Source organism: Actinoplanes sp. NPDC051861, from assembly GCF_040681145.1.
Taxonomy (GTDB): domain Bacteria; phylum Actinomycetota; class Actinomycetes; order Mycobacteriales; family Micromonosporaceae; genus Actinoplanes.
Window position 1 is genome coordinate 256,150 of record NZ_JBFAYE010000003.1, and the last position, 113,899, is coordinate 370,048.

The window sequence follows — 113,899 nt, forward strand, 5'->3', positions numbered from 1 at the left end:
GGAAGTCGGTGGGGTCCGCCTTCGGGCCGACCTGCGCGAGGTAGTCGGAGTAGATGACCGTGAAGGCCTTGTTGTCGTCGGACACGGTGATCGCGGCGCTCTCGTCGGCGCAGCCAGAGCCGTTCGCCTTGACCACGTCAATGATCATCATTTCGTCCGGCACCGGTGGCGGCGCCGCTTGGACCGGTGCCGCCACGCCCAGCGCGCCGAGCAGTGCCACACCCGCGGTGATAGTGCGCAACATGAGAATACCCCCGTCTTTCTCAGCAATTCCCGGCCGAATCGGAGAGCGATTCGGAAAGGGATTTCGGCAATCCTTTCGAAAGCCAACCCTAGTGATTTCCGGGACCCCTATGAGCGGTGCCGAGAACAGCCGAACGGAAGTTGGGGCAGAGCGGCCATTCGTCCCGATTTCCCGAATGGCCGCCCGCCGCCGTGCGTGGTGTGCTATCCGACGCGGTCCGCGGTGAACTCCGTGGCGTCGCCGATGAACCTGTTGTAGTCCAGGTGCGCCGCCAGGCTGGTGCCACCCTGGCAGAACCGGTCGTTGCGGTTGCAGAACGACCGGGTGCGGTCGGCGACCGCGCCCAGGCTGCCCCGGCGGCGCGGGAAGATCCCGGACCGGTTGCCGTCGGTGACGTTGAAGGCCTCACCGGCGGTGAAGCTCGGGTCGCCGAACAGCAGCACCGCCGCGACCTGGTCCAGGTCGCCGGCGAGCGGCCCGGTCACGGCGTCACCCACGACGTCCGCGCCCTGCGAGTACCCGGTCAGCACGAACGCGGTGTCCGGGCACGCCGCGGCGGTGCGCTGGACCTTCGCGGTCAGGTCCGTCACGCCCTGCCGCACGCTCGCGGTGTAGTTGAACGAGGCCGGGTAGTCGACCGCTGTCGTGCGCACGGTCTGCGGCACCTCCCGGGTGATCCGCTGCGCCAGCGGCGTCAGCAGTACACCCAGCCCGGGGCGTTCGGTCGTGCCGCGCGCGCCCAGCACCTCCACATCGGGGCATCCGTTCCGGGGCGCTTCCGCGGCGAAGGTCAGGGGTGCCACGGCCATGCCTCCCACAGCCACCGCACCCGCCGCCACGAGTGTCACCACCCTGCTCTTGCGCATCTCGACGTCCTTCCGTCTGCCGATAGTTCTTGCACCCAGTACGCAAAAACCCGGATGGGGGATCTGCGACGGCCGTCTCACGTGGATCGGTTGTCATAGGCTTCGATGCGTGGACGTGACTGTCGCGGTCGCCGGGGACGCACCGGCCGATGACCTCTACTCGCTGCGCGCCCGGCTGATCGAGGAGGACGGCCTCGAGGTCGTCCTGATCGAGTCGCCGGCCGTGCCCGGGCGGCTCGGGCCGGGCGTCGACGCGCTGCAGATCGTCGCCGGCTCCGTCTCCAGCGCCTTCGTCGCGTCGCTGGTCGCGTGGCTGCGCACCCGGGTCGGCGCGGTCCGGGTGGTGGTGAAGAGCAAGGACGGCGCCCAGATCGAACTGGACGCCAAGACCGTCGGCGCGCTCGACGCCGCCGGCACCGCCGAGCTGATCCGCGAGCTGCGGGCCGCTCTGGAGGCGAGCGAGGAGAAATGACCGGGCAGCTCTCCGGCGCGGGCACCCGCGTCGTGCTGGTCGGCACCGGGCACCACGACGCGGCGTTCCTCCCGCTGGTCCCGGCGGTGCCGGCCACGGTGGCCGCGCTGAAAGCCGCGTTCGTGCGTGCCTGCGGGGTGCCCGAGGAGAACGTCACCGACGTCGTCGACCCGGCAGACCGGGCCGCGATCCTCACGCCGCTGCGCGAGGCGGCCGGGCAGGCCACCGACGTGCTGGTCTTCTACTACGTCGGGCACGGACTGCGGGACCCGTCGGGGACGCTGCACCTGGCCACCCGGCAGACGTCCGACGACCACCTGATGGCCGACGTGCACTCGGCCGGCGTACCGGCGATCGCCGCACTGCTCGACTCCTTCCCGCGCCTGCGGAAGATCGTCGTCCTGGACAGCTGCTTCGGCGGGCGTGCCGAGCTTCCCCTGGGCCGCAACGGCGCGCTGCTCACCGCCGCCGGGCCGGACGGCCACGCGCTCGCGCCGGAGGGAGCGGACTACACCACGTTCAGCGGCGCCCTCGTCAAGGTGCTGCGCCAGGGCGACCCGGAGGCGCCCGGCGATCTCCGGCTGCGCGACGTGGCGGACGCCCTGACCCGTACGTTCACCGCGACCGGCGACCCGGTTCCCGAACTGCGGGTGGCCGGTGACGCGGGTGACCTGGTGCTGACCGGCAACGTGGCGTACCGCCGGCGCGAACCGGCCCGGCGCGAGCCCGGCGGCGACGCGGAGAGCTGCCCGTACCGGGGGCTGGCCCGCTACACCGAGGCGGACGCGAGCCTTTTCGCCGGCCGGGAGGCGCTGGTGGAGTCGGCGCTGGACACCCTGCGTACGGCGAACGGCCTGACGATCGTCGCGGGACCGTCCGGCTCCGGCAAGTCGTCGCTGCTCTCCGCGGGGCTGATCCCGGCGGTGCGGGCCGGCCGCCTCGGCGGGACACCCGTGGCGCCGGACCGGTGCCTGCGCGTCACCCCGGGCGAGGACCCGCTCGGCGCCCTCGCGGCCGGCCTGGCGGGCTGGTCCGATGCGGACGCCACCGCGCTCCGGGCCGCGTTCGCCGCCGATCCCGCGGCCGTCCGTCTGGCGATCGGCGGCGCGCCGGCAATGATCGTGGTGGACCAGTTCGAGGAGGCCTTCCTCGGACCGGCCGCGCGGGTGCGCACGTTCGTGTCCGCGCTCAGACGTGCCGCCGGGCCGTCCACGCACGTGGTGCTCGGCCTGCGCGCGGACTTCCTGGGTCACTGCGCCGCCCACCCCGACCTGGTGGACGCGCAGGAGCGGAGCACCGTCGTGGTCCGGCCGATGACGGCGGCCCAGCTGCGCGCTGCCATCGAGGAGCCCGCGCGGCGCCGGCGGTTCACCCTGGAACCTGGCCTGGTCGACCTGCTGCTGCGCGACACCGGCGCCGATCCGGACGAGGCCGACCGGGCCGGATACCACCCCGGCATGCTGCCGCTGCTCTCCCAGGCGCTGCTGCGCACCTGGCAGAACCGGGACGGCCGGGAGCTCACGCTGGACGGTTACATCGCCGCGAAGCGGGTGGAGGGCGCGCTGGCGTCGGCCGCCGACGAGGTGTTCGGCGCGCTGCCGGCCGGGGCGCGCGAGGCCGCTCCGGATCTTCTCCTGAGCATGGTGCGGTTCAGCGACGGTGCACCGGAGACCCGGCGCCGGATCCCGGTCGCCGGGCTGACCGGCCCGGCCGCCGAGGCGCTCGAGGCGTTCGTCCGGGCCCGGCTGGTGACCGCCGACGAGACCGGCGCCCAGTTCACCCACGACGCGCTGCTGCTGCACTGGCCCCGGCTCCGCGAGTGGATCAACGAGAGCCGGGCGCGGCTGGTCTCGGTCCAGCAGGTGGAGGGCGCCGCCGGGGAGTGGGCCGCCGCCGGCCGGGACCCGGGGCGGCTCTACCGCGGCGGCCGCCTCGCCGAGGTCCGGGCCGCGATCGGGGCCACCTGCGACCTCAGCCGGGAGTCCCGCGACTTCCTCGCGTCCTCGGCGGCTCACCAGCGGCGCACCGACCTGGTCCGGAGGCTCACCGCGGGCGCCCTGGCGGTGCTCACCGTGGTGGCCACGACGACGGCCGTGCTGGCGTACCGCCGCGGCGACCGGCTGGAACGCGAGCTGCGCTCCGCGAACGCGCAGAGCCTCGCCGGGGCGGCCACCACCGAGGCCGCTCGCCGCCCGGTCTTCGCGACCCGCCTGGCGCTGGCGGCGTGGCGCTCCGACCCGGACGTGCCGGACGCCCGGACCGCGCTGGCCGGGCAGTTCCTGGCCATGCGATCGGTCGGCGCGGCCTTCGACGACCTCACTGACCGGCCCATCACCGGCGTGCTGAGCAGCGCGGACGGCGCCGTCACGGTGCTCAGCGACGCCACGGGCTTCACCGTGGTCACCGGCCTGCTGAGCGGGTCGCCGGCGAGCTGGCGCCTGCCGGCCGAGGGCAGTCGTGTCGTGCTCAGCGCGGACGGCAGATGGCTCGCGAGCACGCGGGTGGGCGCACCGGTGGCCCTCTGGGACCTCACCAGCCCGGCGGGTGAGCCGCCGGGCAGCGCGGCGGGCGCGCCGATCGAGCTGCCCGGCAGCCCGGTCACGCGCGACATCGGCACGCTGCGCATGACGTTCTCCCCGGACGGCAGCCGGCTGCTGCGGACCGACGTCTCCGGGGCGAACGCGCGGCTCTGGGACCTGACCGCGGCGCCGGCCCGGATGCCGCTGGCGGCCCGGCCGTTCGGGCCCCGGCCGGTGGAGGAGGTCCGGTTCACCAGCGACCCCACGCGGGTCCTGGTCGTGCCGGCCGGGAACACGGACGAGCGCACACCGGAGACGCGCGCGCTCGCCGACGGCGGGCTGGTTCACCGGTTCGCGCCCGGTGCAACGTCTGGTGGCGGGGACTGGGTCTTCCATTGTGACGGTACGGAGCCGTTCACCGTGGACGTGCGCTCCGCCGTCACCGGCGAGCGGCATCCCCGGTTCCCGCCGCGGCAGCCGGAGTGCTACTTCGCCCGCACGATCGACGGCGACCACCTGCTGGCGTCCGTCCCGTCGGTCTCGGAGCCGTACTCGAGGATTCGCGTCACCTCCCTGAGGTCGGGCGAGTCCTACGACTACGTGGTGCCGTACCGGTCCGGGTCGCTCGCCGTCGACGACGAACTCGCCCGGCTGGACTTCGTCGACGTGCCGGGTGGTCCGCCGGTGGCGCTGCTCGGCATCGACCGGGCCGTCCTGCGGCTGACCCCGGTCGCCCGCAACCCGCTGACCGTGCCCGGCCGGGCCAGTTCCTCGATGGACGGCAGGTCGATCGTGGTCCGCTCGGACGACGGCGGTGTGGACGCGTTCGACCTGTCGTCCGGCGAGGCCGGCGGCCACCTGGCCAGGCCGGCGTCGACGGCGCAGTTCGCCGCCTTCAACCCGGAGGGCGAACCCTGGTTCATCGAACGGCACGGCACGTCCTGGCAGGTGACCGACTACCGGCTACCGGGACTGACGACCGGGAACACCTACCGCCTGCCGGGCACCGCCACCGAGTACGAGGGGTCGATGATGGCGACGACCCTGCAGGACACCGGCCGGCTCGCGGCGATAGCCGGTGACACGGTCTCGGTCTGGGACCGGGCCACCGGGCGGATGGAGGTTCGGTTCTCGGTGGCGGTCGACGCGGCACAGCGCAAGAGCTTCACGTTCCTCCCGGCGGTGCTGCCCCGGCCCGGGCACCCGGACGAGGTCGCCGTCTACGCCAACGACGAGCGCGTGCAGCTGTGGCGGCTCAGCGGCCCGGAGCGTCTCGGCGCCCTGGGCGCGGTGGCCGACAAGGGCAGCATGGAGTTCGACGCGACCGGCGAGCATCTGATCCACCTGACCGAGGACCGGGCGATCGAGGTCTGGGACGTCGGCAGCGGGGCCCGGACGTCGTCGTTCACCACCGACGGCGCGGTCGAACTGCTCGGCGCGACCCCGGACGGCTACCTCGTGACGAAGGGGTCGCGGGGTACCGGTGAGCGCGTCACGCTCTGGGACCCGGTCCGGCGTACCGAGAGCGGCGTGCTGCAGCTGAGCGGCCGGGAGTTCCAGGAGAGCTACGACGGCGCCGGCGACGTGCTGTCGCTGGGCGGTGTCGACGTGATGCCGGCGGAGGTGCCGCTGACGGCGGAGCGATGGGTGGCGGCGCTGTGCCGGGCGTTCGGCGGCGGGTTCACCGGCGGCCAGCGGGCGGAACTGCCGGACGGCGCACCCACCGGCGACCCGTGCGTCACGAGTTGAGGCGGCCGGCCAGGGCGGTGTGGCGGCGGCCGGCGCCGACCGTGCGGACCGCGGCGGCGAGAGCCTTGCGGGAACCGACCAGCACGACGAGCCTCTTCGCGCGGGTGATGGCCGTGTAGAGCAGGTTGCGCTGCAGCATCATCCACGCGCTGGTGGTCAGGGGGATCACCACGGCCGGGTACTCCGACCCCTGCGAACGGTGGATCGTGATGGCGTACGCGTGCGCCAGTTCGTCCAGTTCGTCGAAGTCGTACTCGATCGATTCGTCCTCGTCCGTGCGTACGGTAAGAATTTGCTCCTCGGGCGAAAGCCCGGTCACGACGCCGACCGTGCCGTTGAAAACCCCCGCCGCGCCCTTGTCGTAGTTGTTCCTGATCTGCGTGACCTTGTCGCCCACCCGGAACACCCGCCCGCCCATCCGCCGCTCCGGCAGGCCCTCCCGGGCCGGGGTGAGACGTTGCTGCAGCAGCGTGTTGAGCGCGCCCGCGCCCGCCGGACCGCGATGCATCGGCGTGAGGATCTGCACGTCGCGGCGCGGGTCCAGGCCGAATTTGCGGGGGATCCGGGCGCAGGCGACGTCGACGGTGAGCTCGGCGGTCGCCTCGGTGTCGTCGCTCGGGAAGAGGAAGAAGTCGCGCATGCCGTCCAACAGCGGCGGGCGGCCCTGGTTGACGCGGTGTGCGTTGGTGACGACGCCGCTCTCGGCGGCCTGCCGGAAGATCTGGGTGAGCCGCACGCGGGGGATCGGGTCGGAGGCGAGCAGGTCGCGCAGAACCTCGCCGGCACCGACCGACGGCAGCTGGTCGACGTCGCCGACCAGCAGCAGGTGCGCACCCGGTGCAACGGCCTTCACCAGCTTGTTCGCCAGGATCAGATCGAGCATGCTGGCCTCGTCGACGACGAGCAGGTCGGCGTCGAGGGGATTGTCACGGTCGTAGGTGGCCTCGCCGCCGGGCTGCAGCTTGAGCAGGCGGTGGACGGTCGCCGCCGGGTGGCCGGTCAGTTCGGCGAGCCGCTTCGCGGCCCGGCCGGTCGGTGCGACGAGCTGGATCTTGGCGCGCTTGGCGGCGGCGAGTTCGACGATTGATCGTACGGTGAAACTCTTGCCGCATCCGGGCCCGCCGGTCAGGACCGCGACCTTCTCGGTGAGCGCGAGTCTGACGGCCTGTTCCTGTTCCTTCGCCAGCTGCTGCCCGGTCCGCCGGTGGAGCCAGTCGAGAGCCTTCTCCCAGTCGACGGTCTGGAAGGCGGGCATCCTGTCCGACTTGTCGAAAATCTGCTTCTTCAGTGTGGAGCTCAGCGACATCTCCGCGCGGTGGAAGGGCACCAGGTAGACGTCGTCGTTCTCGCGGACCACGCCCTCCTCGGCGACGAGCTCGGCCAGGCAGGACGGGATCAGCCCGCCGGGCACGTCGAGGATCTTGGCGGCCTCGGCGGCCAGCTCGTCGGCCGGCAGGAAGCAGTGCCCGTTGTCGGTGGCCTGGGAGAGGGTGTACTGGAGCCCGGCCTTCACCCGTTCGGGGCTGTCGTGCGGGATGCCGACCGCCTGCGCGATGGTGTCGGCGGTCTTGAAGCCGATGCCCCAGACGTCCGCGGCCAGTTTGTACGGGCTGTTCTTGACGATGCTGATGCTCGCGTCGCCGTACTTCTTGAAGATCCGCACCGCGATCGACGTGGAGACGCCGACGCCCTGCAGGAAGACCATCACCTCCTTGATCGCCTTCTGCTCGGCCCACGCCGAGGTGATCTTCTTGGTGCGTTTCGGGCCCAGTCCGGCGACCTCGATCAGCCGCTCCGGCTGCTCCTCGATGATCTGCAGGGTGTCCAGTCCGAAGTGGTCGACGATGCGCTCGGCGAAGACCGGCCCGATGCCCTTGACCAGCCCGGATCCCAGGTACCGGCGGATGCCCTGGATGGTGGCGGGCAGCACGGTGGTGTACGAGAGGACCTCGAACTGCCGCCCGTACTGCGGGTGTGACGACCACCAGCCGGACAGCCGCAGACTCTCCCCGGGCTGTGCGCCCAGCAGCGCCCCGACGACGGTGAGCAGGTCGGAGCCGTGACCGGTGGCGACCCGGGCGACCGTGTACCCGGTCTCCTCGTTGACGTACGTCAGCCGCTCCAGCACGGCCTCGAGCTCGTGCGTCTTCTTCGGAGAGCTGTTCGGCACGCCGCCCATCGTGCCCGCCGGGCTGTTGCCGTTCACAGTCAGGGCCTAGCGTGATCACACATGGCGCATTTCGACTTCCCGCTCGCCGAGTTGCGGGCGTACGTCCCCTCGACCCCTGAACCGAAGCGCTTCGACGACTTCTGGTCCGGCACCCTGGCGGCCGCACGGCGCGCCGCCGTCCCGCCCGTTGTCACCGAGGTCGCCACCCCGCTGCGCGGCGTCACCACGTATGACGTGACGTTCTCCGGGTACGCGGGCCAGCCGATCAAGGCCTGGCTGAACCGCCCCGCGGGCGCCACCGGGCCGCTTCCGGTCGCCGTCGAGTTCATCGGGTACGGCGGCGGCCGCGGCCTGCCGATCGACTGGCTGCTGTGGGCCAGTGCCGGGTACGCGCACCTCGTCATGGACACCCGCGGTCAGGGCGGCAACTGGCGTGGCGGTGACACCCCGGACGTGGACGACTCGGGAGCCGGGCCCTCGACGCCGGGCTTCGTGACCCGGGGAGTGCAGTCGCCGGAGACCCACTACTACCGGCGGCTCTACACCGACGCGGCGCGGGCCGTCGAGGTCGCGGCAGAGTTGCCCGGCGTCGACCCGACCCGTCTGGTGGTGACCGGCAAGAGCCAGGGTGGCGCGCTGTCGCTGGTGGCGGCCGGGCTGGTGCCGGACCGGGTGTCGGCCGTGGTGTCCGGTGTGCCGTTCCTGTGCGACATCCGGCGCTCGGTGACGATCACGGACAGCAATCCGTTCAACGAGGTGGTGCGGTTCCTGCGGGCCAACCCGAACCTCGCGTCCCGGACGCTGGAGACGCTGGACTTCATCGACGTCGTGCACTTCGCCAAGCGGGTCACGGCGCCGGCCGTCGTGTCGGCGGCGCTGATGGACGACGTGTGCCCGCCGTCCGGGGTGTTCGGGGCGTACAACTCGCTGAGCGGCCGCAAGCAGATCGAGGTGTACGAGTGGGACGGCCACGACGGTGGGCGCTCGTACTTCGACACCCTCGCCCTGGAGTTCGTCGAAGGGGCTATGTAGAGAAAAGACAGTGGGGTCGGCTACGGTGTCCGCATGATCGCGCTGACCCGAATCACCCGGTGGGCGTTGCGTGTGGCGGCCCGGCGCTGGCCCGCGGCCGTCCGCGACGAGATGCTCCGCGAGTGGCACGCCGAACTGGCCGACCTCCAGAGCCGTCCCGGCACCTCCGGGCGGCAGGCCGGTTACGCGTTCAGCCTCCTCACGTCGCCGCCGGTCCGGGACGGCTCCGGCGTGCCGCGCGGCTGGGGCGGGACACGCCCCTCCGCGGGCTTCGGCCCCGCGGCCGCCCTGGTCGCCGCCGCGATGCTCGGCGCCGTCATCTGGCAGGTGACCCGGCAGATCGGGTTCATCGGGTTCGGCTGGTCCGGCGCGCTGGTGCAGGGAATTGTCCTGACCCTCTGGGGTGTCCCGGTCGCCTGGTGGCTCGGCCGCCGCCTGCCGATGTCAAGGGAGGGCCGGTTCGGCCGGGCCACCCCCGCGGTCCTGGCGCCGCTCGCCGTGATGCCGGCCGTGCTGGCGATGAGCGGCATCGACGTCGACATCATCCCGGTGATCGCGGTGCTGGCGTGGACGGCCGGGACCGCGATCCTCGGCCGCGCGGTCGTCCGGGCCCGCCGCGCGGCCGCCGTGGTCCTGACGATCGTGGGCGTTCCGACGGTGGCCGTCTCCGCGACCGCCCTGTCCACCCTGCCGATCGTGTTCAGCTGGCCGGAGGGGCTGGGCGCGGGGCTGCGGGCCGCGTATCTCTCGATCACGATCCAGACCGACGCGCTGGTCATGCCGGACGGCGTCCTCTCGTTCCCGTTCGTCGGCGGATCTCTGGGGCTGCTCGTCGCGTACGGATGGCTCCCGATCGTGTACGGACGGAGCGCGGCCGGTGCGGCTCGCCGGCCGGCGCGGGTGCCCGCCTCCGTGCCGGCTCCTCCGGCCGGTCTGCCCGTGGCGGCGCTCGTGGCCGGGGTGGCCGCGGTTGCCGGGGGAGTGGTGGCCTGGGCCTACACGGTGGCCGTGCTGACACCGGGCCTGCCGGTGTGGTCGGCGGACGCGCCGATGCCGGGCGGTGACGGCGAGATCTATCTGTGGGCGGCGGAACTGCGCTGGGGCGCGATCCTGCTGGCCGCGCTCGGCATGACGGCGGCCACGGCGAATCGGCGGTCGGCGCTGCGTCCCGCGGTGCTGCTCGGTGCCGGTCTTCTGACCGTCGAGGCGGTGCTGCTGCGCTTCGAGGTCTCGGGTGCGGCGGGGATGCGGATCGCCCTGCTCAGCGCGCTCGTGGTGATCGGCTTCAGCTGGGTGGGGGCGGGGCGGGTGCAGGCGATTCCGACCCGCCGCCGGGTCATGGTGGTGGCGGTCGGTGCCAGTGCGTGCGGGCCGCTGCTGTTCTTCCAGAGCACTCCGGCGGAGAACCACGCGTTCATGCCGCTCGGGCTGCCGTTGACCACGGCACTGGTGGCGGTGGGCGGGGTGCTGCTGGGGACGGTGACCGCTGTCGCGGTCCGCCGGCCGCGGCTGCACCGGGCGGCGGCGGTAGCGCTGATCGGGATCCCGGTCGCGGTGGCGGCGGGTGTTGCGCCCTACCTGGGCAACGGGGAAGGGGAGACGGCCCCGGCCCTCGCCGGCACGGCGGCGCTGTCGCTCGGCGTCGTGGTGGCCGCGGTGGTCAGGCAGCACCGGGTCCGCAGGCGGGGGCGGACGGTGGCGCTCTGGGGCGCTCTGGCGGTGGCCGCTGTTCCGGGGGCGGTGGCGGTGCTCTACCTGGGGATCTTCGTGCTGATGGTGGTGCCGTCGATGCTGTTCCTGGTGGACGGGACGGGCTACCCGGCAGACGGGATCTCGGTGCTGCCGGGCGCGGCGGTCCTGGTGCTCCCGGCGGCGATGCTGACGGCCTACCGAGAGGGCGGCAGCGCTGTGGCGGTTCCGGACGGGCCGGGCGAACTGCCAGACCTGTCCGGTCGCCTGGCGCCACGGAACGTGACGGAGCCGGCCTGAGCCACGGGGGATCAGGCCGGCTCCGTTCTCAGCCGCCTCAGATGATCGTGCGGAGAATGCTGATGGCCAGGAAGACGACGATGAACGCCAGGTCGATGCCGACTCCGCCGACCCGCAACGGCGGCAGGACGCGCCGGACCGGGGCCAGGATCGGCTCGGTGACCTTGGTCACCGCGGTGGTGGCGCGCGAGCGGAACGAGCCGGGCATCGCCGGGCCGGCGATCGCCACGCTCCAGTCGAGCACCGCCCGCCCGATCAGCAGGAACTGCACGATCAGCAGCACCAGGTCGATCAGACGAAGAAGACCCATCAGTACCTCCAACTGCGGGAATGTGCTCCCACTATGCGGCGGTCACCTGTGGGTTTCCTAAACGTCGGCTGAGACCGCGCCGGGTTGAGGACCTCAGTTGAAGTGCTCGGGGTGCGGGCCGGTGCGGCCGTCGCTCTCCAGGGCGTCGATCGCCGCCATCTCCTCGCCGGTCAGCTCGAAGTCGAAGATGCCCAGGTTCTCCCTGATGCGCGCCGGCGTGACCGACTTCGGGATGACGACCCGCCCCTGCTGCACGTGCCACCGCAGCACCACCTGAGCCGGAGTCCGGTCGTGCGTGGTGGCGATCGACGTCACCGCGTCCTCGGCGAGCACCGCCGCCTGGGCGAGCGGGCTCCACGCCTCGGTCACCACGCCCAGTTCGGTGCCGGCCGCCTGGACCGATCGCTGCTGGAGCGCCGGGTGCACCTCGATCTGGTTGACCGCCGGTACGGTGCCGCCCAGGTCGGCGACGGCCCGCAGGTGCTCCGGGAAGAAGTTGGAGACGCCGATGGCCCGGATGCGGCCCTCGGAATACAGCTTCTCCATGGCGCGCCAGGTGTCGAGGTACCGGCCGTGCTTCGGGGTCGGCCAGTGGATCAGGTAGAGGTCGAGCTGGTCGAGCCCGAGCCGGGCCAGGCTCGCGTCGAACGCCTGGAGCGTCTCGTCGTACCCCTGATCGGTGTTCCACAGCTTGGTGGTGATGAACAGCTCGTCGCGCGGGATGCCACTGCCCTTGATCGCGGACCCGACGCCGGTCTCGTTGCCGTAGGCCGAGGCCGTGTCGATGCTGCGGTAACCGGCCTCGAGCGCGCTGCTGACGGCGGCGGTGGTCTCCGCCTCGGGGATCTGGAAGACGCCGAATCCGATCTGCGGCATGGTGATGCCGTTGTTCAAGGTGACGTTCGGAATGCCGGCCATTGCGGGGTCCCTCCGGTGTTTGAGCGAGCGCGCCGAAGCCGCCGGGGTTTCCGGCGGAGCGCGCGAACGCCTCTACCTCTACCCTGCCCGGCCCTTCCCACCAACCGAACTCCCCGAACAGGGACCACCTAGCCGCGGATCCCAGGCATTTTTGCCGGATCGCCCGGGATCCGCGGATCAAGATCCCGTCGGGGGCGAGGGTGGTGGGCGCGCGGGGTGTGCGGATGGTGGCGCCGGGGTCGCGCTGCCGGGGCCGTCGAGGGCCCGGTGAGGGGGCGCGAGCGCGAGCGTCGGGCGCCGGGAGGTACGGGAGGACGCGCGCTGCGGCGGCAGAAGTTCGCCGGCGGGGGCGGCGGCGTCGGCGGAGACAACTCCGGAGGACGCGGCTCGGTGTGCTGATGCGGTCAGTAGTCGTAAGGAACGGCGGGGTGGGCCGGCTCTCCCGGTGCGGCTCATGAGGGATCTCCTCGGCCGGCACGGGGGGCTGCCCGGTGGTGGAGGCCCGTCCGGTGCGCTGGTGCCGCGGCCCGCCTGGCTGTTCGCCGGCGGCCGCGCCGGTGGGCTCACAGCCCGACCAGTCTGCGCGTCGTGGCCCGTCTGGACAACGCCCGTCTGGAGAACGCCTGTCTGGCTCGCTCCGAGAACGACTGTGTCGCGGATGCCGCGAAAGTCGGCGGGGCCGCGGGCCGGATGGCCGCGGGTGAGGCGGCCGTCGGGGATGTGGTGTGTGCGCCGCTGGGGAGGGCGGCGGGCGGGGATGTGTGGAGTGTGCCGCCGGGGGTGGCGGCCGGCAGGTCACCGTTAACGGGGGCGGTGACCTGCGGTCTCAGTGGGCTGCCGGTGGGATCGGCGTCCCGGGAAGCCCCCGTCGGCTCGGTGCCGCCGGGGGCTTCGGTCGTGCTCCGGGACCCGTCAACCGGTATCGCCTCGGCTCGATGCATGGCGCTCATTATTGATGAACGTGCATTTAACGCAAGTCTCTCGGAGTGCCTGTAACGGCGCGGAAACAACTTTCCTCAGAACGGGTACGCCGGGGGCTTGTCACGGACCGTGACCCAGCGGGTCTCGGTGAAGGCCTCGACGTTGGCCGCCGCGCCGCCGAACCGGGAGCCGGTACCGGAGGCCGCGACGCCGCCGAACGGGCTGTTCGCCTCGTCGCTGACGGTCTGGTCGTTGATGTGCACGATGCCGGTCGGGATCTGCTCGGCGAGCGCCAGGCCCTTCATCACGTCGCGGGTGACGATGCCGAGCGACAGCCCGTACTCGCTCGCGGTGGCGAGCCGGACCGCCTCCTCGGCGTCGCGGAACCGCAGCACCGGGGCGACCGGGCCGAAGATCTCCTCGGTGAAGGCCGGGGTGTCGTCGGCGACGTCGGCGAGCACCGTGGCCGGGTAGAACAGGTCCCGGTACGTGCCACCGGCCGCCACCCGGGCGCCACGGGACGCGGACCGGGTCACCACCTCGTGGATCTTGTCGCGCTGCCCGGCGTCGATGATCGGGCCGAGCGCGACCTGTTCGCGGTTCGGGTCGCCGACGGGCAGGGCGGACGCCTTGGCCGCGAGGCGCTCCACGAACTCGTCGTACAGGCGCTCGTGCACCAGGTGACGGCCGGTGGTCATGCAGATCTGGCCCTGGTGGAACCAGGAGCCGAAGGAGGCCGCGCCGACCGCGCCCTCGAGGTCGGCGTCGTCCAGGACGATCAGCGCGGAGTTGCCGCCGAGTTCCAGGTGTGCCCGCTTGAGGTGCTCGCCGGCCAGCGCGCCGACCCGGCGCCCGGCACGGGTGGAGCCGGTGAACGAGATGACGCGGACGAGGGGGTGGGTGATCAGGGCCTCGCCGACGTCGGCGGCGCCGGGCAGCATCTGCAGGACACCGGGCGGCAGGCCGGCCTCCTCGAAGATCCGCGCGAGCGTCACGCCGCCGGTCACGGCGGTGCGCGGGTCCGGCTTGAGCAGCACGGCGTTGCCCAGGGCCAGCGCCGGGGCGACGGACCGGATGGCCAGGATGATCGGCACGTTGAACGGGGCGATCACGCTCACCACACCGGCCGGGACCCGGCGGGCCATGGAGAGCCGCGGCTCCTCGCTCGGGAGCAGTTCGCCGTACGGGCGGCTGGGCAGCGACGCTGCCTCGTAGCACTCCTGCTCGGCGACGTGCAGGGCGAAACCGGCCATCGGCGGGATCGCGCCGACCTCGCGGACGTTCCATCCGGAGATCTCCGCCGCGTACTCGCCCCACAGCTGGGCGGCGCGCCGCAGCACCGCCGAGCGGGCCGGGTGCGGGGTGGCGGCCCAGGCCTTCTGCGCCTCGGCGGCACTGCGCGCGGCCTCGTCGACGTCCTCGGCGCCCGCCCGCCCGATGCGGCCGAGGACCTCGCCGGTGGCGGGTTCGACGACGTCGTACGCCCCACCCCGCCCCGGTCTCCACTCGCCGCCGATGTAGATGTTCCCGGTCCAGATCTTCTCGTCCAGCAGCATGGCCGCTCGCCTCCCGTTGGTTCAGGGTGCGCCGACGCTATGCCCATGTTTCCGGCAGATCAACGAAGTGTTCGACTCATCCGAACGCCAGTTCGTTCACCGATATCCAAGACGGGTGGATATCTCCGCGACCGTGTGCCGCAGTGGTCGTTCCAGCCGCGCCACCACGGTGTCCGCGCTGGTCGACCACACCGTGAGGTGCACCGCGATGTTGACCGCCGCGACCACCCGTCCGGTCCGGTCGCGCACCGGCGCGGCGACCGAGCGCAACCCGGAGGCCAGTTCCTCGTCGTTGACCGCCACCCCGCACTGCCGGATCTTCGCCAGCGCGGCGGTCAGCTGCTCGCGGTTGGTCAGCGTCTTCGGGCCGCGGCGGGCGAAATCGGTCCGGTCCAGCAGCCCGCGCAGCACGCCGGGCTCCTGGTACGCCAGCAGCACCTTCCCCATCGACGTGCAGTACGCCGGCAGCCGCGACCCCACGTGCAGGTTCAGCGCCATCGCGAACGACGTGGCCGCCCGGCCGCTGCGCCGGCGCTCCACGTACACGATGTCGGTGCCGTCGAGCACCGCCATGCTCACCGTGTAGCCGGTCTCGTCGGAGAGCGCCTGCAGGTACGGCGCCGCCACCCGGTTGATCTCCAGCGCGTTGATCGCCGCGAACCCGAGGTCGACCACCCGCGGTCCCAGCGAGTACTTCTTCGTCTCCGGGTCCTGCTGCAGGTAGCCGAGCCGGGCGAGGGTCGCCACGTACCGGTAGGTGGTGCTCTTGTTCAGCGAGACGGCCCGGGACAGGTCGGCGATGCCGAGCACCGGGCGGGATTCGCTGAAGGAGGACAGGATCGTGAGCCCGCGTTCGAGAGATTGGGAGAACGCGGTGCTGGACGTGGGTTCGTCATCGGCGGCCATGGCGCATGCTAACCAACCGTTCGACATGTTGAAACGCTGTGTTGACCTCTGAACTCGCCGGTTCTAACTTCCTCGCACCACCGAACCGCCGGGAGGTCACCATGGAAAACCTCACCCGTCGTCATCTGCTCTCCGGACTCGGCCTCGGCGCCGCGAGCCTCGCGCTCGGTGCCTGCAAGGGCGCCGAGACCACCGGGTCGGACATATTGAAGATCGGTTTCGTCAGCCCCCGCACCGGTCCCGCCGCCAGTTTCGGCGAGCCGGACTCCTACGTTCTCGAACTCGCCCGCAAGAAGCTCGCCGAGGGCCTCACCATCGGCGGCACGAAGTACGAGGTCGTCGTCGTCGACAAGGACAGCCAGTCCAACCCGCAGCGCTCCTCGCAGGTCGCCAACGACCTGATCAACGGCGAGGGCGTCGACCTGATGCTCACCACCTCCACACCGGAGACCGTCAACCCGGTCTCCGACGCGTGCGAGGCGGCAGGCGTCCCCTGCGTCTCGACCGTGGTCCCGTGGCAGGCCTGGTACTTCGGCCGCGGTGCCAAGGAGGGGCAGAACGACGCGTACAAGTACACGTTCCACTTCTGTTTCGGGGTGGAGCAGTTCCACAGCGCGTACACGCACCTGTGGCCGCAGGTGCAGACGAACCGCAAGGTCGCGGTCATGTGGCCGAACGACAGCGACGGCAACGCGATCCGGGCCTCGCTCGGGCCGATGCTGGAGGAGTCCGGGTACACGATCGTCGACCCGGGCGCGTACACCAACGGCAGCAACGACTACTCGGCGCAGATCGCCAAGTTCAAGGCCGAGGGCTGCGAGATCTTCAGTACCTTCCCGATCCCGTCGGACTTCGCGACGTTCTGGCGGCAGGCGGCGCAGCAGGGCTTCCGGCCGAAGATCGCCCAGGCGGCGAAGACCGGGCTGTTCCCCTCGCAGGTGGAGGCGCTCGGTGACATCGGTGTCGGGGTGGCCAGTGCCGCCTACTGGACCCCGACGTACGGGTACACCTCGTCGCTCACCGGGGTCACCTCGCAGGACCTCGGCGACGGCTACCAGACGGCGGCCGGCAAGCAGTGGACCCAGCAGCTGGGGCCGAGCCTGGCGCTCTTCGACGTCGCGGCCGCGGCTCTCACGGCCGCCAGCAACCCGAAGCAGCGTGACGCGGTGGCCGCGGCGATCGGCTCCCTGGAGGTGGAGACGCCGGTCGGCAAGCTCAAGTGGGGCGCCGGGCCGAACAAGAACGTGGTCACCACGCCGATCCTCGGCGGGCAGTGGGTGCCGGCCGCCGCGGGCAGCCCGTACCCGCTGGACTTCGTCCTCTGCGAGAACTCGTCGGACCCGAACGTGCCCGTCGCGGGCAAGCTGAAGCCGTACGGGACCGTCGCGTGACCACCCCACCAGTGCTGGAGGGCACCACCCTGCGCAAGCGGTACGGCCGCCTGCAGGTGCTCGACGGCGTCGGGTTCACCGTCGCCGCCGGTGAGGCGGTCGGCGTGGTGGGGCCGAACGGCGCCGGCAAGACCACGCTGCTCAACGTGCTCGCCGGCTCGGTCACGCCCGACGCGGGTGTGGTCCGGGCCGGCGGTACCGACGTGACCCGGCTCGGCCCGCAGCCGCGGTGCCGCCGGGGCATCGGCCGCGCACACCAGATCCCGAAGCCGTTCGGCGGGATGACCGTGCTGGAGAACGTGCTGGTCGGCGCCGCGTACGGCGCCGGCCTGCGCGGCTCGGCGGCACAGCGGCACAGCGTCGAGGTGCTGGGCCGGTGCGGCCTGACCGAACTCGCCAACCGCCGGGCCGGCACGCTCGGGCTGCTGCACCGCAAGCGGCTCGAGCTGGCCCGCGCGGTGGCGACCGGCCCGCGGGTGCTGCTGCTCGACGAGATCGGCGCTGGCCTCACCGACGCCGAGGCGGCCGAGCTGGTCACCACCATCCGGGACCTGCGCGCGGCCGGGATCGCGATCGTCTGGATCGAGCACATCGTGCACGTGCTGCTGCAGGTCGTCGACCGGCTGGTCTGCATGGACGCGGGGAAGGTGATCGCCGACGGCGACCCGGAGACGGTCCTGAGCGACGCGGTGGTCGTGGACGCCTACCTGGGGAAGGCGCGGTCATGAGCCTGCTGCGGGCCGAGTCGCTCACCGCTCGGCACGGGCTGCTTCCCGCCGTACGCGAAATGGCTCTGGAAATCGCTGAGGGTGAGATCGTCGCCCTGGTCGGCGCGAACGGTGCCGGGAAATCCACCCTGCTCCGGACGCTCGCCGGCGCCCATCCGGCGGCCGGCGGAAAGATCGTCTTCGACGGGACCGACATCACCGCCCGGCCCGCGCACCAGCGGGTCGCGCTCGGCCTGGCCCTGGTCCCGGAGGGCCGGCGCCTGTTCCCCGGCCTGACCGTCGACGAGAACCTGGCCGTGGCCGCCCGCCGCGCGCGGCCCGGGCCCTGGAAGCCGGAGACCGTCTACGAGGCGTTCCCGGCACTCGCCGGACTGCGCGGGCAGCGCGCCTCCGGGCTCTCCGGCGGGCAGCAGCAGCTCACCGCGATCGCCCGCGCGCTGCTGACCAACCCGCGGCTGCTGCTGGTCGACGAGGTGTCGCTCGGGCTGTCCCCGGTGGCGGTGGACGGCGTCTACGAGAGCCTCACCGGCCTGGCCGACCGGCCCACGCTCGTGCTGGTCGAGCAGGACCTGGCCCGCGCCCTGGACGTCGCGGACCGGGTGATCTGCCTGCTCGAGGGACGCGTCGCACTCGAGGCGGCGACCGGGTCGGTGACCCGTGAGCAGGTCACCGAGGCGTACTTCGGCCTGAGCCGGAGGAAAGCGGCATGAGCTGGGTGAACGCGATCCTCCAGGGCGTCTTCCTGGGCGGCCTGTACGCGCTGTTCGCCTGCGGCCTGTCCCTGATGTTCGGTGTCATGCGGATCATCAACCTGGCCCACGGCGACCTGGCCGTCCTCGGCGCGTTCCTGGTCTGGTGGGTGGCCACCCAGTTCGGCGTGGCGCCGGTCGTGGCCGCCGCGTTCGCGCTGCCGGTGATGCTGGCGCTCGGCTACCTGCTTCAGGTCACGGTCCTGACCCGCAGCCTGCGGTCGGGCGAGCTGACCCCGCTGCTGACCACGTTCGGGCTGGCCATCGTCATCCAGAACACGCTGCTGCTGGTCTTCTCGCCGGACGTGCGGTCGCTGGGGACGGCCAGTCCCTGGCTCACCACCGGGAGCTGGCGGATCACCGACGAGCTGACCGTGCCGTACCTCGGGCTGGTGATCCTGCTCGTGGCGGTCGCCGTCCTCGGCGGCCTGCACCTGGTGCTGCAGCACACCGGCTTCGGCCGGGAGATGCGCGCGGCGGCACAGGACCCGGACACCGCCGGCCTGGTGGGTGTGCCGGCCACCGCGGTGTACGCCCGCGCGACAGCGATCGCCGTGGGTACGGCGACGATCGCGGGCACGTTCCTGGCCCTGCACTCGACGATCGACCCGGCCAGCGGGCCGGTGCAGCTGATCTTCGCGTTCGAGGCGGTGGTGATCGGCGGGCTCGGCTCGCTGCGCGGCACCCTGATCGGCGGGCTGGTGCTCGGGGTCGCGCAGACGCTGGGCGCGCAGATCGACCCGCAGTACTCGATCCTCGCCGGGCATCTGGTGTTCCTGATCGTCCTGGCGAGCCCGCAGGGACGGCTGTTCTGGCGGCGGCGGGAGGCGGTGGCGTGACCTACACAGTGACCCGGTCGGACCGGGCGTCGCGGTTCGGCTCGGCCGGCCTGATCGCGACCGCGGCGATCCTGACGACCGTGCCGGTCTTCTTCATCGCGACCGTGGTGCAGCAGCTCACGAGCCTGTTCGTCTTCGTGATCCTGGCCGTCATGTGGAACGCTCTGGCCGGTTACGGCGGGATGGTCTCGGTGGGGCAGCAGGCGTTCATCGGCTTCGGCGCCTACGGCACCGTTTTCCTGACAAATCGCGATATACACCCATATGTCGCGGTCGTCCTGGCGGCAGTCGCCTCGGCGATTCTGGCCGCAATCCTGGCGCCACTGGTACTACGGCTCAAAGGTGGACAATTCGCCGTCGGTACCTGGGTGATAGCCGAGGCCCTCGCGCTGCTGATCATTCTCGACCACAGCCTCGGCGGCGGTACCGGCGTCTCGCTGCGCGGCCTGAACGTCTACAGCCCCGACGACCGGCGCTCGTACACGTACTGGCTCGCGCTCGCCTTCCTGGTCGTCCTGCTGGTCGCGGTCTTCCTGCTGCTGCGCGGCCGGACCGGCCCCGGCCTGCAGGCGATCCGCGACGACGAGGAGGCGGCCGCGTCCCTCGGCGTACGCGTCTGGCCGCTCAAGGCCGGCCTCTACGTCCTGGCCGGGTTCGGCTGCGGCGCGGCCGGTGCCCTGATCATGGCGAACACGCTGTTCATCGAGCCGAGGTCGATCTTCGGCGTGCAGTGGACGGCGTACATGATCTTCATGGTGCTGGTCGGCGGGATCGGCACGTTCGAGGGGCCGTTGTTCGGCGCGCTGCTGTTCTTCGCCGTCCAGTACTGGTTCGCCGACTACGACGCCTGGTACCTGATCGGTCTCGGTCTGACCGCCGGCGCGTTCGCGCTGTTCCTCCCGCACGGGCTGTGGAGCCTGGTCCAGAAACGTTCCGGCCTGCGCCTGCTGCCCGTCGGCTACCATCTGCAGCGCGATGGACCAGGAGATTAGGGCGGTCCGGCACCACGTCGGTGGGGTCTGGGCGGACGGTGCGAACGGGCGGACGTACGACAAGCGCGACCCGTGGACGGGGGAGATCTTCGCCCGGGTGGCGGCGGGGGACGCGGACGACGCGCAGGCCGCGATCGGCGCGGCCCAGGCGGCGTTCCCGGACTGGTCGGAGACCCCGCCCGCGCAGCGGCAGGGCCTGATGCTGCGGGCGGCGGAGATCCTGGCGCGCCGCCGGGACGAGGTTCGCGGCATGCTGGCGGCCGAGACCGGGTGCGGGGTCGTCTTCGCCACCATCCAGCTGGACTTCTGCGTGAACATGCTGCGGCAGGCGGCCGGGCTGGCGTACGCGCCCGCCGGTCAGATCCTTCCCTCGGACCTGGCCGGCACGCGGGCCCTCGCCATGCGCCGCCCGGTCGGCGTGGTCGGTGCCATCGCGCCGTGGAACGCGTCGCTCGTGCTCGCCGGCCGGGCGGTGGTGGCGCCGATCGCGGTCGGCAACACGGTCGTGCTCAAGCCGTCCGAGGAGGCACCGCTCACCGGGGGCGCACTCTGGGCGGAGATCCTGGCCGAAGCCGGGCTTCCGGCCGGGGTGCTCAACGTGGTCACCCACGCGCCGGGAGAGGCCGGCGCGATCGCGGAGACCCTAATTCAAGATCCACGGGTACGCCGGATGAGCTTCACCGGCTCCACCGTGACCGGCCGCCGCCTGGCCGAACAGGCCGGCCGTCACCTGAAACGCATGGTTCTCCAACTGGGCGGCCACAACCCGCTGCTGGTGCTCGCCGACGCCGACCTGTCGTACGCGGTCGACGCCGCCACCTACGGCGCGTTCGTGCACACCGGCCAGACCTGCATGTGCGCGCGCCGCATCATCGTGGACCGCTCGATCGCCGCCGAGTTCACCGAGCGTTTCGTGGCCCGCGCCGCCGCGCTGCCGGTCGGCGACCCGTCCGACCCGGCCACCATCGTCGGCCCGGTGATCAACGAGTGGGCGCTCTCCCTGCTCGAACGGCGGGTACGCGAGGCGGTCGGCCTGGGAGCCCGGCTGCTCACCGGCGGCGTTCCGGCGGGCCGCTGCTTCCCGCCGACGGTGCTGTCCGGTGTGCCGCCCGAGGCGGAGCTGGCCTTCGACGAGACGTTCGGGCCGGTCGTGCTCCTCGAGGAGGCGGACGGCACCGACGACGCGCTGCGGCGGGCCAACGCCACCGACTTCGGGCTCACCGCCGGGGTGATCACCGGGGATCCGTACCGTGGGCTGGACCTGGCCCGCCACCTGCAGGCCGGCATCGTGCACGTCAACGACCAGCCGGTCAACGACGAGCCGCAGATGCCGTTCGGCGGTGTCAAGGACAGTGGCGCCGGCCGCTTCGGCATGGGCTTCGCCGCCGAGGAGTTCACCCAGGTCCAGTGGGTCACCGCGCGCGAGGGCCGCCGCGACTTCCCGTTCTGAGCCGCTCCCTCAGCATGCGGCCATGGCGGGCACCGCGCGTTCGCCGAGCAGGAAGGTCGCCAGGCGGGACGCCGACTCGGCCGGGGTGCAGCCGGTCTCGCGGGCGGCGCGCAGTATCCCGGCCAGGGTCTCGCCGATGCCGTCGATGCGGGCGGCGATCTGGACGGCCGACTCCCGGTGCAGCTCGGCGGCGATCGCGTGGACGATGCCGCCGGCGCTGACCACCACGTCCGGTGCCCAGAGGATGCCGCGCTCGTGCAGCAGCCGCGCGGTGCCGGGGACGTTCCCGGCCGGCCCGCTCACCCCGGCGAGCTGGTTGTTGGCCGGCCTGCTCACCCCGGCGAGCTGGTTGTTGGCCGGGCCGGCGATCGCGGAACAGGCCAGCCGGGGCACGGTGGCCGGGGTGAGCAGGCCGCCGAGCGCGGCCGGGACCAGCACGTCGACCTCGGCGGTGAGGCAGCTGTCCGGGTCGGTCCAGGTGGCGCCGTGCTGCTCGGCGACGGCACGCCGGGACTCGTCGACGTCGGCGGTGATCACGTGGCCGCCGGCCTCGGTGAGCAACCGGAGCACGTGGCTGCCGACGCGGCCCAGGCCGAGCACGGCGAAGGAGCGGCCGGCCAGGTCCGGCGAACCGAAGCGCTCGGCGGCCACGGCGCGCAGGGCGGCGAGCACCCCCGCGGCGGTGTGCGGGGAGGAGTCGCCGCTGCCGCCGGTCGCTGCCGGGCGGCAGAAGACGTACGGCGTACGCTCCCCGATCGTCTCCATGTCCGCGGGGCCGGTGCCGACGTCGGGCCCGGTGGCGTACGTGCCGCCCAGGCGTGCGATCACGTCCCCGGCGTCGTGCAGCACGGCGCGGCGTCCCGGCTCGTCAAGGACGGTCCCGGGTGGCAGCGCGATCACGGTTTTGCCGCCGCCGTGTGGCAGCCCGGCCAGTGCCGCTTTCTCGGTCATCGCGGCGGACAGGCGCAGCGCGTCGTCGAGACCGTCGCGCCAGTCCGCGTAGTGGGTGAGGCGGCAGCCGCCGATGGCCTGCCCGAGAACCGTGGAGTGGACCGCCACCACGATCGGCAGACCGGACCGGGAGCCCCGCTCGACGACGACTCGCTGATGAGTTAACAGCATGGCAATCTCCCGTACATATGAAGGCTTGTTGCCCTTGAGGCTAGGACGCCGAGCGGACTCACAATGATCTCGCCGAACGAAATTCGGCCGGCATGCCAGAATGGCGGCCGTGGACGACATTGATTCGGCACTCGTGCGGGAACTGCAGCGCAACGCCCGGCAGACCAACCGCGAACTCGCCCGGACGGTCGGCATCGCGCCCTCGACGTGCCTGGAACGGGTCCGGCTGCTGCGCGACCGCGGTGTGATCACCGGCTACCACGCGGAGGTCAGCCTCACCGCGCTCGGCCGTGAGGTCCAGGCGCTGCTGCACGTGCAGGTCCGGCCGCTGACCCGGACCGTGATCGAGGGGTTCAAGTCCTACACGTCCGGGCTGCCCGAGGTGCTGTCGGTGTTCGTCCTGGCCGGCGGCGACGACTTCCTGGTGCACGTGGCGGTGCCGAGCGTGGACGACCTGCACGCGTTCCTGATGGACCGCTTCACCGACCGGCGGGAGATCATCGGGTTCCGCAGCTCGATCATCTATCACCACGCGCGGAACCGGGTCGTCGAGCCGGCCGGCCTCACCCGCCACGTGTGACCCCGGCCGGGACCCGGGCGGCCTACGGTGTCTGTCATGGACTATCGCCGTACCTACCGATCCGCTGCCATCGCTTTCGCCGACCTGGTGTCGCGGATCCCGCCGGATCGCCTGGACGGACCCGGCCTTGGCGACTGGACGTTGCGGGACCTGCTCGGGCACACCGCCAGTTCGGCGCTGCGCCAGGTGCCGGTCGTCCTCGGCCAGCAGGCGCCGATGCTGCTGGTCCCCACACCGGAGGGCTACTTCGCCGCGGTGCGCAGCGCGCCGCCCGCGCTGGTCGAGGCCGCGGTGGCCGCCTCGACCGACGACGCGCGGGACACCGGTAAGAACCTCGGTGATCAGCCCGCCCAGGTGATCAGCGGGCTGATCGGGCAGGCGACGTCGGCGCTGGCGGTCGCCGGTGACGACGACCTCGTGGCCACGCCGGCGGGCGGGATGCGGGTCCGTGACTGGCTGCCGACCCGAACGTTCGAGCTGGTCGTGCACGGTTCGGACGCGGCGCGGGCGGCGGGCGTGCCGATCGACCTCGGCCCGGAGGCGGTGTCCGAGGCGGTGGCGCTCGCGGCGCGCATCGCGGCCGCGGTGGGAGACGGCCTGCCCGCGCTGCGCGCGCTGACAGGCCGAGGTTCCCTGCCGTCCGGCTTCTCGGTGGTCTAGCCGGCTTGGGTACGGGTCATCGTCGTCGTGTAGCCACCGCCCGGGAAGACCCATCCGCCGGTGACGGTGGCGCCGTCCGGGCTGATGGTGCCCTGATAGCGGGCCGGGCTCCCTTTCGCGCCGCCCCAGATCGTGAGCGTGTCCCCCTCGATCTCGTAGACGTAGTCGAGGGTGTTGCCCAGCGTGTCGTAGAACCTCGACACCATGTCCGCACCGGCCGGCTCGCCGAACGGCCGCAGGTGCCCGATCACCTCCAGCCCGGAGATCCGCCGGCCGTCGTGCACGATCTCGACGTGCTGGAGCAGGAAGAACCCGCCCTCCATCCATTCGTACCGGACGACCCCCTCGGCCTCGCCGGTGACCTTCCACGTGCCGGTCAGGCGGTCCAGCGCTCGCATGTCGTTCATTTGTCCTCCTCGTCGGTGGGTGCCTGCCGCTACCTCGGGGGCGGGCCGCCGTTCTCGACATCGCCAAGGTGTGACCTGTGTCACTCAAGTGACGAGAGTGAGTGTCGTAGCGTCCGGATGTGAAATATCTACTGCTCGGCTACACGCCCGTCGCGGCATGGGACACCGCCGGCTCCGGAATGGACTCGGCCGAGGCGCTGACGGCCTTCGCGGCCTATCAGGAGCTCGAGCGCGAGCTGACCGAGTCCGGTGAGTTCGTGACCAGCGAGGGCCTGGGCCACCCCGCGGTCAGCACCACGGTCCGCCGGAGCGAGGCCGGAGTGGCGGCGACGGACGGGCCGTTCGCCGAGCTCAAGGAGGTCCTGGCGAGCTTCGCGGTGATCGACGTGGCCGGGCACGAGCGGGCCGTCGAGATCGCCTCGCGGATCGTCGCGGTGCTGGGCGAGCCGATCGAGATCCGGCCGATCCTCTGCGCGGACCTCGCCGATTGAACCGGGAGGCCGAGCAGCTGTTGCGCGCCGAGGCGCCGCAGGTACTCGGCGCGCTGGTACGCCGCTTCGGCCGTTTCGACGTGGCGGAGGACGCGGTCCAGGAGGCGCTGCTGGCGGCGAGCCGGGCGTGGACGGCCGACGGGGTACCGGACGATCCGCGCAGCTGGCTCATCCGCGTCGCGTACCGAAGGATGGTCGACCTGCTCCGCGCGGAGCAGGCCCGCCGGCGCCGTGAGCAGGTCGCCGCGTCCGCCATCGCCGCATCCGCCGGCGCCGCGCCCGCCTCGGCGGCGACCGACGACAGCCTCGACCTGTTGCTGCTCTGCTGCCATCCCGCACTCAGCGCGACATCCCAGGTCGCCCTGACGTTGCGAGCGGTGGGCGGTCTGACCACGGCGGAGATCGCGCACGCTCACGGCACGAGCGAAAGCACCATGGGTACGCGGATCAGCCGCGCGAAACAGCAGTTGTCCAGTGCCGGCGCGCGCTTCACACCGCCCACCGGAGCCGACCGGGCCGAGCGGATCGACGCCGTCATGCGCGTGCTCTACCTGATCTTCAACGAGGGTTACACGGCGTCCGCCGGCGCCGACCTGGTCCGCGTCGACCTCACCGCCGAGGCGATCCGGCTCACCCGGATGCTGCACGAGCTGACCCCGCAGGACGGCGAGGTGGCCGGGCTGCTGGCGCTGATGCTGCTCACCGAGGCGCGCCGGCCGGCCCGTACCGGCGACGGCGACCTGGTGCCGCTGGAGGAGCAGGACCGGGCGCTCTGGGACCGCCGCCTGATCGTCGAGGGCACCGTGCTGCTGGACAGCGTCTGGCCGCTGGGCCGCGCCGGCGTGTACCAGCTGCAGGCGGCCATCGCCGCGGTGCACGCGGCCGCGCCGGACGCCGTGAGCACGGACTGGGCGCAGATCGCCCTGCTGTACCTCTGGCTCGAACGCCTCTCACCGAGCGCCCCGGTGCGGCTGAGCCGGGTGGTTGCGGTGGCCCGTGCGTACGGTCCGGAGCGTGGCCTGGCACTCCTCGACGAGGCGAACCGGCAGTACCGCCTGGACGAGGACCCGCTGACCCGGCACCGGGAGCGGGCGGTCCGCGCCCACCTCCTCGAGGAGACCGGCAACCCGGCGGGAGCGGCCCGGCTGTACCGGGAGGCGGCCGAGCTGGCCGGTAACGAGGTCGAGCGGCGTTACCTGCGCGAGCGGGCACGCCGCCTTTCCACCCTGCGGCCGCTTGGGCAGGATGGCGCCCATGACAACTGATCTTCCCGCTGCCGTCCGGACCGCCGTTGACGCCGCCAACGCCAACGACACCGCGGCGTTCCTGGCCTGCTTCCCCGCCGACGGGGTGGTGGACGACTGGGGCCGCGAGTTCCACGGCCACGACGCGATCCGCGGGTGGAGCGACAGCGAGTTCATCGGCGCCCGGGTCAGCCTGCGGGTGACCGGGGTGGCCGTCCAGGACGCCGACGTGGTGGTCACCGCCCAGGTCGGCGGCGACGGCTTCAACGGCCCGTCCCACTTCACCTTCCACGTGGCCGGCGACCGCGTCACCCGGATGACGATCCGCGCATGAGGCTGCCGCGCTTCCTGCTCGCGGGCGTACTCCTGTTCGCCGCCGTCCTGCTGCTCACCGCCCTGTTCGCTCAGCCGCCCTTCCACCACGCCGGCGCGGTGGCCTTCGCGGTGTTCACGCCCCTGTGGCTGACCGTCACCGTGGTGAACGCGGCACTCGGGGTCTTCTCGGCGGGTTACCGCCCTCGTGAGGAGGCGCTCGTGGCGCTCCCGGTGTTCGGGGTGCCGGCCCTCGTCGCGGGCCTCGCGTGGTGGTTCGCGGGCGACCGCCTGATCACCTCGGCGCGCCTGCCGTTCCTGCTCCTGGCCGGCGTGTGCCTCTGGGCCGCGATCGCCCTCCTCGCCGCCCTGATGGTCCCCTCCGGCGCACTCCACTTCGCCGCGGCCGTCTTCGTGCCGCTCTGGACGATGCTGATGATCGCCAACCTGCTGATCGGTGTCGTGGTCGCCGACTATTCCGTTGCCGAGGAACTGCCGATCCTGTTCCTCAACCTCGTCCCACCACTCCTGCCGGCCCTGGCAGCACCCACCCTGACCCGCCGCCTCCCCACCCGCCGCTCCTGACCGCCCTCCCTCGTCGCCCCGTCGGGATCTTGGGCGTGGAGGCCGGTGCGGGGCGGCTCTCGCGCCCAAGGTCTCCGAGCGTTGCGGGATCTTGGGCGCGAGAGCCGGAGGGGGCGATCAGAGGATCTGGCCGGCCAGCGGCAGGGGGTTGCCGAAGCGGTGGGCGGTGATGCTGATCGCCTGTTCGCGGAGGAAGGGGAGCAGTTCCACCCGACCGGCCTCGGTGACCGGGCCGTCCCAGATCGCCAGGTCGGGACGGCCGCCGGTGGCCTCGGCGAGGGACGTCGCGTCGCCGCCGATCAGCCGGACGCGCCCCGCTTCCAGGCCCTTCGCGAACATCACGTCGTCCTCGACCACATGCGCGCCGATCCACGACGGCAGCGCGGACGCCGAACTCACGCGCATCTCGGCGCCCGCGAGCGTGCCGGCGGCGAGAACGCGCACCAGGTCCACGAAAGAACCGCCGTCAGCGAGGCGAATCGTGACCGGCGTGGGGACGTAACGGAGAACATTGCGCTCGGCCTCGAGAGCGGAGACGTCCGACGGCGCGAGGGGGAAGGCGGCGTCGGAGCGGGCGGCGCGTTCCAAGGTCGCCAGCTGGGACGGGGACAGTTCGGTGCGGGCGCGATCGAGGAGCGCGCGGACACCGGGGTGGGCGATCTCGGTCGTGGCGGTGGACGGGCGCGACTCCCAGGCGGTGAGGCCGACCAGGTAGTTCGGGCCGCCCGCCTTGGTGCCGGGGCCGACCGCCGAGCGCTTCCAGCCGCCGAACGGCTGGCGCCGCACGATGGCGCCGGTGATGCCGCGGTTGACGTAGAGGTTGCCCGCCTGGACGCGGTCCAGCCACGTGCGGATCTCGGCGTCGTCGAGCGAGTGCAGGCCCGAGGTGAGGCCGAAGTCGACGTCGTTGACCAGGTCGATCGCCTCGTCCAGGGTGTCCGCGGTCATGATGCCGAGGATCGGGCCGAAGTACTCGGTGCGGTGATACGCCGACCCGCGCCGCACACCGTCGCGCACACCGGGGCTCCACAGCTTGCCGGAGTCGTCGAGCCTGCGGGGTTCGAGCAGCCAGCGCTCGCCGGCGCCGAGCTCGGTGAGGCCGTCGAGCAGCTTCCCGGCGGCGGCTTCGACCAGCGGGCCGATCTGGGCGCGCGGGTTGGCCGGGTAGCCGACCTCCAGCGACGAGACCGCGTCGAGCAGCTGGGTGCGGAACCGGCTGGAGCGCGCGACGCTGCCGACGAGCACCACCAGCGAGGCGGCCGAGCACTTCTGGCCGGCGTGACCGAAAGCGGACGAGACCACGTCCTTGACGGCCAGGTCCAGGTCGGCGCTCGGCGTCACGATGACGGCGTTCTTGCCGCTGGTCTCGGCCAGCAGCGGCAGGTCGGTGCGGAACGAGCGGAACAGCTCGGCGGTCTCGTACGCCCCGGTCAGGATCACCCGGTCGACGAGCGGGTGCGCGATCAGCTCACGGCCGAGCGTTCCCTCGTCGACCTGGACCAGGGTGACCAGGTCGGGGTCGGCGCCCGCGGCGGAGAGCGCGTCGCGCAGGATGCCGGCCAGGACGGTGCCGCAGCGCTCGGCCGGTCCGGCCGGCTTGAGCACGACGCTGGACCCGGCGGCGAGCGCGGACAGGACCGAGCCGGCCGGGATAGCGACCGGGAAGTTCCACGGCGGCGTGACCAGCGTCAGGCGGGCCGGAACCGGCTTGGCACCGTCGGTCTCCGCCAGTTCGGCAGCGAGTTCCGCGTAGTAGTGCGCGAAGTCGACGGCTTCGGAGACCTCGGGATCCGCCTGATCCACGGTTTTGCCCGCTTCGGCGGCCATCACCTCGAGAAGCGTGTCCCGGTGCGCCTCCAGGGCCTCGCCGACGCGGTGCAGCACGGCACGGCGGTCGGCGGCGCCCCAGTGTGCGGTCGCGGCCTTCTCCAGGGCCTCGTCGAGGTGCTCGCGGTCGGTGATCCGGCGGACGGCCAGGCCGAGTGCCGAGGTCTCGACACGGCCCAGGAGTGTGCGGATCCGGTCACGGTTGACCGTCACCGCGGGGTCGGTGTCCGGGGTGTTGTGGAACTCGCCCACGCGCGACTGCGGAACCGCGGCGAAACGGTCGGCGACGCGGTTCGGCTTCTGCGCGTTTTCGTCGACTTCCGCGAGCGAGTTCAGGAACCGCTGCTTCTCGCGCTCGAACAGAGCCTCGTTCGCGTGCAGGTCGAAGACGGCGGACATGAAGTTGTCACTGGACGCGCCCTCTTCGAGGCGGCGGATCAGGTAGGCGATGGCGACGTCGAACTGCTCCGGGCGTACCACCGGGGTGTAGAGCAACAACCCGCCCACCTCGCGGCGGACCGCCTCGGCCTGGCCCTCGGCCATGCCGAGGAGCATCTCGAACTCGATGCCGGCGCGCACGTCGCGCTTTCCCGCCAGAATCCAGGCGTACGCGACATCGAACAGATTGTGCCCCGCCACGCCCAGCCGCACGTTGCGGATCCGGTCCGGGTGCAGCGCGTATCCGAGGACCCGCTTGTAGTTGGTGTCGGTGGCCTGCTTGGAGTCGCACGTCGCGACCGGCCAGCCGTGCAGTTCCGCCTCGACCCGCTCCATCGGCAGGTTGGCGCCCTTGACCAGGCGGACCTTGATGCCGGCCCCGCCCTTGCCGCGCCGCTTCGCGGACCACTCCTGCAGCCGGATCATGGCGCTCAGCGCGTCCGGGAGGTACGCCTGCAGGACGATGCCGGCCTCCAGATCACGCAGGTCCTCGCGGTCCAGGATCCGGGTGAAGACGGCGATCGTCAGGTCGAGGTCCTTGTACTCCTCCATGTCCAGGTTCACGAACTTGCGCGTTTTCGCCGCCTGCTGGAACAGCGGGGTGAGCTGCTCCACGATGTCGTCGACCGACTCGTCGAACGCCCACGGGTTGTGCGGCGCGACCGTCGAGGACACCTTGATCGAGACGTAGTCGACGTCGTCGCGGGCGAGCAGCCGCTCGGTGTCGGTGAGCCGGCGCTCGGCCTCCTTGCGCCCGAGGACCGCCTCGCCGAGCAGGTTGACGTTGAGCCGGACGTTCCGCTTCCGGATGCGCGCGATGGCCCTGCCGAGCTTGCGGTCGGAGGCGTCCACGATGAGGTGCCCGACCATCTGCCGCAGCGCTCGGCGGGCGATCGGCACCACCACGCCGGGCATGATCGGCGCCAGGGCGCCGCCCAGCTTCACGGCGCCGCGCAGGTGCGCGGGCAGGAACGCGGGGACGTCGGCGGCGAGCCGGTTCAGCGCGCGGGCGCTGACCCGCAGGTCCTCGGGGCGCACGACGCCGTCGACGAAGCCGACCGTGAACGGCAGGCCCTTCGGGTCGCGCAGCACGCCGGCCAGTTGAGCGGCCGAGCCGCCGACGGGAACGTCCGCAGCCTCGCGCAGCCAGCGCCGGACAAGGGCGATCGTCTCTTCGGCGATCTCAGACATCGGGATGCTCCTTCCGGTAACCGCCTCAGTGTGTAGTTGCCCTACGGATTAGGAAAAGCAACGCTTTCTGAGCAGTAATCTTCAGTTGAGCTAATGTGTGCGGGTGCTGGAGATCCGCCGCCTGATCCTGCTGCGCGAACTCGCCGTCCGCGGCACCATCGCGGCGGTCGCCGAGGCGCTCAACTTCACGCCGTCCGCGGTCAGCCAGCAGCTCAGCCAGCTGGAGCGGGAGACCGGCACGCAGCTGCTGCGCAAGGCCGGGCGCCGCGTCCAGCTCACTCCGCAGGCCGAGGTCCTGGTCGCGTCGGTGGGCGAGGTGCTCGACACCCTCGAGCGTGCCGAAGCAAGGTTGCAGGCGGCGGCCACTCGCGTTACGGGCCGGGTCCGGGTCGCGGTCTTCCAGTCCGCGGCCCTGGCGTTCATGCCGGCCACGCTGCGGGCGATGGCGTTGCGCCATCCGGATGTACGGGTGGAGATGGTCCAGCGCGAACCCGAGGAGGCGCTCCGCGAGACCTGGGCGCGCGACTTCGACATGGTGATCGCCGAGCAGTACCCGGCGCACGCCGCCCCGCACCACCCCGGCCTCGACCGCCGGGACCTGACCACCGACGCGATCCGGCTCGCCCTGCCCTCGGAGCCGCTGTCCCTGCACCCGGTCGCGTCGCTGGACGACGCCCGGCACATGCCCTGGGTGATGGAGCCGCGCGGCGCCGCCTCCCGGCACTTCGCCGAGCAGGTCTGCCGCCGGGCGGGCTTCGAGCCGGACGTCCGCTACGAGACGGCTGACCTGCAGGCGCACATGAGGCTGGTGGAGTCGGGCAACGCGGTCGCACTGATCCCGGACCTGGTGTGGGCGGGCCGGTCGACGTCGTGCCGGCTGCTGGAACTGTCCGAGAGCCCGCGCCGGACGATCTTCACGGCGCAGCGGCTGGCGGGAGCGGCGTCACCGGCGGCCCGCGCCTTCCGCGACATCCTCCAGGAGACCGTCGAGGCGTCGCCGGCCGCGGGGAGCGGTCCGTCAGGACGACAGGGCCCCGGCGATCCTTCCGGGCGCCAGCGGCCCGACGACCATGACCCGTTCACCGCCGGCGACCGCGACGCGTGACCCGTCGGGCGAGAACACCGGTGCGGCGGTCGCGGGGCCCGGCAGGTCGATCTTCATGACGTCGGACCGGGCGTCGGCCTTCAGCACGGTCAGCGTCGCGCCGTCGCAGACGGCGACGATCGGCCCGGCCGGCGACCAGGAGGCGAGCCTGCCGGGAACGCTCGAGGCCGTGCCCCGGCCATCAACCGGATAGATCACCGTACGGTCGGTGCGCCCACTGGAGATCGCGATGTGAGCGCCGTCGGCGGACAGGCGGAACCCGGGCGCTCCGATGTTCCCGAACAGCGGCCGCCGGATGGGGTCCGCGCCGATGAAGTCGTCCGCGACGATCTCGTACGCGTTCAGGTCGACGATGATCCTGCGCAGCGGCCGCCGCTTGTCGTCGGTCGCGACGACGAGCGCGGCACACCTCCCCGGCAGCGTCTGGAAGTGGAGCACGTTGTCGTAGCGCACGTGCAGCGCGATCCGCCCACGAACGTCGTGTGTCGCGGCGTCGTAGACCGACAGGTTCACCAGTTCCTTCAGCACCGAGCCGAACACGGGAGTCAGCGCCGAGTAGAGGGTCCGGACCGGGTTCTCGCGGGCCGCCTTCAGGTCGGGCCGGAATCCGGCGGTCACCAGCCAGGCCGGATCGCCGTCCTTGGTGATGTCCCAGCGCATCACGTCGTTGGCGGCGAAGTAGTGCAGGTTGCTCTTCGCCAGCCGCTTCGCCGCCGCCGTCAGGCTGGGGCCGGTGATCGTACTGCCGTGGAGGTCCACCCGATGCCAGGCGCCGACGCTGATCACGATGGCGGCGTCCCCGGTTCCGCCCGCGCCGGGCAGGACCGAGCTGAACGTCGTCGCGGTGTGCGGGAGCGGCAGGACCGGGTGAACGACACGGTCGGTGCCCGTCAGCCGCCAGGAGGTGACGTGGATGCGGGCCGGCCAGGAACGGTCCGCCGCGCGGCGGACCCAGCCCGGTCCGCCGTCGCCCTCGCTCCGCGCTCCCTGTTGCCCCACCACCGCACCTATCGTGCCGGCACCGAAACAGACGCCCAGGACGGTTCCGTCCGCCGCGAGATCGCGAACCGTCACGGGTGGCGACTCCCGCGGGACCGTCACCGTCACTGTCGCCGCTGCCGGCTCGTCGCGGCCCCACGCGCGGTTCAGGCCGAGGGCCAGGTCGAGGACCGTGGCCGTGTTCTGCTGCTCGGGCCTGGGGCGCCCGGCCGCTCGCAACCGCCGGGTGACGCCCTTGTAGATCGTCATCATGTCGAGCAGTTCCGGACCGCCGGGCTCGCCGTTGCGCAGCACATCGAGCAGGGCCCCGGTGAAAGCCGTGTACGGCTCGCCCGCCGGCGCGTGCGCGGTCCGGTTGGCGCTCGTGGACGTCAACGTGTACGAGCCGGCGACCTCGACGTCACCGCCGCTGACCGCGCCGCCCATCGCGCTGATGGCACGGCCGCTGTAGCAGCAGTCGAGCACCACCAGCCGGTTGCCCGCTCGCGCGTGTGCGAGCGTGCGGCGCACCACCTCGTACGAAAGGCTTCGCAGTCCCGGCCGTTGACTCGACGACTTCGTGGTCGCCAGAAAGAGGTCACCGACGTCGTCGACCAGGCCGTGACCGGCGAAATAGAAGAGGATGGTGTCGGCGTCGCGCTCGGCGAGATCCAGCAGGGCCTCCTCGAGGTCGGCCGGATCGCCCGGATCGCGCACGACCACGGCGTGCTCCGGCAGGATCGCGTGCTCACCCGCCGAGGTGAGCGCCTCGAGCAGCGAGCCGAGGTTTCCCGAGACGGCCGGCAGCCCCGGCAGCGACTCGTCCGCCGAGGCCGCGGCCGTCCCGGTGAGCAGCAGCCAGGTGCGCCGCGGATCAGGCAGTCGCATCGGGAGCCTGTGCCAGACCGGTCATGGCTCCCGTCCGGCGGAGAAAGTCGTCGATGTCATCGGTCTTCATGCGAGCGTCCAGCTCGACCGACCCGTCGGGTCCCTCGACGCGAATCCTGACGTTGTTCCGGGGCCCCCGGGCGGTCAGAAAAGCGCTGATGGCGCTGAGGAGCGCCGCCCCCGCACCCGCGGGACCCAGCACCGCCATGATCATCTCTGCGTCGAGGCCCATCTCCTCCTCGCGCACGACGCCGTCGAGGCGCAGCCCCGAGCCCCGCAGGTCCGGCTCGTCGCGCAGCCAGGCCAGCAGCCTGCGAACCTCCGCCGAGCTGTCACCGTCCTCGCCGAGAACCCTGATCGTCGCCTCCACACCGCCCACCTCCACTCCCCGTCCAGCGTCCTCCCGCCCGCTGCCACCCGGAATCGCCGGAGCATCCACGGCAAGGGTCGGATGCCCGACTGCCGTTCGATAGCCTCGTCGGGGTGGATCGAGATCTTGTTGCGGCGCGGAAGCTCGCCGCCGACGTGGCGGTACGGGCCGGGCGCCTGCAGATCGAGCGGCGGGACACACTGCGGGTGGGTGCGCCCAAGGCGCACGCCAACGACGTCGTGTCGGACGTCGACATCGCCAGCGAGCAGCTCATCGTGGAGGCCGTCTCGGCCGCCTGGCCGGACGACGCGATCCGGGCCGAGGAGGGCCACGGGCGGGACGGCCGGACCGGCTGGGAGTGGGTGGTCGATCCGCTGGACGGGACTCGCAACTACATCAGCCGTACCGGCCCGTGGTCGGTGTGCGTTGCGCTCTACCAGGACGGGCAGCCGCGGATGGCGGTGGTGTACGAGCCGGTCGCGGACGAGACGTTCAGCGCCGTGGACGGCGGGGGAGCGCTGCTCAACGGTTCGCCGCTCGCGGTGACGGGCGGGCCGCCGCTGGGTGAGGCCCTCGTCGGCGTGAGCTTCCAGCCGAACGTGAAGACCAAGGAGCGCGCAGGTCGGGTGGTCCGGGAACTGCTTCCGGTGGTGGGCGACATCCGGCGCATCCCGGCCGCGCTGAACCTGGTGTACCAGGCGGCCGGCCGCCTGGACGGAGGGCTGGCCCTGGACACGAAGCTGTGGGACATCGCGGCGGGGGCGCTGATCGCCCGGGAGGCGGGGGTGGTGCTGGGCGGCCGGGACGCCGGCTACTCGACGGACCTGACGGTCGGCGCCGCGCCCGGGTTGTGGCCTTCGCTGTCGGAGCTGGTGCGCGGGGTCGCCTGAGGTCCGGCGCTGCCGGTCGGGTCAGCCGGCCATCCAGGTGACGATCTGGCCGGTTGCAGCCAGCAGGTAGCCGGTGACCAGGGCGGGAGCGCGGAACGGGCGGCCGGTCGCCAGGCCGGCCAGGCCGATGAGCAGGGCCATGGCGGCGGCCGCGCCGGGGATGGGGCGGATCCAGTCCGGGCCGCTGATCGGGCAGACGACCTGCCCCGTCCCGTCGAAGCAGGCGTTGGACATCATGTGCGCGGAGTCGACGAGGCTGTAGCCGGAGAGAAAAGCCAGGATTGCGTACGCGACCAGAGCGTTGGCAACCGCGGTGGGACCGCCGTAGCGGCCGGTCGTGGACTGTCGCGGCTCGTGGTTGCGGACGACGTCGAAGAAGCGGCGGGAGGGCCCGGTGACCAGCAGGACGACGGTCGCCACCATGAGTCCCAGCGCGGTGACGGCGGCCGGGACGGCGACCAGCACGGCGACAGTGGCCCAGAAGACCAACTGGTCGAGCCGGGCGGCTGAGTCCGCGTCCGAGGAGATCACGCTGTAGCCCACCCCGACGCCGATCGTGCCGAGACCGAGTGCGCCGGCGATCAGGATCAGGGAAAGGCCCAGGCTGGTCAGGCTCTGCCAGTACGCGCTCCGGTGGCCGCGGCGCAGACCGAACGCGGTGACGGTCAGCCACCCGGCCAGGGCGAGGAGCAGTCCACCGAGGAACAGGGTCCCGGTGATCGGCCCCACGGAGAACATCCTGCTGAGCAGGACCGAAGCGGCCACGTTCAGCAGAGCGAGAACCGCGAGCAGAGCAGCCGCGGAGACTTGACACCAGAACGCGGCGGTCACCGTTCCGGGCGGCCTGTTCTGCACTGATTTATCAGGAAACACCGGGGCACGGTACCGGTCCGGACCCCGTCCCGGGGATGGCTGGTCGGCTAGATCTGGCGGATGCGGAGTGCCGCACATCACATCGATGACGGTCCTTGGGGTGCCGTGGGTGGGGGCGTCGTGGCGGCTGGCGTCGTGGTGGCGGGTGATCTCGGCCGGAGCCTTCGAAAGTGAGCATCCGGCGTGGTGGTGGGCGCCTGGGCCGTCAGGCGGCCGGTGGTCGGGAGATGCTGGTCGGATGGGGCTCTACGTTGGCTGCCATGACGCAGGCGCAGCAGGTGGCTCGGGCGGTCGCGACGGGGGTTCTCGGGCGTGATCCGGGGCCCATGACGAGGGCGGAGAGCATCTCCCACGAGGTCTTCGTGGGTGACGAGGCGGTCGTGAAGGTGATCGGGGCGGGTGAACATCCGCGGCTGGAACGGGAGATCGGGCTGGGGCCGTTCCTGCCGGCCGGGCTCACCGCGCCGCTGCTCTCCAGTGGAGTCCACTCGATCGACGGGGGAGAGGTGCGCTACGCGTGCTATGCCCGAGTGCCGGGGGCGGCTCCGGGCATGGGTCTGCCGGGCGTCGACGAGGTGACGGCGTGTTCTCTGGCGGAGCAGGCGGTGCGGCGGCTGAGTCTGCTGCACGGGTGGGTTCCGGACGGGGACGCGTCGCGGATCTTGGCGGAGCGGCTCGACCACGGCGGATTCACGGGCAGGGAGGGGCTGCTCGCCGAGATCGAGGGTGTGGCCGTCGCGGACCGGGACGGGGTCGTGTCGCCGGTTCTGCTCGACGGGCTCAGGGGGATCGGCGAGCGCGCGTCCGCGTACGCAAGCAGAGAAGTTCCTGTCCATGCGGACTGTCACTGGGGAAACTGGCTGGCGGCGGACGGGATTCTGACGGCGCTGCTGGATTTCGAGTGGGCGCGGTTCGGGGAGCCGATGGATGACTGGTTCTTCGTGATCGCGGACAGCGGTGAGCACGTGGCGGCCGTCCTGGACGTGGTCGCCGGCCTGACGTCGATCTCGCCGGAGAGGCTGCGCGCCGAGTGTGAGGTGCGGGAGGCGAGCTACGTCACCGCCGACATCCGGCTCGCGCTCACCGACCCCGGCGCGCCCGGGTGGCTGCTACCGCAACGTCTCGCGAGGCTCAACGAGCTGATCATGGAGCGCGTCTGGTGGCGCTCCGGAGCCGGTACCCGAGCCATTTGAGCAGGTGGACGGCCTGTTCGCGCTGCATGGAGCGAAGACCGGGTAACTCCGGCACTTCCGGCAGAAGCCCCTCACGCCAGGCCCGGCCGGCCAGCCCGGCGAGCGCGACGTCGACATGTTCGCCGGGAGCGTCGTGCCAGGGCGAGTCGCGCAGGAGCTGCTCCGGGTCGTGGCCGCACGCGGCGAGGTCGGGAGCCAGCCGTACCAGGTCCATCCAGCCCGGCGCCGTCCACAGGTGAGTCCAGTCGACGATCCGCAGCCGCCCGTCCGGCTGCCGGACGAAGTTGTCGCGCCGAAGATCTCCGTGATGAAGCGCGTTTCCGCCGATCAGTGCCGGAAGCCAGCGACTCTCCAGGCCGGCCAGCACGGGGATGGGGATCTCGGTGGGCAGTCCGCGGATGTGGTCGACGTCGAGCGTGGCGGGGGTGCCGTTGAGGGCCTGCCAGGTGCCGAGCAGCGGGAGGAAAGCCACGGCGTAGGGCGAGGTGCCGGCTGTCGGGCAGGGCTCCATGAGGTGGTGCATTCGCTGCATCACGGCACGAAGTGCGAACCGGTCGGCGTCAGTCCAGCGGGTTACCGGTTCACCGTCGATCACCTCGTAGGCCGCTATCCGCCAGTCCCCGATCGCGATGAAGCCGACGAGCCGTGGGCCGAGATCACCGATGTGGCCGGCCAGGAGAGCCCCCGCCTCAACCGCCCCGATCGTCGCCGCTGTCTTGCCGTCGCCGTTGATCGTCTCAACCGTGTTGATTGTCTTGCCGTCGACTGTCTTGACTGTGTTGATTGTCTTGCTGTGGCTGTCAACTGTCTCGGCTGTATCGACTGCCTTGCTGTCGCTGTTGACGGTGTTGACCGTGTTGATTGTCTTGTCGTGACTGTTGACGGTGTTGACGGCATTGATGGACTTGACGGTCTCGCCTGTCTCGCCGTGGTCGTTGTCGGTTGGCGCGGCCTTGATGAAGAGGCGCTCGCCTCCGGTGCCGATGACGACGGAGGCGATGGACCGGGTGAATCCGGCGGCTGCCGGGTGCTCGGCGTGGAGTGGGCTGCCGAGCAGTTCGGCCACGGCGGAGCGGACGGCGGCGGGTGCTTCGCTCAGGCGGGGTCGTCGGATCACAGTCGCCGCGTTCCGTGAACTGTGCTCAGCGTTTCGTGAATTGTGCTCAGCGTTTCGTGCACTTTGCTCAGCGTTTCGTGCACTTTGCTCAGCAGGGTGGGGCGACGAAGGCTGCGCGTACCCCCTCGGTGAAACGGCAACCGAAAGTCGCCGCGGCTACCTTGCGCCGGTCCAGGATGGCGTCGCCGGCGGGGCGGTGGCCGGTTCGCACCCAGCGGACCAGGTCGTCGAAGCCGCGCTGCAATTCGGCCTGGGTGAAACCGCAGTGCGCGACGTCCCGGATGGCGCGGGACACGAACAGGTGCGAGCGGTGGTTCCGGAGCGTTTCGCGGGCGTATTCCTGTTCCATCGAGAACGGTACGAACAGGTCGCCGATGCCGTGCAGCGACAGGACCGGGACGGGCGGCTTTCCGTCGATGCGCGGCACGCCGGCCAGGCCGGGATCGGCGGTGGCGGTCCGTTTGACGCGCAGCACGGTTCGGTTGAGGTTCCAGTCCGTGTGTGAGGGCCAGGCGCTGTCGGTCGAGCGGTAGAAGGCGTGCCGGTTGTCGGTCAGATTTCCGGATGCGATCCCCGCGGTGCCGCCGCTCAGGCCCGGCCAGAGGCTCTGCAGGAACGGCAGGCCGTTCTGGGAGGCGGCGTTCCAATAGGCGAAGGCCGAATCGAAGCCGGGGCGCTCACCGCCGCTGCGCCGCTCCACGACGCCGGACCAGGTCTTTCCGGCCGCGGTGCCGTTCAGCGCGGGCATGATCTGCGCAACCTGGGCCGCCCACTCCGCCGGATAGCCGGCACCGGGCTGCAGCGGGAACGAAATGGGTACGCCGGCGAGCGCGGCGGCCGTGACATTCGCGTCGAGGAAGTAGTCGAACAGTTCGGTGTCGCCGAGCACACCGCACACGGGCATCGCACCGACGAACGATTTCGGGAACTCCTCGATGGCGACGGCGGTGATGTGGCCGCCCATCGAGGCGCCGGCCATGTAGACCTGGCGGGCGGATTTGCCGGTGACCTTTCGGAACAGGGCGATGAGGGCGTGGGAGTCGCGTACTCCCTGGCCCACGTCATAACCATTCGTCGCGTAGGAGGAGGAGGTCCAGGCGAACCCGTTCGCGATGAAGTGCGCCCGGAGCGACGGGGACTCGGTCCAGACCGTCCTGCCGGTTCCGCGATATCCGTGGGCCCAGACCACGAGACGGCCGTTCCAATTGCCGGGCACCTCGATCCGGTAGGCGGCGCCGTCCCGGATTCCGGTGTGCGTCTGGGCGTCGGGCAGTGCCTCGAAAGGCTTTCCGTCGATGTCGCAGTCCGGGTCGGCCACCAGGTAACCGTCCAGGCCGGGGGTCGGTGCGGAGCAGACTGCGGCGGCTTGAGCGGGGATCGCGGGCGCGAAGAGAAGGAGCGCGGAAGCAAGGACCAGGGCACGGCGAACGATCATGACGTTACCTCCCGGTAACATCCAATGTGGCCTGTGCGGTTGTGTCAAGGTCGCGTGTACGGCAATGCCGAAGCCCGGGTGTGGATCGTGTTTTCAGGAGAACGGGCCTCGGAGGGCGGCCCACTGGAGCAGCATGATGGTTTTGGCGTCCGCGATCTCGCCGGTTTCGATTGCTTTGAGCGCGGTGGCGAACGGCAGCTCCACGGCCTCGATGTCCTCGCCGTCGGACTCCAGGCCGCCGCCTGCGCCGGTCCGCGACCCTGAGCTGTAGGGAGCGGCGAAGCAGTGCAGCCGCTCGGTCACCGAACCCGGGCTCATCCAGACGTTGAACACCGGCCGCAACTCTCCGATGTCGACGCCCAGCTCCTCGGCTGCCTCCCGCCGGATCGCCGCCGCGGGGTCGTCGCCGTCGAGCAGGCCGGCGGCGGTCTCGACGAACATCCCGTCGGGGTGCCCGTTCACATAGACCGGGAAGCGGAACTGCCTGGTGAGCAGGACGGTCGCACGCGCCGGATCGTAGAGCAGCACGGTCGCGCCGTCGCCGCGGTCATAGGTCTCCCGCTGCTCCCTGGTCCAGCTGCCGTCCCGCCGCTGGAAGTCGTAGGTGGTCCGCCGCAACACGTGCCAGGCGGTCGCCAGCAGCTCCACATCGCGCACGATCACGGACGGGTTGCCGCTGAGGTCCCGCCCCACCTGATCGAGGCCGGTGCGGCCACGGGCGTCGGGGACGTCGATGCCGGGTGTGTTCGTCACGAGGGGGAACCTACACTGGGAAACACGTAAGAGTCGACAATAATAAGGAGAATCACGTAATGTTGGCGGCGGAGCGGCGCGACTTCCTCCTGGCCCGTCTCGAGAGCGACGGCAAGCTCGTCGCCAAGGAGATCGCCTGGGAACTCGGCGTCGCCGAGGACAACATCCGGCGCGACCTGCGGGAGCTCGCCGCTGCAGGTCTCTGCCAGCGCGTTTACGGCGGTGCGCTGCCAGTGTCACCGGCGGTCGCGGATTACGCGACCCGGACCACTGTGTCGCCGTCCAGCAAGGCGCGCGTCGCGACCGCTGCGGTCGCGCTGATCCGGCCCGGAAGCACTGTCCTGCTCGATGGTGGCACGACGGCGCTCGCGGTCACTGCCGCGCTACCCAGGGATCTGGTCGCCACGATCGTGACGCACAGTCCCACGGTTGCGGCCGCGCTGGTCGAGCATCCGTCCGTCGATGTCTATGTGCTTGGCGGCCGCCTTTTCAAGCACAGCGCTGTGACCTGTGGGGCCGCGACGGCCGAGGCGGTCCAGCGGATCAGTGCGGATCTTTTTCTCATGGGAGTGACGGGGGTGCATGCTGAGGCCGGCCTGACCACGGGGGATGCCGACGAGGCCGCGATGAAGCGCACTTTCGCCGGGCGGGCGGCTGACACCTACGTCCTGGCCAGCAGCGAGAAGATCGGCGCGGCCTCACCGTTCGTGGTGTTGCCGTCGAACGCTGTCGGCGGCGTGATCACGGACGCGCCGGGCGACCATCCGACGATGCGCTCCCTGCGAAGGGCCGGCGTCACGATCATCCCGGCCTGAACGCGGGAAAGCCGACAGAAACACGCACTCGCGGAGGAAAACTGGCAACAGTGCGCACCTCGAGCGGACGGAAGTCTGGCACAGTGCGCATCTCTGCGGGCTGGGACGGCGACAGCACTGTGCGCCGGCCGGGGGTCTCGGCGGCGCACAGTGCTGTCGTGGGAGGAAAGTCAGGCGGGGCGTAGACGGACGGAGATCGAGTCGGTGTCCTGGAAGAGGTCGGCGCGGTAGCCGGGGGTGGTTACCACGACCTTGGCGAAGCGGCCCCGGATGCGGCGAGCTTCGAGGATCGGGAACGGCTTGTCGAGCTTCACCGACGGGGTTACGGCGATCTCCAGGACCGAGTGGGCGCCCAGGACGGCTTCGCCGCGGACGACGAGGGCCGCACCGTGCGCAACGTGGGCCGAGCTGTGGGCTTCGTGGGCCGCGTCGCGGGCGCCGGGGGCCGCACCGGGGGTCGCGCTTTGGGCGGCGGGGGTCGCGCTTTGGGCGGCGGGGGTCGCGCTTTGGGCGGCGGGGGTCGCGCTTTGGGCGGCGGGGGTCGCGCTTTGGGCGGCGAGGGTCGCGCTTTGGGCGGCGAGGGTCGCGCTTTGGGCGGCGGGGGTCGTGCTTTGGGCGGCGAGGGTCGCGCCGTGGGGGCCCAGGGAGAGGGCCAGGGTGCCGGTGTCGTGGTGGAAGGTGCCGGCTGTGTGGACCGTGGGGGTGGCAAGGCGCAGGGTGCCGCCGTTCAGAACTACGGGGCCGGTGCCCAGCGCTGAGGGCGTGGCGGCGACCAGGGTGCCCTGAGCAACGGCCGTGCCGCCCCGGTAGCGGTTGGCGCCGGCCAGCGTCAGGGTGCCGGTTCCGTGCTTCAGCAGGCCGCCGCGGCCGGTTATGTTGTTGCGCCACGTGTCGGTTGCGGAGAAGCCGCCCGCGGTGGCGTCCATCGTGACGGCCACGGTCTGGTCGAAGGCGCCGTAGCCGTCGGCGGCGGTGAACAGGTCGAGGCGGCCCCACGCTTCCGGGCCGTCGAGGAGTGGGTTGCCGGCGTCCAGGGCCGTGGTGCGGAGGACCTCCCGGCGCTGCTGGGCGTCCAGATACGGCAGACGGGTTTCCAGGAGAACTTCAGCACCCTTGGGTACGACCATTCGCGCACCGGACGAACGACGAGCGGGAAGGCCGTAGGTCTGCTTCGGGCGGACGATCGACGCGTTGGTGGCGCGGCTGGCGTACGCATCGGAGGAAATGTTCGTGGAGTGCGCGAAAGTGTGCACGTCTCCACCCACCCGCTCCTGGAAGAACCGCAGCGCCTGGGCGCGCGCGTCGGCCTTGAGGGTCGCGTTCGCCGCGTCGCTCAGGATCGCGGCGGCCAGCGCGGTCCCGAGGATTCGACCCCCGATGACGTCGGCCGGTGAGTGCATTCCCGCGATGATGCGTGTTTCCGCCAGGTCGTACGCGGTGGTCACCATCTCCTGGAAGCGCTCGGGCACGGCGTAAGCGAACGCGAGCGCGGCAAGGAACAGCGCGTTGGTGTGACCGCTGACGAAACCGCCGTCCTCAGCCGGGTTGGTGCTTCGCTGACGCAGGAGTTGCGGCGCGACGATCGTGGCGGATTCGTAGACCGGATAGCCGAACTCGTCCACGGTGCCCGTGTCGGTGACCTCGCTCCCGGCGGTGAGTCGCCAGGGCCGCGGGTACTGGTAGGCGAACTTGCTCGGATTGCCGGACGACCACGAGCCGCGCAGCGTGTTGACCAGCGTGACCACCTTGCCGAGCTCGGAGGCCGGATTGCCGGCGCCCAGCGTGGAACCGGCCGGGGCGCCCGCGGGCACGGCGTCGCTGATCGTGGTGGCGGGCGTGGACGCGGGCGCCGTGGTGATGCCGGTGACGGCGAGCGCGCCCGCCTTGTAGAGATCGGCGAGCGGGCCGAGGCCGGCGATCACCGAGTAGCTCTGATGCTGGCGGTCCACGATGAACGCGCGCGCCGCAGCCTCAGCGGACCGATGAGTCGTGGTTTTCACGCAGTACCGGATGTTCGCGCGCAGAAACTGTTCGTCCCGGGCGGAGCCGGTGTTCCAGGCCGTGCCCGTGGTCCAGACGCGCTGCATCCCGGAGAGGATGCGGACAGCCGCGTTGGTCTCAGCGGTCAGATTCGCCGTGACGTTGGTCTTGTAGTCGTCAACGAAGGAGGCGACTACAAGACCGGCGCCGGAAGCGGCGCCAGAAGCGGCGGCGGGTGCGGCGACCAGGCCGACGGCGCCGGCGGCGGAAGCGCGCAGCAGAGTACGGCGGCTGACGTTCATGTAGGAAGCTCCGTTGACGAGGGCATGATCGGCGATCACAGCCTTCGGACGGACGGCGACCCGGAAGCCACATCCCCATGTTGTGAACGTGAACATCCTTCGAATCCGTTGCGCGCAAGACTTCGAAGGTCTCCAATGTGTTGCGTGAAGCGAACCCTCGCCGCCCTCGCCCTCGCCGCCTCACTGATCGCGATCCCCGCGCCCGCCGATGCCGCCGCAAGCGGCACGTTCGACCTGCTCACCTACAACATCGCGGGTCTGCCCGACCTGATCTCCAGCGCGGAGACCGACCGGCAGAGCGCCACCACCGCGATCGGGCAGCGCCTCGGACCGTACGAAATCGTGCAGGTTCAGGAGGACTTCAACTACCACGCCTACCTCTACGCCGCCGACACCACGCACCCCTACCGGACCCCGACCAGCGGTGGTGCGGGCATCGGCTCGGGGCTGAACAGCCTGTCCACACTCGCGTACGACACCGACGACTTCGAGCGCGGCGACTGGAACTCCTGCCAGTGGGACTCCGGCGACTGCCTGACGCCGAAGGGCTTCACGTTCATGCGCGTTCGGCTGGCGGAGGGCGTGTACGTCGACTTCTACGACCTGCACACCAACGCCGGGACCAGCAGCGGGGACCAGGCGTCACGGGCGGACAACCTCAATCAGCTCTCGGCATTTCTCGCCACCCACTCGGCCGGCAACGCGGTCGTCGTGGCGGGTGACACCAACACGCGGTACACGCGAGCAGCCGACACGATCCGCGAGTTCACCGCTGCCAACGGGCTCACCGACGCGTGGCTGAAGGTGGAGCGCGGCGGTGTCGCACCGGCGGCCGGGTCGGAGGCGATGCTGTGCGACGCCGCGGCGATCACCGACACCTGCGAGGTGGTGGACAAGGTCCTCTACCGGAGCAGCCGGTTCGTCACACTGAACGCGACCGCGTACGCCAACGAGCACCTGGGTTTCCGCACCGCAGGCGGGCTGATGCTCTCCGACCACTTCCCGATCAGCACGGCGTTCAGCTGGTCGACGAACACGAATTACGAGTTCAGCGAGCAGTTCGGCGGCCCGCACGGGAGCTACTTCAACGACATCGGGGCGGTGGCGGCCGGTGCCCGGGCGACGTCGATCGGCATCCGGGCCGGGTCACGGGTCGACCAGGTGAGCATCGCGCTGTCCGGGGGAGTGGCCCTCGCCCACGGCGGTACCGGTGGAACGGCGAGAACGTTGACACTCGGCGCCACCGAGTACGTGACCGGTGCCGAGTTGTGCCGGGCGAAGTACAGCGGAACGACCAGGATCTTCTTCGCGAAGTTCACGACCAACCTCGGCAACAGTGTGGCCGGCGGGACGACCACGAGCGACTGCGTGACCCGTACCGCGCCGAGCGGGTGGCAGATCGCGGGATTCCACGGAAGAACGGGCGGCGAAGTCGACAAAATCGGGTTCATCTACACGCGTCGCTGACTCGTACGTCTCATTTCCGCGTGCTGCGGCACCGGGCCGGGTACCCCGGTGCCGCATCGGCCAGGGCCGGTCCGGCCCGGCAAGCGCGGGAGGCGCACATGAAATGGCAACGAGTCTTTCTCACCGGCCTCGGGCTCTGGCTGCTCACGGTGGTGGTCACCTTCGCCACCGGCAACCCGAACCTCATCCCCACGATCGTGCTGCTCGGCAGCTTCCTGGTCCCCGTGACGTTCGTGGTCTGGGCCTCCGGTCGCAGGCACAGCAGTGAGGTCACCTCGGAACGGCTGTTCAGCACGTTCGTCACCGGCGGCGTTCTCGGTGTTCTCGCCGCCTCGCTGCTGGAGGCGTACCTGCTTCACCCTTCCCCGGTCTTCTACCTCGGTGTCGGCCTCATCGAGGAGGCGGCGAAACTGGCGGCACTGGTCTTCCTCACTCGCCGGTTGCAGCACCGGTACGCGATAGACGGCGTGATCCTCGGCGCCTCCGTCGGCTTCGGGTTCGCGGCGTTCGAGTCAGCCGGGTACGCCTTCACCGCCCTGTTCACCCAGCAGGGCCTCTCCCTCACCACCCTCGTCGAGACCGAGTTGCTGCGCGGCGTGCTCACCCCTGTCGGGCACGGCCTGTGGACCGCGATCCTCGGCGGTGTCCTCTTCGCGACGGCAGCGAAGTCGTCGCGCCGGCGGGTGTTCGCCGCCTACCTCGGTGTGGCGGTGCTGCACGCGCTCTGGGACGGCATGGACGGGATCGCGCGAGTGGTCACGCTGGTGCTGGCCGGGAACGAGACGACCGCCGCGCAGGCCCACCTCTTCACGATCATCTCCTGGGGCGGCCTGATCCTCAGCTCACTGATCGGCGTGGCCTGGCTCATCGGCGTGCGACACCGCGCCGCCCGCCTGGAAGCGGCCGGCCTGGGATCGGGCGTCCAGGGAGCGTCCGGCCTGGGATCGGGAGGCCAGGGAGCGGTCGGCCCGGGAGTGGGACGTGTGGAAACGGGCCCCCTGGAAACCAGGCGCATGGAAGCGGGACGCCGGTAGACCCACCACTCCCGAACTGGCCCGCGACAGCCAGAACCCACCAGACCTAGCGTCAAGACGTGCATCCACGACTCTCCGCCGACCTCACCGACCTGCCCGAACTCCTCCAGTCCACCCGCGACTACGCCACCCGCGTCCTGGCCGCCCTGGACGACCGCCCCGTCGCCGCCCGCCCGACCCCGTCCGAACCCACTCCGGTGCCCACGGACGGGGTCGGGACAGCCGGCGCCCTCGAGCAGTTCGACGAGCGATGGGCGCCAGGATTCTCCGGCAGCGCCGGCCCGCGCTATCTCGGCTTCGTCACCGGCGGTGCCACTCCGGCCGCCGTCGCCGGGGACTGGCTCACCAGCGCCTTCGACCAGAACGCGTCGAATCGGTCCGGTTCGTCGGCGGCCGCACTCGAGGACGAGACCGTCTCCTGGCTCGCGGAAATGCTCCACCTGGGTTCCGCCACGTTCACCGGTTCCTTCGTCAGCGGCGCCACGATGTCGAATCTCGTCGGGCTCGCGATTGGCCGGGAATGGCTCGGGGACCAGGCCGGGATCTCGATCGCGCGGCAGGGTGTGGCGGCGCTGGGCGCGGTCACGGTGTTGTCCGGTACGCCACACTCCAGCATTTACAAATCGCTGTCGATGCTCGGGCTCGGCCGGGATTCGGTGCGCTCAGTGCGTACGATCAAAGGCCGCGAAGCGGTTGATCTTGAAGAATTGGAAGCGGAACTCGTCGCCCTGAACGGTCGCCCGGCAATCGTGGTGGCCAATGCCGGAACCGTCAACACGGTCGATTTCGACGACCTGCGAGCCATCGCCGCGTTGCGTGAGCGACACCCGTTCTGGCTGCACGTCGACGCCGCTTTCGGCGGGTTCGCGGCCCTGTCGCCGGAGCACGCGCACCTGGTCGACGGCCTGGCCGAGGCCGACTCGATCTGCGTCGACCTGCACAAATGGCTCAACGTTCCCTACGATTCGGCGGTGCAGTTCACCCGGCGGCGGGATCTGCAGATGCGGGTGTTCCAGAACGCGGCGGCCTATCTTCCCGCCCCCAGCGACGAGGCTCCCGACTATTTTCACCTGACCCCGGAGAACTCGCGCCGCCTGCGGGCCCTTTCCGCCTGGTTCGCGCTGACCGCATACGGTGTGGAAGGGCACCGGGAAATCGTTTCCCGCACCATCCGGGCGGCCCATCGGCTGGGCGTGCGTCTCGCGGCGCTGCCCGGCGTGCGCCTGCTTTCTCCGGTACGCCTGAACGTCGTCTGTTTCACCATTACCGCCCAGGTCCCGGCTGTCGTCAACGCGATCGCGGAATCCGGCGAGGCATTCCTGACGCCCACCGTTTACCAGGGACAACCGGCATTGCGGGCGGCGTTCAGCAACTGGCGAACCGTCGAGGCCGACGAGGACCGCGTGTTCGAGGTGCTCCGCGAACTCCTGAGCTGACCCGACCCATCCGCGCCCCGCGGCACTGCGAATCCATGTCGATGTCAGCGCCGGGGCCACTCCCGGCCGAGCTACGGGGAGGCAATCATGAACCGCTGGATCATCGCCGGCTTCGGAGCCGCAGCGGTCGCCGCGCTGCTCGCGGTGGCGGTAACGACAGTGAGCAGGGCCGGCCATTCCGAGGACGCGGCAACGAACACCACGCTGTTCGACGTCAACGCCGAGGTGCCCGTCACCCAGGCATGACACACCACCCGGACGTCCCGCGCAGGTGCGGGGCGTCCGGGCAAGCCCATCGATGCTCTTGACTGCGATGCCCCACTCCGGTAACTCTTAACAAAATTTACTGAGGAGTGGGATCGTGCGGAAGACGGCTTTTGCGATGGCACTGGCACTCGGGCTCGCGGGAGGCGCGGCGGTGACAGCGCCCGCGGCGACGGCCACGCCCGGACACTCCCGCGAGTGCGCGACGCCGTCGATCGACCGCCTCCAGCAGTGGATCGCCAGCGGCGAGGGCACCACCGTCCCGGCCACCGGCAGCCTGCTCGTCCCGGCCCACCGAGGCCAGAGGTACGCCGCCCGCGTCTCCTTCCTCAACGACGAGTGGCACGTCGTCGTGGTCTGGCTCGGCAATCAGTTCGAGGCACAGGCCGACCTCACCAGGTCCGCCGGGTTCCGCCTCACCTACAGCGCCACCGACGACCTCTACGTCCAGCTCCGCTCCGCCTCGCACTGGAGCGGCGGCGCCCAGTGGCTCACCAGGATCCCGTCGACGCACGGCCGCACTGTGACCCGCTTCTTCAGCTTCCGGCCGCAGGCGTGGACCTCCCTGCCCGAGCTGGGCGCCCCGGCCCACCCGTTCGACGAGGCACTCAGCGAGGCCCGGGGCTTCGTCTTCGTCGGCAAGACCGCCAACGAGATCGAGTTCCGCAGCCTCCGCGTCGACCGCTACACGCCGCCCTGCCTGTGATCGCGGCTGTTGGAGGGCGCCGGCGGGAAGCCGGCGCCCTCCACGGACGAGGCTAGGCCGTGATGTTCCACTGCTGGCAGTTGTTGCCCAGCGCGCCCCACTGCCGCACCGCCACACCGTCGCCGGTGCCGCAGTTGGTCACGTCCAGGACCAGCCCGTTACCCCGGTTCGCGATGAGATATCCGCCGCTGATCGGGGTCAGGCTCCACTGCTGGCAGACGTTGCCGAGGGAGGCCCAGAGGTTCAGGGCCGTGCCGTTCGCGGTGCCGCAGTTGACCGAGTCAAGGACGGTTCCGCTGTTGGCGTTGGTGATGCGGTAGTAGTTGCTCGCCAGGCGGGTGAAGGTCCACTGCTGGCACGCGTTGCCGAGCGACGACCACTGCTGGATCGCCGTGCCGTTCGCGGTGCCGCAGTTCTGGGCGTCGAGGACCTTGCCGCTGTTCTGGTTGATCAGGCGGTACCGGGTGCCCGCCACCGGGAAGGAGACGCTGCCGCCGGGGTCGCCGGACGGTGCGGTGAGGGTGGCGCCGACGGCGTCGGGGGTGCCGAGGTTGGGTGAGCCGTCGGAGTTCCAGCTGATCTTCTTGATCCGGGTGGTGCGGGTGCCGCCGCAGCCCTGCGAGGTGCTCTCGTTGGCGTGGTAGACGAGCCAGGTCTCGGCGCCGTCGGGCGAGGTGAAGAAGCCCTGGCCGCCGGGGCCGTAAACGCCGTTGCCGTCGCTGCGCTGGAAGATCGGGGTGCTCTTCTTGGTCCAGGAGGAGGCGGAGAGCGGGTTGCTGCCGGTCAGCGTCAGCATGCCCAGCTTGTAGTCGGGCGTGTTGCAGGAGCTGGCCGAGTACGTCAGGAACGTCTGCCCGTTGCGCTGCAGCACGTACGGCGCCTCCTGCGTGTTGCCGCCCTGCATCTCCCAGGACAGCGTGGGGTACGAGATCCGCGTGCCGTACGCCGAAACCGTCCACGGATTGCTCATCGGCGCGATGAACGTGCTCTGCAGGTTGCCGACCCACGACGAGTACAGGAAGTAGTTGGCGCCGTTGATCGTCGCCACGCTCCCGTCGATCGCCCAGCCGTTGCCCGACTGCACGTTGAGCTGGCCGCGGTACGTGTACGGCCCCATCGGGTTGTCGCCCGAGCTCTCCAGGACATAGGAACGCTGGCCGTCACAGCAGGCCGGGGTGCCGGCGCTGTAGTAGAGGTACCAGCGTGTGCCGTTCGGCCCGGCCAGCCGGTGCAGCGACGGCGCCCACACGTTGCAGCAGTTGGTGGATCCGCTGCCGGTGTAGACGACCGAGTAGGTGGCGCCGGGCAGTGCGGCCACCGACGTCGCGCGCTTGACGACGATCTGCGAGTTCCAGGTCGTCGCCGCGATGTAGTAGTAGCCGTTGTGGTAGCCCATCCACGGATCGGCTCCGTAGGGGGCGGCCGCCAGCGGGTTGCTGAACGTGACGGCGGCTTGTGCGGGGGTGGCGGCCTGCGGGAGGACCACCGCGAGGACGGACGCGGCGGCCAGCAGGACGAAGGCGGCGGCCGAACGCGCCAGGCGCGCGGCCACCGACCGGTACGGGGGCATGATGCCTTCCTTTCGGGGGAGCGGATGGCACACGGGGATTGTGTTTCGTAAATGTGAACGATCACAATTCGTGTGTCAAGAGCCCAGCTCAGACCTGCTGGGTACGCTCCACCAAGGCCTGCGCGACCTCCCGCAGTTTGCGGTTGGAGCTCTGCGAGGCGCGGGACAGGATCGCGAACGCCTCGTCGGCGCCGCACCGCCGCTGGCTCATGATGATCCCCTTGGCCTGCTCGATCACCGCCCGGGACTCCATCGCCACCTGCATCTGCTGCGCGAGGGTCGCCGTGGTGTCATAGACGTGGGCGTTGGCCAGGGCGACCGCGGCGTACCCGGCGAACGTCTCGGCCAGCACCACCGCGTCGTCGTCGAACGCCCGCACATCCGTACCGTAGATGTTGAGCGCCCCGACCACCTGCTCCTGGATGGGCAGCCCGACCGAGAGCGCGCTGTGCACGCCGGCCGTGTTGGCGTTCTCCTCCCAGCCCGGCCAGCGGTACTCGGCGGCCACGTCACCGACCAGGATCGTCCGGTGCTCCGCGGCGGCGTCCAGACAGGGGCCGCGGCCGTTCTCGTACTGCCACTTGTCGATCAGCAGGGCCGCGTCGCCGGTGTGCGCGACCGTTCGCGGGCGGTCCGCCCGGACCAGCGTCACCGAGACCTCGTAGGCCCCCGGCACCGCGCGCCGGGCGATCGAGGCGACCTGGCCGAGCACACCCTCCAGGTCGCTCTCGCCCAGGTGGATCCGGCCGAGTTCGGCGAACGCGTCCAGGGACATGAGGAATCTGTACCCAGGCCCGGCCGATTTCATCCTTTGACCGTGACACCCCGGGGACTAGGTTGGGTGCGGGTCAAGCAGGCGCCCGCACCATCGCGTTCTCGCCGACGGTAAGGGCTGGTTCATGCCTGATTCGTGTCTGAAGGTGTGCACTCGGCGCGTCACCGCCGCCGACGGCACATCCGCCCGCCTGGTCACCGTGACCGGCGAGATCGACGCCGACACCAGCCCGGCGCTGAACGCCGCCCTGCTGCACGCCGTCGAGGAGTGTGTGCTGGTCTACTGCGATCTGGGCGGCATCGGCTTTTTCGGCGCGGCGGGCGCCAACGTCCTCGCCTCGGCCGCCCGCCGGGCGGCGTCGCTCGGCCACCGGCTGGAAGTGCGCGGGGTGCGCGGTCTCACCGAGCAGATCGTCCGGATCGCCGGTCTCGACCTCATCGTGCGGGTCTCCGGCTGACGGGCCGATGCCACTTCGGTATTATCGGCCTCCTGCGGGCCGGAGTCGTATCGACACCGGCGAACCAGCGTCAAGCAGCGGCGCGGGTCCGTGGGCCTTACCGCCCACAGGGCAGCACCACCGGCAAACCCAACGCGAGCCGCCCGACGGCGGCTTGCGGTCCGCTGCGGGGATCCTCTGACGTTGATGGCGCACGACCCGACCGACTTCGCCGCCGAGCTCGGTCGTATCAAGCTCGGCGAGACCGACCTCAACGGTGTCCTTGACCGTGTCGCCGGTCTGGCGCACCGGACCCTGCCGCAAGCCGGCCAGGTCTCGATCACACTCGTCCGCGAGGGCAGCGCGTACACCGCGGCGTACGTGGGTGCCGACGCGCTGCGCCTCGATCAGCAGCAGTACGAGCAGGCCGCCGGGCCGTGCCTGGAGGCGGCCGCCGCCGGGACGACGGTCTCGATGCCGGACGCCGCGAGCGAGTCGCGGTGGAGCGGGTGGGGCCGGCACGTCGCCGGGGCCGGCCTCGGCAGCGTCCTCTCGGTGGGGCTGCCGATCGAGGAGAGGGTCGCCGGGGCGCTCAACATCTACGGCGAACGGCCCGGTGCCTTCGACGACGAGGCCGTGCGGCTGGCGCAGGCCTTCGGGCGGTACGCGACCGTCGCTCTCGCCAACGCGCACCTCTACGCCAGCACCGCGAGCCTCGCGCAGCACATGCAGGTGGCGATGGAGAGCCGGGCGGTGATCGAGCAGGCCAAGGGGATCATCATGGGCGAGCGCCGGTGCACGGCCGACGAGGCGTTCGCCATCCTCACCAAGGTCTCCCAGGACTCCAACCGCAAGGTACGTGACGTGGCCGCCGCCCTGGTGGAGCGCACGCAACGAGGACCGGGCGCCTGACCGTTCACGGGGACGGTCAGGCGCTCACATCGATCCGGTTGCCCCCGCCGCCGTGCTGGGACAGGTAGCGCAGCGCTGGCTCCAGGTATCCGCTGATCGGGTTGCGGCCCGTCGGGCTCTGGTCGTACCGGCGCTCCAGGTCCTTCAGGTACAGCGCGGTGATCTCCTGGCCCGGCGCCAGCCTGCCGGACGCCCGGTCGGCCGCGACGGCTGCGGCGAGCGAGTTGATCCAGCCCTGGTTGGTGCCGGTGCCGATCCGCTGCCCGGTCGCCTGGAGAATCAGCTCGCGGTCCCGGTCGGTCAGCGACGCCGAGTCCTCGCGGGCGTTCTGGTTCCGTTCCCGGGCGGGCGAGCGGGCCGGGGTGACCGGCGGGGTCTGCTGAGTGCGGTTGAGCCGGGAAACGGACATGGCGGACTCCACGAGGACGGTGGTCGCTCTTCCCTCTCCTGATCGGCGGTACGGGGGCTGACCTGAGAACTTGTGGGTATTCCCTGGTCATGACCACATGGACAACTGAGGAGCGCATCGACGTCGGGCCGGTGCGCCTGGACGCCGACCTGACCCTTCCGGAGCACCCGGTCGGGGCGGTCCTGTTCGCGCACGGCAGCGGCAGTTCACGCCACAGCCCGCGGAACCAGGCCGTGGCCCGGGAGCTCAACCGGCGCGGGCTCGCCACCGTCCTCGCCGATCTGCTCACCGCCGAGGAGGAGGCACGCGACACGCGTACCGGCGATCTGCGGTTCGACATCGGGCTGCTCGCCGACCGGCTCGTGGGCATCGTCGACTGGATGCGGCAGAACCCGTCCACCGCGGCGCTGCCGATCGGGTTGTTCGGCGCGAGCACCGGCGGGGGAGCGGCCCTGGTCGCCGCGGCCGCCCGGCCCTTCGCCGTACGCGCGGTCGTCTCCCGTGGCGGCCGTCCCGACCTGGCCGGCCCCGCGCTGCTGGAGGTGCGCGCCCCGGCGATGCTGATCGTGGGCGAGAACGACCCGAGGGTGCTGGAATTGAACGAGCAGGCCCGCAACACCATGCGGATCCGCGCCGAGCTGCGGATCATTCCGGACGCCACGCATCTGTTCGAGGAGCCCGGCGCATTGGATCAGGTGGCCGAGGAGGCCGGCGGATGGTTCAGCATGCATCTGGCCGCGGCGATGCGCGATCCGGTGAGGTGACTCCGATGATCTTCCGGGATCGCGTGCAGGCCGGACGGCTCCTGGCCGAGAAAGTGGCAAATTATATCGATAAATCGGACACCATCGTTCTCGCTCTGCCGCGCGGCGGACTGCCGGTCGCGGAGTCGGTCGCGGACCGGATCAAGGCCGACCTCGACATCGTCGTGGCCCGCAAGATCGGCGCACCCGGCCACCCGGAGTTCGGCCTCGGCGCGATCGCCGAGGACGGGCCGCCCGTCTACGACCAGGCGAACCTGCGCTATGCCGGGGTCCGGGAGGCGGACCTGTCCGGCATCCTGGCCGCCGAGCGCGCCGAGCTGGAACGCCGGATCCGGCGGTACCGCGGGCACCGGCCGGCGCCGCCGGTGTCCGGCCGGGTCGTGGTTCTGGTCGACGACGGGCTGGCCACCGGGGTCACCGCGCACGCCGCGCTGCGCTGGATCCGGCAGCAGGGCCCGGCCCGGCTGATCCTGGCGGTGCCGATCGCGGCGCCGCAGGCACGCGACGCGCTGGCGCCCGAGGTGGACGCGGTGGTGTGTCTCAGCGCACCTGACGACTTTCTGGCAGTCGGCCGCTGGTACGAGAACTTCGCCCAGCTCACGGACGAGGACGTGTACGCCGTCCTGTCCCGTCATCACCCGGCAAACGTCTGACATAAGCGGGGCCCGTTGTGCCCGCCCAAGGAATTCATCTAGCGTTGAGTTCAACACTTGATGAGTTTCCCTGGGGAGGGACAGATGGACACCGCGATCGAGGTCGAGGGCCTCGTCGTCAAACGGGGGAAGCGCGTCGTCCTCGACGGCTTCTCCTGCGTGATCCCGCGTGGCAGCGTCACCGGCCTGCTCGGCCCGAGCGGCAGCGGGAAGACCACGCTGATGCGCGCGATCGTCGGCGTGCAGGTCGTCGCGGGCGGCACGGTCACCGTCCTCGGCCACCCCGCCGGCTCGGCGCCGCTCCGCCGCAAGATCGGTTACCTGACACAGGCGCCGAGCGTCTACGCCGACCTGACGGTCGCTGAGAACACGCGCTACTTCGCCAGCCTCTACCGGCTGCGCTCCGCCGACGCGGACCGGGCGATCGAGGCGGTCGGCCTGGCCGACCACCGCAACCAGCTGGTCGCCAACCTCTCCGGCGGCCAGCGCAGCCGGGCGTCGCTCGCCTGCGCGATCGTCAGCCGCCCCGAGGTCCTCGTCCTCGACGAGCCGACCGTCGGGCAGGACCCGGTGCTCCGCGACGAGCTGTGGGACCACTTCCGCAGGCTCGCCGCCGACGGCGCCACCGTGCTCGTCTCCAGCCACGTGATGGACGAGGCGAACCGTTGCGACCGCCTCCTGCTGATCCGTGAGGGAGTGCTGATCGCCGACGACACCCCCGCGGCGGTCAAGACCGCGGCGGGCACGCAGGACCTGGACGAGGCGTTCCTGCGCCTCATCAAGCAGCAGGCGGTGGCGGCATGATCCTCGCGAGCACGATCCGGCGCATCATCACCCAGCTGCGGCACGACCCGCGGACCATTGCGATGATCATCGTGGTGCCGACGCTGCTGATCACGCTGATCTATTTCATGTACGAGGGCATGCCCAACATCTTCGACCGCATCGCCCTGACGATGCTGGGCATCTTCCCGTTCATCGTGATGTTCCTGATCACGAGCATCGCCATGCTGAGGGAGCGCACCACCGGCACCCTGGAGCGCCTGTTCACGACCCCGGTCGGCAAGCTGGACCTGCTCTTCGGCTACGGCGTGGCCTTCGGGCTGGCGGCGGCGGTCCAGGCGGCCGTCGCGGCCGGGTTCGCCTACTGGGTCCTCGACATGCACACGGCCGGCAGCGTGAGCCTGGTCATCCTGATCGCGGTGGCCAACGCCGTCCTCGGCGTGGCCCTGGGCCTGCTGTGCAGCGCGTTCGCGCGGACCGAGTTCCAGGCGGTCCAGTTCATGCCCCTCGTCGTCGCGCCGCAGCTCCTGCTCTGCGGGTTGTTCGTGCCGCGGGAGGAGATGGCAGGCTGGCTGCAGGCGATCAGCAACCTGCTCCCGATGTCCTACTCCGTGGAGGCGCTGACCGAGGTGGGCGCCAACGCCGAGCCGACCGGCATCATGTGGCGGGACCTCACGATCGTGGTCGGCGCGATCGTGGTCGCGCTCATCCTGGGAGCGGCGACGCTGCGCCGCCGGACGCCGTAAGGAGCACATGTGGTGGTGAGACGGACCGGGCGCCGTCCCGGCAACCCGGACACCCGGGAAGCCATTCTCGACGCGGCGCGCACCGCGTTCGCCGAGAAGGGGTACGACGGCGCCTCCATCCGTGCCATCGCGGCCGGCGCCGGGGTCGACCCGGCGCTGGTGCACCACTACTTCGGCACCAAGGACAAACTGTTCCTGGCCAGCATGAACTCGCCGATGGACCCGCTCCAGGTGATCGCCGAGGCGACCGAGGGCGACCGGTCCGAGCTCGGCGTCCGGCTGGTGCGCACGTTCCTGCGGATCTGGGACGGCCCGGGCGGCGCGGCGGGGGTCGCGATGCTGCGCTCCGCGGTCGGCAACGAGTGGGCCACCAAGCTGTTCCGCGAGTTCATCGTCACCCAGATCCTGCGCCGGGCCGTCGCCAAGGCCGGGCTCGACCCGGTCCAGGGCCGGCTGCGGGTGACCCTGGTGGCCTCCCAGCTGGTCGGCCTCGCGATGGCCCGTTACGTGATCAAGGTGGAGCCGCTGGCGTCCGCGCCGCCCGAGGCCATCGTCGCGGCGATCGGCCCGACGATCCAGCGATACCTCACCGACGACCTCCCGGGCGTGTTTCCGCCGGAATGATCGTGGGAACTCCGGGGGCGTGCCCCGGCTCATCGTCCTGATTTGTCTGGTGATGCTGGCCGGCTGTGGCTCCCTCGGTGAGCGGGAGGACGCGGCCGCCGAGACTGCGACCGCCTTTCTGCGCGCGGTCTCCGGCCAGGACGGGGCGGCCGCCTGCGGCGTCCTTGCCCCGGAGACGATGGCGGAGGTCGAGCAGGGCGCGGGCCAGAGCTGCGCGGTGGCCATTCTGAGCGAGAATCTTCCGGCTCCGTCGGCCGTCCAGGACATTCAGGTGTACGGGCAACGCGCTCTGGTCCGTCTCGAGGACGAGTCCGTGTTCCTGGCTGTGTTCCCCGGCGGCTGATATGCGGTTCCAGTACTACTTTCTCCTGGCGGTGGTCTCGGCCGGCCTGGTGTACTTCGCCGCGCTGGGGGTGCTGCACCGATGAAGCGGTTCCTGCGGGAGAACTCGCTCGGCCTCGTCTTCGGTGCGCTCTTCCTGATCGTGCTGGTCGGCCAGGGGCTCGCCGGTCACGCCGACTTCAACCAGCAGCAGATCGCCGCCGGCATGGAACCGGTCCCGCTCGGCCGCTACCTGACCTCGGCCAGTTTCGGCGCCGACGTGGCCGAGAACTGGCAGTCCGAGTACCTGCAGTTCTTCCTCTACATCTATCTGACCGTCTGGCTGGTCCAGAAGGGCTCGCCGGAGTCCAAGAAGATCGGCGAGGAGGGCCGCGAGTCCGACCGCAAACAGAAGGTCGGCGCGTACGCCACCGGCGAGTCGCCGCGCTGGGCCCGGTACGGCGGCCTGCGCGGCACCCTGCTGGCCAACTCGCTCGGCCTGGTGATGGGCATGCTCTTCCTCGGCTCCTGGCTCGCGCAGTCGCTCGCCGGCGTGGTCGCGTTCAACGAGGAGCAACTGCGCGACCTGCGGGAGCCGGTGACCTGGGAGCGGTACCTGACCGAGCCGGACTTCTGGAACCGCACCCTGCAGAACTGGCAGTCCGAGCTGCTCGCCGTCGCGTCCATGGTGATCCTCTCGATCTACCTGCGGCAGCGCGGCTCACCGGAGTCGAAACCGGTAGGCAGCTCACACCTGTCAACCGGCGTCGAGGGCTAGGCAGTCCACCAGCCTGGGCGGGCCGCCCGCTGCGCGGGCGGCCCGCTGGGCGCGCAGCGGTCGAGCTCGGCCTTCGCGGTTCGGGCCGCCGGAGCGGCCAGAAAGAACGTTCGTTCTATCGCCCGGCGGAAAGAACGTTCGTTCTATCAACCGGCGGCCCGAACCGTCCCGTCAGTCCTTGAGGACCGTCTCGATCTGCTCCATCGCCAGGCGCAGGCCCTCCTCCATGCCCATGGCCGACATCCGCTCCAGCTGCTCGGCGCTGATGAACGTGGAGACCGAGGTCATCCGCGTCCCCGAGCCGTTCGGCTCCAGGGTGACCACGCCGTGGGTGATGTCCTTCGGGTCGACCGGGTCGCCGTTGTCGTCGGCGAAGCCGTCGTCGAACTCGATGCGGTGCGGCGCGTCGATGGCGGTGATGGTCCACCAGCCGTGCGACTTCTCGCCGCCCGGCCCGGTCATGTAGTAGCGGACCTGGCCGCCGGGCTCGAACTCGAACCGCTCGAACGTCGCGGGCCAGGTCGGCGGGCCCCACCAGCGCTCCAGCTTGCGCGGATCGGCCCAGACCTGCCAGACCCGGTCGACCGGTGCGTCGAACTCGGCGACGAACGTGAGCGTCAGCCGCTCCACGTCCTTGTTCGAACTGATCACTGTCATGTCCTACTCCTCGTCCAGGATGTCCGCGATCCGGCCGGCCCGGTGCCGCCAGATCTCCTCGTAGGCGTCGAGCAGCAGCGCCACCCGGCGCAGTGCGCCCACCTCGCCGTTCACGATCTGCTCCCGTCCGCGCCGGGTCTTGCTGACCAGCTCGGCGCGCTCCAGCACCGCCACGTGCTTCTGCACGGCGGCGAAGCTCATCGGGTAGTGCCGGGCCAGCTCACTGACGGACTGCCCGGACCGGATCACCCGGATCAGGATGTCGCGCCGGGTGGCGTCCGCCAGGGCGTGGAACACGCGGTCCGTCGCCGGTCCGGAAAGCGCACCTACAACCATGTGGTTGTACGTTAGCCGTCCTAAGGTCCTCCCGCAACCGGTCCATGGGCCGTGCCGGGCGCTGCTTCCCCGGAACTACCGTCCGAATATGGGCGCTTACTTGGCAGCCGGGATCGACGGCTCCCGGACCCACCCGGCGACCGTCGACCTCGCCACCGACGAGGCGGTACGCCGTGGCGTACCCCTGCTTCTGCTGCACTGCTGGCCCGGCCGGTACCGCCGCCGTGCCCCGATGCCGGCCGAGTCCGACGCGCGCCGCCTCCTGGAGAGTGCCGCCCTGCGCGCCCGGAGCCGGGCCCCCGGCCTGCCGGTCAGCACCGAACTGCTCACCGGCGACCCCGTCGCCCTCCTCGCCGGCCGTACGGAACGGGCCGAGCTGCTCGTCATCGGCCACCGGGACGAGGGCCCCGGCCGGCCCGGCTGGGGCACCACCGCCGCACGGCTGGCCCGGGACTGCCGGTGCCCGCTGCTCGTGCGGCGCGGCGGTGCCGACCGGCGGGGGCCGGTCGTGGTCGCGGTCTCCGGGCAGGACGGCTCCGCCGAGACGGTGCGGCAGGCCTTCGACGAGGCCCGGCTCACCGGCAGCCGGCTGGTCGCGGTGCACGTCTGGGCGCCCGGGAACGAGGACCGGCGCGCGGCTCAGCGACGGCTCACCGAGACGGTTGCGGCGTGCGCCCGGCTGTGCCCGGAAGTGCCGGTCGAACCCCTCGTGGTGCCGGAGCTCGAGTTCGCGTACACATTGGATCGTGCCTCCCGGCGTGGCCGGCTCCTCGTCGCCGGAACCGGGCGCAGAGGCCGCCTCAGTCTGCTCCTGGCCCGCGCCGGACTTCCGCCGGCCCGCACCGCGCAAAGCCCGATTCTGCTGGTCCCGGCACTTGCGGCGATATCGGGGAGGTGATTTCCTTCACGATCACCAGCGGTGGCCGATAGGCGGTGCACTCAACCACTGGGAGCCCGTCATGACCATCAGCATCGGAACCGCGACACAGTCCTCGGCGCGGGACACCCACGTCGCGTGGCTGCGCCGCCGCGAGGACAGCCGGCCGACGCTGGCCGAGCTCCTCGCCGCCGACCGCAACCGTGAGACCCAGCGCCCCGCCGAGGACTGACCGGTCCGGATCAGCGCAAAGGTGATCAGCGCAGCGTGATCAGTGCCTCCGCCAGGGCGTCGGTGGCGTCCTGGACGTCGACCTCGCGGCTCTGCAGCGGCCCGCCGGTCTCGGTGAGCCGCGCCGCCTTCGCACCACCGGCGTAGAACGGGGCGAACCCGAGCTCCTGCACGATCCGGCAGGCGGCCTCCCGCGCGTCCCGCTCGTCGGTGCAGACGAACTCGGCGAGCAGCGGATCGTGCCCGCGCCGCCGGCTCAGCACCTCGGCCGGGACGTTGTTGAACGCCTTGACCCAGTGCGCCTCGGGGGCCCACTCGATGAGCCGCTCCAGGCCGCTCTTGCCGCCGGCCCGCGCGATCATCCGGTCGGTGGCGTCGGTGGGCGGCCCGGTGACGGCCGCGGCGACCATCTCGGGACTCTTGCTGCTCGCGCCGGAACTCATCCCGGCCGTCCCGGCTGTGCCGGGCATCATGTCCTCCGGGTTGGTCACGTCCATGACGACCTTGCCGTCGAGGCCGTGGACGGACGCGTCGATCGCCTCCTTCGCGGACGCCCAGTTCGGCGCGAAGATCACCATGTCGCCGAAGGCGGCCGCCTGCGGGACCGACATCACCCGCATCTGCCAGTTCATCCGGTCCACCAGCTCACGCACCCGTTCCGGGTGACGCGAGGTGACCGCCACGTCATGACCGCTTTCGGCGCACCATGCCGCGAGTGTGCCGCCGATCCGGCCTGCCCCGATCACACCGATACGCATGATCTCAGGGTGCCCGCCGTATCAGGGGTCCGCGTGGCGAATCGGGAAATGGCCGCGTCGCGATCACGGGCCTACTGTCGGGTAACAACGACGACCGTTTGGGAGACCGCATGAGAGAGATCCGCCTCGCGTCACGTCCGGCCGGCTGGCCCACCGCTGAGAACTTCGAGGTTGCCGAGACGCCGGTGCCGGTTCCGGGCGAGGGGCAGGTCCTGATCCGCAACCTGTACATGTCGGTCGATCCGTACATGCGGGGGCGGATGAACGACGCGAAGTCGTACATCCCGCCGTTCCAGATCGGGCGGCCCCTCGACGGCGGCGCGGTCGGTGAGGTCGTCGAGTCGCGTGCCGAGGGCGTGCCGGCGGGGTCGATCGTGTCGCACGGCCTCGGCTGGAGGGAGTATTCAGTTTCGGACGCCACCAAGGTGCGGGTCGTCGATCCGGCCGCAGCTCCGACACTGTCGGCGTACCTCGGGCTGCTCGGCATGACCGGCCTCACCGCGTACGTCGGGCTCCTCGACATCGCCCAGTTCCGCTCCGGTGACACCGTGTTCGTCTCCGGTGCCGCGGGCGCTGTCGGCAGCGTGGCCGGCCAGATCGCCAGGTTGCGCGGGGCCAAGCGCGTGATCGGCAGCGCGGGCTCCGCCGAGAAGATACGTCACCTGGTCGACGACCTCGGCTTCGACGCCGCGTTCAACTACCGGGACGCGCCCGTCCGCGACCAGCTGCGCGCCGCCGCACCCGACGGCATCGACGTCTATTTCGACAACGTGGGCGGCGACCACCTCGAAGCGGCCATCAGCTCACTGAACAAATTCGGTCGCGTGGCCCTGTGCGGCGCCGTCGCCCACTACAACGAAACCACGCCGCCGGCCGCGCCGCGCAACCTCTCCGCGGCCATCGGCAAGGAACTCAGCCTGCGCGGCTTCATCGTCACCAACCACAACCACCGCATGACCGATTTCGTCACCGAGGTCGGCGGCTGGCTGCGCGCGGGCCGCATCTCCGCCCGCGAGACCGTCGTCGAGGGCCTGGAGAACGCGGCCGAGGCGTTCCTCGGGCTCCTGCGGGGCGAGAACACCGGGAAGATGGTGGTCAAGCTTTAGACCGAGCGAGGGTACGGGCGATCGCGCTCTGCCTCCTCCAGACCCGCGATCGCCTGCCCCGCAGGGCCGTCCGGCGACCGCCGGCGCCCTGTGCAACTCAAGCTCAAACCTAGTGACAGTGCCCGTCGTGACCGATCGTGTCCGGGGTGGTGACGCCGGGGAGGGTCCACTGCGCCGTCGGGCGGCTCTCCGGGCCCCACGACGGGTTGCCCTCGACGTCCGTCCGCCAGTACCAGCACGGGTGACTGCCCTCGGGCCAGCCCTCCGGAGTGTCCTGCCACTGCTCGCCCCGGCCGTACGGCGTCATGTCGAGCAGGTTGAAGAAGCCGGCGGCCGGTTCGTTGCCACGGGCGGTGGTGGAGTACGTCAGGAACGCGCGGTCGCCGTCGCGCAGGTAGCAGGCGGTCGAGGCCATGCTGTCGCCGATCGGCGCCTCCAGGCCGCGCACCGAGTACCACTTCTGGGTGTATCCCATGAAGTCGACGTACGGCGCCACCTCGTCCCAGGCGCCTGCGGTGAGGATCGCGAACGACACGCCGCGGGCGTTCAGGTACGCCGCGTCCTTCATGTTCCACACCATCGCCGTGCAGCCCTCGCACTGGCCCTGGTGCGGCGCGCCGTCCGTCCACATGTGCTTGTAGACCAGGAGTTCGTCGCGGCCCTCGAACAACTCCAGGAACGGCACCGGGCCGTCCGGCCCGACGACCTTGGCGCCGGCGTCGAACTCCACCATCGGCAGCCGGCGGCGGGCCGCTGCCAGGGCGTCGCCGGCGCGGGTGTGTGCCTTCTCGCGGACCAGGAGTTCGTCGCGGGCCGCCTGCCAGGTGGCCATGTCGACGACCGGGGGACGGCCCACGGTGGCCGGATGATCCTGCGTGGTCATGGTGTCCTCACTTCTTCTTCTGTTCCTTCTTGAGCTTGCGCCAGCCGCCGGCCCGGTTGTTGGCGATGATCTGCTTGAACATCGCCTTGAGGGCCCGCTTCTTCACCTTCTCGCCCTTGCCGACGGCGACCGTGCGGGAGGTCTTGTTGCCCTGCCCGCCGGTCACGATGCCCTCGGGGTCGGGCACCAGGCCGCCGTCGTACAGGAAGACGTTGACGTGGTCCTTCGCCGCCAGCAGCGCGCAGATGTTGCCGTCGAGCACGAAGTAGGGCCGGTCGGAGAACTTGATCGTCTCCTCGACCTCCGGATCCGCGGCGTGCACCAGGTCGCGAATCTCGCGGCAGACGGCCTGCTGCCAGTCCGGCAGGCGGTCGATGTAGGCGTCGACCCGTGGTTCGGTCTTGTAGGTCATCGGTTCTCACCTCGGGGAAGCGCAATTCAGGAGTGGAGGAGCCGAAGTCGCCCGGACAAGGATCTCGGGAAACCTCGGCCGCCACCCTGGTACCCCGGCGGCGCCGGTCCTATGCTAAAACAACTTCACTTGCAAACTGCAAGTTAGATGGGCTTCGTTTCGTCGCGCGGCCGCCCTTCTTCCCCGGACTTGGGGTGGAACCGCACCTGGATGGAGACTCGACATGACAGCAGTCAGGACCACGGCCATGCCGGTGGCGGACGCCGGCGCCGAGGAGCCGGGCCATGTGATCTCGCTGCGTGGGCTGGTCAAGCGATTCGGTGACACGGTCGCCCTGGACGGCATCGACCTGGACGTCCGGGCCGGCACCGTGCTCGGGTTGCTGGGCCCGAACGGCGCCGGCAAGACCACCACCGTTCGCGTTCTCGCCACACTGATCGACCCGGACGGCGGCACCGCCACCGTCGGGGGCCACGACGTCGCCACCGACCCACATCGCGTCCGCGAGATGATCGGCATGACCGGGCAGTACGCATCGGTCGACGACATGCTCACCGGGACCCAGAACCTGGTGCTCGTCGCGAGGCTGCTCGGCGCCAGCAACGCCGAGGCACGCGAGCGGGCCGCGGAACTGCTCGAGCGGTTCCGCCTCACCGACGCCGCCGGAAAGGCCGTCAAGTCGTACTCGGGTGGTATGCGCCGCCGCCTCGACCTGGCCGTCAGCCTGGTGGGCCACCCGCGCCTGCTCTTCCTCGACGAGCCGACCACCGGCCTGGACCCGCGCAGCCGCCTGGAGCTGTGGGACCTGATCCGCGAGCAGGTCGCCGCCGGTGTCACCGTGCTGCTCACCACGCAGTACCTGGAGGAGGCCGACGCGCTGGCCGACCGGATCGTCGTCATCGATCACGGCAAGGTGATCGCCGAGGGCACCCCGGACGAGCTGAAGGCCACGGTCGGCGCGCAGCGGCTGGTCGTGCGCCCGGCCGACGCCGCGCAGGTCGACGCGGTGGCGGAGGTCCTCACCGAGGTCTCCGGCTCCGAGGCCGAGACCGTCGGCCAGGAGGTCACGGTCACCGTCACCGACTCCGCCGTGCTGCCCGAGGTGGTCGCGCGGCTCACCAAGGCGGGCATCGAGATCGAAGACCTGGCCCAGCGCCGGTCCAGCCTGGACGAGGTGTTCCTGACCCTCACCGGCAAGGCCGGCGACGACGAGACCACCGACGAGAAGGACAAGACATGACCGCCGCAACCGTCACCGCGCCGGCCGCGTCCCGGACCCGGAAGGTCGGCCTGATCCAGGGCCTCGGCCAGACCAAGACCCTCGCCTGGCGCACGATCGCCAGGATCAAGGAGAACCCGGGCGAGCTGGGCGAGCTCGCGTTCCAGCCGATCATCTTCACGCTGCTCTTCACGTACGTCTTCGGCGCCGCCATCTCCGGTGACCGCTCCGCGTATCTGCAGTTCATGATCCCCGGCATGATGGTCATGACGATGCTCTCCACCACGCTGCAGGTGGGGCAGGGCCTCAACACCGACCTGTCCAAGGGTGTCTTCGACCGCTTCCGGTCGCTGCCCATCGCGCGCTGGGCCCCGCTCGCCGGCCGCATCCTCGCCGACCAGACCAAGCAGATCTGGGGCATCGTCCTGGTCCTGCTCGTCGGCCTGATCCTGGGCTTCCGGCCGGGCAACGGGTTCCTCGGCTTCCTCGGCGCCGCCGCGCTGATGCTGGTCTTCGCGGCCGCGTTCTCGTGGGTCGCGGTGCTGATCGGCGTCACCTCGCCGGACGCCGAGCGGGTGCAGATGTTCGGCATGGTGGTCGTTCTGCCGATCAGCTTCATCAGCGGCGTCTTCGCGCCGACCGAGACCATGCCGGGCGTGTTCCGGGTGTTCGCCGACATCAACCCGGTCGGCAACCTGCTGGAGGCGAGCCGCGGCCTGGCCAACGGCGGGCCGGTGGCGGAGCCGCTGACGTGGACGCTCGCGTGGTGCGCCGCCCTCGTCATCATCTTCGCGCCACTGTCGATCCGGGCCTTGAACAAGAGAGTGTGACGGTCTTCCCCGCCACCGTCACCACCAAGCCGGTACGCCGGCCGGAACCACCGGCCGGCGTACCGGCGCACCGGCACGATCACCGCGAACGACGTGACCGACAGCGCATGTACGAAGACGCCACATGCGCCGGTCCCGCCCATGATTGGCCGTTATGAACACGGATTTGCTCAGCCGTACGGAGCCCGTCGCTCCGGTGACGACCACGACCGAGACTCCGGCCCGCCGATCCACGCCGTGGTGGTGGGTCGCCGGTCTGGCCGCCTGCGTGCTGCTGGCGGCCGTGCTGCGGTTCTGGGGCGCCGCAGCGCACAGCGGTGTCGGCAACAGCTACTACGCCGCCGCGGCACTGAGCATGTCGCGGGACTGGGGCGCCTTCTTCACCGGTGGCCTGGACACCGAGACGTTCGTGTCGATCGACAAACCCGCGCCCTGGCTGTGGCCGTCGGCCCTGCTGATCAAGGTGTTCGGCGTCAGCTGGGCGAGCATGTTCCTGCCCAGCGTGCTGGCCGGCATCGCCTCGGTGCTGCTGGTCGGGCTCGCGGTCCGGGAGGGCTTCGGCGACCGGCCCGGCGCCCGGGCGGCGGGGCTGCTTGCCGCGGCCGGTCTGGCGATCAGCCCGATGAACATCGTGGTGGACCGCAACAACGCGCCCGACGCCATCATGCTGATGTGGCTGCTGGCGGCGGCCTGGATGACCATGCGAGCGGTGCGGCGGGGCCGGATGCTCCCGCTGGCCATGGCGGGTGCTCTGGCCGGGCTGGCGTTCAACGCCAAGTACGTGCAGGCGTACATCGTGGTCCCGGCCATGGTCGCCGCCTGGCTGATCGCCGCCGGCCTGCCGTTCGTGCGCCGCCTGGCCGGGCTCGGCGCGATGGCCGTTGGCGGTCTCGTGACGTCCGTGGCCTGGCCGCTCGCGTTCGCGCTGATGCCGGCCGGGCAGCGCCCGTGGATCGCCGGCACCACCGACGGCAGCATGCTGGCCCGCCTGACCGGCATCGTCGACGTGCACGTCGCGCCGCCCACCTTCCCCGGCAACTCCCAGTTCGCACTCGTCAACGCGTTCCTGACCGGTGAGGTCTTCCACGCCGGCCCGGCCGGCAAGAGCCGGCTGCTCACCGGCGTGCTCGCCGATCAGATCTCCTGGTGGCTGCCGATGGCGGTGTTCGCCGGGCTGATCATGGCGATCACCCCGCGCCCCGACGGCCGCCGCGGTGCGGGCGGGCTGGTGCTCTGGTCCGGCTGGGCGCTCGCCTGCTGGCTGGTCTTCAGCTTCATGGGCGGCGTGCTCCACCCGTACTACACGAGCATGATGATGCCGGCGATCGCCGCGCTGGCGGCCAGCGGGCTGGTCACCTCGTGGACGCTGTGGCGCCAGGGCAGCCTGTTCGGCGCCGCCACGCTCGCCACCCAGATCGCGCTGGTCACCGGATGGTCGGCCTGGGTGCTGCTGAGCACCCGCGCGATCCATCCGGACTGGCTGGCGCCACTGGTCATCACCACCGGCGCCCTCGCCGTCGCGGTGCTGCTCGTGCTGCGGTCCCGCGCCTCGGCGGCCGTCGCCGCGCTCACCGCGGTCGCCGCGCTGGCCGCACCGGCGGTCTGGGCCGTGCGCAGCCTCGACCAGCCGCTGCTCGGCGGCAACCCACTGGCCAACCAGGAGGGCCGGTACCGTCCGGCGGTCCTGCCCGAACCGATGGCCGAGGGGTTCATGAACCAGCTGGAGCCGAAGTTCGACCCCGGCCTGGTCCCGTACCTGCAGCAGAACCGCGGCGGCACCCGCTGGATGGCCGCGACGCTCACCGCGCTCATGGCGGCGCCGCTGATCGTCGCCTCCGGCGGTGAGCCGGTGATGGCGATCGGCGGATACGACGGCCGCGATCCGCTACCCACACCGGACGAGTTCCGGGAGCACGTCCGCAACGGCGACGTGCGCTTCGTCCTGGCGCCGCCCGAGGGCAACGGCACCAACTCGTTCCTGCAGGGACCGGCCGTCGACACGATCACCTGGGCGAGGAGCGCCTGCCGGCCGGTCACCGAGCCCGGCGTGAACCACCCCGCGGGACCCGTCCTGCTCGACTGCGCACCCGCGTCATGACCACCCCACCCGCTATGTGAACCGGCAGCACGCCGGGCGACATCCGATCGAGGAGGAACAGATGGCAACGCGCCGTGAGGCTCCGGCCGCCACCGAGCGAGACATCAGGATCGCCGGGGCACGGGAGAACAATCTCAAGGACGTCAGCCTCTCCATACCGAAGGACCGGGTCACTGTCTTCGTCGGCGTCTCCGGATCGGGCAAGTCGTCCATCGTCTTCGACACCGTCGCGGTCGAGGCGCAGCGCCAGCTCAACGCGACGTTCCCGTGGTCCATCCGCAACCAGTTGCCGCGCTACGAGCGTCCCGACGTGGACGCCGTGGAGAACATCACCACGCCCGTGGTGATCGACCAGCAGCCGCTGGGCGGCAACTCGCGGTCCACGGTCGGCACGATCACCGACATCTACGCGATGATCCGGACGCTGTTCTCCCGGTACGCCGAGCCCAGCGCGGGGCGGCCGGGGGCGTACTCGTTCAACGACCCGTCCGGCATGTGCCCCGAGTGTGACGGGCTCGGGCGGATGCTGCGGCCCGACCCGGACCTCATGCTCGACCGGACCAAGTCCATCGAGGAGGGCGCGATCCAGCTGCCCGGGCACACCAACGGCAGCAACTCGTACCAGTTCTACGCCAACTACCCGGGCATCGACGCGAAGAAGAAGATCAGCGCGTACAGCGACGAGGAACTGCAGACGCTGCTGTACGGCACCGAGGGGCACACCGAGATCTTCTTCAAGAACGGGCGCACCCAGAAGCTGCGGTTCGAGGGCCTGGTCACCGGGTTCGTCCGGCGCAACCTCAAGGTCGACGAGGCCACCCGCAGCGAGAAGTCCCGCGCGGCCGCCGAGAAGTTCATCGCCGAGGGGGAGTGCACCGCGTGCGACGGCGCCCGGCTCAACGCCGCCGCCCTCGCCTCCCGGATCGGCGGGAAGAACATCGCGGAGTGGACCCGGATCGAGGTCAGCGACCTCATTCCGTTCCTGGACGGGCTGAAGGAGGAGCACGCCGCGGCGCCGCTGATCGAGACGGTGCGCACCGCGCTGGGCCGCATCGACGCGATCGGGCTGGGCTATCTCTCGCTGGACCGGCCGACCGCCACCCTGTCCGGCGGTGAGGGCCAGCGGCTGAAGCTGGTCAAGCACCTCGGCAGTGACCTGACCGGGCTCACGTACATCTTCGACGAGCCGAGCATCGGGATGCACCCGCACGACGTGGGACGGCTCAACGACCTGCTGCTCGCCCTGCGCGACAAGGGCAACACCGTCATCGTGGTCGAGCACGACCCGGACGTGGTGCAGATCGCCGACCATGTGGTGGAGATCGGCCCGCGGGCCGGTGTGCACGGTGGCGAGATCGTCTTCACCGGCACCCTGGCGGAGCTGCGGGAGGCGGACACCGCGACCGGCGCCGGCCTGCGCCTGCGCGGCAAGCTCAAGACCACGCCCCGCAAGTCGGAGGGTAAGTTCGCGGTCAAGGACGTGACCACGCACAACCTGAAGAACGTCTCGGCCGAGATCCCGGGCAAGGTGCTCACCGTGGTCACCGGCGTGGCCGGGGCGGGCAAGAGCTCGCTGATCGCCGAGGCGTTCCGCGCCGCGCACCCGCAGGCCGTCCTGGTCGACCAGTCGCCGATCCCGGCGTCGTCCCGGTCCACCCCGGCGACGTACCTGGACCTGATGGACACCATCCGCAAGCTGTTCGCCAAGGCCAACGGCGTCGACGCCGGCGTGTTCAGCTTCAACTCCAAGGGCGCCTGCGAGGAGTGCCAGGGCCGCGGTGTGCTGATCACCGAGATCGCCTTCATGGACCCGATCACGACCCGCTGCGAGGCCTGTGAGGGGCGCCGGTTCAAGGACAGTGTGCTCGCGCACGAACTGCGCGGGAAGTCGGTCGCCGACGTGCTCGAGATGAGCACCGAGGAGGCGATCGGGTTCTTCACCGAGAAGCCGATCCGCGGCAAGCTCGAGGCGCTCGCCGAGACCGGGCTCGGATACCTGAACCTCGGCCAGTCGCTCGGCACGCTCTCCGGCGGTGAGCGGCAGCGGCTCAAGCTCGCCGATCACCTCTCCGGCACGGGCGACCTGTTCATCCTCGACGAGCCGACCACCGGCCTGCACCTGGCCGACGTGGACGTGCTGCTGAACCTGCTCGACGGGCTCGTCGACCGCGGCAACACGGTGGTGGTCATCGAGCACGACCTGGCCGTCGTCGAGCACGCCGACTGGATCATCGACCTCGGCCCCGAGGGCGGCCGCAACGGTGGTGAGGTGATCTTCGCCGGGCCGCCGAAGAAGCTGCTGGTCGCCGAGAACTCACTGACCGGCGAGTACCTGCGCCGCCGGCACGCTCCCGCGTAACGGCGCCGGCGCCGGCGCCACGCCGTGAGCGGCGCGGCGGCGCCGGAACGGCGGGTCAGGGGCGGTCGGCCCGGGGTGCGGGCGCACCGGCGGTCAGCAGGACGCCGGTGCGCCTCTCGCCCTCCATCGCGGCGGGCCACTCGGCGGCCAGGACGAACAGGGTCCGGCCGTCCTCGCCGCCCAGCTCGCAGGCGAAACAGCCGCGGTCGGCGTCCACGGTCGCGAGGACCTCGCCGCCCTCACGCACCCGTACACAGCGCTGGTTCGGCACGTCCGCGTACCAGACGGCGTTCTCCGCGTCCAGGCAGATGCCGTCCGGCGCGGCGTTCTCGCCCAGGTCGGCCCAGACGCGGCGGTTCGACAGGCCGCCGTCCTCGTCGATGTCGAACGCGGTCAGCCGCGCGGCGTTCGACTCGGCGACGATCAGCGTGGATCCGTCCGGGGTGATCGTCATGCCGTTCGGGAACGCCAGGTTGTCGGCCACCTTGCGGCCCCGTCCGTCGGGCGTGAAGACGGCGAGGATGTCACCGTCGGGCTGCGGTCCCTGGATCGATCCGATGGCACCGACGTACGCGTTCCCCCGCCCGTCCACCACGATGTCGTTCCACGGGTGATCGGACACGGACCGCAGATCGGCGTGCCGGACGAGTTCACCGCCGGGCTCGCGGCGCAGCAGCTCACCGTGCTCGGAGTCGACGATCAGGAGCCGGCCGTCGGGCAGGCGGTCGATGCACAGCGGGAACGACTTCACCTGCGCGACCACCTCGGAGGTCCCGTCGGTGCCGACGGCCAGGACCTCGTTGGCGCCCCAGTCGGAGAACCACAGGCGCCCGTCGTGCCAGCGCGGCGACTCACCCAGCGCGATACCGGTCATCAGCGTCTCGGTTGCGGTCACAGTCGAAACTCCCAGCCTGGTCCGTCGGCACGGTCGCGCCGAGGTTAACAGGCTGGGAGTCCCTTTAGTCTGATTCGGGCGGGAACGTCATCCGTGCGGTCAGATCGGGCTGGGCCGGTGCTCGCCGTGCAGCATCCGCAGATACTCGTAGTGGTCCGGCATGCTCGCCGACAGCTCGGCCCGCTCCTTGTCGATCTGGCGGAACCGCTGCGCGGCGGCGGCGTCGTCGAGCAGGTCGATCCCGGGCGGCGTCTTGCGGAACGGGAAGCCCATGCCGGACAGGATCGCCCAGATGCTCTGCGTCTCGAACAGCCGCTGCTGGGTGCCGTCCGGGGTGATGACGCTCTCCGCGTACTCGGCGAGCTTGCGCTGCAGGCTGTCCGGGATCGGCGCCTCCTGGACGGCACGCCAGAACTCGGTGTCGGTCCGGTCCGTCAGGGTGTAGTGCATGACGATGAAGTCGCGGATGTCCTCGTACGCGGAGAACATCAGGTCGTTGTAACGGCTCATCCGCAGTTCGTCGAAGTCGCGGTCGGGGAAGTGCAGCAGCAGCAGCGCCAGCTCGTACTCGATCAGCGCGATCGTCGTCGACTCCAGCGGCTCGACGAAGCAGCTGGAGAGCCCGACCGACACACAGTTGCGCACCCACGACCGCTTCGTGTAGCCGACCCGCATCCTGATGTGGTTGGGCTCCGCGTCCTCGAACTCGCGGCCGCCGAGGAACCCGCGAAGTGTCTGCTCGGCCTTCTCCGGGGTGGTCGTCCGGCTGCTGTAGACGTATCCGGTCCCGTCCCGGTGGTACAGCGGGATCTCCCAGATCCACCCGTCGCCCATGGCGTTGGCCGTGGTGTACGGGCGCAGTCCCTCGTTGGCCGGGTCGTTGCGGGACGGCAGCGCCACCGCGCTGTCGCAGAGCAGGTAGTCGTTCTGGCTGATGAACGGCTCCTCCATGGCCTTGTTGATCAGCAGCCCCCGGAACCCGGTGCAGTCCAGGAACAGGTCGCCGGTCACGTCCACGCCCTGCTTCGTCGACAGGCCGGTGATGTAGCCGCGCTCGTCGAGGCGCACCGAGGAGACGTCGGCCAGCACGTGGTGCACGCCCCGGCCGACGGCCAGCTCGCGCAGATACTTGGCGATCAGCGCGGCGTCGAAGTGGTAGGCGTACCGGAACCGCACGTCCGGGCCGGCCGTCCCGGGCAGCGGCCGCGGAGCCTTGTTGAGCTCCAGGAGCCGTTGCAGGGGCATGCCCGCCTCGCCGTACGTCGCCGGCATCGACGCGTCACCGGCCAGCCGCCCGCGCAGCCAGAAGTGCGGCAGCGAGAACCCGCCGGAGTAGCGGTAGTGGAACGGGCGCTCGTGGGTCTTGAGCATCGGCTCGGGCACCGTGAAGAACGGGTGGTAGTACGAGTGCGGTGTGCCGTCCGGGGCGGGGTTGCGCCAGTTGTTGAACCGCACCCCGGACTTGTAGGCGGCGTTGCACTTGGGCATCCACTCCTCCTCCTTCATGCCGAGGAAGGCGAACGTGGTGCGCAGCGTGGGCACGGTGGCCTCACCCACCCCGATCCGGGGAATCTGCGGCGACTCCACGAGGGTGACCCGCAACCGGTCACCGAAGGCCCGGTTGAGGTATGCCGCGGAGAGCCAGCCGGCGGTTCCCCCGCCGACGATGACGACATGCTCGATGGGCTGGGGCACGACGAACCTCCGTTGCTGAGCGGGACGTTGATCGGGATCAGGCTTGGCGGGACTGGCGCAGCACCCGGGCCACCATCGAGGGGCGCATCATCGAGGCCGGCGACGCGGCGAGACCGGCGACCTTCATGTACGCGCTGGTCACCGCCGGGTCGCGCATGGCGGCCCGCTGCACCTTGGCCATGAACGCGTTGCCCACCCGGACCTTGACGGTGCGCTTGCCCTCGACCTCCGGGAAGTCCAGATCGCCGCTGGTGGAGATCTCCCACGGCACGTCGATGACGGCGGCGATGCGGCGCTGGAAGGCGAGCGGCTCGGGGGCCGTCCCGTCCGCCAGGCAGTCGCGCAGCGCACCGGCCTCCAGCGCGGAGACACTCATGCCCTGGCCGTACACCGGGTTGAAGCTGCACACCGCGTCGCCCATCACGAGCAGGCCGGCCGGCATCCGGCGCAGCAGCTCGTAGCGGCGGCGCACGCTGGCCGGGAACGTGAACGAGACCGGCTCGGTCAGCGGTTCGGCGTCCCGGACGGCCTCGTAGACGCGCGGCACCGGCAGCGACCGGACGAACTCCAGGAAGGCGCCCGGTTCGGTCGGCGGCCGGTCGCCGTTGATGCCGGTCAGCGACAGGATGCACTCGTCCTTGGCCACCTGGCCGAAGAAGCAGCCGCGCGGGAACCGCGGTGTCGCGATCAGGTTGACCGACTGCACGCCGTCGAACATCTCCGGGCGTTTGCGGTAGATCCGGGTGGTGTACGCGAGCCCGATCTTCATCCGGTCCTCGGACGGCCGGTCGTAGCCGAGTTCGGCGAGCCAGGCCGGTGTCCGCGAGCCCCGGCCGGTGGTGTCCACGACCAGATCAGCGGTCAGCTCGGACTCGCCGGACTCGTCGCGTACGCGTACGCCGGTGATCCGCTGCCGGTCCGGGCTGGTGATCGGGGCGAGGATGTCGGTGTGCTGCCGGTACCGCACGTTGGGCAGCGTGGCGACCCGGTTGCGCAGGTAGTTCTCCAGGACCGGGCGCTGCGGGGTGACCGAGAGCAGGCCGGTCTTCGCCGGGGCCAGCAGGCGCCCGTTGACGTACCAGTGCATCTCGCCCAGGTCGCCGACGGGCAGCTGCGCGGCCTGCAGGTCGTCGAGGGTGCCGGGGAACAGCTCCTCCACCATGAGCAGGCCGCGGGCGTGCAGGCCGTGGGCGTGTGCGGTGTGCGACGCGCCCTTGCGGGGCTGGTCGACGCCGAGGACGGTGTCCCGGTCGACGACCACGACCTCGGAGTAACGGGTGGCCAATACCGACGCGGCGAACGTGCCGGCGATGCTGCCGCCGAGCACGATCGCGCGTTCGCCGAGAAGAGGTTTCATCGGGCAGCCTCCAGCTTGGTGGTCTCCGCCCTGGTGCGGGGCCGCAGCACGATCCACTCCACGATCACCAGGTGCAGGACGACGGCGGTCCACATGGCCGCGGTCAGGGCCTCGTTGTAGGTGAGGTCGCCGGCACCGCCGTACTGGTCCGGCCAGATCGAGGCCATGGCGCCCCAGTGCACGCCGGTCAGCGGGCGGGCGCTGATGATGGCGGTGGTCAGCGCGACGCTGCGCAGCATCCACCGCCGGTGCAGCTGGAACCGGCGCAGGCGGGCCGACCGGTATCCCTGGTATGCGCTGATCAGCCAGAGGACGGCCAGGACGAACAGCGACATACGGTACGCGTGGCCGACGCCGGCCAGCAGCGACACCGGGATGGCGAGCAGCCCGGCCGGCACCACCCCGCCGAACAGGTAGACCAGCCCGATCCGGCGGTGCAGGCGGGGCCGCTTGGCGCGCAGCCGGGGCCAGACCTGCAGCCACGCCAGGCACATCGCGATCGCGCCGAAGACCACGTGCCACATGAGCAGCTGGTAGAAGCCGAACGGGACGCGCACCTGCAGGGACGGATCCTGGATCAGGACCCGGGCGAGCGAGGCGAGACCGAACCCCAGGCAGTAGATGGCCAGGAGTACGAGCCAGATCGGGCGCCGTCCGCGCGTACCCTCAAGATCTTTTGGTCCTGGCGCCCGGTCCGACGGCTTGTCCACAACGGTCATCGCGGCCGCCCACCGACCGCCGCACGTGCCTCGTCGCGACGGCGCAGGCGGCGCTCGCCCCAGTTCATGAGCGGGCGTTCCATCAGGTAGTAACTGATCGTCGCGAGCAGGACCGCACCGGTCAGCGTCACCAGCTGCAGCTCCCAGAAGCCCGCCTCACGGTAGAGGCCGAGGATCATCTGGCTGTCCCCGCCGAACAGGGTGTCCGGCTGCAGGTAGAAGTGCATGACCGCGAAGTGCCACAGGTACACCCCGTAGGAGATGCGGCCCAGGTAGACCATCGGCGCGTTGCCCAGCAGGCCGTCGCGGACCCGTGAGCTCGCGCCCGGCGCCACCAGCGGCGTGACGATCGCGATGCTGAAGAGCCCGAGGATGACGTAGAAGAACACCAGGCCGGAGACGGTGTAGATGTCGTCCATGCCGATCTTGGCGAACGGCCGGGCGCAGTTGACCAGCACGATGACCAGTGCGCTGAGCAGGAACAGGTTCGGCCGGGCGGCGGCCGCGCGGAACAGCTTCGGGGTGTCGGACGGCGAGGCCTGCGTCAGCGCCAGCAGGATGCCCAGCGCCATGCCGATGCCGATCTCCGGCAGCAGGCCCATGGGCCACCAGAACAGCGCCCGCGTGCCGAGGTCGTTGGCCTTGACGAAGAAGAGCCAGGCGAAGCCGGACGCGATCAGGAACGGCACCGGCAGCATCAGGCGGTACGCGCGCTGCCTCATCGTGGCGCCGCGCCCGGCCCATCGACGGGTCGCCCAGGCCAGCAGCGGGAGCAGCAGGTAGAACTGCGCCATCGCGGGCACCGTCCAGCTGACCTCCATGCCGTCCATCCACACGAAGTCGTAGATGTGCAGCAGCAGCAACGGCCGGACCACGTACCAGACGCTGTCGATCGACTCCAGGTTGAGCGCCAGCAGGACGACCACGTACATCAGGTAGTAGGCCGGCAGCAGCCGCAGGGCGCGGCGGGCGAAGTTGTGGCGGCCGGAGGGTTTCGGGCCGCCGGTGATGACGGACTTGGCGAACGGCCGGTAGACGTACAGGCCGCTCAGGGTGAAGAACACGCCGGCCGCGATCTGCAGGCCGCCGGCGAAGAAACCGCCGAGGTAGTGGCTGGGGCCCACTTCGGCGCCGGTCTCCCGGGTGCCCAGCAGGCCGGACACCATCGCCACGTGGGTGATCAGCAAGGCCAGGGCACACAGGCCGCGGACCCCGTCGACGACCGGGATGCGCTTGTGGTCCCGATCGGATCCCGCTCCGACACGACGGTCAGACTCTGTCACGCTCATTTTTCAGCGTCCTTTCTCCGCGTGCCTCTCACATGCCGGAACTTCTCGGGTACGCACGCCCTTGCAGACTCGCACCGCGGGAAAGCGGAATCTTCCTCGAAAATGCGCTGCCCACGGGGCCCGCCGGAGGCCCTGCGCCCGACAGCACGATCGAAGATCCGCGATCGGTTGAGGCGGTGCGATGCTCCGGAAACCTTCGGTGCTGCGAGGAGGCCCCCATGCCGGTGACGGTCCAGATGCTGCTGTCCGTGTCGATCGTGATCATCGCGGTCCGGGCCGTGGGGCAGCTGCTCATCAGGATCGGGCAGCCGAGGGTGATCGGCGAGATCATCGCGGGGATCCTGCTCGGCCCCGGCGTGCTGGGAGTGATCTGGCCGGAGGCGCTCGAGACGCTGTTCCCGGACGCGATCATCGGCGCTTTCCGGTCGCTCGCTCAGATCGGGCTGATCCTGTTCATCTTCCTGATCGGCGTGGAACTGAACGTGGCCGGACTGCGCCGGGTGGGCCGCCGCGCCGGTGTGATCAGCGGCGTGTCGGTCGTGGTGCCGTTCCTGCTCGGCGCGGGCCTCGGCGCGCTGCTGTACCAGCGGTTCGGCCAGGGCGTCGGACTGCTCGGGTTCAGTCTCTTCCTGGGCGCCGCCATCGCGATCACGGCGTTCCCGGTGCTCGCCCGGCTGCTGCAGGAGACCGGCCTGTTCCACACCAGAGCCGGCGTGCTCGCGATCACCTGTGCGGCGATCGACGACGTGGTCGCCTGGTGCCTGCTCGCGACGGTGGTGGCGGTGATGACCTCGGCCAGCCCCGCGGGCGTCGTGGTGCTGGTGGTGCTGGCCGCGACGTACGTCGTGTTCATGGTCGCCGCGGTACGCCCGGTGCTGGCCCGCCTGGCGCCGCTGCCGCTGTGGCTGGCGCTGGTGGTCACGTTCGTCAGCGCGTGGATCACCGAGGCGATCGGCATCCACGCCCTGTTCGGCGCGTTCCTCGCCGGTGCCGTGATGCCCCGTGACGAGCGCTGGCGGCGGGCCGTCCAGGAGCGCCTGCAGGCCCCGGTGGAGATCCTGCTCCTGCCGCTGTTCTTCGTGATCGTCGGGCTCTCCACCCGCGTCGACGGTCTCGGCTCCTGGGCGCTGATCGGCGTCTTCCTGCTGGTGACCGCGGTCGCGGTGGTGGGCAAGCTCGGCGGTGCCACCGTCGCCGCCCGGATCAGCGGTGAGCCGTGGTCGCGATCGGTGGCGATCGGCGTCCTGATGAACACCCGCGGGCTCACCGAGATCGTGATCCTCACCGCAGGACTGGAGCTGGGCGTGATCGGCACCGAGATGTTCACCATCATGGTCCTGATGGCGATCGCCACCACGGTCATGGCGCCGCCGTTGCTGCGCCGGCTGGGCCGCTATGACGCGGTCTCCGCGGCGGACACCGCTTTGGCCGAAAGTGCAGGACCGAAGCTTACTGCGAAAAAACACGGATAGTGCGGCATCCGCCTGCTGGTATATTTTTCAGGGTGACCAAGAGGGCGTATGGGCAGTACTGCGGGTTGGCGCGCGCTCTGGAACTGGTTGGCGAGAAATGGGCGTTGCTCATCCTGCGTGACCTGTTCGTGGGCCCGCGACGGTTCTCCGACCTGCATCGCGGCCTTCCCAAGATCTCCACCAACATCCTCGCCTCCCGGCTCCGCGAGCTGGAGGAGGGTGGCCTGATCCGCCGGCGGGTGCTGCCCCGCCCCGCTTCCGGGGTGGTCTACGAGCTGACGGAGTACGGCGCTGATCTCGAGGACACCCTCCTGAGCCTGGGCCGCTGGGGCGCCCGGTCGCTCGGCGTCGTCGGAGTCGGCGAGGTCGCCACCGAGGACTCGTTGGTGATGGCGCTGCGGGCCACGTTCCGCCCGCCGGCCCAGCCCGAGCGCATCGGTTTCGAACTGCGCTTCGCCGACACGGTCGTGCACGCCGTGGTCGAGGATGATCAGCTGCGGGCCGGCACCGGCGGGCTGGACCGGCCCGACCTGGTCATCATCACCGGCCCGGAGATCCGCGACCTGATGTCCGGCGAGCTCAGCCCCGACGATGCCGTCGCCTCCGGCCGCGTCCGCATCGACGGCGACTTGAAGCTGCTGAAGCGATTCGTCGAGCTGTTCGTCATCGATCCCTCGCCGCGACCTTAGTGACGCTTCAGTAGCTCAAGCGAACGGCGCGGATACGGAACGTATGGTTGATCGCCCTCGTCCGTACGGGTGAGGTGACTGACGGAAAGCAGACACTAGCGTTCCCGTGTGGCGAATCGGTTCCAACTTTGGGGACAAGCGGGCTGGGCAAGTGCCGAGGTGGTCGGCGAGACGCACTACGCCAAGGCGATACGTGCACTCTTCGGCAGCGACTTCGACCCCAAGGGAACCGACATAACCGTACCCGTGCAGTTGATCCCCGACCGCAACAACCGCCACGACCGCAACGCCGTCGGGGTCTGGTCCGGATCCAGCCTGCTCGGTCACCTCCCGCGCCCGGAGGCCGCCCGCTACGTCCAGGTTCTCTCCTCCCTGACCAGCCGCAACCTGGTGCCCGAGGTGAACGCTCGCATCCACGGCCGGGAGTGGGGCGCCTACGACGGCCGCCCGGCCGCCTTCGACGCCACCGTCCGCCTCGACCTGGCCGAACCGCACATGCTGGTGCCGGCCAACTCGCCGCCCGTCCAGGAACACCGGCTCCTGCCCAGCGGCTCGGCCGTCCAGGTCATCGGCCAGCAGCAGTTCCTCGACGCGCTGCGGCCGGTGCTGCGGCCGGAGGGGGAGTGCTGGGTCTATGTGACGCTGCACGAGATGGCCGACCACCTGGTCGAGGTGCGCGTCGGTGACGCCCGGGTCGGCGACCTGAGCACGAAGATCAGCACGGAGCTCCTGCCCGCCCTGCGCCATCTGGCCGAGCAGGGCCTGGTCACGGCGGCCCGGGCGATGGTCAAGGGCAACGACGGCAAGGCCGAGGTCATGCTGTACGTGGCCCGCGCCCAGGACCTCCCGGAGAGCCTCCAGGGTGCCGCCGCACGGCAGGCCGCGCTCGCGTCGGTCTCGCCGGCCGGGGGGTTCGGGTCGGGCGGGTTCCCCGCCGCTCAGCCCGCGTCCGCCGGGTTCCCCGCCGCTCAGCCCGCGTCCGCCGGGTTCCCTGCCGGCCAGTCCGGGTCCGGCGGTTTTGCCGGCGGTCAGGCCGCTTCCGCGGGTTATTCGCCCGGGCCGGCCAGTTTTCCGTCCGGACCGGCCAGCGCTCAGGCTGGCGCCGCTGCGACCGGCCGGGCTTCGGCCAGCGTTCCGACCTCCGGCGTGGCCAGCACGGGACCGGCCACGACCGGCTCGGCCTCGGGAGGCTACGTGCCGGGCCCGGCCGGTTCCCCGTCCGCCGCGCCCGCCGGTGTGCCTGGCTGGGCGGCACCGAACGAGCCGGTGCCCAGCTGGGCGGCCCCCGCACCCGCCGACGCCGAGCCCTCGCGATCCCCGGGCTGGACGTCCCCGCTCGAATCCGACTCCGGCCGCAACTGGGTGATTCCCGGCGAATCCGACTCCGGCCGCGGCCGGACCCTGCCGGGTGAGTCCGAGTCGGGCCGTGGCTGGGCCGCGCAGGGTGAGGCCGACGCGGAGTCCGGGCCGGCCTGGCCCGGGCAGGGTGACCCCGACGCGGTGCCGAGCTGGGCGACCGCCGGTGAACCGGCGTCGAGCTGGGCCGCGGCGAGCGAACCCGAGCTGCCCCGCGGCGGCGCCATGCCGAGCTGGGCGGTTCCCAGTGGCGGCATCCCCAGCTGGGCGACCTCGTCGCACGAGCCCCTGCCGACCCTGCCGTCCACCGGTGCGCTGCCCGGCGGTTCCCTCCCGCGGCTGGACCCGCCCGGCTCCACCAGCGGCGCCGTCAAGACCGGCGCACCCGGCCTCACCGAGCCCGTCGGCGCCGTCGCCACCCCGGCCGCCTCCCCGCTCTCCACACTCGGTGCGGCCGCCCGCGCCCCGCTCGCCCCGGAACCGGTCCATCCGATCAGCCCCGCTCCCGACCGCTCGGCCGCGCTCCCCGACCGCTCGGCCGCTCTCCTCGACGGCGCCGCCATCGCCGAGACCACGGTGATCCCCGCGCTGACCGCCGTCGTCAAGAGCAACGCCGCCCGCCGCAGCGGCGTCGCACCGGTCTCCGCGGCCCCCGAGAACAACCCGCACCCGCAGATCCCGCCCGCACCCACCGGCATCAAGTTCGCGGTCCCGCCCGGCTGGCCCGTCCCGCCCGACGGCTGGTACCCGCCCGAGGGCTGGCGCCCGGACGCCGGCTGGCCCCTGGCCCCGGCGGGCTGGCAGTGGTGGATCCCGACCTGGGAGTAACTCGGCTGCCTGACCCCGGCCCGAAGTGAGCCGGATGGCCGCGGCGGGACCCAACGGGGACCGGCAAACCGTAGAAAACGGGTCGAAAAGCAGCGGTTGGCGTCCGGAACGTCGGATTAACCCGGAAAATCGCCACGGTGACCCACCTCGCCTTGCTGGAATGTGCAAATGCGGTGGGATGATGCGGATGGTCTGACCGGGCGCCCCGATGCGCGCGTGCGTGGCGTGCTCGAGACCTGGCGTAACGGCCTGCTCGATCTCACCGGCGCGAACCCCTTGATGGACGTGGACCCGGAGGGGCCGGGCGTCGTCGCGGTGATGAGCCCGTCGCCGCGCAGTGTCGTCGAGGCGCTGCAGCAGGGGCGGGAGTGCGGGTTCCTCGGGATCGAGGAGCAGGCGGAGGGGCCGCGGCCCCGGGCGGCGCACGTGTTCCAGACGCGGATGGCCGACGCGGACATGGACACGACGCTGCACGCGCTGCGGCGTACCGACCGGCGGGATCAGCTGGAGCACGGGTCGGCGGGGCTGTACCTGGCGATCGGCACGCTGCACTGGCGGGACGGCGAGCACGAGTACGCGAGCCCGATCCTCCTGCTGCCCGTCGAGCTGGTGCACACCGATCCGCTCGACTACCCGCGACTGCGGGCCCGCGCGGACGACCCGATCGTCAACCCGGCGCTGACGGTGCGGCTGCGGCTGTACGGCGTGGAGCTCCCCACCGTCGACGGGCTGGCCGGTCTCGACGTGACCGTGTTCTGGGCCCGCCTCGACGCCGCCATCGGTGAGCACCAGGAGTGGCGGACCGACGAGGCGATCCTGCTGTCCCGGTTCGCCGTCGATCGCGAGATCATGTACGGCGACCTCGTCGACAACGAACGCCAGATCCTCGCCCACCCGGTCATCCGCGCGCTCGCCACCGATCCGAAGTCGCAGATCGAGGCGTTCCGGTTCGAGCCGATCCCGCCGCGCCGCATCGACGAGCTGGCGCCGCCGGACGACGTACCCCTGGTGCTCGACGCCGACGCCGCCCAGCGCGCCTGTGTCTCCGCCGCGCTGGCCGGCCGCAGCTTCGTGATGCGCGGCGCACCCGGCACCGGCAAGACGCAGACCGTGGCCAACATGATCGCCTGCCTGCTGCACGCCGGTAAGCGCGTTCTGATGGTCTCCGAGAAGGCGGCCGCCCTCGACACCGTCCGGGAGCGCATGGCGCGTACCGGTCTGGAGGACTATCTCCTCGAGCTGCACAGCGGGCGCACCGGCCGGGTCCAGGTGGCGTCGACGCTGGCCGCGGCGCTGGACTACATCCCGCTGCCGCCGCCGAGCCTCTCCACCGACGAGCGTGAGGAACTGCGCGAGCACCGGCGGAGGCTCAACGCGTACGCGGAGGCGATGAACGAGGTACGCGAGCCGCTCGGCCATCGGCTGCACGACGTGCTCGGCATGTGCGCCCAGATGATCGACGTGCCGGCCGCGCCGGTCCCGCCGACGCTGCCGGTGCCGCTGACCACCCAGTCGCTGCAGAAGGTCCGCGACGCCGCCGAGCGCCTCGGCAAGGCGTGGCGCCCGGCGCTGCAGGGTGACGACTTCCTGTGGCGCGACGTCATCGACCGCAACCGCCTCGACGCCCGGCTGCACCAGGCACAGACGGCTCTGGAGCACCTCACCGAGGCGGCCGCCGGCGACCCGCTCGCCGAGGCGTTCGACGCGCACGCGCTGACCGACGCGATCACCCTGACCACGCTGGTCGGGCACGCCGCCCGCCGCCCGCCCGAGGCCGCCGACGAGTGGCTGACCCTGCCGAGCCTGGAGTCGGTCGCCCGGTCCGCCGAGGGGCTGCTGCGGCACCTGAAGGCGCTGCACCAGGCCGAGGACGCGGTCCGGTCCCGGGCCGGTGTCACCTGGTCGGCGCTGCCCACGCCGAGCAAGCTGCCGATCGTGCCGAGCCTGGCGCAGCTCGACCCGCCCGCGGTGGAACTGCTGCCGATCACCGCGGCGCAGGCCCGCGGGCTGGCCCGGCGCTTCGCCGACGAGGCGGACCGCCTGGAGCAGCACCAGCACAGCCTGGACCGGGTCACCGCCCGGCTGGGCCTGCCGAACGTCGTGGCGTTCACCGACATCGGCCGGGTCGCGGCGATCGTGGACCTGCTCTCCCGGCCGCACAAGCCGGAGGCGGGCTGGTTCGACACCACCGGGATGGCGGCCGCGCAGACCGCCTCGCGGATCCTGAAGCGGGCCGTGGAGGCGGCACAGGCGGCCGAGTCGCGGGCGCGGGAGTACTTCAACGAGGCGGCGCTCAACGAGCCGGTGGACGAGCTGGCCGAGCGGTTCGCCGCCCAGCACAAGGGGATGCGCAAGCTGCGGGCGCCGTACCGGCGGGACAAGAAGGCCGCGGCGGACATCGCCCGGCCGGACGTGAAGCGGTCGCAGGCGGTGGCCAACCTCAGCGCGGCCGCCGCGTGGAAGCGGTCGATCCAGGAGCTGGAGGAGGCCGAGGCCGAGCACGCCAAGATCCTCGGGCGGCACTGGCGGCGGCTGGAGACCGACTTCGACGCGATCCAGGAGGCGCTGCGCACCGCCGAGGAGGTGCTGCAGGTGACCCCGCCGGAGGCGCTGCCGGCGGTGATCGAGCGGGTCAGCGCGCCCACCCCGAACAGCGCGATCATCCGGATCGTCACGGAGGCGCGCAAGGAGTTCGACCGGTGGACCGCGGCGCTGCGCCCGCCACCCGAGCCGGCGCCGCGCCCGCAGCTCGCGGCCGGCCCGATCCACGACGCGGTGACCTGGCTGCGGGCGCACGTCGAGCCGTTCACCGCGGTGGCCGAGCTGGTCCAGGCGTACAGCGCGGCGGCCGGGCGCGACTTCACGCTCGCCGAGTCGGCCGCCATCGGCATGCTGCGCGAGGCCGCGTCCGACGCCGCCGCGGCGCTGTCGGCGAACGCGAGCGAGTACGCCAAGGTGCTCGGCGGCGTCTACCGCGGCACCCAGACCGACGTGGAGGCCCTGGCCACCGCGATGGCGTGGACGTCCGAGGCGCGCCGGGTGCGTACCGGCGGGGACATCGCGTTCACCGCCGAGCAGGCCGAGGTGCTGAGCAGGGCCCGGCCCACCGACACGCTGCCGTCGCGGGTGGCCGAGTGGCAGGCCGCCCGGGACTGGATCCTGCGCGCGTTCGCGCCGCGCCGGCACCCGTCGCTGACGGCCGCCCTCGACGACTACGAGCACGCCAGGGAACTGCTGAAGGCGCTACTGGAGGACAGCCGCGGCCAGCAGGAGTGGTTCGAGTACCAGGCCGCGCGCTCGGTCCTGTCCGAGCACGGGCTGGACACCGTGGTGGACTTCTGCGCCCGTGCGGACCTGCCGATCGAGCAGATCCTGCCGGTGCTCGGCCGGGCCCTGTTCCAGTCCTGGGCGGACACCGTGATCCGCGAGGACGACCGGCTCCCACCGCTGGACGCGTCCGGCCACGACCGGCTCGTGCAGGAGTTCCAGCTCTGGGACACCCGGTTGCAGCGGGCCGCGGCCGCCGACGTGATGAACGCGGTCGACGCCCGGCAACCTTCCGACACGGCCACCTCCGAGGCCGCGCTGCTGCGCTCGACGGCCGCGCAGCAGGGCCGCCGCCTCGCCGTACGCGACCTGATCGCACAGACCCGGCACGCCACCACGGCGGTCAAGCCCTGCTTCCTGACCGTTCCCGCCGGGGTGAGCCGGCTGCTCCCGCCCGACCTGCAGTTCGACGTCGTGATCGTGGACGAGGCGGCGCGGATGCCGATCCCCGACGCGATCACCTGCGCCTACCGGGGCGCCGCTCTGATCGTGGTGGGCGACGACCGGCAGGTGACCTCGGCGACGCTGCCCTCCGGTGAGGCCCAGTCGATCCTCGACCTGGCGATCGGCTGCGGCGCGTTCCGGGTGATCGACCTGCCCATCCACTACCGCAGCCGCCACGAGTCGCTGATCACCTTCGCCAACCACAGCTTCTACGCGGGCGGCCTCAGCACGTTCCCGGCCGCCGGCGCGCCCGGCCCGGACGCGGGCGTGCAGCTCTTCCCGGCCGGCGAGGGCACGCTGAGCCAGCTGGTCGCCAGCCGGGTCGCGCACCACCTGGTCACCCGCCCCGACCTCACGCTCGGCGTGGTTGCCTGCTCGCCCGAGCAGGCACACGAGATCGAGGCCGCGGTCGCGGACATGGTGGCGACCCAGGACGGCGACCGCCTGCGCGGCTTCTTCGTCAAGGACCTGGACACCGTGCAGGGCGACGAGCGTGACGTGATCATCATGGCGATCGGGGAGGACCTGGGCGGCCTGCAGGGCCCGCTCGGCTGGCGGCGGCTCAACACCGCCACCACCCGGGCCTCCCGCCGCCTGGAGGTGGTCTCCGAGGTACGCGGCCGGGACCTGCCGGAGAACGAGGAGTTCCGGCACCTGGCGGCGTATCTGGACTACGCGGTACGCGGTGAGGCCGCCCTCGGCATCGAGGACGTCCGCCCGGACCAGCAGGTGCCGTTCGAGGACTCGGTGCGCGACGTGCTCCGGGCCTGGGGCTACCGGGTGCAGACCCGGGTCGGCGCCGGCTCCTTTCGGATCGATCTGGCGATCCGCCGCAACGCCCGGCGCAACGCACCGTTCGCGCTCGGGATCGAGTGCGACGGCACCACGTACGATTCCGCGCCCGCCGCGCGGGACCGCGACCGGTTGCGCGAGCAGGAGCTGCAGGGTCTCGGCTGGCGGCTGCACCGGGTCTGGGGGACCGCCTGGTACCTGGACCGCCAGCACGAGGAGGACCGGCTCCGCGCGGCGCTGGACGCGGCCTTCGCCGAGTTCCCCGCCGAGCAGGCGCCGGAGCTGACCGTCACCGTCACCGAGACCCCGGCGGCCGAGCCTGAGCCGATCATCGCCGAGACGACGGCGCCGGCGACGGAAGCGGAGATGGAGATGGAGGCGGAGGCGGAACTCGAGCCCGAGCCCGAGCCCGAACCGGCCGAAGTCCTGACGCTGGCGGAGGAGCCGGTCCTGGACGAGGAGCCGGTACAGGAAGAGGAGGCAGTCCCGGAGCCGGAGCAGTCGTGGGACGCGGTCGAGGAGCCTCAGTACACCGACGACGATCTGATCGACGAGGACTTCGAGATCGGCGCCGAGCAGGCCGGCGCCTACCTGGCGGGCGTGGAGGACGTGAACCGCGAGACCGTCGAGGAGACCCCGGCCGCCTCGACCTGGCCCGCCGCCACCGGCATGGAGTTCGACGACGACCTGGAACCGCCGATGGCCACGGCAGAGGAGCAGGCGGCAGAGGAGCAGGCGGCAGAGGAGCAGGCGGTCGAGGAGCAGGCGGCCGAGGAGCAGCAGGTCGCCCCGGTTCTGTTCGAGCGGCTGAGCCGGGCCGAGGTCGCCGCCGACCTGCATCCTCATCAGCACGCCGAGGAGCGCCCGTTCGTGGCGCCGGCCGTCGAACCGATCCCGCCGGCCGAGCCCCTCGAACCGATAAGCGCCACCGGGATGGAGTGGACGACGGCACCCCGGCGCCGGCCGTCGCGCAGGCCCAGGGCCGAGCCGGTCACCGCGGACGTACCCGAGGCTGTCGACCGCAGCAGCGAGTGGGCTTTCCCGTACGAAAAAGTGGTTCTGAACCCGATCTCACCCGGCGCCGGCCTCACCGAGCCCGGCATGCGCACCCGGATCGCCGAAGCCGTCGCCGAGCTCGCCCGGGTCGAAGGCCCGGTGCACATCGACCTGGTGCTGCAGCGCATGCGGGAGCAGTGGGCGCTCACCCGGATCACCAAGCAGGCCCGCACCGTGGTGGAGGGACTGCTCGAATCCGGCGAGACCGGGATGACCTGGGACGGTGCGTTCGTCAGTGACCCCGAGCGGACCGTGCCGGCGATCCGGCTGCGTGCCGAGGGTGTGTCCCGCAAACCGGACCAGATCGCCGACAGCGAGCTGCGCCTGGCGATGGAACACCTGGTCCACGACGGCGGCGTGCTCACTACCGAGGACCTGCTCGCCGCGACCGGCCGCCTGTACGGATGGGCCTCCCGCCGCTCCGCCGAGCTCGACGCCCGCCTGACCGGACTGATCGCCGAGCTGGTCGCCGAGGAGCACCTGAGCCGGGTGGGCGACGGTCTCACCTACCGGCACGGGCTGCCCGACGTCGCGTCGCTGCCGCGTCACGAGGCCGCGCCGAAACGTCGCCGGAAGTCCACCGCCGGACGCAAGTGAGCTGCCTGATGTTCACCCGTGCTCCCTAGTGTCCGGCCACATGAGAAAGATCGGTTTCCTCGCCGGCGCCGTGGTCGTCACCATGGCGTTCGGCGGCACCGCCTCCGTCGCCGGCGGCCACTCGAAGATCACCACGCCCACGCTGACCGCTTTCGCCTCCCTGCCGGCCGGTACGTTCGTGCCCGGCAGCGAGCCGTCCGGCAGCCTGGTCACCGGCAACCTCAACGGCTTCGTCGCGCCCTTCGCCGACCAGCCGGTGCAGGGGTTCTCCGGCATCGCGCGCAACCGTGACGGCACCTACGACGTGCTGTCCGACAACGGATACGGCAACAAGGCCAACTCGGGTGACTTCCTGCTGCGGATCCAGCGGCTGGCCCCGGCGTTCGCGACCGGCACCGTGGACGTTCTCGGCGGCGTCAACCTGACCGACCCGAACGGCAGGGTGCCGTGGGCACTCACGCGGGAGGACCGTGTCCTGACCGGCGCCGACTTCGACGTCGAGTCGATCGTCAAGGCCGCGGACGGCTCCTACTGGATCGGCGACGAGTTCGGCCCGTACATCCTGCACTTCGACCGTGCCGGGCGCCTGCTCGCCGCACCCACGCCGCTGGACGGTGTGATCGCGCCGGAGACCGCCGCCCGCACCGGCGCGACCGCGACGATCGGCAGCAGCAAGGGCTTCGAGGGTCTGGCCGGCTCCTCGGACGGCCGCTACCTCTACGCCCTGCTCGAAGGGACCGTGGCCGGTGACCCGGCCGGGCAGCTGCGGCTCAACGAGTTCGACACCCGGACCGGGCAGTACACCGGGAAACGGTGGACGTACCAGCTCGAGTCCCCGGCCAACGCGATCGGCGACGCGATCGTGGTGGACCGGGACCGTTTCCTGATCATCGAACGGGACAACGGCCAGGGCGCCACCGCCGTGTTCAAGCGGATCTACGTCGCCCAGAAGAAGCGTGACGGCTCGCTCGCCAAGACGCTGCTGGTCGACCTGATGAACATCGCCAACCCGCGCAAGCTCGGCGGATTCGGCACCACGTTCACCTTCCCGTTCCAGACGATCGAGGACGTCGTGATCATCGACGACCGGAAGATCGCCGTTCTCAACGACAACAACTTCCCGTTCTCCTCGGGCCGCACCGCGGGCGTCGCGGACAACAATGAGTGGATTGAGATCGCCCTGCCGAAGTCGCTCAGGTAAACGAACGGTTTATTGCGTCGCGGTTCTATTTTGACGACGTGTCGGTAATGGAGACACCAGCCCGGTTGCGACTCTGGACCGGGCTGGTGATCGCACTCGCGGCCACCCTGATGGTGAGCCTGGCCCTGGTGATGTCCCAGGTGCGCGAACAGGTCCGGGTGATCGGCGAGGAGGCGGCCCCGCGCGGGGTCGTCGCCGCAGATCTGTACTTCGCGCTGAGCGACCTCGACGCCCAGGCCACCCGGGTCCTGCTGGCCGGTGACGCCGACGAGAACGCCGGCAGCCGGATCGACGCGCTCGGGCGCTACCGGGAGCGCGGGCGGCAGGTCGACGCGGACCTGCGTGACCTGACCGCCACGGACTCCGGCGTCGTGGTCGAGCTGATGGACGGGCTGGCCGTCTACCGCCAGCTCGTCGGGCAGGCGCAGATCGCCTCCGACCGTGGCTATTACACGCAGGCCACGAACGTGCTGCACCAGCGGCTGCTGCCCGCCGCCGAGCGGCTCCTCGATCAGAGCGAGGAGGATCTCGATCGGGCGTACGAGGCGAAGCAGCAGACCGAGTCGACCGCCGCCGCGCTGCTCGTGCTGGTGGGCGGTGCACTGGTGGTCCTGCTCCTGGCGCAGCAGGTGTGGCTGGCCCGCCGGTTCCGCCGTCTGCTCAACCCGGCGCTGCTCGCCGCGACCGGCATCGTCATGCTGCTGATCGGCGCGGCGACGGTGGTGCTCGACGCGCAGCAGGACCGGATGGCTGCGGCTCGGGTGGAGGCGGTCGCGCCCTACCTGAAGCTGTCCCGGTTGCGGGCGGTGAGCTATGACGCGGCGGCTGACACGAGCCGTTACGTGGTCAGTGGCAATCTCGCCTACTACCGGGACGACTTCGTGGCCAAGTCGGCCTGCCTGGCCGGGGAGGCGGTCTGCGATTTCTCATCGGCCACGGGGCTTGCGTCGCTGGCCGGGCCGGAGGCTTTCGCGCGGTGGCAGGCCTACGAGCGGGGGCACGCGCGGATTGTCGCGCTGGCTGATCAGGGGCGGACAGCGGAGGCGATCGGCGCGCTGACCGGGATCAAGCGGGGCGACGCGACGTTCGACTTCGCGTACTACGACGCGGCGGTCGCGGCGGTGACCTGGCGTCAGGAGCGGGACTTCGACGCGGCGCTTCGCTCCGCGCAGACCACCCTGACCGGGTGGGTGGTCCTTCCTCTGACGGGCCTCGCGCTTGTCGTCGCTCTGGCTCTTTCGGGCGTACGCAGAAGATTGGCGGAGTATCGGTGAACAAGCTCGCGCTCCTGGGCGTTCTCGGTCTGGCGCTGGCCGGGTGCTCGTCGCCGCCCACCCCCGACGTGGAGCGGATCGCGTGCGCGGCGGGTTCGGTCAGCGGGCAGGGGTCCTCGGCGCAGACCAACGTCGTGCACGCCTGGATCATGGACTACCAGATCTCGTGCGCTGACTCGGCGATCTCCTACGAGAGCGTGGGCTCGGGTGCCGGGGTCCAGGCGTTCGCGGGTGGTGCCGGGGACTTCGCGGGGACTGACGCGTTCCTCAGCGCCGGGGATCAGAAGAAGGTGGACGCGCGGTGCGACGGGCCCGCGGTGCATCTGCCGCTGGTGGTCAGTCCGGTCGCGCTCGCCTACAACGTGGCGGGTGCGGAGATCCTGAATCTGTCGCCGGCCGTGGCAGCGAAGATATTCTCGGGTGCCATCACGGTCTGGAACGATCCGACAATTGTTGCGGACAATAAGGGGGTGGCGCTGCCGGCCACTCGAATTCGGCCGATTCATCGATCCGACAACTCCGGCACCACCGCCAATTTCACGAAATTCCTCTCGACGTCCCCTGAATGGTCTTTTGGAAGTGGCAGCACCTGGCCGGTCAAGGGCGGCGCGGAGGAGCGGGGGAGTCATCGGGTGGCGGCGGCGATCGCGCGTACGGACGGGGCGATCGGCTACATCGAGGCCTCCTTCGCGCGGGCCGCGGACCTGCCGGCGGCGTGGCTGGGCGACCCGTCGCGGGGCTTCTCGGGGCCGAGTGACTACGCGACCGGGCGGGCTCTGGAGAACGCGTCGATCGACGAGGACCTCCGGATCGCGATGAACCCGTCGGCTGAGGGATATCCGCTGGTCGCTGTCACATATGAGGTGGTGTGTGCGACCGGGACGTCGGCGGCGGCGCGCAGCTTCCTGGCCTACGCCGCCGGTACGTCCGGGCAGCAGACCGCGGTGAGCGCGGGTTACGTCCCGCTGCCGGAGGCGCTGCGGGCCCGGGTTGCGCAGGTCGTCGCCGGTCTGAGGTGAGACTCGGCTATGGTTAGCGTTAACATCGCCGGGTCGAGGAGAGCGAAGTGACGTACGGTTCGAAGGCCCTGCGCGAGGCCGTGCTGCGGGCGAACCTCAGGATCCCGGAGGCCGGGCTGGCCCAGCTGACCTGGGGCAACGTCAGCGGCATCGACCGTGACGGCGGCTACTACCTGATCAAGCCGTCCGGAGTGGCTTACGCGGACCTGACCGAGGACTCGCTCGTCCCGGTCTCCCTGGAGACCGGCAAGGTCATCGAGGGCGACCTGCGGCCCTCCGTCGACAGCGAGAGCCACCGGGCCTTCTACCTGGCGTGGCCCTCGATCGGCGGCGTGACGCACACCCACTCCACGAACGCCGTGGCCTTCGCGCAGGCGGGCCGCGACATCCCGCTGCTCGGCACCACTCACGCGGACACCTTCAACGGCCCGGTCCCGGTGTCCCGGGGCCTGACCGCCGCCGAGTGCGCCACCGACTACGAGCTGAACACCGGCCGGGTGATCGTCGAGCTGATCGGCGACGACGAGTCGGCGGCGGCGATGCCGGCCGCGCTGGTGGCCAACCACGGCCCGTTCACCTGGGGCGCCACGCCGGGCAAGTCGGTCGAGCACGGCATCATCTGCGAGGCGGTCGCGGAGATGGCCCTGAAGACCCTGGCCGTCAACCCGGCCGCGGCGATCCCGGCTCACCTGGCGGAGCGGCACTTCAAGCGCAAGCACGGACCGGGCGCGTATTACGGCAACCCGCGCCCCTGATCCTCGGTCACTCCGCGGACCATGTTCCGCAGCCGCCGGCGCAGGCCGGCGGCCGGGGGTTCGTCGCGGAGGTTGAGGGACTTGGCCGGCTGCGAGCGCTGGTTGCGCGGGAAGTCGCTGCCGGAGCGCTGCTGCGGGACGGCCGGGACCGGTGGTGGGTGCCAGGTGAACTCGACCTTGCCGAGCGTGATGGTCTCGCCCGGGGCGCAGAGGCCGGACTCGCGGCCGTCGGCGGGGCCGTCCGGGCCGTAACTGATCATCAGTGCGGTCTCGGCGGAGGAGGCGGTGGTGTGCACCGCCCAGACTTCGCCGTAACCGGTCAGGCCGGTGCCTCCGGCGGTGAGCACCGCGGCACGGCCGCGCAGCGGGACGGTCAGTTCGTGGCCGGTGGTGTCACGGATGTGCAGCGTGCCGGAGAGTCGCGGGTGCCGGCGGCGGCGCAGCCAGCCCGAAGATCCCACGGTCATCCCGGTCACCGGCCGGTGGTCTCGTCGTCGAGCACCCCTCGGACTGTAACGGTGCGGGCGGTCGATGCGTCCGTTCGTCACCGAGGAGTGTCAGTCGGATAACGGACGGTTTCAGAGGTGCGAGAGGGCGAAGGACGCGAGGAACCCGAGCACGATGATCAGGCCGGTCAGCAGGTGGGCGTTCTCGTACGCCTCGGGGATCATGGTGTCCGCGACCATCGTGAGGATGGCGCCGCCGGCCAGGGCGGTGATCCAGCCCAGGAGGACAGCGGGCGCTGAGCCGAGGACGGTGTATCCGAGGATCGCGGCCAGAGCGCTGATCAGGGCGATGCCGGTCCAGAGGGCGAAGACGTACGTCTTGGAGCGCCCGGCGGCCCGCAGGCCCGCGGCGCTGGACAGGCCCTCGGGGACGTTGGAGATGAAGACGGCGGCCACCGTGGCGGCGCTGACGCCGGTGCCGCCGAGAAGACTGGTTCCGATCACTATGGACTCGGGGATGCCGTCGAGCAGGGCGCCGAGCGCGAGGGCCAGGCCGGAGCCGTCCTGATCGCGACCCGCCGACCGTTTCCGGTTACGGGCGCCGCGACGGGCCAGCAGCACGTTGCATCCGGTGTAGATCAGGGCGCCGGCGACCGCTCCGGATGCGGTCCAGGGCATGCCGGCCTGGTCGTACGCCTCGCCGATCAGCTCGAAGGCGACGGCGGAGAGCAGCACGCCGGCACCGAACGCCATGATCGAGGCGATGATCCGCTGCGGGATTCGGGTGAGGTAGACCGCCGCCGCGCCGACCAGCAGCGCGGATCCGGCGAGCAGACCCCACCCACCCGCTTGCATCCAGCCCGGCATGACCTGATCCTGTCAGGATGCCGGGCCGGAAAGCGACCCTGTCAGCGGAAGCCGCGGGCCAGCCGGTGGTACGCCTGGTTCCAGCGCACCTCCTTGACGAACGACCGGGTCGTGGTCGCCTCGTCGATGACCAGCAGTTCCGTGTTCACCATCTCGGCGAGGTCGGCCAGTTCCTCGGCGCCGACCGACTTCGACATGACGGTGTGGTGCGGTCCGCCGGCGGTCAGCCAGCACTCGGCCGACGTGGACAGCGACGGCGCCGGCTTCCAGACGGCGCGGGCCACCGGGAGCTTCGGCAGCGGCGCCGTCGGCGGCACGACCTCGATCTCGTTGGCCACCAGGCGGAACCGCTCGCCCAGGTCGGCCAGTCCGAGGACGATCGCCGAGCCGGGTGCCGCGTCGAAGACCAGCCGGACCGGGTCCTCGCGGCCGCCGATACCGAGCGGGTGGATCTCCAGGCGCGGGGTGCCGGCGGCGATGGTCGGGCAGACCTCCAGCATGTGCGCGCCGAGGATGACCTCGTTGCCGGGGGTCAGGTCGTACGTGTAGTCCTCCATGAAGGACGTCGCACCGCCGGGGACCATCGCCTTGAGCGTGTGCACCAGCACCGAGGTCTTCCAGTCGCCCTCGCCGCCGAAGCCGTACCCGTCGGCCATCAGCCTCTGCACCGCGAGCCCGGGTAGCTGCCGCAGTCCACCCAGGTCCTCGAAGTTGCTGGTGAACGCGCGGAATCCGCCCTCGGCGAGGAACTGCCGGAGCCCGAGCTCGATCCGGGCACCATAGCGGAGAGAATCATGCCTTTCGCCGCCAGCACGCAGTTCAGGCGAAATTTCGTAAATATCGGAGTATTCCTGGACGAGCTTGTCGATCTCGGCGTCCAGGACCTGGTCTACGACGGCAACCAGGTCGTTGACCCCGTACGTGTTGACGGAAACCCCGAAGCGCAACTGCGCCTCGACCTTGTCCCCCTCGGTGACCGCGACGTCGCGCATGTTGTCGCCGAACCGTGCCAGCTTGAGGTTGCGCATCGCGGCGTAGCCGCGCGCCGCCCGCACCCACGTCGCGATCCGCGCGACCACCGCCGGGTTGCTGACGTGCCCGGCCACGGTCTTGCGCGGCACACCGAGCCGGCTCTCGATGAAGCCGAACTCACGGTCGCCGTGCGCCGCCTGGTTGAGATTCATGAAGTCCATGTCGATCTCGGACCAGGGCAGCTCGACGTTGTGCTGGGTGTGCAGGTGCAGCAGCGGGGCACGCAGCGCGTCCAGGCCGGCGATCCACATCTTCGCCGGTGAGAACGTGTGCATCCAGGTGATCACGCCGAGCACGCCGGGCGTGGACGAGGCGCGGCGGCAGATGTCCAGGATCTGCTCGGCGCTGGTCAGCACCGGCTGCCAGACCACGTCGGCGTCGAGCTGCCCGTCCAACTGGCGGGCGATCTCCTGGGACTGCGAAGCGACCTGCTCCAGGGTCTCCGGACCGTAGAGACCCTGGCTGCCGGTGAGGAACCAGACTTCCCCGTTGCTCATGTGTCACTTCACCTTTCTGGTGACGAGGCGCTGCATGACGATGAAGGCGAAGAGCAGTACGCCGACGATGATCCGGGTCCACGCCGAGTTCAGGTCACCCTGGAAGATGATGATCGTCTGGATGAGACCGGTGACCATCACGCCGAGCAGCGTGCCGACCACGTAACCGGCGCCGCCGGTCAGCAGCACGCCGCCGATGACGCAGGCGGCGATCGCGTCCAGCTCCAGGCCGTTGCCCTGCAGGGCCCAGCCGGAGGTGGAGTTGATGCTGAACAGCACACCGCCGAGCGCCGCGCAGAACCCGCTGAGGGTGTACACGGCGATCCGGGTCCGGCCGACCGGCAGGCCCATGAGCAGCGCGGAGTCGGCGTTGCCGCCGATGGCGTAGACGTTGCGGCCGAACCGGGTCCAGGCCAGGACGGCGGCGGCGATCAGCACCGAGGCGAGCGCCACGATGGCGATCGGCTTGGTGACGACGCCCTCGGCCAGGACGATCCGGTATTCCGAGATCGCCTTCCAGGTCTCGTCGCGGATCGGGATCGACGACTGGTTGATGAACAGCGCGATGCCCCGGGCGAGGAACAGGCCGGCCAGGGTGGCGATGAACGGTTCCACCTTGAAGTAGTGGATCACCGCGCCCTGCCCGGCGCCGAGCAGCGAGCCCAGCAGCAGGACCAGGACCAGCACGACGTACGGGGGCCAGCCGCCCTGCAGCAGGGTGGCGGTCAGCGTGGTGGTCATCGAGATGACCGCGCCGACCGACAGGTCGATGCCGCCGGTGAGGATCACGAACGTCATGCCGACCGCGACGACGAGCAGGACGGCGTTGTCGCGGAACAGGTTGACCACGACGCTGGGCTGGCCGAAGTTCTCGTAGTTGCCGACGCCGGTGCCGTACATGATCAGCAGCAGGGCGAGGGTCGCCAGGATCGGGATGTACTTGGCGTTCGGCCGGTACACCCGGTGCCGTGGGTTGGCCGGGGAACCGGGCTTCTTGCCGGTCTCCGGCGTCATGTCGATGGCGGTCATGCCGGGACCTCCGCTCCAACGGGACGTGCTTTGAAGCGCCCGAACACCTTCGCCCGGAACGTCGGGGACTGCGACAGGCAGAGGGCGACCACGACGACCGCCTTGAACAGCAGCGTGAGGTCGGACGGTACGCCGATGGCGACGACGGTGACGCCGAGCGCCTGGATCAGGACGGCGCCGAGCACGGTGCCGGCGATCGAGAACCGGCCGCCGATCAGCGCGGTGCCACCGATGACCACGGCCAGGATGGCGTCCAGCTCGATCAGGTTGCCGGCCGCGATGCTGTCCGCGCTCTTGATGTTCGCGCTGTAGATCAGGCCCGCCAGCCCGGCGAAGCCGCCGGACAGCACGTACACCATGATGGTGAGCCGCCGTGCGCCGATGCCGGCCAGGCGGCTGGCGGTCGGGCTGCCGCCGACCGACTCCAGCAGCAGGCCCAGCGCGGTGCGGCGGGTCAGCAGCAGGATCAGGGCCACCGCGGCGGCGGCGACGAGGAAGGCCACCGGCAGGGTGAGGAAGAAGCCGGAGGCGATCGTCGCGTACGGGCGGGACTGCACGTTGATGATCTGGCCGTCGGTGATCAGCTGGGCGATGCCGCGGCCGGCCACCATGAGGATCAGCGTCGCGATGATGGGCTGAATACCGATCATCGCGACCAGCGCGCCGTTCCACAGTCCCATCACGAGTGACACGGCGATCGCGATGCCCATGATCAGCAGGACCGGGCCGACCGCGTTCTGGTCACCGAGGTCGCTGATCAGCAGACACGCGACCGCGCCGGAGATCGCCATCACCGAGCCCACCGACAGGTCGATGCCGCCGGTGGCGATGACCAGGGTCATGCCGAGCGCGACCAGGACGAGCGGCGCGCTGCCGCGCAGGATGTCGATCAGCGTCCCGAACAGGTGCCCGTCCCGGATCGTGACGAACTGGTTGGAGGTGAACATGTTGATGACCAGCAGCACCACGAGGATGGCGGCCGGCCAGAACAACCTGTGCTTGAAGATGGTGGTCATGAGGTTGCTCCGCTGGCGATGGTCTGCATGATGCGGTCGGCGTCGACGTCGGCCGTGTTCTCCAGCTCCTCGACCAGCCGCCGGTCCCGCAGCACCTCGATCTTGTGACTGAGCCGGAGGACCTCCTCCAGCTCGGCGCTGACGAACAGCACGGCCATGCCGCCGTCGGCGAGTTCGGCCACCAGCCGCTGGATCTCGGCCTTGGCGCCGACGTCGATACCGCGGGTCGGCTCGTCGATGATGAGCAGCTTCGGCTCGGTGATCAGCCAGCGGGCGAGCAGCACCTTCTGCTGGTTGCCGCCGCTGAGGTTGCGTACCGGGCGCTCGGGATCGGCGGGCCGGATCTGCAGCGCCTTGATGTACTTCTCGACGATCTCGTCCTGCCGGCGGCGCGGGATCGGCCTGGTCCAGCCCCGCGAGGCCTGCAGCGCCAGGATGATGTTCTCCCGGACGCTGAGGTCACCGATGATCCCCTCGCTACGGCGGTTCTCCGAGGAGAAGGCGATCCCCCGCTTCATCGCCACCTGCGGATTGCGCAGGTTCACCGGCTTGCCGTCGATGCTCAGCTCGCCGTTGTCGGCCTTGTCCGCGCCGAAGAGCAGACGGGCCAGCTCGGTCCGGCCGGATCCCAGCAGACCGGCCAGGCCCACCACCTCACCGGCGTGGATCGTCAGGTCGTACGGTGCGATCGCCCCGTTGCGGCCCAGCTGCCGCGCCTCGACGATCGGCTTGGCCTCGGCCGCCTTCTCACGGGTCCGCTGCGCCTTGTCCTCGACGTCCTCGAGCGCGGCCAGCTCCTTGCCGATCATCTTCTCGACGAGCTGGACCTGGGGCAGGTCGGCGGTCCGGTACTCACCGATCAGCTGGCCGTTGCGCAGCACGGTGAGCCGGTCGGAGACCTCGTAGATCTGGTCGAGGAAGTGCGAGACGAACAGGATGGCCACGCCGTCGGCCTTGAGCCGTCGCATGACCTTGAAGAGCTGCTCGACCTCCGACGCGTCCAGGCTGGACGTCGGCTCGTCGAGGATCAACACTCGTGCCGAGACGTCCACGGCGCGGGCGATCGCGACCATCTGCTGGATGGCCAGCGAGTACGTGTTCAGCGGCGCGGACACGTCGAGGTCCAGATCGAGCCGGGCGAGCAGTTCGGCGGCGCGGCGCCGCATCGTGCCCCACTGGATCTTGCCGAAGCGTCGCGGCTCACGCCCGATGAAGATGTTCTCCGCGACCGAGAGGTTGGTGCAGAGGTTGACCTCCTGGTAGACCGTGCTCACGCCGGCCTGCTGCGATTGGAGCGGGCCGGAGAAGTTCACCTGCTCGCCGCCGAGCGTGATCGTGCCGCCGTCGATCGTGTAGACGCCGGTCAGCACCTTGATCAGGGTGGACTTGCCGGCGCCGTTCTCACCCATGAGGGCGTGGATCTCACCCGGCAACAACCGGAAATCGACGCCGTCGAGGGCGACGACGCCGGGAAAGACTTTTCTGATTCCGGTCATCTCGAGGACCGGGGACTGGTCGCCCATTCTTGCTCCGTTTCGAGCTCCGCGCGTTGCCCCGGCCGGGCCGGCCGGGGCAACAGCGGTATCGATCAGTGCGGTATCGATCAGTACTGACGGGTGGGAAGGGCTTCCTTCGCCTGCTCCTGGGTGAAGGTGGTCTCCTCGGTGAGGACCCGCTTCTCGATGGTCTCGCCGGCGTTGACCTTCTTGACCAGCTCCATCAGCTGCGGGCCGAGGAGCGGGCTGCACTCCACGATGAAGTTGATCTTGCCGTCGGCCAGGGCCGTCATGCCGTCCTTGACCGCGTCAACGGTGATGATCTTGATGTCGGTGCCGGGCTTCTTGCCGGCCGCCTCGATCGCCTCGATGGCGCCCAGGCCCATGTCGTCGTTGTGAGCGTAAAGCACGTCGATGTCCGGGGTGGACTGCAGGAACTGCTCCATCACAGTCTTGCCGTCGGAGCGCTTGAAGTCACCGGTCTGCGACTTCACGACCTTGATGTTCGGGTTCGCCGCGATCTTCTCGGCGAAGCCCTTCTGGCGGTCGATCGCCGGCGCCGAGCCCGTGGTGCCCTGCAGCTCCACGACGTTGACCGGGTCGGTCTTGCCCTCGTACTCCTTGACCAGCCAGTCGCCGGCCTTCTGACCCTCCACCACGAAGTCCGAGCCGATGAAGCTCTCGTAGAGGGAGGTGTCCTGCGAGTCGACCGCGCGGTCGGTCAGGATCACCGGGATGCCGGCGTCCTTGGCCTCCTTCAGCACGGCGTCCCAGCCCGAGGTGACCACGGGGGAGAAGGCGATGACATCGACCTTCTGCGTGATGAAGTTACGGATCGCGGTGATCTGGTTCTCCTGCTTACCCTGTGCGTCGGAGAACTGAAGATCGATGCCGGCCGCTGTCGCCGACTCCTGGATGGACTTGGTGTTGGCGGTCCGCCAGCCACTCTCGGCACCCACCTGGGAGAAGCCGAGGGTGATCTTGCCGTCGTCGGAGCCGGAGCCGGAGTCGCCGCCACCGCTGTCGCCACAACCGGCGAGCGCCGAGACGGCGAGGACACCGCTCAGCACGGCCGCGGAGAGCTTCGTACGCACTATAACCTCCCGAAACTGTTACCGTTCACAAATTGAGCAGCGGATGGCTGACCTGCCATGACCGCATGAATCTGCGTACCGCTGCGACCGGGGTCACAGCTTGCGTTTCGTGAGTGTTACCGTTCTCATCCCGGTCGTCAAGAGATCTGGATCAACGTTTCCAGCCTGTTGCAAGAACGGCGCTATCGCTCATGGTCATCGAACCGTCACCTGATACACATCGTCCAATGGCGACCCCCGCACCAGCGCCGGACACCGATCCGGCCGATCACCAGCCCGATCTCCGCCCGCTGCGAGCGCCCCGGGCGGCCAAGGAACGCGGCACCGTCATGCGCGACGTGGCGAAGCTGGCCGGGGTCTCCCACCAGACGGTCTCGCGGGTGCTCAACGAACATCCCAACGTGCGGGCCGAGACCCGCGAACGCGTCCTTGCCGCGATGCGGTCGCTCAACTACCGTCGCAACCTGGCCGCGCGCACCCTCGCCACCCGCGAGTCGCACACGCTCGGCATCATCGGGTTCGAGACCACCCTCTTCGGCCCGGAGTCCATGCTCTACGGCATCGAGAGCGCCGCGCGGGCAGCCGGATATCTCGTCAGCGTCGCCACCGTGCGCGAGCTGGCGCACCGGCTGGTCCTGGAGGCGGTCGACCGTCTCGCCCAGCACGACGTGGACGGGATCATCGCGATCGCGCCCAAGCCGTCGGTGATCACCGCGCTGACTCACGCGCCCGCGGGCCTGGCGTGCGTCGCGGTGGGCGGCGCGGGCTCAGGTGGTGATCCTTTTCCTACGGTACGCGTGGACAACACGGCCGGCGCCCGCCTGGCCACCCGCCACCTGCTGGACCTGGGGCACGCCACCGTCCATCACGTCGCCGGCCCGCCGGACTGGCCGGAGTCGCAGGCGCGGGTCGACGGGTGGCGCGAGACGCTCTACGCCGCGGGCGCCGTCGTCCCACCTGTCACGGCCGGGTGGTGGGACGCCGCGGCGGGCTACGAACAGGGGCTGCGGCTGGCGGCTGACCCCTTCGTGACCGCGATCTTCTGCGCCAACGACCGGATCGCGCTGGGCGTGTTGCGGGCACTCCACGAGGCCGGCCGGCGCGTGCCGGAGGACGTGAGCGTGGTCGGCTACGACGACATGCCCGACTCCGGCTACTTCATCCCCCCACTGAGCACCGTCCACCAGGACTTCGGCGAACTCGGGCGCCGCGCCCTGGCCGTCCTGCTGCGCCACATGGGCCGCCCCTCCGACGACGCCCCACCCGAGGCCGTCCTGGTCGCCCCCCGCCTGATCCCGCGCAGCAGCACCTCCACCCCCCGCCTCCTCATCAGCTGAAACCCAAACCAAACCTTCCGTGTGGAGTTGGGGTGCGGAGGGGGGCCGTACTTCACACGCAAATTGAGTGGGGTTGCAATGGCGCGAGAGTCGCCGTGTGGCCTTGGGTGGCAGGTGGTCGCGAGTCATCTGGAGGCAGAGCGCGACTCGCGTACCCCTGGGGGAAGAAACGGCTCGGCGCCGTCTCGCTCGGGGTGAGTGAGACGGCGCCGGGGTGATGGACGGGTCAGCGGGAGGCGACAGTGTCGGCCGGGACCTCGTTCTCCGGGGCGGCGTGGCGCGGTGCCGGAACCGGCGCGGGGGGCTTGCGTTCCAAGGCTGCCCCCTCGACGTCCAGCTCCGGGAGCCAGCGCAGCCAGCGGGGGAGCCACCACGCGGAGCGGCCGAGGAGGGCCAGGGCGGCGGGGACGGCGATCATGCGGACGATGAAGGCGTCGAAGGCGATGCCTACGGCCAGGGCGAAAGCGATGGGCTTGATGGTGTCGTTGCCCTCGGGGACGAAGGCGGCGAAGACGGCGAACATGATGGTGGCGGCGGCCACGACGACGGGGGCGGCCTGACGGAAGCCCGTGACGATGGCGTCGCGAGGGGTGGCGCCGTGGGCGTGGGCCTCGTGCATGCGGGAGACCAGGAAGACCTGGTAGTCCATGGCCAGGCCGAAGAGGATGCCGACGATGATGATCGGGGCGAGGCTCAGGATCGGGCCGGTGGAGCCCGCGTTGACGGCTGCGGCGGCCCAGCCCCACTGGAAGACGGCGACCGTGGCGCCGAAGGCGGCGCCGATGGTGAGCAGGAAGCCCAGGACGCCGACGACCGGGACCAGCAGGGAGCGGAAGACCAGCACGAGCAGGACGAACGCGAGGCCGACGACCAGGGCTAGGTAGACCGGGAGGGCGTCGTTGAGCTTCTGCGAGACGTCGATGCTGACCGCGGTGTTGCCGGTGACGTAGACGGCGTCGTCGGTGACCTGGTCGCGGATCGTGTTGACCAGGTTGACCGTCTTCTCGTCCTCGGGGCCGGACGCCGGGATGATCGTGATCAGGGCGGCGGACTGGTCCTGGCTGGGCCGGGGCGGGGTCACGAAGGCGACGTCGGGCAGGCCGGCGACCTGCTTCTGCACGTCGGCCGCGCGGGCCGGCGCGTTCGGGCCGTCGACGAGGATCAGCAGCGGGTTGCTCACGCCGGGGCCGAAGCGGGTGTCCATGACGGCCTGCGCCTTGGCCTGGGTGCTGCCCTCGGCGGCGCGCTGGTTGAGCGTGGTCTCCATCGAGAAGAACGGGATGGCGATCACCGCGAGCGCGGCGACCGCAAGGACCAGGCTGAGGATGCGCTGGCCGGTGACCAGGTTGGACCAGCCGCTGATGAAGCCGCGCGGCGCGCGCTCCTTGCGCGGGAGGACGCGGTGGCCGATGAAGCCGAGGATCGCCGGGACCAGGGTGATCGCGACCAGGACGGCGATGACGATGGTGGCGGCCGCGGCGATGCCCATCTCGCTGAGGAACGGGATGCCGACGACGGACAGGCCGGCCAGGGCGATCACCACGGTGAGGCCGGCGGTGACCACGGCCGCGCCGGCGGTGCCGACCGCCATGGCGGCGGCCGCCTCGACGTCGAGGCCGCGGCGCAGCTCGTGCCGGTGGCGGGTGACGATGAACAGCGCGTAGTCGATGCCGACGGCCAGGCCCAGCATCACCGCGAGGATCGGGGTGGTGGACTGCAGGTCGACGAAGCCGGTGAGGGTGACGATGCCGGCCGCGCCGATGCCGACGCCGACGATCGCGGTCAGCAGGTTCATGCCGGCGGCGATCAGGGAGCCGTACGTGAGGGCCAGCACGATCAGCGCGACCACCACACCGAGGATCTCGGATGCCCCGCCGATGTCGGCCGGGTTGCTCAGGGCCTCACCGCGTGCCTCGACGGTGAGACCGCCGGCGCGACCGGCGTCGACCGCGCTGAGCACGGCGGCCCGCTGGTCGTCGGTGACCTCGGAGGGCTGCACGCCGTAGGAGACCTGGCTGTACGCCGCGCCCTGGTCCTGGGAGACGGCCGGCGCCTGCGGGTCGAGCGGGTTGCTGGCGGCCACCACGCCCGGCAGCTTGCCGAGGTTGCCGACCACCTGCGCGATCTGTGCGGCGTTGGCCGGGTCGGTGACCTTCTGCCCGGCCGGCGCCTCGAACACCACCTGGACGGTCGCGCCCGCCGACGCCGCGCCGAACTTGTCCTTCATCAGGTCGAGCGCGGTGGTCGACTCCTGGCCGGGAATGCTGAACGTGTTGGCGGTCGACCCGGAGAGCGTGGCCGCGCCGACACCGACGGCCACGAGGGCCAACAGCCAGGCGAGCGTCACGATGATCCGGTGCCGTACCGATGCCAGACCGAGACGGTGCAGCAGCGTTGCCATGGGGGATCCCTTGTTAGTGGTGGTGCCCGAGGGCGTCGTAGCCGACCTCGACCAGGACGGCCGTCGCCTCGGGGGTCATGTGGTCGCGCAGCGTCACGCTGGCCACCGCGAGGGCACCGAGCGCGCCGGTGACCCGCAGGGTCCGGGTCTGGTCGCAGAGGAACTCGATGCCGAACGCCGCGCCGACCGCGTCCCCGACCACCTGCAGTGCGGCGCCCATCTCCCCGTCCGGCTCGCTGACCAGGGAGGAGAGGAGCAGCTGAACGGCACCGGGCTGGGCCAGCGCGAGCCTCGCGAACGCCGTGATCACCGCACGGTCCCGCTCCGGGCCGGGCGGAAGGTCGGCGACGCCGGTGGTGGTCTCGTGGATCTGCTGGACGCACCGGTCCACGACGGCCTGTTGCAGTGTCTCCTTGGTGGGGAAGCGGTGCAGCAGGCCGGTCTTGGAATAGCCCACCGTGTCCGCGATGCGCTGGACCGACGTCTCCTTGAAGCCGTGCCGCGCGAACAGGTGCGCGGCCGCGTCGATGATCTCGTCGTCGATCTGCTGCTTGGTGGGGCGCGGCATAGGACCACCGTAGACCGTAGAGGACCAACCTGGTCCGTCAGGGACCGTGGCGGTCCCCACACTTCGGGATGCGAGGGTCTGATTACCCAGCGATGGGGCGGGAAACCATCAAACGGGCGAGGTACGGGTCCGGCCCGTCCAGCGCCCGCCCGAAGACCAGCGGCTCGTCCTCGCACTCGACCAGGTAGACCGGCAGCCACAGGGGGCGTGTCCCGTGCTGCTCGGCCTCCACCGGCTCGACCGGGCCGGTGAAGTCGGCGAGGTCGTCGCGGGCCAGCAGAGCGGCCACCGCGTCGCCGGGCAGCGCCGTCCCGCCGTCCACGAGCTGGAACGCGGTGCCGTCGGAGAGGGTCAGTTCCGGCGCGCGGAGCCAGACGGAGCCGGCCGAGCAGGAATAGGGGACCGGTGCCGCGGTGAAGCCGTCGAAGCGCAGCAGCAGGCGGCGGCCCTGGAACAGCTGATAGCGCCGTCCGTCGGCCAGCGAACGGCGGCCCAGGCCGGTGAGCGTGAGACGGCCCCTGTCGTCCCGGGCCAGGTGCCCGATGCCGGCCAGGAAACGCAACGCGCGGGAGACGATCGCGGGCTCCACACCGAAGAACGTCGCCAGCTCCTCGATGTCGAGAAGGCCGGAGTCGATCGCGCGGGCCAGGTAGCGGTCGAGGACGTCGTAGGGCTGGGACTCGCGTACCGTCGCGACCACCTCGGCCGCCCACATCGGCAGCAGCAGCGGCAGGATCCGCAGCGGGCGCACGTCGGGCAGCGCCTCGACGCGGCGGGTCACCTCACGCAGCGGCAGGTGGGCGCCGTCGCTCACGGCAGGTGCGCCCGGTTGGCCTCGGGTGCGTGCGCCAGCACGTGGTCCAGCACGCTGCCCCGGGCGGCGGTGCCGGCCAGCACCGCGCGGCGGGCCCGGACCAGCGGGACCAGGGCCTCGGCGGTGGTCACCCGGCCGGCGTCCTCGACGACGAGCAGGTCGAAGTCCAGGTCGGCGTGCTCGGGACGGCCGGCGCCGAGGCAGGTGGTGACGACGATGTCGGCGTAGCGCAGCAGCTCGGCGTGCAGCTGCCGGCTCGGGCGGGCGGCCCGCTGCCGCCACTCGCGGATCAGGCCGGCCCGGGCGCGCAGGGTCGGCTCCAGGTCGCCGCAGTGCCCGGCGAAGGCTTCCAGGCCGCGGAGGTCGGCGGTCCAGTGCGGCACCGGGACGACGCCCGTGAGCATGCGGGCCAGCTGGTGCGCGGAGCGCTCGGCGGACTCCAGCGCGCGTTGCGCGGCGAGTTCGGTGAACGGCGTGCGGACGGTGACGCACTGTTTCCGTGCCCGTCGCGCCTCGTCCAGGGTGAGGTTCAGGCGCCGCAGCCGGCCCTTCGCCGGCGACGGCTCACCGAGCCAGGCGCCCAGGTTCTTCGAGGAGCTCTCGGACCTCTCCAGAATCCGTCGCTGGAGCCGGGCGGCGACCGTGGCGAGATGTCCGTCGCGGTCGGTGCGGATCACCGTGGGCCCGTGCGGCAGCCGGGAGACGACGGTGTCGAGCGCGGCGGCGGTGGGCGCGGTGATCAGGATTCGCTCACCGCGCTTCGCGGCGGATCGCACGATCTCCAGGACGGTCTGCGCACGGTTGACGCCGGGTTGCGCTATCAGGCAAAACATATCGGGTACGCGTAAAGCGCGCTGAATCACGTCGGTGCTTGCCGATCTCTCGCCGGGTTCGGCCCACCGCCCCTCGGACAGCAGCGCCAGCAGTCCCGGGCTGGCGCGCAGCCGGACGATCGCGTCCCGCTGGATCCGCGCGTCGAGGCCCGCGGCGTTCCGCGCGACGGCAGCCTCCAGGCTCGCGCAGAAGTCCGCAGGGCCCTCGTCGCGTCCGTCACGGCCCTCGTCGTGTCCGAGATCGACAGAGGTCGACGCCATTCGGCAAAGATACCGGCGCCCGGCTCGAAAGGGCACGATCATGTTCCTATGACCACTCCGTACGCAGACCTCATCCTCACCGGCGGCCCGGTGTTCACCGCCGACCCCGCCCGTGGGCACGCCACCACGGTCGCGGTCCGCGACGGCCGGATCCTCGCCGTCGGCGCCGACCAGGTTCGTGACCTGGCCGGCCCCGGCACCGAGACCGTCGACCTGCGCGGCCGGCTGCTGCTGCCCGGCTTCCAGGACGCCCACGTGCACGCGGTGATGGGCGGGGTGGAGCTCAACCAGTGCGATCTGACCGGGACCACGGATCTCGGCGAGTACCTGTCGCGGGTGCGGGCGTACGCGGACGCGAATCCGGGCGACGGGTGGATCGTGGGCGGCGGCTGGGCCATGGAGGTCTTCCCGGGCGGGGTGCCCGGCCGTGAACTGCTCGACCGGGTCGTGCCGGGGCGTCCCGTCTACCTGGTCAACCGGGACCACCACGGCGCCTGGGTGAACGGCCGCGCCCTGGAGCTCGCGGGCATCACCGCGGAGACCCCCGACCCGCCGGACGGCCGGATCGACCGGGCGGCCGACGGCTCCCCGGCGGGCGGGCTCCAAGAGGGTGCCATGCGGCTCGTGACCGGCCTGCTGCCCGAGGTCACCCCGGCCGACCGGCTCGCCGGGCTGCTGCGGGGACAGGATCTGCTGCACTCGCTGGGCGTGACGGCCTGGCAGGAGGCGATGATGTGCGGGGCCAACGGCTATCCGGACGTGTCGGACGCGTACCTGGCCGCGGCCGTGGACGGAACGCTGACGGCGACCGTCGTCGGGGCGCTCTGGTGGAACCGGGACCTCGGCGCGGAACAGATCGCCGGCCTGCTGGAGAAGCGGGAGCGGTTCACCACCGGGCGGCTGCGCAGCGACAGTGTGAAGCTGATGCTCGACGGGGTGGCGGAGAACTTCACGGCGGCGATGACCGCGCCCTACCTGGACGGGTGCGGGTGCGCCACCACGAACGCCGGGCTGTCGTTCATCGACCCGGAGCGGCTCGGCGGATACGTCACGGAGCTGGACGGGCTCGGGTTCCAGGTGCACTTCCACGCGCTGGGTGACCGGGCGGTGCGCGACGCGCTCGACGCGGTGGCGGCGGCGCGTGCGGCGAACGGCCACCGGGACACCCGGCCGCACCTGGCGCATCTGCAGGTGGTGCACCCGGACGACGTGCCGCGGTTCCGCGAGCTCGGCGCGACGGCGAACCTGCAGGCGTACTGGGCCTCGCACGAACCGCAGATGGACGACCTGACGATCCCGTTCCTCGACCCGGAGCTCGCCGCCCGGCAGTACCCGTTCGGCGACCTGCGGCGGGCCGGCGCCCACCTCGCGGCGGGCAGCGACTGGCCGGTGACGACGCCGGACCCGCTTCAGGCGATCCACGTGGCGGTGAACCGGGTGCATCACGGCAGCGACTACGAGCCGTTCCTGGGTGCGCAGGCGCTGGACCTGGCCACCGCGCTGACCGCGTACACGGCGGGTTCGGCGTACGTGAACCGGCTCGACGACACCGGCACGCTGCGGGCGGGCAACCGGGCGGACCTGGTGGTGCTCGACCGGGACCCGTTCGCGGCACCGCCCGCCGAGATCGGTGAGGCGCGGGTGGCGCTCACCTATGTCGACGGGCGGGTCGTGTACGCGGCTTAGTTCTGCTGCTGCAGCTCTTCGTCGTCCTCGAACTCCTCGTCGTCCTCCACCGGCTCGGCCGCGGCCTGCGCGTGCCGCGGCGGGGCCGCCTCCAGTTCCTCGGCGATCGGCTCCTCATCGAGGACCTCGCCGGTGACCTGCGGTGCGTCCATCCAGAGGGCGCGTAGCTGGCCCTGCATGAACGCGGTCAGCCGTCCCCGGTACTCCCGGTCGAAGTCCTCCAGGGCCTCGATCTGCTGCTGCAGGGCCTCACGCTTGACGCCGAGGCTGCCGACCACGTCGTCGTAGCGCTGCTGAGCCTGGTGCCGCAGCTGCTCGGCACCGGCGACAGCGTCCGCGCCGATCGTCTCGGCCCGCGCGCGGGAGTCGGCCACGATCTTCTCGGCGGTGCGGCGGGCGTCCTCCGCGTGCGCCTGCGCGTCCCGGGCCATCTGCTCGGCCGCGGCGCGCGCCTCGGCGAGGACCCGGTCGGCCTCACGCCGGACGTTGTTGGCGTGGGCCTGGGCGTCGCGGGCGATCTGCTCCGCCGCCGCCAGGGCGTCGGTACGAATCTTGTCCGCGTGGTGCTGGGCGCTCGCGACGTGCTCCTCGGCGGTGCGCTGAGCCAGCGCGAGCACCTGAAGAGCCTGGTTCGGAAGGCCGGGGTTGGGCGCGATCACAGCATGCTCCGAGGTCTCACCATTCGTCCCATTGAGCAGCACTTCGACACGATCCTTCACTGGTTGCCAGTCTTGCTTACGCACCGGTCTCATCGGTGCCGCTCCGGCATTCTTCTGCCGGTGCGCAGCGCATGATCGGCGGATGCTACCAAGCCGTTGCGGACTGTTGCGAGAGATCCTCAGTAAACGAACGGGCACACCAAGCAGCCGTTTCGGCCGTTGAGGACAAAAAGTACATCTAGCCCATTAAGCTCGATTTGTACCTGCCCTACGCCCCTCGAGGATTTTCCATGGGATGTCGCCGATCACTGGCCCTGCTGACCGTCCTGGTGCTCACCGCCGTGTCCTACCCGGGGAGTGCCTCGGCGGCCGTCGTGTCCCCGTACGAGGTGGCCGTCTGGACCATGGACGAAGCACCCGGCTCCACCCGCATGATCGACAGCAGCGGCCGCGGGCATCACGGCCGGATCGGCAGCGAGGTCGGGCTGCACTCCAGCGGGTACCGCTTCGAACGGCTCGAACCGGACACCCCGCCGACCCATCCGCAGCATCTGGTCGTGGTGCCGCACAGCGACGCGCTCAACCCGGGCAGCCGGAACTTCTCGGTGACGGTGCGGCTGCGTACCACCAACAAGTTCGGCAACATCATCCAGAAGGGCCAGGCGACTGTTGCCGGCGGCAGTTTCAAGCTGCAGATCCCCAACGGCCGGGTGGAGTGTACGTATCGGGGCAGCAAGGGGACGATGGAGCTGTTCGCGCCGTACCGGATCAATGACGGGGTCTGGCATGTGGTCCGGTGTGTTCGGGTGAGCAGTGGGATCGCGATGTTCATTGACGGGCGGCAGGTGGCTTCTCGGGCGGGGTGGACCGGGCCGATCGCCAATACGTGGCCTGTGTCCATCGGGGGGAAGCTGGATTGTGATCAGCGTGAGGTGGGGTGTGACTACTACGCGGGGGATCTGGACTACATCCTGATCGAGGCTGTGGATCCGCGTTGGTAGAACGAACGTTCTCTCTTTCGTTCTCCCTCTCTTCGAGAGGGAGAACGTTCGTTCTCGCGGCGCGAGGGCAAGAAGCGGGTCCGCGGGCGGGCTCTGCGTTCGGCCTCTCTGCCTTCGTTCTCTCTGCCTTCGGCAGAGAGAACGTTCGTTCTCGGAGGTAGAACGTTCCTTCTCGCAGAGAGAACGTTCGTTCTGACAGAGAGAACGTTCGTTCTCGCGGCGGCGGTGCCACAGCCTGGCGCCGCCGCTTGCCGTTTCGGCGCCGGCCGGCAGGGAGTCCGGCTTCAGCGCCCGCAAACCTGTCTCAGCGCCATCTGGACGGTGCGGGCCGGCACTGAGGCGAGTTGGCAAGGCGTTCAACGCTGCCTCAGTGCCAGCCGGTGGGGGATGCGGGGACGGGCTGCCCGGTCCGGCGAGGCCGGACCGGGCAAGAGGGGTTACGGGGTCCAGCGGATGTTGGGGTTCACTCGGCCGGTCCAGTCGAAGACGGCCATGTTGTCCCAGCCGTCGCCGGTGCCGTTGATGTTGGCGGGATCCCAGCCGTTGCCCTTGATGGCGTACCAGGTGGGTTCCCAGTAGAAGACGCCGACGGCGCCGGCGTTGCGAGCGGTGTTCTGGACCCAGCTGAACTGTTGCGCCTGCCCGGCCCAGCTGGAGGGGATGTTGTCGCAGAGGACGGTTCCGGGGATGGAGTTCGCGGTGCTGTCGGCGTCGGCCGAGGTGAACTGGTAGGCGGTCTCGGCGATGACGACCGGCTTGCCGTACCGATTGCGCATGTCGGTGATGACGTTGTAGAGGTTGGCCAGGGTGCCGTGCCACATGCAGTAGTAGGACAGCGCCGTGATGTCCCAGGTGACCCCGGCCGCCCGGATGCCGTCGTAGAACCAGCGGGCGTTGGTCATGCTGTCCGCGTCGGCGGTGTGGATCAGCACCTGGGTGCCGCTGTTGCACGCCTTGGTCGCGTTGTAGCCCTGCTTGAGCAGCGACGCGAGCGGGGCGAAGTTGCTGTTCACGACCTGGCCGCGGGGCCAGAGCATGCCGACGTTGATCTCGTTGCCGATCTGGACGCTGTCCGGGGTGGTGCCCTGGGACTTCAGGGCGGTGCATACGTCGTACGTGTAGTTGTAGACGTCGCTCTGCAGCTGCGTGAGCGAGTGTGAGGCCCAGGCCGCGGGCGGGTACTGCTTGCCCGGGTCGGCCCAGGTGTCCGAGTAGTGGAAGTCGATCATCAGTTTGAGGCCCTTGGCCTTGATCGCTCTGGCCTGTTGCAGGACCTTGGCCTTGTTGTTGTAGCCGCTGGCCGGGTTGTTCCAGATGCGCAGCCGGGCGTAGTTGACGCCGGCCGTCTTGAGGATGTCGTACGGGTCGGCCTGTGCTCCGGAGGCGTTGTAGTACTTGCCGCCGAGGTCGAGCGTGCGCTGCAGCGTCGACACGTCGGCGCCGAGCATGGTGAGGGAGGCGGCTTGTGCGGGGGCGGGGGTGATCGCGACGGTGACGGCCAGGACGGCGGTCGTCACCAGGGCGCGCAGGGACGGTTTCATGGCGCTCCTCGGTGAGAAGGGGGGATTAGCGCTGCCAGCGGATGTAGGGGTTGATCCGGCCCGAGTCGTCGAAGGTCGCCATGTTCTCCCAGGCGTTGCCCGACGTCTCGATGTTCTCGGTGTCCCAGCCGTTGCCGTCGATCGCGGTCCACGTGGGCTCCCAGTAGAAGACGCCCAGCGCACCCGCCTCGCGGGCGACCTGCTGCACCTGGTTGAACTGCTGGGCCTGGCCCAGGGGAGTGGCCGGGATCCCGTCGCACGGTGCGTCCGAGGTGATGATGTTCTCGAGGTGGTCGAAGTTCTCGGTGGTCCAGGGGTAGGCGGTCTCGGCGATCACTGTCGGTTTGCCGTACCGGTCGCGGACGTCGGTGAGGGCCGTGCGCAGGTTGTCCAGGCTGCCGTGCCACATGCAGTAGTAGGAGAGCGCGGTGATGTCCCACTTGACGCCCTGCGCGGTGATCCCGTCGTAGAACCAGTGCGCCGCGTCGATGTTGCCGGCCAGCGCAGTGTGGATCATGACCGTGGTGGAGCGGTTACAGGCCTTCGTGGCGTCATATCCCGCATTAAGCAGCTGTGAAAGCGGATAAAAGTCGCTATTGGCGACATATCCGACCGGCCACAGCATCCCGACGTTGATCTCGTTGCCGACCTGGATGCTGTCGGGCGTGGTGCCCTGCCTCTTCAAAGAAGAGCAGACATCGTACGTGTAGTCGTACACGTCCGACGTCAGCTGCGTGAGCGAGTGGCCCTCCCAGGCGGCCGGCGTGAACTGCTTGCCGGGGTCCGCCCAGGTGTCCGAGTAGTGGAAGTCGATCAGCAGTTTGAGGCCGGCCTTCTTGATCGCCCTGGCCTGCCGGAGCACCGCGTCCTTGTTCGAGTATCCGCTGGTCGGGTCGTTCCAGATCCGCAGCCGGGCGTAGTTGACTCCGGCCCGCTGGAGGATCTCGTAGGGGTTGTCGCGCTTACCTCGTACGTCATAGAACTTGGCGCCCAGCTCCTGAGCGCGCAGAAGCGTGGAGACGTCCGCGCCGCGCATGGAGAGTGGCGAGGGTTTGTGAGCTGAGGCCGGGACTGGGGAGAGGGTCACCGCGAGAACTGCGGCAACGAGGACGGACAGCTTTTTCATGACGCTCCTTTGTGGACAACAAGGGACGAAATGAGGGGCCTTCAGAGCGGAGGTGCTCAGGCTGGGGAGGAGGAGCGGATCACCAGGCTGGTGGGCACGGTGATGGAAAGGGGCGTACGCCCCGCGATCACATCGGTGAGGAGACGGACCATCTCCTCGCTGATGCGCATCAGTGGATGCCGCACGGTGGTGAGCGGCGGTTCGGTGGTGGCGGCCAGCCCCGAGTCGTCGAACCCGACGACTCTGACGTCGGACGGGACGTCCCGCCCGGCCTCGCGCAGCACCGGCAGCGCGGCGGCGGCCATCGCGTCGGAGGCGGCGAAGACGGCGTCCACCTCCGGAACCCGGTCGAGCAGCGTACGCATCCCGGCCGCGCCGCTCTCCCGGCTCCAGTCACCGTGCACCACGTACGCGGGATCGACCGCGATGCCGGCGAGGGCCAGCGCGTCGGAGTAGCCGCGCAGACGGAACACGCCGCCGAACGTGTCCTGCGGCCCGGTGATCGTGGCGATCCGCCGGCACCCGGCCGCGAGCAGGTGCTCGACCGCGCTCCGGGCACCGCCCCAGTCGTCGGCCGACACCGAGCTGATCGTGTCCTCGAAGCCGAGGACCTGGCCGCAGGCCACGATCGGGACCTCGGCCTGGACCAGTTGCCGCAGCAGCGGGTCGCCCGAGTGCGGTGACACCAGCAGCACGCCGTCGACGTGGCCGCCGGCCAGGTACGCGATGGTCCGGCTGCGCTCCTCCGGTGTCGACGCGATCATCAGGATCAGCGTCAGCTGCCGGTCGGAGAGCGCCTGCGCCACGCCGCGCAGCAGCACCGAGAAGTTCGGGTCCTCGAAGAGCAGGTGCTGCGGCTCGGTCAGCAGGAACGCGATCGACCCCGACCGGCCGGTCGCCAGCGAGCGAGCGTGCTGGTTGGCGGTGTAACCGGTGCGGGCGATGGCGTCGCGGACGGCGCGGACGGCCTCGGGGCTGACCCAGTCACGCCCGTTGAGCACCCTCGACACCGTCGCGTAGGACACCCCGGCCTCGCGAGCGACGTCGCGGATGGTGGGGCGTTTGCGCGACACGTTCGGGATCATAGTCACGCCTTCACGCCGCCGGCGGCCAGGTCGACCTGCCAGTAGCGCTGCAGGGCGAGGAACAGGGCGACGAGCGGGATGATCGAGATCAGCGCACCGGTGATCACCGACGTGTACATCGCCGGCTGGTTGGCGCCCTGGTTGAGCAGCCCGTTGAGGCCGACCGTGATCGGGTACAGCTTGTCGTTGCCCAGCATGATGTACGGCAGCATGAAGTTGTTCCAGATCGCTACGAACTGGAAGAGGAAGACGGTGACCAGGCCGGTCCGCATCATCGGCATCACCACCCGGGCGAAGGTGCGCCAGTCGCCGGCCCCGTCGATGCGGGACGCCTCCAGGATCTCGGTGGGCACCGACGCGGCCGCGAAGATCCGGGCCAGGTAGATGCCGTACGGGCTGATGAAGCTGGGCAGCAGCACCGCCCAGTAGGTGTTGGTCATGCCGACCTTGGCCAGCAGCAGGTACTGCGGGATGGCCAGGATGACGCCGGGTACCAGGACGCCGGCCAGGATCACGTTGAAGACGAGACTCTTGCCGCGGAACTCGAACTTGGCCAGCGCGTACCCGGCCATCGCCGAGATGAAGGTGGAGGCGGCGGCACCGACCCCGGCGTACAGGGCGGTGTTGGCCATCCATCGCCAGTACAGGCCCTCGCGGTAACCGGCCAGCTCGACGATGTTGTCGAGCAGGTGGGTGCTGGGCGACAGGGTGAAGGTGCTGAACAACTCGCCCGCGCTCTTGGTCGAGGCGATCAGCACCCAGAGGACCGGCAGCAGGCAGTACGCCGCGCCCAGGAGCAGCAGCGTGGTGGCGAGCGGGGAGCGCTTCATTCAGTCCTCCTGGTTGAAGGCTCGGCGGCCCACGAGCTTCAGGAAGCCGAAGGACAGGATGAACGTGGCGAGGGCGATGATCACCGAGGTGGCGGCAGCCGCGTAGATGTCGTTGCGGGTGAACGCGTCCCGGTAGACCTTCATGAGCGGCGTCCATGTCGTCGAGATGGTGTTCGCGAGCGGCCGCAGCGTCATCGGCTCGGCGAAGACCTGCAGCGTGGCGATCAGCGAGAAGACGAACGTCATGACGAGCGACGGCATCACGATCGGGATCTTGATGCGCCAGGCGATCGCGGTCTCCGAGGCGCCGTCGATGCGGGCCGACTCGTACAGGCTGGTCGGAACGGCCCGCAGCGCCGTGTAGATGACGATCATGTTGAAGCCGACGCCGCCCCAGACCGCGATGTTCGCGACGGCCCAGAGCGTCAGGTCGTTGGAGAGCAGGTTCGGCGCCGGCAGGCCGAGCGCCTCGAGCGCGTCGTTGAACGGGCTGACCCGGGGAAGGTAGAGGAAGCCCCAGAGCAGGGAGGCGACGACGGCGGGTACCGCGTACGGTAAAAAGATCGAAATTCGGGCGAACTTGCCGATCGACTCCCGTGTCCGGTTCGCGTCCAGCAGCAACGCCATCAGCAGAGCCAGCCCGAGCATGGTCGGCACGACGATCAGGCCGTAGGCGCCGACCCGCAGCACGCTCGGCAGGAACTCCGGATCGGTGAGCGACCGGGCGTAGTTGCTGAGCCCCGCCCACACCTCGGTGCGGGACTTCGCGCCGAGACCCAGCCCGCTGACCTGGACCTTACGTAGGCTCAGGTAACCGGCGTAGACGATCGGCGCGGCCAGGAAGAGTACGAAGAGCACGATGGCCGGGGCCAGGAACATCCAGGGTGTGCCGCTGCGCCGGGGTGCCGGCCGGGACTGTGCCGCCGGAGCCTGCGCGGTGGCGGTGGTTCTGCGAGCTGGGGTGATCAGCGACATCGCCGAAGCCTTCCTGTATCAGTCCCGGGCGGGACGGAACCCGCCCGGGACTCGAAGCGTCATCCGGCGACGGTGAAACCGGTGTTCTTCAGGTCGTCGACCGTCGTCTGCTGCATGGTGGCCAGACCCTCGGTGAAGGCGGTGGCCTTCTTCGACTCGGCGGCCTTGCCGAAGGCGTCGTTGAACGCGTTGTACGCGACGTTGACGTTCGGGCCGTACGTGAACGGCTTGGTGACCTTCGCGGCCTCACCGGCGATCGTGTAGAAGTCCGGCTGGTCCGAGAAGAACGCGGGCGGCGAGGTCAGCACGCTCGCGGCGTCGTTGGCAGCGGGGTAGACGTTGGCCGTGCCGGCCAGCAGCTTCAGCGCCTCCGGGTCGGTGTTCAGCCAGGTGGCGAACTGGGCGGCCTGCTTCTTGTACTTGGACTGGGTCGTCACGCTGGTGGCCGAACCGCCCCAGTTACCGGTCGCGGGCGCCGCGACGTCCCACTGCGGCATCGTGGCGGCCTTCCACTTGCCCTTGGTGTCCTTGGCGCTGCCCTCGAGCACGCCCGGCGCCCACACCGCGCTGACCCAGCCGACCTGGGTGCCGTCGTTGAGCGCGGCGTTCCACTCCGGCGTGTACATCGGCTTGTTGTCGATGACGCCCTTCTCCACGAGCCCGCCCCAGTACGCGGCGACCTTCTGGGTGTTCGGCTCGTTGATGTTGACGCTCCACGCGTCGCCCTTCACGCCCCACCAGGACCCGCCGGCCTGCTGGGCGAGACCGGCGAACAGGCCCGGGTCGTTGGACGAGAACGTGCCGAGGTACTGCTTCGGGTTCGCCTTGTGGATCTTCTCGGCGGCCGCCGCGTAGTCGTCCCAGGTCTTCGGGGCCTGCAGGCCGTTCTTGTCGAACACGTCGGAGCGGTAGAAGAACATCAGCGGGCCGGAGTCCTGCGGCACGCCGTAGACGGCCTCCGAGCCGAGCGTGACGCCGCTCCAGGCACCCTCCGGGAACTTGTCCTTGACCGAGCCGACCTCGGCGGCGATGTCGACGATCGCGTCGGACGAGACCAGAGTGGGGATCTTCTGGTACTCGGCCTGCATGATGTCGGGCGCGCCGCTGCCGGCCTTGATCGCGGTGAGCAGCTTGGTGACGGCCGGGTCGCCGCCGTCCTGCTTGTTGACGGTCACCTGGATGTTCGGGTTCTTGGCGTTCCAGGCCGCGACGACCTTGTCCATGTTCGGCGCCCAGCTCCAGTAGGTCAGGGCGACCGGTCCGGTCGGTTCCTCCTGCTGGGTGGACGAGTCGGAGTCAGAGCTGGAGCAGGCGGTGACGGCGAACAAAGTCAATGCGGCCACAAGTGGGGCGAATTTTGTCTTCATCGATCCTCCTTGATCGGCTTCGGCCGGGGGACGGAAAGCCGTGGGGGAGGCCGCCGGAAGGCATTCACCTCGGTCGGCCCCTGTGACCGGTTACAGTGCTGCTGTTACGGCGATGTGTCAAGCCCTTGCATCCCACCCGTTACGCCTGTGTATCGTTCGGGCTCGCCGGGCTGTGACCGGTTACAGTCAAGTTGCAAGGAGCTGATCCCATGCCGCTCTCCGTTCGCCACCAACCCTGGGCGACGCCGCTGCTCCGGCCGCGGATGAGCAACGAGGAGGACGCGCGGCCGGGGCTCTCGCTGACGAACCGTTTCCTGATCCGCGACGGCCGCCCGGTCGTGCCGGTCTCCGGCGAGATGCACTACAGCCGGG

At 70.7% G+C, this 113,899-nt stretch carries 101 protein-coding genes (2 of these 101 running past the window's edge); 53 read left to right on the forward strand and 48 right to left on the reverse strand.

Features of this window, described 5'->3' with window-relative positions; all coding sequences use genetic code 11:
* Both AB0M02_RS12025 and AB0M02_RS12030 read right to left on the reverse strand, forming a co-directional pair.
* Positions 1-244, reverse strand: partial view of a DUF4360 domain-containing protein gene (locus AB0M02_RS12025; protein WP_364224971.1) — the beginning only. Its footprint begins 395 nt before the window's first position; only the first 244 of its 639 coding nucleotides appear in the window; it begins with the start codon at positions 242-244; the stop codon falls past the left edge of the window.
* A 203-nt stretch (positions 245-447) separates the two neighbouring features.
* The gene (locus AB0M02_RS12030) at positions 448-1,110 is read right to left on the reverse strand and encodes a cutinase family protein (RefSeq protein ID WP_364224973.1); all 663 of its coding nucleotides are present in this window, start codon (positions 1,108-1,110) and stop codon (positions 448-450) included.
* Between the two features lie 109 nt (positions 1,111-1,219).
* On the opposite strand from AB0M02_RS12030, the gene AB0M02_RS12035 reads away from it, so the two are divergent.
* The gene (locus AB0M02_RS12035; RefSeq protein WP_364224975.1) at positions 1,220-1,582 is read left to right on the forward strand and encodes a hypothetical protein; all 363 of its coding nucleotides are present in this window, start codon (positions 1,220-1,222) and stop codon (positions 1,580-1,582) included.
* The gene (locus AB0M02_RS12040) at positions 1,579-5,850 is read left to right on the forward strand and encodes a caspase family protein (RefSeq protein ID WP_364224977.1); all 4,272 of its coding nucleotides are present in this window, start codon (positions 1,579-1,581) and stop codon (positions 5,848-5,850) included. Before AB0M02_RS12035 ends, AB0M02_RS12040 begins: the two co-directional genes overlap by 4 nt.
* On the opposite strand, the gene AB0M02_RS12045 is transcribed toward AB0M02_RS12040, so the two are convergent.
* A complete protein-coding gene (locus AB0M02_RS12045) occupies positions 5,840-8,029 on the reverse strand; it encodes an ATP-dependent RecD-like DNA helicase (RefSeq protein ID WP_364226053.1) in 2,190 nt (729 codons plus the stop codon). The genes AB0M02_RS12040 and AB0M02_RS12045 overlap by 11 nt on opposite strands.
* A 51-nt stretch (positions 8,030-8,080) precedes the next feature.
* Here AB0M02_RS12045 and AB0M02_RS12050 point away from each other — a divergent pair, with 51 nt between their 5' ends.
* A complete protein-coding gene (locus AB0M02_RS12050) occupies positions 8,081-9,052 on the forward strand; it encodes an acetylxylan esterase (RefSeq protein WP_364224979.1) in 972 nt (323 codons plus the stop codon).
* A gap of 33 nt (positions 9,053-9,085) precedes the next feature.
* Positions 9,086-11,041 carry a hypothetical protein gene (locus AB0M02_RS12055; RefSeq protein ID WP_364224981.1) on the forward strand — a complete coding sequence of 652 codons (1,956 nt, stop codon included), beginning with the start codon at positions 9,086-9,088 and terminating at the stop codon, positions 11,039-11,041.
* Positions 11,042-11,078: 37 nt separating this feature from the next.
* On the opposite strand, the gene AB0M02_RS12060 is transcribed toward AB0M02_RS12055, so the two are convergent.
* The 4 genes from AB0M02_RS12060 to AB0M02_RS12075 all read right to left on the reverse strand — a co-directional run bounded on the left by AB0M02_RS12060 (position 11,079) and on the right by AB0M02_RS12075 (position 15,652).
* Positions 11,079-11,351 carry a YggT family protein gene (locus AB0M02_RS12060; RefSeq protein ID WP_364224983.1) on the reverse strand — a complete coding sequence of 91 codons (273 nt, stop codon included), beginning with the start codon at positions 11,349-11,351 and terminating at the stop codon, positions 11,079-11,081.
* Positions 11,352-11,444: 93 nt separating this feature from the next.
* On the reverse strand, positions 11,445-12,269 hold the full coding sequence (locus AB0M02_RS12065) for an aldo/keto reductase (protein WP_364224985.1): 825 nt from the start codon (positions 12,267-12,269) through the stop codon (positions 11,445-11,447).
* 1,016 nt (positions 12,270-13,285) lie between these two features.
* The gene (locus AB0M02_RS12070) at positions 13,286-14,746 is read right to left on the reverse strand and encodes a benzaldehyde dehydrogenase (RefSeq protein ID WP_364224987.1); all 1,461 of its coding nucleotides are present in this window, start codon (positions 14,744-14,746) and stop codon (positions 13,286-13,288) included.
* A gap of 96 nt (positions 14,747-14,842) precedes the next feature.
* Positions 14,843-15,652: an IclR family transcriptional regulator gene (locus AB0M02_RS12075; RefSeq protein ID WP_364224989.1), complete on the reverse strand. Its 810-nt coding sequence runs from the start codon at positions 15,650-15,652 to the stop codon at positions 14,843-14,845.
* Between the two features lie 101 nt (positions 15,653-15,753).
* On the opposite strand from AB0M02_RS12075, the gene AB0M02_RS12080 reads away from it, so the two are divergent.
* From AB0M02_RS12080 to AB0M02_RS12105, 6 genes are read left to right on the forward strand one after another with little or no spacing between them, the layout of a single operon-like run.
* The gene (locus AB0M02_RS12080) at positions 15,754-17,043 is read left to right on the forward strand and encodes an ABC transporter substrate-binding protein (RefSeq protein WP_364224991.1); all 1,290 of its coding nucleotides are present in this window, start codon (positions 15,754-15,756) and stop codon (positions 17,041-17,043) included.
* On the forward strand, positions 17,040-17,771 hold the full coding sequence (locus tag AB0M02_RS12085) for an ABC transporter ATP-binding protein (protein ID WP_364224993.1): 732 nt from the start codon (positions 17,040-17,042) through the stop codon (positions 17,769-17,771). Before AB0M02_RS12080 ends, AB0M02_RS12085 begins: the two co-directional genes overlap by 4 nt.
* Positions 17,768-18,481, forward strand: coding sequence for an ABC transporter ATP-binding protein (locus tag AB0M02_RS12090; protein ID WP_364224995.1), 714 nt, complete (start codon positions 17,768-17,770; stop codon positions 18,479-18,481). The genes AB0M02_RS12085 and AB0M02_RS12090 overlap by 4 nt, the downstream gene beginning before the upstream one ends.
* Entirely contained in the window at positions 18,478-19,359 is an 882-nt protein-coding gene (locus AB0M02_RS12095; protein WP_364224997.1) for a branched-chain amino acid ABC transporter permease, read from the forward strand. Before AB0M02_RS12090 ends, AB0M02_RS12095 begins: the two co-directional genes overlap by 4 nt.
* Positions 19,356-20,351, forward strand: coding sequence for a branched-chain amino acid ABC transporter permease (locus AB0M02_RS12100; RefSeq protein WP_364224999.1), 996 nt, complete (start codon positions 19,356-19,358; stop codon positions 20,349-20,351). The genes AB0M02_RS12095 and AB0M02_RS12100 overlap by 4 nt, the downstream gene beginning before the upstream one ends.
* Complete coding sequence (locus AB0M02_RS12105) at positions 20,335-21,801, forward strand: aldehyde dehydrogenase family protein (RefSeq protein ID WP_364225000.1); 1,467 nt, start codon at positions 20,335-20,337, stop codon at positions 21,799-21,801. Before AB0M02_RS12100 ends, AB0M02_RS12105 begins: the two co-directional genes overlap by 17 nt.
* A gap of 9 nt (positions 21,802-21,810) precedes the next feature.
* Here AB0M02_RS12105 and AB0M02_RS12110 read toward each other — a convergent pair whose 3' ends face one another.
* Entirely contained in the window at positions 21,811-22,923 is a 1,113-nt protein-coding gene (locus AB0M02_RS12110) for a Glu/Leu/Phe/Val dehydrogenase dimerization domain-containing protein (RefSeq protein WP_364225002.1), read from the reverse strand.
* Between the two features lie 100 nt (positions 22,924-23,023).
* On the opposite strand from AB0M02_RS12110, the gene AB0M02_RS12115 reads away from it, so the two are divergent.
* Together AB0M02_RS12115 and AB0M02_RS12120 are read left to right on the forward strand one after the other, a co-directional pair.
* A complete protein-coding gene (locus AB0M02_RS12115; RefSeq protein WP_364225004.1) occupies positions 23,024-23,503 on the forward strand; it encodes an Lrp/AsnC family transcriptional regulator in 480 nt (159 codons plus the stop codon).
* Positions 23,504-23,539: 36 nt separating this feature from the next.
* Complete coding sequence (locus AB0M02_RS12120; protein ID WP_364225006.1) at positions 23,540-24,163, forward strand: maleylpyruvate isomerase family mycothiol-dependent enzyme; 624 nt, start codon at positions 23,540-23,542, stop codon at positions 24,161-24,163.
* Here AB0M02_RS12120 and AB0M02_RS12125 read toward each other — a convergent pair.
* Entirely contained in the window at positions 24,160-24,570 is a 411-nt protein-coding gene (locus tag AB0M02_RS12125; protein WP_364225008.1) for a hypothetical protein, read from the reverse strand. The two genes, AB0M02_RS12120 and AB0M02_RS12125, sit on opposite strands and share 4 nt — an antisense overlap.
* Positions 24,571-24,689: 119 nt before the next feature.
* Here AB0M02_RS12125 and AB0M02_RS12130 point away from each other — a divergent pair, with 119 nt between their 5' ends.
* Genes AB0M02_RS12130 through AB0M02_RS12145 form a run of 4 tightly spaced genes read left to right on the forward strand, consistent with a single transcriptional unit; the run spans position 24,690 to position 27,202 of the window.
* Positions 24,690-25,061: a YciI family protein gene (locus AB0M02_RS12130; RefSeq protein ID WP_364225010.1), complete on the forward strand. Its 372-nt coding sequence runs from the start codon at positions 24,690-24,692 to the stop codon at positions 25,059-25,061.
* Positions 25,058-26,326 carry a sigma-70 family RNA polymerase sigma factor gene (locus AB0M02_RS12135; protein WP_364225012.1) on the forward strand — a complete coding sequence of 423 codons (1,269 nt, stop codon included), beginning with the start codon at positions 25,058-25,060 and terminating at the stop codon, positions 26,324-26,326. The genes AB0M02_RS12130 and AB0M02_RS12135 overlap by 4 nt, the downstream gene beginning before the upstream one ends.
* Positions 26,316-26,639: a nuclear transport factor 2 family protein gene (locus AB0M02_RS12140; RefSeq protein WP_364225014.1), complete on the forward strand. Its 324-nt coding sequence runs from the start codon at positions 26,316-26,318 to the stop codon at positions 26,637-26,639. Before AB0M02_RS12135 ends, AB0M02_RS12140 begins: the two co-directional genes overlap by 11 nt.
* The gene (locus AB0M02_RS12145) at positions 26,636-27,202 is read left to right on the forward strand and encodes a hypothetical protein (RefSeq protein WP_364225016.1); all 567 of its coding nucleotides are present in this window, start codon (positions 26,636-26,638) and stop codon (positions 27,200-27,202) included. Before AB0M02_RS12140 ends, AB0M02_RS12145 begins: the two co-directional genes overlap by 4 nt.
* A gap of 117 nt (positions 27,203-27,319) precedes the next feature.
* Here AB0M02_RS12145 and AB0M02_RS12150 read toward each other — a convergent pair whose 3' ends face one another.
* A complete protein-coding gene (locus AB0M02_RS12150; RefSeq protein WP_364225018.1) occupies positions 27,320-30,658 on the reverse strand; it encodes a bifunctional proline dehydrogenase/L-glutamate gamma-semialdehyde dehydrogenase in 3,339 nt (1,112 codons plus the stop codon).
* Positions 30,659-30,761: 103 nt separating this feature from the next.
* Here AB0M02_RS12150 and AB0M02_RS12155 point away from each other — a divergent pair, with 103 nt between their 5' ends.
* Positions 30,762-31,763 (forward strand): LysR family transcriptional regulator, encoded by a 1,002-nt coding sequence (locus AB0M02_RS12155; RefSeq protein ID WP_364225020.1) that lies wholly within the window; start codon positions 30,762-30,764, stop codon positions 31,761-31,763.
* Here AB0M02_RS12155 and AB0M02_RS12160 read toward each other — a convergent pair.
* Positions 31,677-33,629: a caspase family protein gene (locus tag AB0M02_RS12160; protein WP_364225022.1), complete on the reverse strand. Its 1,953-nt coding sequence runs from the start codon at positions 33,627-33,629 to the stop codon at positions 31,677-31,679. The genes AB0M02_RS12155 and AB0M02_RS12160 overlap by 87 nt on opposite strands.
* Positions 33,616-33,999, reverse strand: a complete 384-nt coding sequence (locus tag AB0M02_RS12165; protein ID WP_364225024.1) for a hypothetical protein — start codon at positions 33,997-33,999, stop codon at positions 33,616-33,618. The genes AB0M02_RS12160 and AB0M02_RS12165 overlap by 14 nt, the downstream gene beginning before the upstream one ends.
* Before the next feature lie 113 nt (positions 34,000-34,112).
* Here AB0M02_RS12165 and AB0M02_RS12170 point away from each other — a divergent pair, with 113 nt between their 5' ends.
* Positions 34,113-34,889 (forward strand): inositol monophosphatase family protein, encoded by a 777-nt coding sequence (locus tag AB0M02_RS12170; RefSeq protein ID WP_364225026.1) that lies wholly within the window; start codon positions 34,113-34,115, stop codon positions 34,887-34,889.
* 21 nt (positions 34,890-34,910) lie between these two features.
* Here AB0M02_RS12170 and AB0M02_RS12175 read toward each other — a convergent pair whose 3' ends face one another.
* Complete coding sequence (locus tag AB0M02_RS12175) at positions 34,911-35,744, reverse strand: hypothetical protein (RefSeq protein ID WP_364225028.1); 834 nt, start codon at positions 35,742-35,744, stop codon at positions 34,911-34,913.
* A gap of 278 nt (positions 35,745-36,022) precedes the next feature.
* Here AB0M02_RS12175 and AB0M02_RS12180 point away from each other — a divergent pair, with 278 nt between their 5' ends.
* Positions 36,023-36,955, forward strand: coding sequence for a phosphotransferase (locus tag AB0M02_RS12180; protein WP_364225030.1), 933 nt, complete (start codon positions 36,023-36,025; stop codon positions 36,953-36,955).
* On the opposite strand, the gene AB0M02_RS12185 is transcribed toward AB0M02_RS12180, so the two are convergent.
* The 3 genes from AB0M02_RS12185 to AB0M02_RS12195 all read right to left on the reverse strand — a co-directional run bounded on the left by AB0M02_RS12185 (position 36,906) and on the right by AB0M02_RS12195 (position 40,260).
* Positions 36,906-38,072: an aminoglycoside phosphotransferase gene (locus AB0M02_RS12185; RefSeq protein ID WP_364225032.1), complete on the reverse strand. Its 1,167-nt coding sequence runs from the start codon at positions 38,070-38,072 to the stop codon at positions 36,906-36,908. The two genes, AB0M02_RS12180 and AB0M02_RS12185, sit on opposite strands and share 50 nt — an antisense overlap.
* 88 nt (positions 38,073-38,160) lie before the next feature.
* On the reverse strand, positions 38,161-39,507 hold the full coding sequence (locus tag AB0M02_RS12190; protein WP_364225034.1) for a phthalyl amidase: 1,347 nt from the start codon (positions 39,505-39,507) through the stop codon (positions 38,161-38,163).
* Positions 39,508-39,600: 93 nt separating this feature from the next.
* Entirely contained in the window at positions 39,601-40,260 is a 660-nt protein-coding gene (locus AB0M02_RS12195; protein WP_364225036.1) for an NUDIX domain-containing protein, read from the reverse strand.
* 59 nt (positions 40,261-40,319) lie between these two features.
* On the opposite strand from AB0M02_RS12195, the gene AB0M02_RS12200 reads away from it, so the two are divergent.
* Entirely contained in the window at positions 40,320-41,075 is a 756-nt protein-coding gene (locus AB0M02_RS12200) for a DeoR/GlpR family DNA-binding transcription regulator (protein WP_364225038.1), read from the forward strand.
* A 170-nt stretch (positions 41,076-41,245) separates the two neighbouring features.
* Here AB0M02_RS12200 and AB0M02_RS12205 read toward each other — a convergent pair whose 3' ends face one another.
* A complete protein-coding gene (locus AB0M02_RS12205; protein WP_364225040.1) occupies positions 41,246-43,357 on the reverse strand; it encodes a phosphatase PAP2 family protein in 2,112 nt (703 codons plus the stop codon).
* 144 nt (positions 43,358-43,501) lie between these two features.
* Here AB0M02_RS12205 and AB0M02_RS12210 point away from each other — a divergent pair, with 144 nt between their 5' ends.
* From AB0M02_RS12210 to AB0M02_RS12230, 5 genes are all read left to right on the forward strand, one after another.
* The gene (locus AB0M02_RS12210) at positions 43,502-44,824 is read left to right on the forward strand and encodes a jacalin-like lectin (protein ID WP_364225042.1); all 1,323 of its coding nucleotides are present in this window, start codon (positions 43,502-43,504) and stop codon (positions 44,822-44,824) included.
* A gap of 98 nt (positions 44,825-44,922) precedes the next feature.
* A complete protein-coding gene (locus AB0M02_RS12215) occupies positions 44,923-45,858 on the forward strand; it encodes a PrsW family glutamic-type intramembrane protease (RefSeq protein WP_364225044.1) in 936 nt (311 codons plus the stop codon).
* A gap of 59 nt (positions 45,859-45,917) precedes the next feature.
* Positions 45,918-47,294 (forward strand): pyridoxal-dependent decarboxylase, encoded by a 1,377-nt coding sequence (locus AB0M02_RS12220; protein ID WP_364225046.1) that lies wholly within the window; start codon positions 45,918-45,920, stop codon positions 47,292-47,294.
* Positions 47,295-47,381: 87 nt separating this feature from the next.
* Positions 47,382-47,540: a hypothetical protein gene (locus AB0M02_RS12225; protein ID WP_364225048.1), complete on the forward strand. Its 159-nt coding sequence runs from the start codon at positions 47,382-47,384 to the stop codon at positions 47,538-47,540.
* Between the two features lie 115 nt (positions 47,541-47,655).
* Positions 47,656-48,264 (forward strand): hypothetical protein, encoded by a 609-nt coding sequence (locus tag AB0M02_RS12230; RefSeq protein ID WP_364225050.1) that lies wholly within the window; start codon positions 47,656-47,658, stop codon positions 48,262-48,264.
* Positions 48,265-48,316: 52 nt separating this feature from the next.
* Here AB0M02_RS12230 and AB0M02_RS12235 read toward each other — a convergent pair whose 3' ends face one another.
* Together AB0M02_RS12235 and AB0M02_RS12240 are read right to left on the reverse strand one after the other, a co-directional pair.
* Positions 48,317-49,834: a family 43 glycosylhydrolase gene (locus AB0M02_RS12235; protein ID WP_364225052.1), complete on the reverse strand. Its 1,518-nt coding sequence runs from the start codon at positions 49,832-49,834 to the stop codon at positions 48,317-48,319.
* Between the two features lie 88 nt (positions 49,835-49,922).
* Positions 49,923-50,609 carry a GAF and ANTAR domain-containing protein gene (locus AB0M02_RS12240; RefSeq protein WP_364225054.1) on the reverse strand — a complete coding sequence of 229 codons (687 nt, stop codon included), beginning with the start codon at positions 50,607-50,609 and terminating at the stop codon, positions 49,923-49,925.
* Positions 50,610-50,733: 124 nt separating this feature from the next.
* Between AB0M02_RS12240 and AB0M02_RS12245 the strand changes: the two genes are divergently transcribed.
* Complete coding sequence (locus AB0M02_RS12245; protein WP_364225056.1) at positions 50,734-51,066, forward strand: STAS domain-containing protein; 333 nt, start codon at positions 50,734-50,736, stop codon at positions 51,064-51,066.
* A gap of 186 nt (positions 51,067-51,252) precedes the next feature.
* Complete coding sequence (locus tag AB0M02_RS12250) at positions 51,253-51,957, forward strand: GAF and ANTAR domain-containing protein (protein WP_364225058.1); 705 nt, start codon at positions 51,253-51,255, stop codon at positions 51,955-51,957.
* Positions 51,958-51,973: 16 nt separating this feature from the next.
* On the opposite strand, the gene AB0M02_RS12255 is transcribed toward AB0M02_RS12250, so the two are convergent.
* Entirely contained in the window at positions 51,974-52,366 is a 393-nt protein-coding gene (locus AB0M02_RS12255; protein WP_364225060.1) for a hypothetical protein, read from the reverse strand.
* Positions 52,367-52,455: 89 nt separating this feature from the next.
* Here AB0M02_RS12255 and AB0M02_RS12260 point away from each other — a divergent pair, with 89 nt between their 5' ends.
* The 7 genes from AB0M02_RS12260 (at position 52,456) to AB0M02_RS12290 (ending at position 57,035) form a co-directional block, all read left to right on the forward strand.
* Complete coding sequence (locus AB0M02_RS12260; RefSeq protein ID WP_364225062.1) at positions 52,456-53,130, forward strand: alpha/beta family hydrolase; 675 nt, start codon at positions 52,456-52,458, stop codon at positions 53,128-53,130.
* Positions 53,131-53,135: 5 nt separating this feature from the next.
* Positions 53,136-53,783, forward strand: coding sequence for a phosphoribosyltransferase family protein (locus AB0M02_RS12265; RefSeq protein ID WP_364225064.1), 648 nt, complete (start codon positions 53,136-53,138; stop codon positions 53,781-53,783).
* A gap of 84 nt (positions 53,784-53,867) precedes the next feature.
* Complete coding sequence (locus AB0M02_RS12270; RefSeq protein WP_364225066.1) at positions 53,868-54,587, forward strand: ABC transporter ATP-binding protein; 720 nt, start codon at positions 53,868-53,870, stop codon at positions 54,585-54,587.
* Positions 54,584-55,312 (forward strand): ABC transporter permease, encoded by a 729-nt coding sequence (locus tag AB0M02_RS12275; protein ID WP_364225068.1) that lies wholly within the window; start codon positions 54,584-54,586, stop codon positions 55,310-55,312. The genes AB0M02_RS12270 and AB0M02_RS12275 overlap by 4 nt, the downstream gene beginning before the upstream one ends.
* Positions 55,313-55,324: 12 nt before the next feature.
* On the forward strand, positions 55,325-55,936 hold the full coding sequence (locus tag AB0M02_RS12280) for a TetR family transcriptional regulator (RefSeq protein ID WP_364226056.1): 612 nt from the start codon (positions 55,325-55,327) through the stop codon (positions 55,934-55,936).
* A 19-nt stretch (positions 55,937-55,955) separates the two neighbouring features.
* Entirely contained in the window at positions 55,956-56,279 is a 324-nt protein-coding gene (locus AB0M02_RS12285; protein WP_364225070.1) for a hypothetical protein, read from the forward strand.
* Positions 56,280-56,360: 81 nt separating this feature from the next.
* The gene (locus AB0M02_RS12290) at positions 56,361-57,035 is read left to right on the forward strand and encodes a DUF6766 family protein (RefSeq protein WP_364225072.1); all 675 of its coding nucleotides are present in this window, start codon (positions 56,361-56,363) and stop codon (positions 57,033-57,035) included.
* Between the two features lie 171 nt (positions 57,036-57,206).
* Here AB0M02_RS12290 and AB0M02_RS12295 read toward each other — a convergent pair whose 3' ends face one another.
* Both AB0M02_RS12295 and AB0M02_RS12300 read right to left on the reverse strand, forming a co-directional pair.
* Positions 57,207-57,692: an SRPBCC domain-containing protein gene (locus tag AB0M02_RS12295; RefSeq protein ID WP_364225074.1), complete on the reverse strand. Its 486-nt coding sequence runs from the start codon at positions 57,690-57,692 to the stop codon at positions 57,207-57,209.
* Between the two features lie 3 nt (positions 57,693-57,695).
* On the reverse strand, positions 57,696-58,028 hold the full coding sequence (locus tag AB0M02_RS12300; RefSeq protein ID WP_364225076.1) for a helix-turn-helix domain-containing protein: 333 nt from the start codon (positions 58,026-58,028) through the stop codon (positions 57,696-57,698).
* Between the two features lie 88 nt (positions 58,029-58,116).
* On the opposite strand from AB0M02_RS12300, the gene AB0M02_RS12305 reads away from it, so the two are divergent.
* Both AB0M02_RS12305 and AB0M02_RS12310 read left to right on the forward strand, forming a co-directional pair.
* Entirely contained in the window at positions 58,117-58,926 is an 810-nt protein-coding gene (locus AB0M02_RS12305; protein WP_364225078.1) for a universal stress protein, read from the forward strand.
* A 61-nt stretch (positions 58,927-58,987) separates the two neighbouring features.
* Positions 58,988-59,137, forward strand: a complete 150-nt coding sequence (locus AB0M02_RS12310) for a hypothetical protein (RefSeq protein WP_364225080.1) — start codon at positions 58,988-58,990, stop codon at positions 59,135-59,137.
* A gap of 25 nt (positions 59,138-59,162) precedes the next feature.
* Here AB0M02_RS12310 and AB0M02_RS12315 read toward each other — a convergent pair whose 3' ends face one another.
* A complete protein-coding gene (locus AB0M02_RS12315; protein WP_364225082.1) occupies positions 59,163-59,894 on the reverse strand; it encodes an NAD(P)-binding domain-containing protein in 732 nt (243 codons plus the stop codon).
* A 110-nt stretch (positions 59,895-60,004) separates the two neighbouring features.
* Here AB0M02_RS12315 and AB0M02_RS12320 point away from each other — a divergent pair, with 110 nt between their 5' ends.
* Positions 60,005-61,000, forward strand: a complete 996-nt coding sequence (locus AB0M02_RS12320) for an NADP-dependent oxidoreductase (RefSeq protein ID WP_364225084.1) — start codon at positions 60,005-60,007, stop codon at positions 60,998-61,000.
* A 109-nt stretch (positions 61,001-61,109) separates the two neighbouring features.
* Here AB0M02_RS12320 and AB0M02_RS12325 read toward each other — a convergent pair whose 3' ends face one another.
* Both AB0M02_RS12325 and AB0M02_RS12330 read right to left on the reverse strand, forming a co-directional pair.
* Complete coding sequence (locus AB0M02_RS12325) at positions 61,110-61,883, reverse strand: DUF899 family protein (RefSeq protein WP_364225086.1); 774 nt, start codon at positions 61,881-61,883, stop codon at positions 61,110-61,112.
* 7 nt (positions 61,884-61,890) lie between these two features.
* Complete coding sequence (locus AB0M02_RS12330; protein ID WP_364225088.1) at positions 61,891-62,295, reverse strand: DUF1801 domain-containing protein; 405 nt, start codon at positions 62,293-62,295, stop codon at positions 61,891-61,893.
* A gap of 247 nt (positions 62,296-62,542) precedes the next feature.
* On the opposite strand from AB0M02_RS12330, the gene AB0M02_RS12335 reads away from it, so the two are divergent.
* The 4 genes from AB0M02_RS12335 to AB0M02_RS12350 all read left to right on the forward strand — a co-directional run bounded on the left by AB0M02_RS12335 (position 62,543) and on the right by AB0M02_RS12350 (position 68,801).
* Positions 62,543-63,535 carry an ATP-binding cassette domain-containing protein gene (locus tag AB0M02_RS12335; protein WP_364226059.1) on the forward strand — a complete coding sequence of 331 codons (993 nt, stop codon included), beginning with the start codon at positions 62,543-62,545 and terminating at the stop codon, positions 63,533-63,535.
* On the forward strand, positions 63,532-64,344 hold the full coding sequence (locus AB0M02_RS12340; protein ID WP_364225090.1) for an ABC transporter permease: 813 nt from the start codon (positions 63,532-63,534) through the stop codon (positions 64,342-64,344). The genes AB0M02_RS12335 and AB0M02_RS12340 overlap by 4 nt, the downstream gene beginning before the upstream one ends.
* A gap of 154 nt (positions 64,345-64,498) precedes the next feature.
* Positions 64,499-66,442, forward strand: coding sequence for a glycosyltransferase family 39 protein (locus AB0M02_RS12345; protein WP_364225092.1), 1,944 nt, complete (start codon positions 64,499-64,501; stop codon positions 66,440-66,442).
* Between the two features lie 61 nt (positions 66,443-66,503).
* On the forward strand, positions 66,504-68,801 hold the full coding sequence (locus AB0M02_RS12350) for an excinuclease ABC subunit UvrA (RefSeq protein ID WP_364225094.1): 2,298 nt from the start codon (positions 66,504-66,506) through the stop codon (positions 68,799-68,801).
* Positions 68,802-68,856: 55 nt separating this feature from the next.
* On the opposite strand, the gene AB0M02_RS12355 is transcribed toward AB0M02_RS12350, so the two are convergent.
* The 5 genes from AB0M02_RS12355 to AB0M02_RS12375 all read right to left on the reverse strand — a co-directional run bounded on the left by AB0M02_RS12355 (position 68,857) and on the right by AB0M02_RS12375 (position 74,756).
* Positions 68,857-69,696: an SMP-30/gluconolactonase/LRE family protein gene (locus AB0M02_RS12355; protein ID WP_364225096.1), complete on the reverse strand. Its 840-nt coding sequence runs from the start codon at positions 69,694-69,696 to the stop codon at positions 68,857-68,859.
* Positions 69,697-69,795: 99 nt separating this feature from the next.
* Positions 69,796-71,391 carry a tryptophan halogenase family protein gene (locus tag AB0M02_RS12360; protein WP_364225098.1) on the reverse strand — a complete coding sequence of 532 codons (1,596 nt, stop codon included), beginning with the start codon at positions 71,389-71,391 and terminating at the stop codon, positions 69,796-69,798.
* A 37-nt stretch (positions 71,392-71,428) separates the two neighbouring features.
* Positions 71,429-72,748 (reverse strand): FAD-dependent monooxygenase, encoded by a 1,320-nt coding sequence (locus AB0M02_RS12365; RefSeq protein ID WP_364225100.1) that lies wholly within the window; start codon positions 72,746-72,748, stop codon positions 71,429-71,431.
* Positions 72,745-73,467 carry a DUF2306 domain-containing protein gene (locus tag AB0M02_RS12370; protein ID WP_364225102.1) on the reverse strand — a complete coding sequence of 241 codons (723 nt, stop codon included), beginning with the start codon at positions 73,465-73,467 and terminating at the stop codon, positions 72,745-72,747. The genes AB0M02_RS12365 and AB0M02_RS12370 overlap by 4 nt, the downstream gene beginning before the upstream one ends.
* Positions 73,464-74,756 (reverse strand): acyltransferase, encoded by a 1,293-nt coding sequence (locus AB0M02_RS12375; protein WP_364225104.1) that lies wholly within the window; start codon positions 74,754-74,756, stop codon positions 73,464-73,466. The genes AB0M02_RS12370 and AB0M02_RS12375 overlap by 4 nt, the downstream gene beginning before the upstream one ends.
* A 218-nt stretch (positions 74,757-74,974) precedes the next feature.
* Here AB0M02_RS12375 and AB0M02_RS12380 point away from each other — a divergent pair, with 218 nt between their 5' ends.
* From AB0M02_RS12380 to araD, 8 genes are all read left to right on the forward strand, one after another.
* Positions 74,975-76,228, forward strand: coding sequence for a cation:proton antiporter (locus AB0M02_RS12380; protein WP_364225106.1), 1,254 nt, complete (start codon positions 74,975-74,977; stop codon positions 76,226-76,228).
* 32 nt (positions 76,229-76,260) lie between these two features.
* Positions 76,261-76,917, forward strand: coding sequence for a winged helix-turn-helix transcriptional regulator (locus AB0M02_RS12385; protein WP_364225108.1), 657 nt, complete (start codon positions 76,261-76,263; stop codon positions 76,915-76,917).
* Positions 76,918-77,025: 108 nt separating this feature from the next.
* On the forward strand, positions 77,026-79,101 hold the full coding sequence (locus AB0M02_RS12390) for a hypothetical protein (RefSeq protein WP_364225110.1): 2,076 nt from the start codon (positions 77,026-77,028) through the stop codon (positions 79,099-79,101).
* A 216-nt stretch (positions 79,102-79,317) separates the two neighbouring features.
* Complete coding sequence (locus AB0M02_RS12395) at positions 79,318-85,317, forward strand: DUF3320 domain-containing protein (RefSeq protein ID WP_364225112.1); 6,000 nt, start codon at positions 79,318-79,320, stop codon at positions 85,315-85,317.
* Positions 85,318-85,357: 40 nt separating this feature from the next.
* The gene (locus AB0M02_RS12400) at positions 85,358-86,518 is read left to right on the forward strand and encodes an esterase-like activity of phytase family protein (RefSeq protein WP_364225114.1); all 1,161 of its coding nucleotides are present in this window, start codon (positions 85,358-85,360) and stop codon (positions 86,516-86,518) included.
* Between the two features lie 47 nt (positions 86,519-86,565).
* Positions 86,566-87,792, forward strand: a complete 1,227-nt coding sequence (locus AB0M02_RS12405) for a hypothetical protein (RefSeq protein WP_364225116.1) — start codon at positions 86,566-86,568, stop codon at positions 87,790-87,792.
* Positions 87,789-88,811 carry a phosphate ABC transporter substrate-binding protein PstS gene (gene pstS, locus AB0M02_RS12410; RefSeq protein ID WP_364225118.1) on the forward strand — a complete coding sequence of 341 codons (1,023 nt, stop codon included), beginning with the start codon at positions 87,789-87,791 and terminating at the stop codon, positions 88,809-88,811. Before AB0M02_RS12405 ends, pstS begins: the two co-directional genes overlap by 4 nt.
* 47 nt (positions 88,812-88,858) lie before the next feature.
* Entirely contained in the window at positions 88,859-89,566 is a 708-nt protein-coding gene (araD, locus tag AB0M02_RS12415; RefSeq protein ID WP_364225120.1) for an L-ribulose-5-phosphate 4-epimerase AraD, read from the forward strand.
* Here araD and AB0M02_RS12420 read toward each other — a convergent pair.
* The 7 genes from AB0M02_RS12420 to AB0M02_RS12450 form a co-directional block, all read right to left on the reverse strand.
* Positions 89,545-90,033 carry a hypothetical protein gene (locus tag AB0M02_RS12420; RefSeq protein ID WP_364225123.1) on the reverse strand — a complete coding sequence of 163 codons (489 nt, stop codon included), beginning with the start codon at positions 90,031-90,033 and terminating at the stop codon, positions 89,545-89,547. The genes araD and AB0M02_RS12420 overlap by 22 nt on opposite strands.
* A 111-nt stretch (positions 90,034-90,144) precedes the next feature.
* Positions 90,145-90,879, reverse strand: coding sequence for a ZIP family zinc transporter (locus AB0M02_RS12425; RefSeq protein ID WP_364225125.1), 735 nt, complete (start codon positions 90,877-90,879; stop codon positions 90,145-90,147).
* A gap of 41 nt (positions 90,880-90,920) precedes the next feature.
* A complete protein-coding gene (araA, locus tag AB0M02_RS12430) occupies positions 90,921-92,408 on the reverse strand; it encodes an L-arabinose isomerase (protein WP_364225127.1) in 1,488 nt (495 codons plus the stop codon).
* 3 nt (positions 92,409-92,411) lie between these two features.
* A complete protein-coding gene (gene yjfF / locus AB0M02_RS12435; RefSeq protein WP_364225129.1) occupies positions 92,412-93,437 on the reverse strand; it encodes a galactofuranose ABC transporter, permease protein YjfF in 1,026 nt (341 codons plus the stop codon).
* The gene (locus AB0M02_RS12440) at positions 93,434-94,453 is read right to left on the reverse strand and encodes an ABC transporter permease (RefSeq protein WP_364225131.1); all 1,020 of its coding nucleotides are present in this window, start codon (positions 94,451-94,453) and stop codon (positions 93,434-93,436) included. The genes yjfF and AB0M02_RS12440 overlap by 4 nt, the downstream gene beginning before the upstream one ends.
* A complete protein-coding gene (locus AB0M02_RS12445; protein WP_364225133.1) occupies positions 94,450-95,976 on the reverse strand; it encodes a sugar ABC transporter ATP-binding protein in 1,527 nt (508 codons plus the stop codon). Before AB0M02_RS12445 ends, AB0M02_RS12440 begins: the two co-directional genes overlap by 4 nt.
* Before the next feature lie 80 nt (positions 95,977-96,056).
* The gene (locus AB0M02_RS12450) at positions 96,057-97,043 is read right to left on the reverse strand and encodes an ABC transporter substrate-binding protein (protein WP_364225135.1); all 987 of its coding nucleotides are present in this window, start codon (positions 97,041-97,043) and stop codon (positions 96,057-96,059) included.
* Between the two features lie 227 nt (positions 97,044-97,270).
* On the opposite strand from AB0M02_RS12450, the gene AB0M02_RS12455 reads away from it, so the two are divergent.
* Positions 97,271-98,380, forward strand: coding sequence for a LacI family DNA-binding transcriptional regulator (locus tag AB0M02_RS12455; RefSeq protein ID WP_364225137.1), 1,110 nt, complete (start codon positions 97,271-97,273; stop codon positions 98,378-98,380).
* Positions 98,381-98,606: 226 nt separating this feature from the next.
* Here AB0M02_RS12455 and AB0M02_RS12460 read toward each other — a convergent pair whose 3' ends face one another.
* The 4 genes from AB0M02_RS12460 to AB0M02_RS12475 form a co-directional block, all read right to left on the reverse strand.
* Entirely contained in the window at positions 98,607-100,781 is a 2,175-nt protein-coding gene (locus AB0M02_RS12460) for an MMPL family transporter (RefSeq protein ID WP_364225139.1), read from the reverse strand.
* Between the two features lie 13 nt (positions 100,782-100,794).
* Positions 100,795-101,349, reverse strand: coding sequence for a TetR/AcrR family transcriptional regulator (locus tag AB0M02_RS12465; protein WP_364225141.1), 555 nt, complete (start codon positions 101,347-101,349; stop codon positions 100,795-100,797).
* Between the two features lie 82 nt (positions 101,350-101,431).
* Entirely contained in the window at positions 101,432-102,163 is a 732-nt protein-coding gene (locus AB0M02_RS12470; RefSeq protein ID WP_364225144.1) for a hypothetical protein, read from the reverse strand.
* On the reverse strand, positions 102,160-103,257 hold the full coding sequence (locus tag AB0M02_RS12475) for an AAA domain-containing protein (RefSeq protein ID WP_364225147.1): 1,098 nt from the start codon (positions 103,255-103,257) through the stop codon (positions 102,160-102,162). The genes AB0M02_RS12470 and AB0M02_RS12475 overlap by 4 nt, the downstream gene beginning before the upstream one ends.
* A 48-nt stretch (positions 103,258-103,305) precedes the next feature.
* Here AB0M02_RS12475 and AB0M02_RS12480 point away from each other — a divergent pair, with 48 nt between their 5' ends.
* A complete protein-coding gene (locus tag AB0M02_RS12480; RefSeq protein WP_364225149.1) occupies positions 103,306-104,943 on the forward strand; it encodes an amidohydrolase in 1,638 nt (545 codons plus the stop codon).
* On the opposite strand, the gene AB0M02_RS12485 is transcribed toward AB0M02_RS12480, so the two are convergent.
* Positions 104,940-105,602, reverse strand: coding sequence for a hypothetical protein (locus AB0M02_RS12485; RefSeq protein WP_364225151.1), 663 nt, complete (start codon positions 105,600-105,602; stop codon positions 104,940-104,942). The two genes, AB0M02_RS12480 and AB0M02_RS12485, sit on opposite strands and share 4 nt — an antisense overlap.
* A gap of 290 nt (positions 105,603-105,892) precedes the next feature.
* On the opposite strand from AB0M02_RS12485, the gene AB0M02_RS12490 reads away from it, so the two are divergent.
* Positions 105,893-106,603 (forward strand): laminin G domain-containing protein, encoded by a 711-nt coding sequence (locus AB0M02_RS12490; protein ID WP_364225154.1) that lies wholly within the window; start codon positions 105,893-105,895, stop codon positions 106,601-106,603.
* A gap of 437 nt (positions 106,604-107,040) precedes the next feature.
* On the opposite strand, the gene AB0M02_RS12495 is transcribed toward AB0M02_RS12490, so the two are convergent.
* From AB0M02_RS12495 to AB0M02_RS12520, 6 genes are read right to left on the reverse strand one after another with little or no spacing between them, the layout of a single operon-like run.
* Entirely contained in the window at positions 107,041-108,144 is a 1,104-nt protein-coding gene (locus AB0M02_RS12495; RefSeq protein ID WP_364225156.1) for a glycosyl hydrolase 53 family protein, read from the reverse strand.
* Between the two features lie 25 nt (positions 108,145-108,169).
* A complete protein-coding gene (locus tag AB0M02_RS12500; RefSeq protein WP_364225159.1) occupies positions 108,170-109,270 on the reverse strand; it encodes a glycosyl hydrolase 53 family protein in 1,101 nt (366 codons plus the stop codon).
* 56 nt (positions 109,271-109,326) lie between these two features.
* Positions 109,327-110,343, reverse strand: coding sequence for a LacI family DNA-binding transcriptional regulator (locus AB0M02_RS12505; protein WP_364225162.1), 1,017 nt, complete (start codon positions 110,341-110,343; stop codon positions 109,327-109,329).
* A gap of 14 nt (positions 110,344-110,357) precedes the next feature.
* Positions 110,358-111,185, reverse strand: a complete 828-nt coding sequence (locus AB0M02_RS12510; protein WP_364225164.1) for a carbohydrate ABC transporter permease — start codon at positions 111,183-111,185, stop codon at positions 110,358-110,360.
* Positions 111,186-112,160: a sugar ABC transporter permease gene (locus AB0M02_RS12515; protein ID WP_364225166.1), complete on the reverse strand. Its 975-nt coding sequence runs from the start codon at positions 112,158-112,160 to the stop codon at positions 111,186-111,188.
* A gap of 59 nt (positions 112,161-112,219) precedes the next feature.
* Positions 112,220-113,527 (reverse strand): extracellular solute-binding protein, encoded by a 1,308-nt coding sequence (locus AB0M02_RS12520; protein WP_364225169.1) that lies wholly within the window; start codon positions 113,525-113,527, stop codon positions 112,220-112,222.
* A 209-nt stretch (positions 113,528-113,736) separates the two neighbouring features.
* Here AB0M02_RS12520 and galT point away from each other — a divergent pair, with 209 nt between their 5' ends.
* Positions 113,737-113,899, forward strand: the beginning of a protein-coding gene (gene galT / locus AB0M02_RS12525; RefSeq protein WP_364225172.1) for a galactose-1-phosphate uridylyltransferase. The gene runs 3,218 nt beyond the window's last position; the window shows 163 of its 3,381 coding nt (coding positions 1-163); its start codon is at positions 113,737-113,739; its stop codon lies beyond the right edge, outside the window.

Bases quoted from the DNA above. Each gene is read 5' to 3' on its own strand.
- AB0M02_RS12030 (WP_364224973.1), bottom strand. From the start codon at position 1,110: ATGCGCAAGAGCAGGGTGGTGACACTCGTGGCGGCGGGTGCGGTGGCT.
- AB0M02_RS12040 (WP_364224977.1), top strand. From the start codon at position 1,579: ATGACCGGGCAGCTCTCCGGCGCGGGCACCCGCGTCGTGCTGGTCGGC.
- AB0M02_RS12045 (WP_364226053.1), bottom strand. From the start codon at position 8,029: ATGGGCGGCGTGCCGAACAGCTCTCCGAAGAAGACGCACGAGCTCGAG.
- AB0M02_RS12050 (WP_364224979.1), top strand. From the start codon at position 8,081: ATGGCGCATTTCGACTTCCCGCTCGCCGAGTTGCGGGCGTACGTCCCC.
- AB0M02_RS12055 (WP_364224981.1), top strand. From the start codon at position 9,086: ATGATCGCGCTGACCCGAATCACCCGGTGGGCGTTGCGTGTGGCGGCC.
- AB0M02_RS12060 (WP_364224983.1), bottom strand. From the start codon at position 11,351: ATGGGTCTTCTTCGTCTGATCGACCTGGTGCTGCTGATCGTGCAGTTC.
- AB0M02_RS12065 (WP_364224985.1), bottom strand. From the start codon at position 12,269: ATGGCCGGCATTCCGAACGTCACCTTGAACAACGGCATCACCATGCCG.
- AB0M02_RS12070 (WP_364224987.1), bottom strand. From the start codon at position 14,746: ATGCTGCTGGACGAGAAGATCTGGACCGGGAACATCTACATCGGCGGC.
- AB0M02_RS12075 (WP_364224989.1), bottom strand. From the start codon at position 15,652: ATGGCCGCCGATGACGAACCCACGTCCAGCACCGCGTTCTCCCAATCT.
- AB0M02_RS12080 (WP_364224991.1), top strand. From the start codon at position 15,754: ATGGAAAACCTCACCCGTCGTCATCTGCTCTCCGGACTCGGCCTCGGC.
- AB0M02_RS12090 (WP_364224995.1), top strand. From the start codon at position 17,768: ATGAGCCTGCTGCGGGCCGAGTCGCTCACCGCTCGGCACGGGCTGCTT.
- AB0M02_RS12095 (WP_364224997.1), top strand. From the start codon at position 18,478: ATGAGCTGGGTGAACGCGATCCTCCAGGGCGTCTTCCTGGGCGGCCTG.
- AB0M02_RS12105 (WP_364225000.1), top strand. From the start codon at position 20,335: ATGGACCAGGAGATTAGGGCGGTCCGGCACCACGTCGGTGGGGTCTGG.
- AB0M02_RS12110 (WP_364225002.1), bottom strand. From the start codon at position 22,923: ATGCTGTTAACTCATCAGCGAGTCGTCGTCGAGCGGGGCTCCCGGTCC.
- AB0M02_RS12115 (WP_364225004.1), top strand. From the start codon at position 23,024: ATGGCGGCCGTGGACGACATTGATTCGGCACTCGTGCGGGAACTGCAG.
- AB0M02_RS12120 (WP_364225006.1), top strand. From the start codon at position 23,540: ATGGACTATCGCCGTACCTACCGATCCGCTGCCATCGCTTTCGCCGAC.
- AB0M02_RS12125 (WP_364225008.1), bottom strand. From the start codon at position 24,570: ATGAACGACATGCGAGCGCTGGACCGCCTGACCGGCACGTGGAAGGTC.
- AB0M02_RS12140 (WP_364225014.1), top strand. From the start codon at position 26,316: ATGACAACTGATCTTCCCGCTGCCGTCCGGACCGCCGTTGACGCCGCC.
- AB0M02_RS12145 (WP_364225016.1), top strand. From the start codon at position 26,636: ATGAGGCTGCCGCGCTTCCTGCTCGCGGGCGTACTCCTGTTCGCCGCC.
- AB0M02_RS12150 (WP_364225018.1), bottom strand. From the start codon at position 30,658: ATGTCTGAGATCGCCGAAGAGACGATCGCCCTTGTCCGGCGCTGGCTG.
- AB0M02_RS12160 (WP_364225022.1), bottom strand. From the start codon at position 33,629: ATGCGACTGCCTGATCCGCGGCGCACCTGGCTGCTGCTCACCGGGACG.
- AB0M02_RS12180 (WP_364225030.1), top strand. From the start codon at position 36,023: ATGACGCAGGCGCAGCAGGTGGCTCGGGCGGTCGCGACGGGGGTTCTC.
- AB0M02_RS12190 (WP_364225034.1), bottom strand. From the start codon at position 39,507: ATGATCGTTCGCCGTGCCCTGGTCCTTGCTTCCGCGCTCCTTCTCTTC.
- AB0M02_RS12200 (WP_364225038.1), top strand. From the start codon at position 40,320: ATGTTGGCGGCGGAGCGGCGCGACTTCCTCCTGGCCCGTCTCGAGAGC.
- AB0M02_RS12205 (WP_364225040.1), bottom strand. From the start codon at position 43,357: ATGAACGTCAGCCGCCGTACTCTGCTGCGCGCTTCCGCCGCCGGCGCC.
- AB0M02_RS12215 (WP_364225044.1), top strand. From the start codon at position 44,923: ATGAAATGGCAACGAGTCTTTCTCACCGGCCTCGGGCTCTGGCTGCTC.
- AB0M02_RS12225 (WP_364225048.1), top strand. From the start codon at position 47,382: ATGAACCGCTGGATCATCGCCGGCTTCGGAGCCGCAGCGGTCGCCGCG.
- AB0M02_RS12235 (WP_364225052.1), bottom strand. From the start codon at position 49,834: ATGCCCCCGTACCGGTCGGTGGCCGCGCGCCTGGCGCGTTCGGCCGCC.
- AB0M02_RS12240 (WP_364225054.1), bottom strand. From the start codon at position 50,609: ATGTCCCTGGACGCGTTCGCCGAACTCGGCCGGATCCACCTGGGCGAG.
- AB0M02_RS12245 (WP_364225056.1), top strand. From the start codon at position 50,734: ATGCCTGATTCGTGTCTGAAGGTGTGCACTCGGCGCGTCACCGCCGCC.
- AB0M02_RS12250 (WP_364225058.1), top strand. From the start codon at position 51,253: ATGGCGCACGACCCGACCGACTTCGCCGCCGAGCTCGGTCGTATCAAG.
- AB0M02_RS12255 (WP_364225060.1), bottom strand. From the start codon at position 52,366: ATGTCCGTTTCCCGGCTCAACCGCACTCAGCAGACCCCGCCGGTCACC.
- AB0M02_RS12260 (WP_364225062.1), top strand. From the start codon at position 52,456: ATGACCACATGGACAACTGAGGAGCGCATCGACGTCGGGCCGGTGCGC.
- AB0M02_RS12265 (WP_364225064.1), top strand. From the start codon at position 53,136: ATGATCTTCCGGGATCGCGTGCAGGCCGGACGGCTCCTGGCCGAGAAA.
- AB0M02_RS12270 (WP_364225066.1), top strand. From the start codon at position 53,868: ATGGACACCGCGATCGAGGTCGAGGGCCTCGTCGTCAAACGGGGGAAG.
- AB0M02_RS12275 (WP_364225068.1), top strand. From the start codon at position 54,584: ATGATCCTCGCGAGCACGATCCGGCGCATCATCACCCAGCTGCGGCAC.
- AB0M02_RS12290 (WP_364225072.1), top strand. From the start codon at position 56,361: ATGAAGCGGTTCCTGCGGGAGAACTCGCTCGGCCTCGTCTTCGGTGCG.
- AB0M02_RS12295 (WP_364225074.1), bottom strand. From the start codon at position 57,692: ATGACAGTGATCAGTTCGAACAAGGACGTGGAGCGGCTGACGCTCACG.
- AB0M02_RS12300 (WP_364225076.1), bottom strand. From the start codon at position 58,028: ATGGTTGTAGGTGCGCTTTCCGGACCGGCGACGGACCGCGTGTTCCAC.
- AB0M02_RS12305 (WP_364225078.1), top strand. From the start codon at position 58,117: ATGGGCGCTTACTTGGCAGCCGGGATCGACGGCTCCCGGACCCACCCG.
- AB0M02_RS12310 (WP_364225080.1), top strand. From the start codon at position 58,988: ATGACCATCAGCATCGGAACCGCGACACAGTCCTCGGCGCGGGACACC.
- AB0M02_RS12315 (WP_364225082.1), bottom strand. From the start codon at position 59,894: ATGCGTATCGGTGTGATCGGGGCAGGCCGGATCGGCGGCACACTCGCG.
- AB0M02_RS12320 (WP_364225084.1), top strand. From the start codon at position 60,005: ATGAGAGAGATCCGCCTCGCGTCACGTCCGGCCGGCTGGCCCACCGCT.
- AB0M02_RS12325 (WP_364225086.1), bottom strand. From the start codon at position 61,883: ATGACCACGCAGGATCATCCGGCCACCGTGGGCCGTCCCCCGGTCGTC.
- AB0M02_RS12330 (WP_364225088.1), bottom strand. From the start codon at position 62,295: ATGACCTACAAGACCGAACCACGGGTCGACGCCTACATCGACCGCCTG.
- AB0M02_RS12335 (WP_364226059.1), top strand. From the start codon at position 62,543: ATGCCGGTGGCGGACGCCGGCGCCGAGGAGCCGGGCCATGTGATCTCG.
- AB0M02_RS12340 (WP_364225090.1), top strand. From the start codon at position 63,532: ATGACCGCCGCAACCGTCACCGCGCCGGCCGCGTCCCGGACCCGGAAG.
- AB0M02_RS12345 (WP_364225092.1), top strand. From the start codon at position 64,499: ATGAACACGGATTTGCTCAGCCGTACGGAGCCCGTCGCTCCGGTGACG.
- AB0M02_RS12350 (WP_364225094.1), top strand. From the start codon at position 66,504: ATGGCAACGCGCCGTGAGGCTCCGGCCGCCACCGAGCGAGACATCAGG.
- AB0M02_RS12365 (WP_364225100.1), bottom strand. From the start codon at position 72,748: ATGAAACCTCTTCTCGGCGAACGCGCGATCGTGCTCGGCGGCAGCATC.
- AB0M02_RS12370 (WP_364225102.1), bottom strand. From the start codon at position 73,467: ATGACCGTTGTGGACAAGCCGTCGGACCGGGCGCCAGGACCAAAAGAT.
- AB0M02_RS12375 (WP_364225104.1), bottom strand. From the start codon at position 74,756: ATGAGCGTGACAGAGTCTGACCGTCGTGTCGGAGCGGGATCCGATCGG.
- AB0M02_RS12380 (WP_364225106.1), top strand. From the start codon at position 74,975: ATGCCGGTGACGGTCCAGATGCTGCTGTCCGTGTCGATCGTGATCATC.
- AB0M02_RS12400 (WP_364225114.1), top strand. From the start codon at position 85,358: ATGAGAAAGATCGGTTTCCTCGCCGGCGCCGTGGTCGTCACCATGGCG.
- AB0M02_RS12405 (WP_364225116.1), top strand. From the start codon at position 86,566: ATGGAGACACCAGCCCGGTTGCGACTCTGGACCGGGCTGGTGATCGCA.
- AB0M02_RS12420 (WP_364225123.1), bottom strand. From the start codon at position 90,033: ATGACCGTGGGATCTTCGGGCTGGCTGCGCCGCCGCCGGCACCCGCGA.
- AB0M02_RS12425 (WP_364225125.1), bottom strand. From the start codon at position 90,879: ATGCCGGGCTGGATGCAAGCGGGTGGGTGGGGTCTGCTCGCCGGATCC.
- araA (WP_364225127.1), bottom strand. From the start codon at position 92,408: ATGAGCAACGGGGAAGTCTGGTTCCTCACCGGCAGCCAGGGTCTCTAC.
- yjfF (WP_364225129.1), bottom strand. From the start codon at position 93,437: ATGACCGCCATCGACATGACGCCGGAGACCGGCAAGAAGCCCGGTTCC.
- AB0M02_RS12440 (WP_364225131.1), bottom strand. From the start codon at position 94,453: ATGACCACCATCTTCAAGCACAGGTTGTTCTGGCCGGCCGCCATCCTC.
- AB0M02_RS12445 (WP_364225133.1), bottom strand. From the start codon at position 95,976: ATGGGCGACCAGTCCCCGGTCCTCGAGATGACCGGAATCAGAAAAGTC.
- AB0M02_RS12455 (WP_364225137.1), top strand. From the start codon at position 97,271: ATGGCGACCCCCGCACCAGCGCCGGACACCGATCCGGCCGATCACCAG.
- AB0M02_RS12460 (WP_364225139.1), bottom strand. From the start codon at position 100,781: ATGGCAACGCTGCTGCACCGTCTCGGTCTGGCATCGGTACGGCACCGG.
- AB0M02_RS12465 (WP_364225141.1), bottom strand. From the start codon at position 101,349: ATGCCGCGCCCCACCAAGCAGCAGATCGACGACGAGATCATCGACGCG.
- AB0M02_RS12475 (WP_364225147.1), bottom strand. From the start codon at position 103,257: ATGGCGTCGACCTCTGTCGATCTCGGACACGACGAGGGCCGTGACGGA.
- AB0M02_RS12480 (WP_364225149.1), top strand. From the start codon at position 103,306: ATGACCACTCCGTACGCAGACCTCATCCTCACCGGCGGCCCGGTGTTC.
- AB0M02_RS12490 (WP_364225154.1), top strand. From the start codon at position 105,893: ATGGGATGTCGCCGATCACTGGCCCTGCTGACCGTCCTGGTGCTCACC.
- AB0M02_RS12495 (WP_364225156.1), bottom strand. From the start codon at position 108,144: ATGAAACCGTCCCTGCGCGCCCTGGTGACGACCGCCGTCCTGGCCGTC.
- AB0M02_RS12500 (WP_364225159.1), bottom strand. From the start codon at position 109,270: ATGAAAAAGCTGTCCGTCCTCGTTGCCGCAGTTCTCGCGGTGACCCTC.
- AB0M02_RS12510 (WP_364225164.1), bottom strand. From the start codon at position 111,185: ATGAAGCGCTCCCCGCTCGCCACCACGCTGCTGCTCCTGGGCGCGGCG.
- AB0M02_RS12515 (WP_364225166.1), bottom strand. From the start codon at position 112,160: ATGTCGCTGATCACCCCAGCTCGCAGAACCACCGCCACCGCGCAGGCT.
- AB0M02_RS12520 (WP_364225169.1), bottom strand. From the start codon at position 113,527: ATGAAGACAAAATTCGCCCCACTTGTGGCCGCATTGACTTTGTTCGCC.